This is a genomic window from Nonomuraea sp. JJY05, assembly GCF_043496855.1.
GTDB lineage: Bacteria > Actinomycetota > Actinomycetes > Streptosporangiales > Streptosporangiaceae > Nonomuraea.
On the sequence record NZ_JBIEIS010000025.1, the window covers coordinates 56230 to 171138 of the forward strand.

Annotated in this window: 97 protein-coding genes (2 of these 97 cut by a window edge); 59 read left to right on the top strand and 38 right to left on the bottom strand. The window is 70.8% G+C overall.

Annotated elements, in window-relative coordinates:
* Window positions 1–1379: the 5' portion of a phosphoglucomutase (alpha-D-glucose-1,6-bisphosphate-dependent) gene (gene pgm / locus ACFKCF_RS34530; RefSeq protein WP_394499475.1), read on the bottom strand. It extends 253 nt beyond the left edge of the window; 1379 of the gene's 1632 nt are visible here — the first part of the coding sequence; it begins with the start codon at window positions 1377–1379; its stop codon lies off the left edge, out of view.
* Window positions 1380–1477: 98 nt separating this feature from the next.
* Between pgm and ACFKCF_RS34535 the strand changes: the two genes are divergently transcribed.
* From ACFKCF_RS34535 to thrS, 3 genes are all read left to right on the top strand, one after another.
* Complete coding sequence (locus ACFKCF_RS34535) at window positions 1478–2377, top strand: TIGR03564 family F420-dependent LLM class oxidoreductase (protein ID WP_394499476.1); 900 nt, start codon at window positions 1478–1480, stop codon at window positions 2375–2377.
* A gap of 60 nt (window positions 2378–2437) precedes the next feature.
* Entirely contained in the window at window positions 2438–3016 is a 579-nt protein-coding gene (locus ACFKCF_RS34540) for a glycoside hydrolase family 25 protein (protein WP_394499477.1), read from the top strand.
* Between the two features lie 65 nt (window positions 3017–3081).
* Window positions 3082–5046 (top strand): threonine--tRNA ligase, encoded by a 1965-nt coding sequence (gene thrS / locus ACFKCF_RS34545; protein WP_394499478.1) that lies wholly within the window; start codon window positions 3082–3084, stop codon window positions 5044–5046.
* A gap of 57 nt (window positions 5047–5103) precedes the next feature.
* Here thrS and ACFKCF_RS34550 read toward each other — a convergent pair whose 3' ends face one another.
* Entirely contained in the window at window positions 5104–5826 is a 723-nt protein-coding gene (locus tag ACFKCF_RS34550) for a PIG-L deacetylase family protein (RefSeq protein WP_394499479.1), read from the bottom strand.
* A 186-nt stretch (window positions 5827–6012) separates the two neighbouring features.
* Between ACFKCF_RS34550 and ACFKCF_RS34555 the strand changes: the two genes are divergently transcribed.
* Window positions 6013–6543, top strand: a complete 531-nt coding sequence (locus ACFKCF_RS34555; RefSeq protein ID WP_394499480.1) for an HIT family protein — start codon at window positions 6013–6015, stop codon at window positions 6541–6543.
* A 211-nt stretch (window positions 6544–6754) separates the two neighbouring features.
* Here the strand turns inward: ACFKCF_RS34555 and ACFKCF_RS34560 are convergent, their stop codons facing one another.
* The 3 genes from ACFKCF_RS34560 to ACFKCF_RS34570 form a co-directional block, all read right to left on the bottom strand.
* Entirely contained in the window at window positions 6755–8839 is a 2085-nt protein-coding gene (locus ACFKCF_RS34560) for a hypothetical protein (RefSeq protein WP_394499481.1), read from the bottom strand.
* 322 nt (window positions 8840–9161) lie between these two features.
* A complete protein-coding gene (locus ACFKCF_RS34565) occupies window positions 9162–10733 on the bottom strand; it encodes a family 10 glycosylhydrolase (protein WP_394499482.1) in 1572 nt (523 codons plus the stop codon).
* Window positions 10734–10864: 131 nt separating this feature from the next.
* The gene (locus ACFKCF_RS34570; RefSeq protein ID WP_394499483.1) at window positions 10865–13006 is read right to left on the bottom strand and encodes an elongation factor G-like protein EF-G2; all 2142 of its coding nucleotides are present in this window, start codon (window positions 13004–13006) and stop codon (window positions 10865–10867) included.
* Window positions 13007–13151: 145 nt separating this feature from the next.
* On the opposite strand from ACFKCF_RS34570, the gene pgsA reads away from it, so the two are divergent.
* The 22 genes from pgsA to ACFKCF_RS34680 all read left to right on the top strand — a co-directional run bounded on the left by pgsA (window position 13152) and on the right by ACFKCF_RS34680 (window position 37184).
* Window positions 13152–13775, top strand: a complete 624-nt coding sequence (gene pgsA, locus ACFKCF_RS34575) for a phosphatidylinositol phosphate synthase (protein WP_394499484.1) — start codon at window positions 13152–13154, stop codon at window positions 13773–13775.
* Complete coding sequence (locus ACFKCF_RS34580) at window positions 13772–14680, top strand: phosphatidylinositol mannoside acyltransferase (protein ID WP_394499485.1); 909 nt, start codon at window positions 13772–13774, stop codon at window positions 14678–14680. The genes pgsA and ACFKCF_RS34580 overlap by 4 nt, the downstream gene beginning before the upstream one ends.
* Window positions 14677–15807 carry a glycosyltransferase family 4 protein gene (locus ACFKCF_RS34585; protein ID WP_394499486.1) on the top strand — a complete coding sequence of 377 codons (1131 nt, stop codon included), beginning with the start codon at window positions 14677–14679 and terminating at the stop codon, window positions 15805–15807. The genes ACFKCF_RS34580 and ACFKCF_RS34585 overlap by 4 nt, the downstream gene beginning before the upstream one ends.
* On the top strand, window positions 15804–16346 hold the full coding sequence (locus ACFKCF_RS34590; RefSeq protein ID WP_394499487.1) for a hypothetical protein: 543 nt from the start codon (window positions 15804–15806) through the stop codon (window positions 16344–16346). Before ACFKCF_RS34585 ends, ACFKCF_RS34590 begins: the two co-directional genes overlap by 4 nt.
* 62 nt (window positions 16347–16408) lie before the next feature.
* Window positions 16409–17428 carry a DUF3048 domain-containing protein gene (locus ACFKCF_RS34595; protein WP_394499488.1) on the top strand — a complete coding sequence of 340 codons (1020 nt, stop codon included), beginning with the start codon at window positions 16409–16411 and terminating at the stop codon, window positions 17426–17428.
* 114 nt (window positions 17429–17542) lie between these two features.
* The gene (gene pdxS / locus ACFKCF_RS34600) at window positions 17543–18457 is read left to right on the top strand and encodes a pyridoxal 5'-phosphate synthase lyase subunit PdxS (protein WP_360695558.1); all 915 of its coding nucleotides are present in this window, start codon (window positions 17543–17545) and stop codon (window positions 18455–18457) included.
* A 217-nt stretch (window positions 18458–18674) separates the two neighbouring features.
* Window positions 18675–20363 carry an alkaline phosphatase D family protein gene (locus ACFKCF_RS34605; RefSeq protein WP_394499489.1) on the top strand — a complete coding sequence of 563 codons (1689 nt, stop codon included), beginning with the start codon at window positions 18675–18677 and terminating at the stop codon, window positions 20361–20363.
* A gap of 87 nt (window positions 20364–20450) precedes the next feature.
* Window positions 20451–20879, top strand: a complete 429-nt coding sequence (locus tag ACFKCF_RS34610) for a MarR family winged helix-turn-helix transcriptional regulator (RefSeq protein WP_394499490.1) — start codon at window positions 20451–20453, stop codon at window positions 20877–20879.
* 27 nt (window positions 20880–20906) lie between these two features.
* Window positions 20907–22112: an MFS transporter gene (locus ACFKCF_RS34615; protein WP_394499491.1), complete on the top strand. Its 1206-nt coding sequence runs from the start codon at window positions 20907–20909 to the stop codon at window positions 22110–22112.
* A gap of 12 nt (window positions 22113–22124) precedes the next feature.
* A complete protein-coding gene (locus ACFKCF_RS34620; protein ID WP_394499492.1) occupies window positions 22125–22970 on the top strand; it encodes an endonuclease/exonuclease/phosphatase family protein in 846 nt (281 codons plus the stop codon).
* 63 nt (window positions 22971–23033) lie between these two features.
* Window positions 23034–23612, top strand: coding sequence for a pyridoxal 5'-phosphate synthase glutaminase subunit PdxT (gene pdxT, locus ACFKCF_RS34625; RefSeq protein WP_394499493.1), 579 nt, complete (start codon window positions 23034–23036; stop codon window positions 23610–23612).
* Between the two features lie 3 nt (window positions 23613–23615).
* Complete coding sequence (locus tag ACFKCF_RS34630) at window positions 23616–24368, top strand: YebC/PmpR family DNA-binding transcriptional regulator (protein ID WP_192785836.1); 753 nt, start codon at window positions 23616–23618, stop codon at window positions 24366–24368.
* Between the two features lie 277 nt (window positions 24369–24645).
* Window positions 24646–26418, top strand: a complete 1773-nt coding sequence (locus tag ACFKCF_RS34635; RefSeq protein WP_394499494.1) for a hypothetical protein — start codon at window positions 24646–24648, stop codon at window positions 26416–26418.
* Window positions 26419–26476: 58 nt separating this feature from the next.
* Complete coding sequence (eis, locus tag ACFKCF_RS34640; protein ID WP_394499495.1) at window positions 26477–27619, top strand: enhanced intracellular survival protein Eis; 1143 nt, start codon at window positions 26477–26479, stop codon at window positions 27617–27619.
* A gap of 103 nt (window positions 27620–27722) precedes the next feature.
* The gene (ruvC, locus tag ACFKCF_RS34645) at window positions 27723–28253 is read left to right on the top strand and encodes a crossover junction endodeoxyribonuclease RuvC (RefSeq protein ID WP_394499496.1); all 531 of its coding nucleotides are present in this window, start codon (window positions 27723–27725) and stop codon (window positions 28251–28253) included.
* Between the two features lie 232 nt (window positions 28254–28485).
* Entirely contained in the window at window positions 28486–29106 is a 621-nt protein-coding gene (gene ruvA / locus ACFKCF_RS34650) for a Holliday junction branch migration protein RuvA (RefSeq protein WP_394499497.1), read from the top strand.
* A 411-nt stretch (window positions 29107–29517) separates the two neighbouring features.
* Entirely contained in the window at window positions 29518–30558 is a 1041-nt protein-coding gene (gene ruvB, locus ACFKCF_RS34655; protein WP_394499498.1) for a Holliday junction branch migration DNA helicase RuvB, read from the top strand.
* Between the two features lie 218 nt (window positions 30559–30776).
* Window positions 30777–31160 carry a preprotein translocase subunit YajC gene (gene yajC, locus ACFKCF_RS34660; protein ID WP_394499499.1) on the top strand — a complete coding sequence of 128 codons (384 nt, stop codon included), beginning with the start codon at window positions 30777–30779 and terminating at the stop codon, window positions 31158–31160.
* A 43-nt stretch (window positions 31161–31203) separates the two neighbouring features.
* Window positions 31204–33021, top strand: coding sequence for a protein translocase subunit SecD (gene secD / locus ACFKCF_RS34665; RefSeq protein WP_394499500.1), 1818 nt, complete (start codon window positions 31204–31206; stop codon window positions 33019–33021).
* A 1-nt stretch (window position 33022) separates the two neighbouring features.
* The gene (gene secF, locus ACFKCF_RS34670; RefSeq protein WP_394499501.1) at window positions 33023–34018 is read left to right on the top strand and encodes a protein translocase subunit SecF; all 996 of its coding nucleotides are present in this window, start codon (window positions 33023–33025) and stop codon (window positions 34016–34018) included.
* A 267-nt stretch (window positions 34019–34285) separates the two neighbouring features.
* Entirely contained in the window at window positions 34286–34804 is a 519-nt protein-coding gene (locus ACFKCF_RS34675) for an adenine phosphoribosyltransferase (RefSeq protein ID WP_394499502.1), read from the top strand.
* Between the two features lie 187 nt (window positions 34805–34991).
* A complete protein-coding gene (locus ACFKCF_RS34680) occupies window positions 34992–37184 on the top strand; it encodes a RelA/SpoT family protein (RefSeq protein ID WP_394499503.1) in 2193 nt (730 codons plus the stop codon).
* A 93-nt stretch (window positions 37185–37277) separates the two neighbouring features.
* On the opposite strand, the gene ACFKCF_RS34685 is transcribed toward ACFKCF_RS34680, so the two are convergent.
* The 3 genes from ACFKCF_RS34685 to ACFKCF_RS34695 all read right to left on the bottom strand — a co-directional run bounded on the left by ACFKCF_RS34685 (window position 37278) and on the right by ACFKCF_RS34695 (window position 40670).
* Complete coding sequence (locus ACFKCF_RS34685; RefSeq protein WP_394499504.1) at window positions 37278–38369, bottom strand: cupin domain-containing protein; 1092 nt, start codon at window positions 38367–38369, stop codon at window positions 37278–37280.
* 121 nt (window positions 38370–38490) lie between these two features.
* Window positions 38491–39720: a DUF349 domain-containing protein gene (locus ACFKCF_RS34690; protein ID WP_394499505.1), complete on the bottom strand. Its 1230-nt coding sequence runs from the start codon at window positions 39718–39720 to the stop codon at window positions 38491–38493.
* A gap of 62 nt (window positions 39721–39782) precedes the next feature.
* Window positions 39783–40670: a peptidylprolyl isomerase gene (locus ACFKCF_RS34695; RefSeq protein ID WP_394499506.1), complete on the bottom strand. Its 888-nt coding sequence runs from the start codon at window positions 40668–40670 to the stop codon at window positions 39783–39785.
* Window positions 40671–40808: 138 nt separating this feature from the next.
* Between ACFKCF_RS34695 and ACFKCF_RS34700 the strand changes: the two genes are divergently transcribed.
* Genes ACFKCF_RS34700 through aspS form a run of 3 tightly spaced genes read left to right on the top strand, consistent with a single transcriptional unit; the run spans window position 40809 to window position 44493 of the window.
* Window positions 40809–41489: an MBL fold metallo-hydrolase gene (locus ACFKCF_RS34700; protein WP_394499507.1), complete on the top strand. Its 681-nt coding sequence runs from the start codon at window positions 40809–40811 to the stop codon at window positions 41487–41489.
* Window positions 41489–42745: a histidine--tRNA ligase gene (gene hisS, locus ACFKCF_RS34705; RefSeq protein ID WP_394499508.1), complete on the top strand. Its 1257-nt coding sequence runs from the start codon at window positions 41489–41491 to the stop codon at window positions 42743–42745. Before ACFKCF_RS34700 ends, hisS begins: the two co-directional genes overlap by 1 nt.
* A complete protein-coding gene (gene aspS, locus ACFKCF_RS34710; RefSeq protein ID WP_394499509.1) occupies window positions 42742–44493 on the top strand; it encodes an aspartate--tRNA ligase in 1752 nt (583 codons plus the stop codon). Before hisS ends, aspS begins: the two co-directional genes overlap by 4 nt.
* A 53-nt stretch (window positions 44494–44546) precedes the next feature.
* Here the strand turns inward: aspS and ACFKCF_RS34715 are convergent, their stop codons facing one another.
* Window positions 44547–45449, bottom strand: coding sequence for a peptidylprolyl isomerase (locus ACFKCF_RS34715; protein WP_394499510.1), 903 nt, complete (start codon window positions 45447–45449; stop codon window positions 44547–44549).
* A gap of 168 nt (window positions 45450–45617) precedes the next feature.
* On the opposite strand from ACFKCF_RS34715, the gene ACFKCF_RS34720 reads away from it, so the two are divergent.
* From ACFKCF_RS34720 to ACFKCF_RS34760, 9 genes are all read left to right on the top strand, one after another.
* Window positions 45618–46100, top strand: a complete 483-nt coding sequence (locus ACFKCF_RS34720) for a DUF2231 domain-containing protein (protein ID WP_394499511.1) — start codon at window positions 45618–45620, stop codon at window positions 46098–46100.
* Window positions 46101–46182: 82 nt separating this feature from the next.
* Entirely contained in the window at window positions 46183–47424 is a 1242-nt protein-coding gene (locus ACFKCF_RS34725) for a replication-associated recombination protein A (protein WP_394499578.1), read from the top strand.
* Between the two features lie 638 nt (window positions 47425–48062).
* Window positions 48063–48455 (top strand): DUF948 domain-containing protein, encoded by a 393-nt coding sequence (locus ACFKCF_RS34730; RefSeq protein ID WP_394499512.1) that lies wholly within the window; start codon window positions 48063–48065, stop codon window positions 48453–48455.
* Window positions 48452–48682, top strand: a complete 231-nt coding sequence (locus tag ACFKCF_RS34735) for a hypothetical protein (protein ID WP_394499513.1) — start codon at window positions 48452–48454, stop codon at window positions 48680–48682. Before ACFKCF_RS34730 ends, ACFKCF_RS34735 begins: the two co-directional genes overlap by 4 nt.
* Window positions 48683–48699: 17 nt before the next feature.
* Window positions 48700–51372 (top strand): alanine--tRNA ligase, encoded by a 2673-nt coding sequence (alaS, locus tag ACFKCF_RS34740; RefSeq protein ID WP_394499514.1) that lies wholly within the window; start codon window positions 48700–48702, stop codon window positions 51370–51372.
* A gap of 1 nt (window position 51373) precedes the next feature.
* Entirely contained in the window at window positions 51374–51853 is a 480-nt protein-coding gene (ruvX, locus tag ACFKCF_RS34745; RefSeq protein ID WP_394499515.1) for a Holliday junction resolvase RuvX, read from the top strand.
* Between the two features lie 373 nt (window positions 51854–52226).
* Window positions 52227–53648, top strand: coding sequence for an endolytic transglycosylase MltG (mltG, locus tag ACFKCF_RS34750; RefSeq protein WP_394499516.1), 1422 nt, complete (start codon window positions 52227–52229; stop codon window positions 53646–53648).
* Between the two features lie 211 nt (window positions 53649–53859).
* A complete protein-coding gene (gene mltG / locus ACFKCF_RS34755; RefSeq protein WP_394499517.1) occupies window positions 53860–55005 on the top strand; it encodes an endolytic transglycosylase MltG in 1146 nt (381 codons plus the stop codon).
* 524 nt (window positions 55006–55529) lie between these two features.
* Window positions 55530–56384, top strand: coding sequence for a shikimate dehydrogenase (locus tag ACFKCF_RS34760; RefSeq protein ID WP_394499518.1), 855 nt, complete (start codon window positions 55530–55532; stop codon window positions 56382–56384).
* On the opposite strand, the gene ACFKCF_RS34765 is transcribed toward ACFKCF_RS34760, so the two are convergent.
* Both ACFKCF_RS34765 and ACFKCF_RS34770 read right to left on the bottom strand, forming a co-directional pair.
* Window positions 56359–56781, bottom strand: coding sequence for a type II toxin-antitoxin system VapC family toxin (locus tag ACFKCF_RS34765; protein WP_394499519.1), 423 nt, complete (start codon window positions 56779–56781; stop codon window positions 56359–56361). The two genes, ACFKCF_RS34760 and ACFKCF_RS34765, sit on opposite strands and share 26 nt — an antisense overlap.
* Window positions 56781–57053 carry a type II toxin-antitoxin system Phd/YefM family antitoxin gene (locus ACFKCF_RS34770; protein WP_394499520.1) on the bottom strand — a complete coding sequence of 91 codons (273 nt, stop codon included), beginning with the start codon at window positions 57051–57053 and terminating at the stop codon, window positions 56781–56783. Before ACFKCF_RS34770 ends, ACFKCF_RS34765 begins: the two co-directional genes overlap by 1 nt.
* 327 nt (window positions 57054–57380) lie before the next feature.
* Between ACFKCF_RS34770 and infC the strand changes: the two genes are divergently transcribed.
* The 7 genes from infC to ACFKCF_RS34805 all read left to right on the top strand — a co-directional run bounded on the left by infC (window position 57381) and on the right by ACFKCF_RS34805 (window position 64650).
* The gene (infC, locus tag ACFKCF_RS34775) at window positions 57381–57968 is read left to right on the top strand and encodes a translation initiation factor IF-3 (RefSeq protein ID WP_394499579.1); all 588 of its coding nucleotides are present in this window, start codon (window positions 57381–57383) and stop codon (window positions 57966–57968) included.
* 125 nt (window positions 57969–58093) lie between these two features.
* Window positions 58094–58288, top strand: coding sequence for a 50S ribosomal protein L35 (gene rpmI / locus ACFKCF_RS34780; protein WP_043622108.1), 195 nt, complete (start codon window positions 58094–58096; stop codon window positions 58286–58288).
* A gap of 24 nt (window positions 58289–58312) precedes the next feature.
* On the top strand, window positions 58313–58696 hold the full coding sequence (gene rplT / locus ACFKCF_RS34785) for a 50S ribosomal protein L20 (protein WP_185077087.1): 384 nt from the start codon (window positions 58313–58315) through the stop codon (window positions 58694–58696).
* 282 nt (window positions 58697–58978) lie between these two features.
* Window positions 58979–59782 (top strand): TrmH family RNA methyltransferase, encoded by an 804-nt coding sequence (locus ACFKCF_RS34790; protein ID WP_394499521.1) that lies wholly within the window; start codon window positions 58979–58981, stop codon window positions 59780–59782.
* 50 nt (window positions 59783–59832) lie between these two features.
* Window positions 59833–60924 carry an ATP-binding protein gene (locus ACFKCF_RS34795; RefSeq protein ID WP_394499522.1) on the top strand — a complete coding sequence of 364 codons (1092 nt, stop codon included), beginning with the start codon at window positions 59833–59835 and terminating at the stop codon, window positions 60922–60924.
* A 130-nt stretch (window positions 60925–61054) separates the two neighbouring features.
* Window positions 61055–62095, top strand: coding sequence for a phenylalanine--tRNA ligase subunit alpha (gene pheS, locus ACFKCF_RS34800; protein WP_394499580.1), 1041 nt, complete (start codon window positions 61055–61057; stop codon window positions 62093–62095).
* On the top strand, window positions 62095–64650 hold the full coding sequence (locus tag ACFKCF_RS34805; RefSeq protein ID WP_394499523.1) for a phenylalanine--tRNA ligase subunit beta: 2556 nt from the start codon (window positions 62095–62097) through the stop codon (window positions 64648–64650). The genes pheS and ACFKCF_RS34805 overlap by 1 nt, the downstream gene beginning before the upstream one ends.
* Window positions 64651–64690: 40 nt before the next feature.
* Here ACFKCF_RS34805 and ACFKCF_RS34810 read toward each other — a convergent pair whose 3' ends face one another.
* The gene (locus tag ACFKCF_RS34810) at window positions 64691–65305 is read right to left on the bottom strand and encodes a Uma2 family endonuclease (protein ID WP_394499524.1); all 615 of its coding nucleotides are present in this window, start codon (window positions 65303–65305) and stop codon (window positions 64691–64693) included.
* Between the two features lie 75 nt (window positions 65306–65380).
* On the opposite strand from ACFKCF_RS34810, the gene ACFKCF_RS34815 reads away from it, so the two are divergent.
* Window positions 65381–65617 carry a hypothetical protein gene (locus tag ACFKCF_RS34815; protein ID WP_394499525.1) on the top strand — a complete coding sequence of 79 codons (237 nt, stop codon included), beginning with the start codon at window positions 65381–65383 and terminating at the stop codon, window positions 65615–65617.
* 8 nt (window positions 65618–65625) lie between these two features.
* On the opposite strand, the gene ACFKCF_RS34820 is transcribed toward ACFKCF_RS34815, so the two are convergent.
* Complete coding sequence (locus ACFKCF_RS34820; protein WP_394499526.1) at window positions 65626–66012, bottom strand: Uma2 family endonuclease; 387 nt, start codon at window positions 66010–66012, stop codon at window positions 65626–65628.
* Here ACFKCF_RS34820 and ACFKCF_RS34825 point away from each other — a divergent pair.
* Window positions 65987–66727, top strand: a complete 741-nt coding sequence (locus ACFKCF_RS34825; protein ID WP_394499527.1) for a metallophosphoesterase family protein — start codon at window positions 65987–65989, stop codon at window positions 66725–66727. The two genes, ACFKCF_RS34820 and ACFKCF_RS34825, sit on opposite strands and share 26 nt — an antisense overlap.
* 1 nt (window position 66728) lies before the next feature.
* On the opposite strand, the gene ACFKCF_RS34830 is transcribed toward ACFKCF_RS34825, so the two are convergent.
* From ACFKCF_RS34830 to ACFKCF_RS34850, 5 genes are all read right to left on the bottom strand, one after another.
* Entirely contained in the window at window positions 66729–68015 is a 1287-nt protein-coding gene (locus tag ACFKCF_RS34830) for an MFS transporter (protein WP_394499528.1), read from the bottom strand.
* Window positions 68016–68325: 310 nt separating this feature from the next.
* Window positions 68326–68679 (bottom strand): nuclear transport factor 2 family protein, encoded by a 354-nt coding sequence (locus ACFKCF_RS34835; RefSeq protein ID WP_394499529.1) that lies wholly within the window; start codon window positions 68677–68679, stop codon window positions 68326–68328.
* Between the two features lie 30 nt (window positions 68680–68709).
* Window positions 68710–69120 (bottom strand): hypothetical protein, encoded by a 411-nt coding sequence (locus ACFKCF_RS34840; RefSeq protein ID WP_394499530.1) that lies wholly within the window; start codon window positions 69118–69120, stop codon window positions 68710–68712.
* A 196-nt stretch (window positions 69121–69316) separates the two neighbouring features.
* On the bottom strand, window positions 69317–70978 hold the full coding sequence (locus ACFKCF_RS34845) for a class I adenylate-forming enzyme family protein (RefSeq protein ID WP_394499531.1): 1662 nt from the start codon (window positions 70976–70978) through the stop codon (window positions 69317–69319).
* Between the two features lie 89 nt (window positions 70979–71067).
* Complete coding sequence (locus ACFKCF_RS34850; RefSeq protein ID WP_394499532.1) at window positions 71068–71574, bottom strand: cupin domain-containing protein; 507 nt, start codon at window positions 71572–71574, stop codon at window positions 71068–71070.
* A gap of 228 nt (window positions 71575–71802) precedes the next feature.
* Here ACFKCF_RS34850 and ACFKCF_RS34855 point away from each other — a divergent pair, with 228 nt between their 5' ends.
* The gene (locus ACFKCF_RS34855; protein WP_394499533.1) at window positions 71803–73470 is read left to right on the top strand and encodes an endo-1,4-beta-xylanase; all 1668 of its coding nucleotides are present in this window, start codon (window positions 71803–71805) and stop codon (window positions 73468–73470) included.
* Window positions 73471–73929: 459 nt separating this feature from the next.
* Here ACFKCF_RS34855 and ACFKCF_RS34860 read toward each other — a convergent pair whose 3' ends face one another.
* The 4 genes from ACFKCF_RS34860 to ACFKCF_RS34875 are packed head-to-tail and all read right to left on the bottom strand — an operon-like array spanning window position 73930 to window position 77656.
* Window positions 73930–74535, bottom strand: a complete 606-nt coding sequence (locus tag ACFKCF_RS34860; RefSeq protein WP_394499534.1) for a VOC family protein — start codon at window positions 74533–74535, stop codon at window positions 73930–73932.
* 39 nt (window positions 74536–74574) lie between these two features.
* A complete protein-coding gene (locus ACFKCF_RS34865; RefSeq protein ID WP_394499535.1) occupies window positions 74575–75396 on the bottom strand; it encodes a carbohydrate ABC transporter permease in 822 nt (273 codons plus the stop codon).
* On the bottom strand, window positions 75393–76307 hold the full coding sequence (locus tag ACFKCF_RS34870; RefSeq protein ID WP_394499536.1) for a carbohydrate ABC transporter permease: 915 nt from the start codon (window positions 76305–76307) through the stop codon (window positions 75393–75395). Before ACFKCF_RS34870 ends, ACFKCF_RS34865 begins: the two co-directional genes overlap by 4 nt.
* Window positions 76304–77656 carry an extracellular solute-binding protein gene (locus tag ACFKCF_RS34875; RefSeq protein WP_394499537.1) on the bottom strand — a complete coding sequence of 451 codons (1353 nt, stop codon included), beginning with the start codon at window positions 77654–77656 and terminating at the stop codon, window positions 76304–76306. Before ACFKCF_RS34875 ends, ACFKCF_RS34870 begins: the two co-directional genes overlap by 4 nt.
* An 87-nt stretch (window positions 77657–77743) precedes the next feature.
* Here ACFKCF_RS34875 and ACFKCF_RS34880 point away from each other — a divergent pair, with 87 nt between their 5' ends.
* Window positions 77744–78916, top strand: a complete 1173-nt coding sequence (locus tag ACFKCF_RS34880; protein WP_394499538.1) for an ROK family transcriptional regulator — start codon at window positions 77744–77746, stop codon at window positions 78914–78916.
* On the opposite strand, the gene ACFKCF_RS34885 is transcribed toward ACFKCF_RS34880, so the two are convergent.
* On the bottom strand, window positions 78913–81900 hold the full coding sequence (locus ACFKCF_RS34885) for an alpha-mannosidase (RefSeq protein WP_394499539.1): 2988 nt from the start codon (window positions 81898–81900) through the stop codon (window positions 78913–78915). The genes ACFKCF_RS34880 and ACFKCF_RS34885 overlap by 4 nt on opposite strands.
* 471 nt (window positions 81901–82371) lie before the next feature.
* Here ACFKCF_RS34885 and ACFKCF_RS34890 point away from each other — a divergent pair, with 471 nt between their 5' ends.
* Together ACFKCF_RS34890 and ACFKCF_RS34895 are read left to right on the top strand one after the other, a co-directional pair.
* Window positions 82372–86085: a S8 family peptidase gene (locus ACFKCF_RS34890; RefSeq protein WP_394499540.1), complete on the top strand. Its 3714-nt coding sequence runs from the start codon at window positions 82372–82374 to the stop codon at window positions 86083–86085.
* A 117-nt stretch (window positions 86086–86202) separates the two neighbouring features.
* Window positions 86203–86475 carry a hypothetical protein gene (locus ACFKCF_RS34895; RefSeq protein ID WP_394499541.1) on the top strand — a complete coding sequence of 91 codons (273 nt, stop codon included), beginning with the start codon at window positions 86203–86205 and terminating at the stop codon, window positions 86473–86475.
* 12 nt (window positions 86476–86487) lie between these two features.
* On the opposite strand, the gene ACFKCF_RS34900 is transcribed toward ACFKCF_RS34895, so the two are convergent.
* Genes ACFKCF_RS34900 through ACFKCF_RS34935 form a run of 8 tightly spaced genes read right to left on the bottom strand, consistent with a single transcriptional unit; the run spans window position 86488 to window position 94821 of the window.
* Window positions 86488–87219: a carbon-nitrogen hydrolase family protein gene (locus tag ACFKCF_RS34900; protein ID WP_394499542.1), complete on the bottom strand. Its 732-nt coding sequence runs from the start codon at window positions 87217–87219 to the stop codon at window positions 86488–86490.
* 25 nt (window positions 87220–87244) lie between these two features.
* Window positions 87245–87673 (bottom strand): winged helix-turn-helix transcriptional regulator, encoded by a 429-nt coding sequence (locus ACFKCF_RS34905; RefSeq protein ID WP_394499543.1) that lies wholly within the window; start codon window positions 87671–87673, stop codon window positions 87245–87247.
* Between the two features lie 31 nt (window positions 87674–87704).
* Window positions 87705–89294, bottom strand: coding sequence for an ABC transporter ATP-binding protein (locus ACFKCF_RS34910; protein ID WP_394499544.1), 1590 nt, complete (start codon window positions 89292–89294; stop codon window positions 87705–87707).
* The gene (locus ACFKCF_RS34915) at window positions 89291–90352 is read right to left on the bottom strand and encodes a serine hydrolase domain-containing protein (protein ID WP_394499545.1); all 1062 of its coding nucleotides are present in this window, start codon (window positions 90350–90352) and stop codon (window positions 89291–89293) included. The genes ACFKCF_RS34910 and ACFKCF_RS34915 overlap by 4 nt, the downstream gene beginning before the upstream one ends.
* Complete coding sequence (locus tag ACFKCF_RS34920; protein ID WP_394499546.1) at window positions 90349–91512, bottom strand: anhydro-N-acetylmuramic acid kinase; 1164 nt, start codon at window positions 91510–91512, stop codon at window positions 90349–90351. The genes ACFKCF_RS34915 and ACFKCF_RS34920 overlap by 4 nt, the downstream gene beginning before the upstream one ends.
* A complete protein-coding gene (locus ACFKCF_RS34925; protein ID WP_394499547.1) occupies window positions 91509–92321 on the bottom strand; it encodes an ABC transporter permease in 813 nt (270 codons plus the stop codon). The genes ACFKCF_RS34920 and ACFKCF_RS34925 overlap by 4 nt, the downstream gene beginning before the upstream one ends.
* A complete protein-coding gene (locus tag ACFKCF_RS34930) occupies window positions 92318–93262 on the bottom strand; it encodes an ABC transporter permease (protein ID WP_394499548.1) in 945 nt (314 codons plus the stop codon). The genes ACFKCF_RS34925 and ACFKCF_RS34930 overlap by 4 nt, the downstream gene beginning before the upstream one ends.
* A gap of 8 nt (window positions 93263–93270) precedes the next feature.
* Entirely contained in the window at window positions 93271–94821 is a 1551-nt protein-coding gene (locus ACFKCF_RS34935) for an ABC transporter substrate-binding protein (RefSeq protein ID WP_394499549.1), read from the bottom strand.
* Window positions 94822–94905: 84 nt separating this feature from the next.
* Between ACFKCF_RS34935 and ACFKCF_RS34940 the strand changes: the two genes are divergently transcribed.
* From ACFKCF_RS34940 to ACFKCF_RS34950, 3 genes are read left to right on the top strand one after another with little or no spacing between them, the layout of a single operon-like run.
* Window positions 94906–95790: a MurR/RpiR family transcriptional regulator gene (locus ACFKCF_RS34940; protein WP_394499550.1), complete on the top strand. Its 885-nt coding sequence runs from the start codon at window positions 94906–94908 to the stop codon at window positions 95788–95790.
* 55 nt (window positions 95791–95845) lie between these two features.
* Window positions 95846–96733 carry a sulfotransferase family protein gene (locus ACFKCF_RS34945; RefSeq protein WP_394499551.1) on the top strand — a complete coding sequence of 296 codons (888 nt, stop codon included), beginning with the start codon at window positions 95846–95848 and terminating at the stop codon, window positions 96731–96733.
* A 58-nt stretch (window positions 96734–96791) separates the two neighbouring features.
* On the top strand, window positions 96792–98372 hold the full coding sequence (locus tag ACFKCF_RS34950) for an arylsulfatase (protein ID WP_394499552.1): 1581 nt from the start codon (window positions 96792–96794) through the stop codon (window positions 98370–98372).
* A gap of 28 nt (window positions 98373–98400) precedes the next feature.
* Here ACFKCF_RS34950 and ACFKCF_RS34955 read toward each other — a convergent pair whose 3' ends face one another.
* The 7 genes from ACFKCF_RS34955 to ACFKCF_RS34985 all read right to left on the bottom strand — a co-directional run bounded on the left by ACFKCF_RS34955 (window position 98401) and on the right by ACFKCF_RS34985 (window position 106549).
* Window positions 98401–98937, bottom strand: coding sequence for an NUDIX hydrolase family protein (locus ACFKCF_RS34955; protein WP_394499553.1), 537 nt, complete (start codon window positions 98935–98937; stop codon window positions 98401–98403).
* The gene (locus ACFKCF_RS34960) at window positions 98934–99059 is read right to left on the bottom strand and encodes a hypothetical protein (protein ID WP_394499554.1); all 126 of its coding nucleotides are present in this window, start codon (window positions 99057–99059) and stop codon (window positions 98934–98936) included. Before ACFKCF_RS34960 ends, ACFKCF_RS34955 begins: the two co-directional genes overlap by 4 nt.
* The gene (gene nrfD / locus ACFKCF_RS34965; RefSeq protein WP_394499555.1) at window positions 99056–100045 is read right to left on the bottom strand and encodes an NrfD/PsrC family molybdoenzyme membrane anchor subunit; all 990 of its coding nucleotides are present in this window, start codon (window positions 100043–100045) and stop codon (window positions 99056–99058) included. The genes ACFKCF_RS34960 and nrfD overlap by 4 nt, the downstream gene beginning before the upstream one ends.
* Entirely contained in the window at window positions 100042–100839 is a 798-nt protein-coding gene (locus tag ACFKCF_RS34970; protein ID WP_394499556.1) for a 4Fe-4S dicluster domain-containing protein, read from the bottom strand. Before ACFKCF_RS34970 ends, nrfD begins: the two co-directional genes overlap by 4 nt.
* Entirely contained in the window at window positions 100839–104066 is a 3228-nt protein-coding gene (gene fdh, locus ACFKCF_RS34975; protein ID WP_394499558.1) for a formate dehydrogenase, read from the bottom strand. Before fdh ends, ACFKCF_RS34970 begins: the two co-directional genes overlap by 1 nt.
* 72 nt (window positions 104067–104138) lie before the next feature.
* On the bottom strand, window positions 104139–105551 hold the full coding sequence (locus tag ACFKCF_RS34980; protein WP_394499559.1) for a rhamnulokinase family protein: 1413 nt from the start codon (window positions 105549–105551) through the stop codon (window positions 104139–104141).
* Entirely contained in the window at window positions 105548–106549 is a 1002-nt protein-coding gene (locus tag ACFKCF_RS34985; protein WP_394499560.1) for a LacI family DNA-binding transcriptional regulator, read from the bottom strand. Before ACFKCF_RS34985 ends, ACFKCF_RS34980 begins: the two co-directional genes overlap by 4 nt.
* Before the next feature lie 351 nt (window positions 106550–106900).
* Here ACFKCF_RS34985 and ACFKCF_RS34990 point away from each other — a divergent pair, with 351 nt between their 5' ends.
* The 5 genes from ACFKCF_RS34990 to ACFKCF_RS35010 form a co-directional block, all read left to right on the top strand.
* A complete protein-coding gene (locus ACFKCF_RS34990) occupies window positions 106901–108829 on the top strand; it encodes a beta-galactosidase (protein ID WP_394499561.1) in 1929 nt (642 codons plus the stop codon).
* Window positions 108830–108956: 127 nt separating this feature from the next.
* The gene (locus ACFKCF_RS34995; protein ID WP_394499562.1) at window positions 108957–111656 is read left to right on the top strand and encodes a twin-arginine translocation signal domain-containing protein; all 2700 of its coding nucleotides are present in this window, start codon (window positions 108957–108959) and stop codon (window positions 111654–111656) included.
* 501 nt (window positions 111657–112157) lie between these two features.
* Complete coding sequence (locus ACFKCF_RS35000) at window positions 112158–112475, top strand: L-rhamnose mutarotase (RefSeq protein ID WP_394499563.1); 318 nt, start codon at window positions 112158–112160, stop codon at window positions 112473–112475.
* Between the two features lie 10 nt (window positions 112476–112485).
* Complete coding sequence (gene rhaI, locus ACFKCF_RS35005; RefSeq protein WP_394499564.1) at window positions 112486–113643, top strand: L-rhamnose isomerase; 1158 nt, start codon at window positions 112486–112488, stop codon at window positions 113641–113643.
* A 6-nt stretch (window positions 113644–113649) separates the two neighbouring features.
* Window positions 113650–114909, top strand: the 5' portion of a protein-coding gene (locus tag ACFKCF_RS35010) for a bifunctional aldolase/short-chain dehydrogenase (RefSeq protein WP_394499565.1). 780 nt of this gene lie beyond the right edge of the window; the window shows 1260 of its 2040 coding nt (coding positions 1–1260); the start codon lies at window positions 113650–113652; the stop codon falls past the right edge of the window.

Below are 114909 nucleotides of genomic sequence, written 5' to 3' on the forward strand. Positions count from 1 at the left end.
CCGAGCACCGCCTTCTCCTCGCGCGTGGCAGGGGCGTCGACCCGGGCGTACGCGGGCTCCCCGAACCGCTCGACCAGTTCCCGGTAGTGCGCGCTCGGCGACCTGCCGGTGACGGCCTGGATCTCGGAGGCCAGCAGCGCCAGGATGATCCCGTCCTTGTCCGTGGACCAGACGGACCCGTCGCGCCGCAGGAACGACGCCCCCGCGCTCTCCTCGCCCCCGAACCCCAGCGACCCGTCCAGCAGGCCCGGGACGAACCACTTGAACCCGACCGGCACCTCGTACAGCCGCCGCCCCAGGGACTCCACGACCCGGTCGATGATCCCGCTGCTGACCATCGTCTTGCCCACCCCGGCGGCCGCGGGCCAGCCGTCCCGGTGCGTGTACAGGTAGGAGATGGCGACGGCGAGGTAGTGGTTGGGGTTCAGCAGGCCGCCGTCGGGGGTGACGACGCCGTGCCGGTCGGCGTCCGCGTCGTTTCCGGTGGAAATGTCGTACTTATCGCGATTAGCGATGAGGGAGGCCATCGCGTACGGCGACGAGCAGTCCATCCGGATCTTCCCGTCCCAGTCGAGCGTCATGAACCGCCACGTCGGATCCACCAGCGGATTGACCACGGTCAGGTCGAGCCGGTGCCGCTCGGCGATCTCGCCCCAGTACGCCACGCTGGCCCCGCCCAGCGGATCGGCCCCGACGCGTACCCCCGCCGCCCGGATCGCGTCCAGGTCCACCACGGACGGCAGGTCGTCCACGTACATGCCGAGGAAGTCGTAACGCCCCGCCGCCTCCAGGGCCTTCGTGTACGAGACCCGCAGCACGCTCTCCAGCCCGCCCGCCAGCAGCCGGTTGGCGCGGTCCTGGATCCACGTGGTCGCGTCGGTGTCGGCCGGGCCCCCGTGCGGCGGGTTGTACTTGAAGCCGCCGTCGCCCGGCGGGTTGTGCGACGGCGTGATCACGATGCCGTCGGCGAGCCCGCCGGCGCGGCCGCGGTTGTGCCGCAGGATGGCGTGCGAGACGGACGGGGTCGGCGTGTAGCCGTCGCGGGAGTCGATCAGCACCTGGACCCCGTTGGCGACCAGGACCTCCAGCGCGGACACCCGCGCGGGCTCCGACAGCGCGTGCGTGTCGACGCCGAGGAACAGCGGCCCGTCGGTGCCCTGCATCCGCCGGTATTCACAGATGGCCTGGGTGGTGGCCAGGATGTGGTCCTCGTTGAACGCCGTCTTCAGCGACGACCCCCGGTGCCCCGACGTGCCGAACGCCACCCGCTGCCCCGGGTCGCCGGGATCGGGATGCAGCGCGTAATAGGAGGTCACGAGCCTGTCGACGGCCACGAGGTCGGCGGGCTGGGCTGGCTGTCCTGCGCGTTCGTGCGTCATGTAGGCCACTTTACAAATGCGCCTCCGGCCGGCGGATGGGCGCGGCCGCGTGTGGGAAGGTACAGTTCCGTCGATTACTAGAACGGAGTTCGGTTCCTATGCGATTCGGTTATTACCTGACAGAGCCCAAGGGAGACGACCCGATCGGCGGGTTGCGCACCCAGATCGCCCAGGCGGCGCAGGACGGCTTCACCTCTGCCTGGCTCTCCAACATCTTCGGCCTCGACGCCCTCACCGCCCTGGCCGCCGCCGGGGGCCAGGTGCCCGGCATCGAGCTCGGCACCGCCGTCGTCCCGACCTACCCGCGCCACCCGGCCGTGCTGGCCCAGCAGGCCATGACCGCCAACGCCGCGCTCGGCGGGCGCCTCGCGCTCGGCATCGGCCTGTCGCACCAGCTGGTCATCGAGGGCATGTACGGCCAGAGCTTCGAGCGCCCCTACCGGCACATGAAGGAGTACCTGGACATCCTGCTCCCGCTCAGCCGGGGCGAGCACGTCAAGTACGAGGGAGAGACCCTCAAAGCCGACCTCCGGCTCACCACGCCCGGCGGCGGTTTCCCGGTGCTCGTCGCCGCGCTCGGCCCGCGCATGCTCAAGCTGGCCGGCACCGTGGCCGACGGCACCGTCCTGTGGATGACGGGCCCCAAGACGGTCGCCCAGCACGTGGCGCCCACCATCACCGCGGCCGCCGCCGAGGCGGGCCGTGAGGCGCCCAGGATCGTCTGCGCGCTGCCGATCTGCGTCACCGACGACCCCGCCGCCGCCGTCGATCGCGCGAACGAGATCTTCGCTGTCTACGGACAGCTCCCCTCATATCGTGCGATGCTCGACAGGGAAGGCGCGGCCACCCCGGGAGACGTCGCCATCGTGGGCGACGAGGACGCGGTGCTGGCCAAGCTCGACGTACTGCGGGAAGCCGGGGTGACCGACTTCGTGGGCTCGGTGTTCGCGAGCAAGGAACGCACGCGGGCGCTGCTGATCGGCGCGGCGAAGGGCTGAGCCCAAGACATCTCCATAGTTCTCCGGCGGGGTGAAGATCGCTTGCTGCATGGCGTTGATGTGTCCGACTGGCAGGGGCCCGTCGACTGGGCCGGCCACGCGGCGGACGGAGTGACCTTCGCGTTCGCCAGGGCCACCGAGGGCGGCGACCTCACCGACAAGCTGTTCGAGCGCAACTGGACCGGCATGCGCGAGAGCCGGATCGTCCGCGGCGCGTACCACTGCGCCAGACCCGAGGGCGACCCGATCGAGCAGGCGCGCCACTTCCTGGCCGCGATCGACGCGGCGGGCGGGTTACGCGCCGGCGACCTGGTGGCCCTGGACCTGGAGCCCGGCGACGGCCTGCGCCCCGAGCAGGTCGCCCGGCACGCGCGCCGCTGGTGCCACCACGTCGGGCGGTACGGCGGCGTGCGGCCGTTCGTCTACACCTTCCTGGCGTTCGCGCGTGGCGGACACTGCGCGGGCCTGGGCGAGTACCCGTTATGGCTCGCCGCCCCCGACAAGCCGCGCGGCGAGCCCGCGGTGCCGCCGCCCTGGCGCGACTGGGTCATTCATCAGTACGTCCACAGCCCGCTCGACCGCAACGTGTTCCACGGGACCCGGCAGGAGCTGACAAACCTGGGGTTTCACCCGCGATAGCATCGGTGTTCACCATCGAAGCAGCTCCGGTGTCGAGCGCCGGGGCGCGATCCAAGGGAGTCACCGTGTCAGCCGAGCTACGCATCACCCTCGCCGGAGCCGAGCGTGTGGTCGCGGCCGGCACGACGGCCGGGGAGGCCCTGGAGGCCGACGGCCGCTCGGTCATCGCGGCCCGGGTCAACGGCGAGCTCCGTGACCTGGCGCACCCGCTGTCCGAGGGTGACGCCGTCGAGCCGGTCGAGGTCTCCAGCGAGGACGGCCGGGCCATCGTCCGCCACTCCACCGCCCACGTCATGGCGCAGGCGGTGCAGGAGCTGTTCCCCGAGGCCAAGCTGGGCATCGGGCCGCCCGTGGACAACGGCTTCTACTACGACTTCGACGTCGCCCAGGCGTTCCACCCCGACGATCTCAAGCGCATCGAGAAGCGCATGCGGGAGATCGTCAAGCAGGGGCAGCTGTTCTCCCGCCGGCCCGTCTCCGACGACGAGGCGCGCGAGGAGCTGGCGGCGGAGCCGTACAAGCTGGAGTTGATCGGGCTCAAGGGCGGCGCCGCTGACGAGGAATCCGTGGAGGTCGGGGCCGGGCAGCTCACCATCTACGACAACCTCGACCCCAAGACCGGCGAGCTGCAGTGGAAGGACCTGTGCCGCGGCCCGCACGTGCCGTCCACCCGGTCGATCCCGGCGTTCAAGCTCATGCGCTCGGGCGGCGCCTACTGGCGCGGCAGCGAGAAGAACCCGCAGCTGCAGCGCATCTACGGCACCGCCTGGGAGTCCCGCGAGAAGCAGGACGACTACCTCAAGCTGCTGGAGGAGGCCGAGAAGCGCGACCACCGCAAGCTGGGTGTCGAGCTCGACCTGTTCAGCTTCCCGCCGGAGCTGGGCAGCGGCCTGCCGATCTTCCATCCCAAGGGCGGGATCATCCGCAAGGAGATGGAAGACTACATGCGCCGGCGGCAGGCGGAGTCGGGCTACGAGTTCGTCAACACGCCGCACATCACCAAGTCGTCGCTGTTCGAGACCTCGGGGCATCTGCCGTGGTATGCCGACGACATGTTCCCGGCGTTCGAGCTGGAGGGCATCGAATACCGAGTCAAGCCGATGAACTGCCCGATGCACAACCTGATCTTCAGGGCGCGCGGGCGGTCCTACCGCGAGCTGCCGCTGCGGCTGTGCGAGTTCGGCTCGGTCTACCGTTACGAGAAGTCGGGCGTGGTCCACGGCCTGACCCGGGTGCGCGGCATGACGCAGGACGACGCGCACATCTACACCACCCGGGAGCAGATGGCCGATGAGATCAAGTCGCTGCTGAGGTTCGTGCTCAGCGTGCTGCGTGACTTCGGCCTGTCCGACTTCTACCTGGAGCTGTCGACCCGCGACGAGTCCGACAAGTTCATCGGCGAGCTCGCCGAGTGGGACGAGGCGACCGAGGCGCTGCGGCAGGTGGCCACCGAGTCGGGGCTGGAGCTGGCCGACGACCCGGGCGGCGCGGCATTCTACGGCCCGAAGATCTCCGTGCAGGCCAAGGACGCGATCGGGCGCACCTGGCAGCTGTCCACCATCCAGCTCGACCTCAACCAGCCCAAGCGCTTCGGCCTCGAATACCAGGCGGCGGACGGCAGCCGGCAGACGCCGGTCATGATCCACCGGGCGCTGTTCGGCTCCGTCGAGCGCTTCCTCGGCGTGCTCACCGAGCACTACGCGGGCGCCTTCCCGCCCTGGCTCTCGCCGGTGCAGGTCACGGGCATCCCGATCGCCGACGCGCACGTGCCCTACCTGCAGGACGTCGCCAAGAAGCTGCGCGAGCGCGGCATCCGGATCGAGGTCGACGCCTCCGACGACCGGATGCAGAAGAAGATCCGCAACGCGCAGAAGGCCAAGGTGCCCTTCATGCTGCTGGCCGGTGACGACGACATCGCCAACGGCGCGGTGTCGTTCCGCTACCGGAGCGGCGAGCAGAAGAACGGCGTCCCGATCGAGGAGGCCGTGGCGGAGATCGTCAACGCCGTGGAGCGGCGCGTCCAGGTCTGACGCGATGACGGAAGACGGCGGGGCCTTTCGGCTCCGCCGTCTTCCGTTCTCGGGGGGTCAACGGGGAAACAAGCGGAAGGTGATCGCGGGGCGGCCGCCGAAGCGCTCGGCCGCCTCGCGGGCGAAGCCTTCGATGAGGTCGCGGGCGTAGGTCTCGGGGTCCTGGTCGGTGAGCGCCTCGATGTAGGCGCGGTGCTCGACGAGCGAGCGCACGCCGCGCTCCAGGCCGTCGGTGACGTCCACGGCGTGGGTGGGGGAGTCGGTGCCCGCGACGGCGACCCAGCGGACGCCGTTCCAGGGCTCTGCCTCCGTATCCGGAAATATCCACCTATTTCCCGCATCCCCTGCGGCATCCAGCACGGCCCGGCCCACGGCCCGGTGGTCGGGGGTGTTCCAGTACGTCCCGCCCCAGGTGTCGTCCGGGTTCAGGGTGATCACCAGCTCGGGGCGGTGCCGGCGGATGGCGGCGGCGAGATCCTTCCTGAGCGCGACGCCGTACTCGATCACCCCGTCGGCGTGGTCGAGGAACTCCACGCTCGTCACCCCGACGACGGCCGCGCTCGCCCGCTCCTCCCGCTCCCGCACCGGCCCGGCCTCGGCCGGGGCCAGCGTGTCGATGCCCGCCTCACCCCTGGTGACCATCAGGTACGCGACCTCGCGACCCTGGTCGGTCCAGGTGGCGATGGCGGCGGCACAGCCGTACTCGAGGTCGTCCGGGTGGGCCACGATGGCGAGGGCGCGCTGCCAGTCGTCGGGCATGGGCTCCAGTTGATCGGTCATGGCCCACACCCTAAGCGCCCGCCCTGCGCGGCCGGAGGCTTCACGCTGTACCCAGCGCCGTCCCTCGAAGCTCAGGGATCTTCGGCTTTCGGGGCTCTCCACCACTCATCGCGGCCTCCTGTAGGCAGATCCTTGGGATTGTGCCGGAAGAGCGGGCCGTTTGTCCGTGGTCCTATGCTGCTAGGTATGCACGATCAGGCAGGGGCAGGGTCCCCCGACAACTTCCAGCGTCTGTGGACCCCGCATCGCATGGCCTACATCAAGGGCGAGAACAAACCGACGGGCAGCGGCCCCGATGACGGGTGCCCGTTCGACGCGATCCCCAAGATGAGCGACGAGGACGGCCTGATCGTCGCCAGGGGCGAGACGGTCTATGCCGTGCTCAACCTGTACCCGTACAACTCCGGTCATTTGATGGTGGTCCCCTACCGGCACGTGTCCGACTACGACGAGCTGGTGCCGGCCGAGCTGGTCGAGCTGGGGGAGTTCACGCAGAAGTCGCTGCGCGCGCTGCGCAAGGCCAGCGGCGCGCAGGGCTTCAACGTCGGGATGAACCTCGGCCATGTCGCCGGCGCCGGCATCGCCGCCCACCTGCACCAGCACGTGGTGCCGAGGTGGGGCGGCGACACCAACTTCATGCCGGTCGTGGCCCAGACCAAGGTCCTGCCGCAGCTGCTCCGCGACACCCGCCAGCTGCTCGCCGACGCCTGGGACTGACCCGCCCTGGGCGCCCGACGTTCGGGCGTCCGTGGCCGCTCCTGGGAGGCGGCACCGCTCCGTCGCATACCGCCCGCCCTGTGGAGCGCCCCTACGCCCTCCGGTGCCACCCCGCGGAGTGCCGCTACTCCGTCCGGTGCCGCCCTGCGGAGCGGCCCCTACGCCCTCCGCTGCTGCCCTGTGGAGCGGCGCTACTTCGGCCGGCGCCGCGTTACTTCGTCGCGGTCGCTAAGTCCGATGACACGTGGCCGGCGGCCGGCTCGCGGTCGCGCCGCAGCGCGCCGATGCCGGTGGCCAGCAGCAGAGGTACGGCCAGCGCCAGGGCCATGGACAGCACGGCCGCGCCCGAGTCGTTGACGAGCATCCCGACCACGCCGCTCACGAGCGTGCCGATCAGCCCGGCGCGCAGCGCGGGGGAGTGCTCGAACGCGGCCGGCACCACCCCGGCCGACGCCTGTTCGGGCCGCAGGATCGCGTACACGAGGAACGCGGCGGCCGCGATCACGATCGGCATGAGGTTGGGGCTGAGCAGGGTGGCCAGCATGGCCTGCAGCTTGCGCAGGATGACGTCGAACGCCTCCCCGCTCAGCACCTGCCCCACGAACCTGCCCAGGTGCGTCTGCTCGTCCGCCGGCTTCAGGTAGTTGAGCCAGGCGAACGTCATCACGATCAACCCGCCGGCCACCAGGAACGCGCCCAGCTTCACCAGCGAGACCCGCTTGCCCGCCAGCAGCAGCGCGGTCACCGCGATGCCCGGCACGAACGCGATCACGCCGCCGAAGTCGCTGCCCATCCCGGAGCCGCCCAGCACCATCGCGAACGTCCCCAGCACGACGATCGCGGCCAGCCCCACCTTGCCCGGCCACCGGTGCGCGATCACCGTGGTGGCCAGCAGGGTGCCGGTGGCCAGGAGCGCGAACGGGATGTTCCCCAGGCCGTAGTAGCGGGCCCCGACGTCCGCGCTGTAGCCCATGATGCTGTTGAGCTGCAACGTCGTACCGGTCAGCAGGTCTCCCGCCAGCGTGAGCGCGGTGATCCCGGCCACCACGGCCAGCGGGGCCAGCGGGCGGCGCCGCCACGGACCCGCGAACGCCGCCGCCGTGACGAGCGCCGCCCACCCGAGCACGCCGGCCACCAGCTGCGGCAGGCTCGACCAGGGCAGCAGGTTGACCAGGTAGCTGGAGACGGGCAGGGCGGCGAGGGCGACGGCCGCGAAACGTACCGGCGCCAGGCCCTTGCGGCGGCGCAGCAGCAGGAACGCGACCACGTAGAACAGCACCTGCAGCACGGCCACGGCCGTGAAGTAGATGCCCTTGATCGAGCGGATGGCCTGCGCGGTGGCGTCGGCCCGCTGGAGCCGTTCGAACGTCGCGCCCGGCCCGCCGATTTGCAACGGAACGCCCACCACGGTGCTCGGGACGGGCACCCCGAGCTTGGTCAGGATGGTGGAGGTCAGGTCGGGCAGGATCGAGATGTCCTCGCGGCGGGTGGAGGCCGCGCCGAGCAGGTGGCCCTGCGCGCCGGGCTCGCGCAGCGCGACCACCCGCAGGTGGGGTACGGAGCCGTGGTCGGACAGTCCCGCGAGCAGCACCGTCGTGTCCGCGGGCAGGACCGACAGCAGCGCGCCCGCCTTGGCGTCGGCCATCCGCAGCGCGCCACGCCGCTCGGCGGCGCTGAGCTGGTCGGGCACCTTGGGCAGCTTGCCGCTTGCCAGGTAGGGGCGGACGAGGTCGTCCACGTCCATGGCGATCATCCGGCACCGTTCGAGGTCGGGCGTGCGGACCTGGAGCGGGGAGGAGTGGTACTGCTGGACCGCGCCCTGCCGGTCGGCCAGGCCCAGCGCGGCGCCGGGGCCGATGGCGATCGAGCACTGCCCGGCGGCCTTGAGCGACTCGCCCAGCGTGCCCGCGTTGCGCTGCCCGGCCACGTCGATGAGGTAGCGGTAGTCCGGGATGACCGCGCCCGCGCCCTGCTGCTCGGGCATGGGGGGCGCGCCGCAGCTGTAGCCGGCCGCCGACCTGGTGCCGGCCGACACGGTCAGCCAGCCGTCGTAGGGGCAGGTCACGCCGCCGACGGTACGTACGGACAGCGAGCCGATCGCGCTGGACCTGGTCAGCTCCCACAGGTTGGGGGAATCCGACTGGGTGATGTCGTTCCAGTGCAGGCCGGACACGCCGATGAGCGCGACCCGGCCCGCGCTCGCGTCCTTCGTGGCCTGGGCCGGGCCGGTGAACAGTCCCTGACCGAGCAGGACTTGGCCGACCAGCACGGCCAGCACGACTAGCGCGCGCCTCATCCCGATGACCTTCCGTGATCGAATGGTTCCGTGGCACGGTAGAGCAAGGTCATGTTCCGGCGCCACCGGACCCGACTACCCTCTCATGCGGTGCATGTATCACGTGCGCCGTTTCCTTCGGGTGAGCTTTCGCCGGACCTTCTCGGGGTTACCGGGTGGTGGCGTGGGCTGGCGCCGGGCGCCGCCGTACGGTTTTTCGCCGTGGCGGCGCAGTTCGGGGTGGCAGCCGGGGACACGGTGATGAGGGCGTCCCCCGCGTGAGGCGCTGCCCCGCGTGAGGCGCGGGCCGGGGTGGTGCGGGCCCGGTGGTGGTCAAGAGGCCTTATGGGGCCGGGGTCTTGACCTTGGTGGCCTTGCTTTCGTGGCCGAGCCGGTCCACGGCCGTGACCACGTAGGTCCCGTCGGGCATGCCCGTGAAGGACGGGCTCGTCACGACGGCCACCAGGTTACGGGCGTCCGTGCCGTGGCAGTCCTTGCCGGACTTCGGCACCTGGTACACCGCGTACGTCCGAGCCCCCTGGGACGGTTTCCAGGACAGCTGGGTGCCGGTGGCCTTGAGGCCGGAGGGGGCGGGAGGGGCGGAGCCGCCGCGTTCCTTGATCAGGGGCAGCAGGGCGGGGCGGGAGTAGTGGGTCTTGGCGACTCGGTCGACGGACCCGAGGGGGTTGTCGAGCAGGTTCTTGGCGCTGAAGTAGACCTCGCCCTTGATCTGCTTGTGATCCCGGTTGACGCCCACCTCGGCGGCCAGCTCGCCGGGCTTGGTCCAGGCCCGGTCGTCCTTGGCGCCCACCCGGTAGAGCCCCTGGCCGATGTACAGCTGCACGTCCGTGCCCTTGACCTCGTCGGACCACCAGGCCGCCAGCGTGTCGTAATCGGCCAGCTTGTGGCCGCGCGGCCAGTAGAGCTGCGGGAGCACGTAGTCGACGGTGCCCGACTTGATCCAGGCGCGCGCGTCCGCATAAATCGAGTCGTACGCGGACATGCCCGAAGTGTCCGAGCCGGTCGGGTCGTTCGACGTGTTGCGCCAGATGCCGAAGGGGCTGATCCCGAACTTGACGTACCCCTTGGTGTCGTGGACGGCCTTGTCCACCTGGGCGACGAGCGTGTTGACGTTGTCGCGCCGCCAGGCGGCGAGCTTCTTGCCGTCGCCGTACTTTGCGAACGCCGCCGCGTCGTCGAACTTCTGCCCCGGCGCCGGGTACGGGTAGAAGTAGTCGTCGAAGTGCACCCCGTCGATGTCGTAACGGGACACCACGTCCTTGATGACCTTGGTCACGTGGTCGCGGACGGCGGGCAGGCCGGGGTTGTAGTAGAGGCGGCCGCCGTACTTGATCGTCCAGTCGGGGTGCTTGCGCGCCGGATGCCCGGCGGGCAGCTTGGCGGTGCTGTCGCCGTAGGAGGCGCGGTACGGGTTGAACCAGGCGTGGAACTCCATGCCACGCTTGTGCGCCTCGTCGATGAGGAACGGCAGCGGGTCCCAGCCGGGGTCCTTGCCCGCCGTGCCCGTCAGATATTGGGTCCAGGGCTCCAGCGACGACTTGTACAGCGCGTCGGAGGCGGGCCGGACCTGGACGAAGACCGCGTTGAGATTGCGCTTGGCGGCGCCGTCGAGGATCTTCACGTACTCGGCCCGCTGCCGGTCGGGGGAGAGCCCCGCCTTGGAGGGCCAGTCGATGTTCTGGGTGGTGGCGATCCACACCCCGCGCAGCTCGCGCTTGGGATGGCGGGCGTCGGCCTTGCAGGCCGCGGCGGGTGCGGCGGGCGCTGCGGCGATGGCCGTCTTCTTCTTGGTCGCTGCTGGGCTCTCCCCGGCCCCGGGGCCGAAGACGTAGGCGGCGGAGGTGGTGACGACCGCGAGAGCAGCAGCGGCTAGGAGTGGGCGTCCAGTTCGCATAATGCCACCCAGTGTGGCAGTTGCTCCGGCATGCTCGGTACGAAAAAAAGAAATCGACTCGTGATGCTTCTGTGACAAAAGTAAACGGCTGGGCCGGGAGGGAGCAAGGCCCTCCCGGCTCCGTCCAGCCTTCAATCCGCGGTCGCGGCCACCTTGTTGGCGAGGTTCGGCGGAAGGGGCTCGTAGCGCAGGAAGGTCCGCTGGAACGTCCCCGTGCCGTGTGACATGGACCTCAGGTCGATGGCGTACCGGGTGATCTCCAGCTCGGGCACCTCGGCCTTGACCAGCGTACGTCCCGTGCCGACGGGCTCCGTGCCGAGCACCCGCCCGCGCCGCGACGACAGGTCGGACATCACCGACCCCACGTAGTCGTCGGCGACGAGCACCGACAGCTCGTCCACCGGCTCCAGCAGCAGCGTCGGCACCTTCGCCGCCGCCTCCTTCAGCGCGAGCTGGCCGGCGATCTGGAAGGCCATGTCGGAGGAGTCGACCGAGTGCGCCTTGCCGTCGTACAGGGTGACGCGCACGTCCACCATCGGGTAGCCGGCGACGACGCCCCGCTCCATCTGGGCCCGCACGCCCTTCTCCACCGACGGGATGAACTGCCGCGGGACGACGCCGCCCACGATCTTGTCCACGAACTCGAACCCGCCGCCCGACGGCAGCGGCTCGACCTCGAGGTGGCAGATCGCGTACTGGCCGTGGCCGCCGGTCTGCTTGACGTTGCGGCCCATCGCCTGGCACTTGCCGCCGAACGTCTCGCGCAGCGGCACCCGCAGCTCGACCCGCTCCACCTCGACGCCGTGACGCCTGGACAGGCGGTCGAGCAGCACGTCGGTGTGCGCCTCGCCCATGCACCACAGGACGAGCTGGCGGGTCTCGGCGTTGTTCTCCAGCCGCAGCGTCGGGTCCTCGGCCACCAGCCGGGCCAGGGCCTGCGACAGCTTGTCCTCGTCGGCCTTCGACTTGGCCCTGATCGCCACCGGCAGGAGCGGGTCGGGCATGGCCCAGGCGGTCATCAGGAGCGGCTGTTCGACGTCGGACAGGGTGTCGCCGGTCTCGGCCCGCGACAGCTTGGCCACCGCCACGATGTCGCCCGCGACGCCCTTGGCCGCGGGGCGCTGCTGCTTGCCCAGCGGGCAGGTCAGGGTGCCGATGCGCTCGTCCACGTCGTGGTCCTCGTGCCCGCGGTCGGCCAGGCCGTGCCCGGACACGTGCACGGTCATGTCGGGGCGCAGCGTGCCCGAGAAGACGCGTACGAGGCTGATGCGGCCGACGTACGGGTCGCTGGTGGTCTTGACGACCTCGGCCACGAGCGGGCCGTCGGGGTCACAGGCGATGCCCTTGACCGGCTTGCCCGACAGGTCGGTGATCTCGGGCAAGGGGTGTTCGAGAGGCGAGGGGAAGCCCTGGGTCATGATCTCGAGGATCTCCTGCGCGCCGACGCCGAGCCCGCTGCACAGCACCGGGTAGAAGCTGCCGCGCGCGACGGCCTTCTCCAGGTCCTCCACCAGGACCTTGGTGTCGATGGGCTCGCCTCCGAGGTAGCGCTCCATGAGCGATTCGTCTTCGCTCTCCTGGATGATCCCCTCGATCAGGTCGCCGCGGCGCTCCTCGATCTGCGCCGCGTAGTCCGGCCCCGGCTCCTTCTCCGTGCGGGTGCCCGTGGCGTAGTTGTAGAACTTCTGCGACAGCAGCCCGATCAGCCCGTTCACGTGGCCGTTGGTGATGACGGGCAGGTAAAGGGGCGCGACGCCGTCGCCGAAGACGTCCTGGCACGTCACGAGGACCTCGTCGAAGTCGGCCCGCTGGTGGTCGATCTTGGTGATCACCACCGCCCGCGGCATGCCGACCTGGGCGCACTCCTCCCACAGCATCTGGGTGAGCCCGTCGATCCCCTCGGAGGCGGAGACCACGAACAGCGCGGCGTCCGCGGCGCGCAGCCCCGCGCGCAGGTCGCCCACGAAATCGGCATAACCGGGGGTGTCGAGAAGGTTGATCTTGATACCGTTGTGTACCAGCGGGGCCACGGCGAGGTTGACCGACCGCTGCTGACGGACCTCCACCTCGTCGAAGTCGCTGACCGTGTTGCCATCCTCCACACGGCCTGCGCGCTGGACGGTGCCGGTCGCGGCCAGCAGCTGCTCCACGAGGGTCGTCTTACCCGCTCCTGAGTGGCCGACCAGCACGACATTGCGTATCGCATCCGCCCTGTCGGCCGTGGGTGCCCTGCCCGCGGCTCCCGCAGTGCCACCGGTGTTCTTCTCTGCCACAACAGCCTCCCGCGTCGCCGGATGTTCCAACGACCGCGCCCAAGCGGAGGGTGTCTGGAAACCGCATGGACGCGGTGTGTTCACCAAATACCCCTGTGGCGGATATCACAAGGGGGGTGGGGCAAAGAAAGTTGTCAGGCGTTCCATGGCCTACGATCGGACCGCGATGCTCAAACTCCTGCGCCCGGCCATGACCCGGATACTCACCCCGCTGGGCAGGGCCCTCGTCGGCCGTGGGATCGGCCCGAACGCCGTCACGGCGATCGGCACCCTCGGCACGGTCGTGTCCGCCCTGCTCTTCTTCCCCCTGGGTCAGCTGACCTGGGGCGCTCTCGTGATCACCGTCTTCGTGCTGTTCGACCTGCTCGACGGCGTGGTGGCCAGGCTCGGCGGGAAGGGCGGCTCCATCTGGGGCGCGTTCCTCGACTCGACGCTCGACCGGGTGGCCGACGCGGCCATCTTCGCCGGCCTGCTCCTCTACTTCATCTCCAAGGACGACACGCTCATGGCCGCCGTGACGCTGGTGTGCCTGATCGCGGGCTCCCTGGTGTCATATGCCAAGGCCAGGGCGGAGGGGCTCGGGCTCACGGCCGACGTGGGGCTGGCCGAGCGGCCGGAGCGGCTCGTCGTCGCGCTCGTCGCGGCCTGTTTCGCGGGGCTCGGCGTTCCGTACATTCTTCCCGTGGGCATGTGGCTGCTCGCCGCGGCCAGCGTGTTCACCGTGGGGCAGCGCGTGGTGGCCGTCTACCGGCAGACGAGGGAGAGATGAGCGACAAGGCGTCCTTCGGAGATCGGGTCGTGGCCGCGGGTTTCGCGGCGGGCTGGAAGCTCGTGCCGCTGCTGCCCGAGCGCCCGACGGCCGCGGTCTTCCGCTTCCTGGCCGACCGCGTCTGGAGCAGGCGGGGCAAGTCCGTGCTGCGCCTGGAGTCCAACCTGGCCAGGGTGACCGGGCTCGACACGGGCAGCCGCGAGCTGCGCGAGCTCAGCAGGGCCGGCCTGCGCTCCTACTTCCGCTACTTCCACGAGATCTTCCGGCTGCCGTCGATGAGCGTCGAGGAGATCGTGCGGCGCAGCCACGTCATCGGGGCCGAGCACGTCCACACCAACGTGGCGGCCGGGCGGGGCGTGGTGCTGGCGCTGCCCCACATGGGTAACTGGGACCAGGCGGGGGCGTGGCTGGTGGGCGTGGGCCACCCGTTCACGACCGTGGCCGAGCGGCTCAGGCCGGAGTCGCTGTTCCGCCGGTACGTGGCCTTCCGAGAGGGGCTCGGCATGGAGGTGCTGCCGCTGACCGGCGGCGACGGGCACAACTTCGGCACGCTGGCCACCCGCGTGCGCAAGGGCGGCGTCGTGTGCCTGCCCGCCGAGCGCGACCTGACCAAGAGCGGCGTCGAGGTGCGCTTCTTCGGCGCGGCCACCAAGGTCCCCGCCGGGCCGCCGCTGCTGGCCGTGCAGACCGGGGCCGCGCTGCTCCCCGCCATTGTCTACAACGTGGGCGACGACTGGGGCATCCACATCCACGAGGAGGTCCCGGTCCCGGCCGAGGGCACCCGGCAGGAGAAGGTCGCGGCGGTGGCGCAGGGGCTGACCGACGTGTTCGAGAAGGGCATCTCCGAGCACCCGGAGGACTGGCACATGCTGCAGCGGCTCTGGCTGGAAGACCTCGCGCGATGAACATCGGCATCGTCTGCCCCTACTCGTGGGACATGCCGGGCGGGGTCAAGCAGCACATCGACGACCTGGCCCAGGCGCTGATGGCGCAGGGGCACGAGGTGTCGGTGATCGCGCCGGCGGCCGACGACGACGAGCTGCCCCCCTACGTGACGGGCGCGGGCCGGGCGGTGCCGGTGCCGTACAACGGGTCGGTGGCCAGGATGTCGTTCGGCTTCCTGTCGGCCGCGCGGGTGCGGCGGTGGGTGCGCACGGGCGGGTTCGACGTGCTGCACATCCACGAGCCGCTGATCCCGAGCCTGGGCGTGCTGGCCTGCTGGGCGGCCAGGGGGCCGATCGTGGCCACGTTCCACGCCTCGTTCACGCGCTCGCGGGCCATCGCGGTGGCCGAGCCGTTACTGCGCAGCGCGCTGGAGAAGCTGATGGGCCGCATCGCGGTCTCCGACGCGGCCCGCAAGAGCCTGGTCGAGCAGTTCGGCGGCGACGCCGTGCTGATCCCCAACGGCGTCACCGTCTCCCGCTACACCGACGCCGAGCCGCTCGACGGCTGGGGGCCCGACGGCGCCACGATCGGCTTCCTCGGCCGGATGGACGAGGAGCGCAAGGGCCTGCCGATCCTGCTCGACGCGTTCAGGACGCTCGCGGCCGAGCGGCCTGGCCTGAAGCTGCTCCTGGCCGGTCCCGGCGACGCCAAGGACGTCTACGAGCGGGTGCCGAAGGAGTTCCACGACCGGGTGACCGTGCTGGGCATGGTGAGCGAGGCCGACAAGATCCGCGCCTACCACTCGGTCGACGTGTTCTGCGCGCCCAACACGCGCGGCGAGAGCTTCGGCATCGTGCTGGCCGAGGCCATGGCGTCCGGGGCGACGGTGCTGGCCAGCGACATCCCGGCCTTCCGCCGGGTGCTGGGCGAGGGGCAGGCGGGCGCGCTGTTCGCCAACGGCGACGCCGCCTCGCTGGCGCGCGAGGCCGCCGCGCTGCTCGACGCGCCCGAGCGGCGGGCCAAGCTGGCCGCGGAGGCGCTGGTGGCGGTGCGGAAGTATGACTGGTCGACGGTGGCGCGGGACGTCGTACGCGTCTACGAGACGGTCGCCACGAGCGGGGCGGGGCGCGTGGAGGAAGACCTGTGACATCCACCATCATCGTGCTGGTCGTGGGCATCGTCGTGGTGCTCACGGCCGTCTACATCTCCTGGCGCGCGGGCCGGCTCGACCGCCTGCACATCCGGCTGGAGCTGGCCCAGGAGTCGCTGGACGCCGCGCTGATGCGGCGCAGGGCGGTGGTGCTGGAGCTGGCCGGCTCGCGCCTGCTCGACCCCGCGACCTCCCTGGTGCTGGCCGCCGCGGCGCACGAGGCCAGGACGGCGGGCCCCGAGGAGCGCGAGCACGCCGAGAGCGACCTGTCGCGCACCCTGCGCGCGGTCGTGGACCAGGAGCGGTTCAGGGAGAAGCTGGCGGAGTCGCCCGGCGGCGGCGACCTGCTGGACGAGCTCGACACGGCGGTGGCCAAGGTCGTCTACTCGCGCCGCTTCTACAACAATGCGGTTGCGGTCACGCGTACGGCGCAGCGGCGCTGGCTGGCCAGAACCCTCCGCCTGGCGGGCCATACCGAATATCCACAATTCTTCGAAATCGATGACAATCCGCCCGCAGCTATGGCAACTGAATGACCTAATTTGGGGAAGCCAGTAAGCTTCATCCCGTTTTTCGGGCTGAAGCGAGGAGTGTTCACGTGCGGCTACCCCGGATGATCTCGGTCACCCTGGCCGGAGCGGCGGTACTGCTGCCTGTCGCGGCCTGCTCCTCGGAGGAGCCCGCCCCGGGTAAGGCGCCCCAGGCCGCCACGGCGGCGCCCAGCGAGCAGGCCACCGAGGCGCCGGCCGAGGGGCACCCGTTCACCGGCAAGCCGTACGACGGCCTGAAGCCGGTGCTCGCGGTGAAGATCGAGAACACCGCGGCAGGCAAGCCGCAGCTCGGCCTCAAGAGCGCGGACATCGTCTACATCGAGCAGGTCGAGGCCGGCCTGACCAGGCTCATGGCGATCTTCTCCTCCAAGGTGCCGGCGAAGGTGGGCCCCGTCCGCAGCGCCCGGATCTCCGACCTGCACATCACGCCGCAGTTCGGCAAGCCGGCCTTCTCCTACTCGGGCGTGCAGACCAAGATGCTGCCGTTCGTGGCCAAGGCGTCGCTGTTCGACGTCGGTGACACGCGCAACCCCGGCGCGTACTTCCGTCAGCCGGGCCGCGTCGCCCCCTACAACCTCTTCGCCAACACCAAGGCCCTCCTCGCCAAGGCCCCCAAGGCGAGCAAGGCCAAGGACATCGGCTTCACCTTCGGCGAGGCCCCGGCCGAGGGCGGCGTGGACAAGAAGTCGTACACCGTCAAGTGGCCCGCGGCGCGCTTCACCTTCGCCTGGTCGGCGGAGAAGGAGCAGTGGCTGATCTGGCAGGACGGCAAGAAGGACATGGCGGCCGAGGGCGGCCAGCTCGGCGCGCCGACGATCGTCATCCAGTACACCAAGACCGAGCGCTCGGAGTTCCACGACAAGAACCAGAGCTACACGCCGCTCGTGCACACCACGGGCAAGGGCAAGGCGATCGTGCTGCGCGACGGCAAGGCGTACAAGGCGAACTGGGAGCGGGAATCCGAGGACACCGGTACGACGTTCACCACGGAGAGCGGCGAGCCGATGAACTTCGCGCCCGGCCAGGTCTGGGTGGCGCTCGCCAGCCGCAAACCCGTCATCCCCTAGCGCCTTTCTGTCCAAGTATGGCGATAAATCCTGACATCTTGGCATGTCGGGGGAGGGGTCCTTCAGGACCTACCATGGGGTTGATAACTTACCGAAGCCGTGAGAGCCGTGAGGATGACCGTGTCGACCAGCACGCCTGAAAGCACCCCCGTCACCGGAACCGCCCGTGTCAAGCGTGGCATGGCCGAGATGCTCAAGGGCGGCGTCATCATGGACGTCGTCACCCCCGAGCAGGCCAAGATCGCCGAAGACGCCGGCGCGGTGGCCGTCATGGCCCTCGAGCGTGTACCCGCCGACATCCGCGCCCAGGGCGGGGTGTCCAGGATGAGCGACCCCGACATGATCGACGGCATCATCAGCGCCGTGTCGATCCCCGTGATGGCCAAGGCCCGCATCGGCCACTTCGTCGAGGCCAAGGTCCTGCAGGCGCTCGGCGTCGACTACGTGGACGAGTCGGAGGTGCTGACCCCGGCCGACTACGCCAACCACATCGACAAGTGGCAGTTCACCGTGCCGTTCGTGTGCGGGGCCACCAACCTGGGCGAGGCCATGCGCCGCATCACCGAGGGCGCGGCCATGATCCGCTCCAAGGGCGAGGCCGGCACCGGTGACGTCTCCAACGCCGTCACCCACATGCGCACGATCCGCGCCGAGATCAAGCGCCTCACCTCGCTGCCCGAGGACGAGCTCTACGTCGCGGCCAAGGAGCTGCAGGCCCCGTACGAGCTGGTCGTCGAGGTCGCCAAGACCGGCAAGCTGCCGGTCGTGCTGTTCACCGCGGGCGGCATCGCCACCCCGGCCGACGCCGCGATGATGATGCAGCTCGGGGCCGAGGGCGTGTTCGTGGGCTCGGGCATCTTCAAGTCGGGCGACCCGGCCAAGCGCGCCGCGGCCATCGTCAAGGCCACGACCTTCTACGACGACCCCGACGTCATCGCCAAGGTCTCGCGTGGCCTGGGCGAGGCCATGGTCGGCATCAACGTCGACGAGATCCCGCAGCCGCACCGCCTGGCCGAGCGCGGCTGGTAGGCGGCGCGTCGTTGCAGGTCGACCTGCCTGCCCGTGTGACATGATCACGTACGGCAGGCGGGGGCCCACCACAGTGTGACGATGAAAATCGCCAGAGGAGGCGGCATCCGCGAAGGATGTCGCCTTTTCGGTGTTGTGTGGCGTTCACCAGGTAGTCATGATCTTCAGTAAAGCTACCTGGCGTCCCCCTCACCCTTGATCGTCACAGGAGCGTCTCGTGTCCAAGCTGAACCGCCGGCACTTCCTCGTCACAGGGTTAGCGGCGGGCGCCGCCGTGACCATCCCCGCGACCGCCGCCCTTGCTGATCCGGGCGCTGATCCTGGCACCGATCCCGCCGTCGAAGCGGCTTCGCGCGAGCTGCGTACCGACCCCTTCACGCTCGGCGTCGCCTGCGGCGACCCCGACCACGAGGGCTTCGTCCTGTGGACCAGGCTCGCCCAGGAGCCGCTGGCCGAGGACGGGTTCGGCGGCATGCCGCAGCGGCCGTTCCCGGTGCAGTGGCAGGTGTACGCCGACGAGCGCTGCCGGCGCGTCGTCCGCTCCGGCGTGAGCGTGGCCACGCCCGAGTGGGGCCACAGCGTGCACGTCGAGGTGGACCGGCTCGGCTCCGACCGCGAGTACTGGTACCGCTTCCGCGTCGGCAGGTACGTCTCGCCGGTCGGGCGGGCCCGCACCGCGCCGCACCCGCTCTCGTACGGCAGCTCGCTGGCCATGGCGTTCGTCTCGTGCGCCCAGTACGAGCACGGCTACTTCACCTCCTACCGCAGGCTGGCCGAGGACAACCCGGACCTCGTCCTGCACCTGGGCGACTACCAGTACGAGTACACCAAGAACACCTACACCATCCCCGGCGGCAACGTCCGCGACCACGAGGGCCCCGAGACCGAGACCCTGGCCGGCTACCGCCAGCGCCACGCCCAGTACAAGGCCGACCCCGACCTGCAGGCCGCGCACGCGGCCGCGCCGTGGCTGGTGGTGTGGGACGACCACGAGGTCGACAACAACTGGGCCGACGAGATCCCCGAGAAGCCCGAGGTCCCCCAGCCGAACTTCCTGGCCAGGCGCGAGGCCGCCTTCCGCGCCTACTACGAGAACATGCCGCTGCGCCGCACCTCCATCCCGCGCGGCATCGACATGCAGCTCTACCGGCGGATCAGGTGGGGGCGGACGGCCATGTTCCACATGCTCGACACCCGCCAGTACCGCGACGACCAGGGCTGCGGCGACGGCTACCGCGACTGCCCGGCCTCCGTGGACCCGGCGCGCTCGATCACGGGGGCCGAGCAGGAGTCCTGGCTGCTGGACGGCTTCCACCACTCCCGCGCGCAGTGGGACATCATCGGGCAGCAGGTCTTCTTCGCCCAGCGCGACAACAACGCCGGCCCCGCCAAGATCACCAGCCAGGACGCCTGGGACGGCTACGTCGCCTCCCGGCAGCGCATCACCCAGGGCTGGGTGGACGCCAAGGTGCGCAACGCCGTCGTGCTGACCGGCGACGTGCACGCCCACTGGGCCAGCGACCTCAAGCTGAACTACGACGACCCGACCGGGCCGTCGGTGGGCTCGGAGCTGGTGGCCACCTCGATCTCGACGGGCGGCGACGGGGCGGACTCCGACCCGTCCACGCACCCGTTCCTGGCGATCAACCCGCACCTGAAGTTCTACAACAACCAGCGCGGTTACGTGCTGACGAAGATCGAGCGGGACCAGCTGACCGCGGACTTCAGGGTGGTGCCGAAGGTGCAGACCCCGGGCGCCGAGGTCTACACGCGGGCCACGTTCGTCGTGGAGGACCGGGTGCCGGGGGTGCAGCAGACGTACCTGCGGCCGCTCGACCCGACGCTGCGCGCCCAGCAGCAGCTGACCGTGGAGGAGACGGTCCGCCTGGAGACCGAGCGTCCCTGACGATCGCTCCGGCGAGCGGCACCCCGGGCCGGGGTGCCGCTTTTCTCTTGACGGAATATTAGCCAGGCTAAGTTAGTTGGGCTAAGCATGAGGGACGACCCCACCCGCCTGGCCGAGCAGGTCTCCACGGTGCTGCGCCACCTGGTCCTCCTGCTCAGGCGCACCGTCGCCGGCCAACCCGTCACCAGCCAGCAGTACGCCGTGCTCGGCTCGCTCGAACCCGGCCCGTGCCGCATGACCGAGCTGGCCGAGGAGCACGCCGTCCAGCTGCCCACGATGACCGTGCAGATCAACCGCCTGGAGGACGCCGGCCTGGTGGCGCGCGGCTCCGACCCGGCCGACGCCCGCGTCAGGACGGTCGAGCTGACCGGCGAGGGCCGCGAGCGGCTGCTCGCCGTCCGGCGGGCCAGGATCGCCCACCTCAGCCACGAGCTGGCCGCGCTCACCGACGACGAGCGCGCCACGCTGGCGGCCGCGCTGCCCGTCCTGGCCAAGCTCGGCCGCAACCCCCGGTAAAGCCGCAACCCCCGGTAAAGGAGCACCATGCAATCCGGCGGCGGAATTCTTCGCCAGCCCATGTCCGTCTGGGCCACCGCGTTCGCCGCGGTCGTGGCCTTCATGGGCATCGGCCTCGTCGACCCCATCCTCCCGTCCATCGCCCAAGGTCTGAAGGCCACGCCCAGCCAGGTGTCGCTGCTGTTCACCAGCTACTTCCTGGTGACGGCGGTGGCGATGCTGATCACCGGCTGGGTCTCCAGCCGCATCGGCGGCAAGCGGACGCTGATGGCCGGGCTGGCGCTCGTCATCGTCTTCGCCGCGCTCGCCGGCACCTCCACCGGCGTCGGCGAGCTCGTCGGCTTCCGCGCGGGCTGGGGCCTGGGCAACGCGCTGTTCGTGGCCACCGCGCTGGCCGTCATCGTGGGCGCGGCCAGCGGCGGCGCGGAGGCGGCGATCATCCTGTACGAGGCCGCGCTCGGCCTGGGCATCTCCGCTGGCCCGCTGGTGGGCGCCCTGCTCGGCGACTGGAACTGGCGGGCCCCGTTCTTCGGCACCGCCACCCTCATGGCCGTCGGCTTCGTACTGATCGTCACCCTGCTCAGGGCCACCCCGAAGCCCGCGGCCAGGATCAGCCTCGCCGCCCCGATCAGGGCGCTCGCCCACGGCGGCCTGTCCACCACGGCCTTCACCGCGCTCTTCTACAACTTCGCGTTCTTCACCGTGCTGGCCTTCACCCCGTTCATCCTGCACATGTCCCCCTACGGCATCGGCGCCGTCTTCTTCGGATGGGGCGTCTGCGTGGCGCTGGCCTCGGTGTTCGGCGCGCCGCCCCTGCAGCGCAGGATCGGCTCGGTGAACGTGCTGCACCTGTCGCTGGCGCTGCTGGCGGTGTTCCAGATCGGCATCGCGCTGTCGGGACACACCGGGATCATCGTGTTCACCGTGCTGTCCGGCATCCCCATCGGCCTGAACAACACCGTCTTCACCGAGTCGGCCATGGAGGTCTCCGACGCGCCGAGGCCGGTCGCCTCCGCGGGTTACAACTTCGTGCGCTGGATGGGCGGCGCGCTGGCCCCGTTCATCGCCACCAAGCTGGGCGAGGAGATCGGCGTCGCCGTCCCGTACGCGCTCGGCGCCGCCTGCTGCCTCGCCGGCATGGCCATCCTCTACGTCCGCCGCCACCACCTGCGCGTCCTGACCCGGGTGGACGCCGACCACGCGCTCCAGGACGCCGCGGCTCCCGCTGGTTGATAATTTCCCGACATGGTTGGACCTGTCCTGTTACTCGTGGCCGGGCTGCTCGCGACGCCCCCGAGAGCCGAGCTGTCCGTGATGACCTGGAACGTCTGCGCGGGCACCAACTCGGCGTGCCCCCTCTACCGGGCGAGCCCGCTCGAACTGGCGCAGAGCATCGGCGGGTACGCGACCAAGAACGGCCCTCCTGATGTGATCTTTTTGCAGGAGTTCTGCACGGGCGCGGCCGGCACGCTCGAACTCTGGCTCGAACAGCGCACCGGGCGGAACTGGACCATCGGCTCATGGGGCCTGACCTCCCACGACGGCACCCCGTACGCCTGCCACCCCGACCGCCTCGGCCGCCCGCGCGGCGCGCAGAGCATCGCGGTCGCCGTGGCGGGCGAGGCCACCTTCGAGACCCACCCGCTGCCCGCCCCGCCCTGGTACGTCACGCGCGCCGCCCTCTGCGCCACCATCCCCGCCAGGAAGGTGCACGCCTGCGGCACCCACCTGTCCTCCGGCCGGGCCGACGACGACCACAGGCCCGGCGCCCCCTACCGGACCAGGCAGATCAGGCGGCTGATCGAGATCGCGGCCAAGCCGGGGCTCCGGACAATCCTCGGCGGCGACCTCAACGTGTCGCCCCCGGACGGCGGATACGGTAGCGCCGCCGGCCGCCGGGCCGTCGCGCCGCTCTACCGGGCGTACCAGGAGTGCGACCAGCGCGGCGCGCGGCGCACCGGCCGGCAGACCAGGGAGGGCAAAAAGCTCGATTACCTGTTCGCCCCCAAGGGCACGGTGCGCGGCTGCCGCGTCGCCAAGGACGTGACGCTGTCGGATCACAAGCCTGTCCACGTCAAAGTGGCCCTGTAGGAAGATCCCAGGCAATTCTGGTGTTGAATTGTCTGAACCCGCACCCAGACGGAAGGATCGACTGTGCCCACGATCGGTGTACTCGCTCTCCAGGGAGACGTGCGCGAGCATGCGCGCATGCTTCAGGAGGCAGGAGCGTCGGCCACCGCCGTGCGCCGACCGGCCGAGCTGGACGCGGTCGACGGCCTGGTCATCCCCGGTGGGGAGTCGACCACCATGTGGAAGCTCGCCGAGACCTTCGACATGCTGGAGCCGCTGCGGATGCGGATCAAGGAAGGCATGCCCGCCTACGGCTCCTGCGCCGGCATGATCATGCTGGCCGACAGGATCGAGGACGGCGTCGCCGGACAGCAGACGATCGGCGGCATCGACATGGTGGTCAGGCGCAACGCGTTCGGCCGCCAGGTCGACTCCTTCGAGTCCGACCTGGACTTCGCGGGGGGGCAGGTGCACGCGGTGTTCATCCGCGCGCCGTGGGTCGAATCCGTCGGCGGCGACGTCGAAGTGCTGGGCAGGTGCGAGCCTGGGGATAGGATCGTCGCGGTCCGTCAAGGACCGCTGCTCGCGACGTCGTTCCACCCCGAGCTGACCGGGGACACGCGCGTGCACCGTTACTTCGTAGACATGGTGAGGGAGCTCTAGGTAATGTCCGGCCACTCCAAATGGGCGACGACGAAGCACAAGAAGGCCGCGCTCGACGCCAAGCGCGGCAAGCTGTTCGCGAAGCTCATCAAGAACATCGAGGTGGCGGCACGGACCGGTGGCCCTGACCCGGACGCCAACCCCACCCTCTTCGACGCCATCTTCAAGGCGAAGAAGAACTCCGTGCCCAACGACAACATCGAGCGCGCCCGCAAGCGCGGCGGCGGCCTCGAAGCCGGTGGCGCCGACTGGCAGACCATCATGTACGAGGGCTACGCGCCCGGCGGCGTCGCGGTGCTCATCGAGTGCCTCACCGACAACCGCAACCGCGCCGCCTCCGAGGTCCGCGTCGCGCTGACCCGCAACGGCGGCTCGCTGGCCGACCCAGGGTCCGTCTCCTACATGTTCAACCGCAAGGGCGTCGTCATCGTGCCCAAGCAGAACGGGCTCGACGAGGACACCGTGCTCATGGCCGTCCTCGACGCGGGCGCCGAGGAGGTCAACGACCTGGGCGAGTCGTTCGAGGTCGTCTCCGAGGCCGGTGACCTGGTGCCGGTCCGCAAGGCGCTGCAGGACGCCGGGATCGACTACGACTCGGCCGAGTCGAGCTTCCTGCCGACGATGAGCGTGCCGCTCGACGAGGAGGGCGCCAAGAAGGTGTTCCGCCTTATCGACGCGCTGGAGGACAGCGACGACGTCCAGAACGTCTTCGCCAACTTCGACGTGCCGGACGACGTGCTGGCGGCGCTCGACTAGCAGCAGGACGACGAGAGGGCTCGGCCATGCCGGGCCCTTGCTCGTGCGTGCCCGCCCTCACCCGGGCGGGGCGTTTCCGGCTCCGGCGCGTTCTCCGGCGCAGGTCGGGTTCCGCGGCCTTGTTCGGGTGCACGCACGGTTTGGGGTTTTCCGGGCGCGGGTCAGGCGCCGGGTCTTTCTTCGGGTGCGAGATCCTCCGGGTCTTTCTTCGGGTGCGAGATCCTCCGGGGCTTTCTTCGGGTGCGAGAAGGGGCGGGGCAGCGTAGGGTCGGGCGACGTGACTTCCCCCACCCCTCCACAGGCTCCCTCTCCGGCGCTCGGCTGGCTGCTGGCCGTGCCCGCGTTGCTCGGCACGCTGATCTCGCTCGTCCTGCCCACGGCCCAGACGATCTGGCTCAGCCTGCAGAGGGGCGGCGTGCTGCGCGAGAGCACGTACGTGGGGTTCGCCAACTACGGCAAGCTGCTGGGTGACGGCGAGTTCTGGCGGGCGGCGTGGTTCACGTTGTCGCTGGTCGCGCTGCCGTTGCTGGTGGCCGTGGTGGTGGCGCCGCTGCTGGCGGTGGCGCTCGACCGGGCGGGCACGTGGCCGCGGCGGGCCGGGCGGATCGCGCTGTCGCTGGCGATCGTCACGTTCTCGCCGGTGGGGGTGGCGGCGGCCTGGACGCGGGGGCTGGCGCCGGACGCGCCGGGGCTGGCGGGGCTGGCAGAAGGTCTGCGCGATCCCGCGACCGCTCCTGGAACGCTCCGGCTGATCGTCGCGGCCGGCACGTTCGGGGTGGTGTGCGCGCTGGCGGTCATGGCGTTCCTGCCCGCCCTGCGCGCCGGCTCCCTGCCGCAGGGCTTCTCCGGTGCGCCGGGCATCTCGGACGCGCCGGGCTTCTCGGGTACGCCGGGCTTCTCGGGCGCACAAGGTCTCGCGGGTCCGTCTCGCGGTGGTGTGGCGCCCGCGATGCTCGTGGTGGGCGTGGTCGTCGCGATCGCCACGGTCGCGGTCGGGCTCCAGACGTTCTCCTTCGGCCTCGTGCTCACCCGGGGAGGCCCTGAGCGCTCCACAGAGACGCTCGCGGGGTTGCAGTACGACTCGGCCTTCCGGATGGCCGAGTTCGGCCCTGGCGCGTCCGTTGCGACCCTCACGGGGGTGATCCTCGGCGTGTTGGGCACCGCCGCGACGGCCGTCGCGACGGCCTCCCGGCTGAGCGTCACGCTGACCCCGCGTACCGCGCCTGAGCCGGGCCCGGCCGTGCCGACCGCCCCTGCGGCGGGGCCGACCGCGGCGGGGCCGGTGGCGGCCGCCGGACGTGAGGGCGGCTCCGTCGGCATGGCCGTCGGGATCGTGGCGCTGGTGGTCTTCCTCGCCGTCGCGCTCGTGTGCGCCTGGCCCTGGATCGACGGCGTGCTCGCCTCGCCCGGCTCCGCGGCTGACTCCCTGCGTTCCCAGGTGAACACGTGGGTGCCGGCGATCGGCGGAGCGGTCGTCTCGGTGGGCGTCGCCTACCTGGCCGCGCTCGGGATCGGCGGCCTGCGACCGCTGGGACGCGGGAGCGAGTGGCTGCTGCTGGCGTTCGCGCCGTGGCTGTTCGTCGGCACGGGACCCCTCGGCGTCGCGAACTGGCAGAACATGCGCAACATGGGCCTCATCGACTCCTTCGCGGCCCTCTTCCCGCCGCTCCTCGTCAGCGTCCCGGCCCTGCTCGTGCTCACGCTCCTGTGCAAGGGGCTGGCCGAGCGCACCGACAAGGACTTCTTCGGCGGCGTGTTCCTCCCGTCGCTCCCCATGGCGGGCATCCTCGCCGGGGCCGTCGCCCTGGTGAACGCCCAGGACCTGCTCTGGCCGCTGCTGGTCGCCCAGAAGCCCACCTTGTTCACCGCCCCGGTGGCACAGATGGCCCAGCTCGGCTCCTTCTCCTCCGCCGGGCCCGACGTCGGCGCCGCCACGCCGCTGCTCGTCGTCGCCGTCGCGCTGGTCGCCGTCGTGGCCGCCCAACTGCTCTACCTCGACAGGCTCGCCATCACGACGAACGGCTCGCGGGCGCGCACCGCCGCCGCGTAGGCGCGGCGCCCGTCAACCAAGTGGACCGGGGCGCCCGCCCGCCATAGGTTGGATCCTCGTGGAGATTCGCAACCTGACCGCTGAAGACCTCGACGACGTTCTTGACCTGCGCAGGCGCTCTTTCGGGCCGCTGCCCCCCGGCGACAACGAGAAGTGGCGCCGGGCGGTGTTCCCGGCGCTCGGCGAGGGCCGCTATCTGGGCGTGTTCGACGGCTCCAGGCTCGCCGGGGCCGCCCGGCTGCGCCGGTTCACGCAGTGGTGGCACGGCAGGCCGCAGCCGATGGCGGGCGTGGCGGGGGTCACCGTCAGCCCCGAGGACCGTGGCCGCGGCGTGGGCAGCATGCTCATGCGGGCCGTCGTCGAACGGGCCACCGTGCTCGGCGACGTGGTCTCCGCGCTGTATCCGGCCACCACGCCGATCTACCGCTCGATCGGCTACGAGCACGCCGGGGCCCAGTACAAGATGCGGCTCCCGGCCGAGGCGCTGCGCCAGATCCGCCCGTCCGGGCAGGTCAAGCTGCGCAGGATGGGCCCCGATGACGCGGGCGAGGTCGTCTCCCTGCTGCACCGCGTCCACTCGGCCACCCGAGCCAGCGGGCCCATCTCCTGGGACGAGGGCACCTGGAGCCTGTGGCTGGAGAACAAGGACGACTTCCTCTACCTGGCCGAGGACGGCTTCGTCGTCTACCGGTGGCGGGGCGACGACATGCAGGTGGAGAACCTGGTCGCCGGGTCGGCCGACACCGCCCGGGCGTTGTGGTCGCTGGTGGGCAGCGCCTCCTCCATCGCCCGCAACGTCATCGCCGCCGTGGCCCCGGACGACCCGGTGCTGTGGATGCTGCGGGAGCGGTCCACTGAGGAGGTGCGGCAGGCGCGGTGGATGTTCCGGGTGCTGGACGTGGCCGCCGCGATCGAGCGGCGGGGCTATCCGGCGTACGTGAGCTGTGAGGGCGTGGTCACCGTGGACGATCCGCTGGGTGGCGGAGGGTCGTGGCGGCTGGAGGTCACGGGCGGCTCCGGCGCGGTCACGCCCGTTGCGGAGTCCGGGGCCATGCTCTCGGTGAACGGCTTCTCGGCGTTGTACGCGGGGGTGCCGACCGCCACGCTGCGCTTGAGCGGGCTGATGTCCGGCGACGACCGGTACGACGAGGCGCTCGACGCGGCGTTCGCCGCCAGGCCGTACATGCTGGACTACTTCTGATCCGAGGCGTTCCCCGGCGTGCGGGCGATTACCGGTGCGTGGGCGCTCCAGCCGGGGTAAAGTCTCCTGCCGAACAGGTGTTCGGCGACGGGAGGACGGGCCGGTGCGGGTGATGGGCGTCGATCCGGGGCTGACCCGGTGCGGCCTGGGCGCTGTCGAGGGGCGGCCGGGCGCGCCGCTGACACTCGTGGCCGTCGGGGTGGTGCGCACCGGAGCCGACGAGGAGCTCGGCGCGCGGCTCGTCGGCATCGAGGCCGGCATCGAGCAGTGGCTCGACGACGTGCGGCCCGACGCGGTGGCGGTCGAGCGCGTCTTCAGCCAGCACAACGTACGCACCGTCATGGGCACCGCGCAGGCGGCCGGGATCGCCGTGCTGTGCGCGGCCAGGCGCGGGCTTCCCGTGGCGCTGCACACGCCGTCCGAGGTCAAGGCGGCCATCACGGGCAGCGGCACCGCCGACAAGAAGCAGATCGGCGCCATGGTCACCCGGCTGCTGCGCCTGACCGAGATGCCCAAGCCCGCCGACGCCGCCGACGCGCTGGCCCTGGCGATCTGCCACGTGTGGCGCGGCGGCGCCCAGCACCGCCTCGCCGCCGCCCTGGCCAAGGCCACCCGGAAGGACACCAGGCCGTGACCATGCGTTTCGGGGGCTTCGGCGGCTTTGAGGGATCTGGCGGCTTCGGAGGATCTGACGGCTTCGGCGGCTCTGACGGCTTTGAGGGTGGCGCGCCGTCCGCCGCCACGGCGGCGACGGGCCACCGGTCCGCGCGCCCGCGGCGTGTCGTCCGTGATCATGCGGGAGGATGTCGGGCTGTGACCCTCGCCGGTGGCGTGCGGGCCCCGGCGGCGTGGAAGGATGGTGGGCTGTGATCGCGTCGGTGTCGGGCAAGGTGACCGCGATCGCTCCCGACGGAGCCGTGATCGAGGTCGGTGGCGTCGGCATCCTCACCCACTGCACTCCGGGCACGCTCGCCACGCTGCGGATGGGGGAGGACGCGCGCCTGTCCACGTCGCTGGTGGTGCGCGAGGAGTCGCTCACCCTCTACGGGTTCGCCACGGACGACGAGCGGGCGGTGTTCGAGCTGCTGCAGACGGCCAGCGGGGTCGGGCCCAAGCTGGCGCTGGCGATGCTCGCCGTCCACACGCCCAACGCGCTGCGCGTCGCCGTGGCCGGCGCCGACCTCAAGGCGCTCACGCAGGTCCCGGGGATCGGGCAGAAGGGGGCGCAGCGGATCGTGCTGGAGCTGAAGGACCGGCTCGGCACGCCGGAGGAGGTGGTCAACGCCGCGCTCAACGGGGAGCGGCGCGTGGCGGCGTGGCGCGACCAGGTCCACTCGGGGCTGGTGGGGCTGGGCTACTCCAGCAAGGACGCCGACGAGGCCGTCGCCGCCGTGGAGCCGGTCGCTGACGCCGACCTCGCCGCCGGACGCCGGCCCCAGGTCGCCGCGCTCCTCAAGGCCGCCCTCCAGTCCCTGAGCGTCCGATGACCCGCCGCAGAATCCTCCGTGCCGCGACCGCCCGTGCGGGTGCGGCTCTCAAGCTCGGCTTTTGCGGCAGGCCCAAGGTAACCGCACGCGCCGACGCCGCTCTCAAGCCCGGTTCTTACGGCAGGGCCAAGGAAACCGCACGCGCCGACGCCGGTTTCCGTCTGTCATGGCCGGTCGTGAAGGCTCACGGGCTGCCCGCCGTGACGAGCGAGTCGTTGCCCCGGCACCGTGGCCTGGCCGGCCGCCGACCGCGTTGCGCCGGCCTCCGCCGTACCGCGTCCCGCCGTCGCGGCGCGGCGGGCTCCTGCCGCGCGCCGGGAGCGATCGTCGTGGTGATGTCGCGGTGGATGGGTGCCGGTGTGCAGGGGCGGTGCGGCATTGATGGTGCGGCTGGTGTGAGGGGGTGGGGGTGTGGGGTTTGAGCGGGAGTTGGTGTCGTCCGATGCCGGTGGCGACGAGCTGCAGATCGAGGCGGCGCTGCGGCCCAAGCGGCTGGGTGAGTTCATCGGCCAGGGCCGGGTGCGCGAGCAGCTCTCCCTCGTGCTCGAGAGCGCCCTGCGCAGGCAGCGGCCGCCCGACCACGTGCTGATGAGCGGGTCGCCGGGCCTCGGCAAGACCACGCTGGCGATGATCATCGCCGCTGAGCTCAACGCGCCGCTGAGGATCACCTCCGGGCCCGCGCTGGAGCGGGCGGGCGACCTGGCCGCCATCCTGTCCACGCTCGCCGAGGGCGAGGTGCTGTTCATCGACGAGATCCACCGGATGGCCAGGCCCGCCGAAGAGATGCTCTATCTCGCCATGGAGGACTTCCGGGTCGACATCGTCGTCGGCAAGGGCCCGGGAGCCACGGCCATCCCGCTCGACATCGCGCCGTTCACGCTCGTCGGCGCCACCACCCGCGCCGGGTTGCTGCCCGCGCCGCTGCGCGACCGGTTCGGGTTCACCGCGCACATGGACTTCTACGAGGTCGGCGAGCTCGAGCAGGTGCTCTACCGGTCGGCCAGGTTGCTCGGCGTCGTCCTGCCCACGGATGGGGCGCACGAGATCGCCAGGCGCTCCCGCGGGACGCCCCGTATCGCGAACCGGCTGCTGAGGCGGGTGCGGGATTTTGCGGACGTAAGGGCCGACGGGGTGATAAATAGGGAAATCGCGGCGGCGGCCCTCAACCTGTACGAAGTCGACGCCGAAGGGCTCGACCGGCTCGACAGGGCGGTGCTCGGCGTGCTGCTGAAGAAATTCGGCGGCGGCCCGGTCGGCCTGTCCACGCTGGCCGTGGCCGTGGGGGAGGAGCCGGAGACCGTCGAAGTGGTGGCCGAGCCGTTCCTCGTGCGCCAGGGCCTGCTGGCCAGGACCCCGCGCGGCCGGGTCGCGACGGCCGCGGCCTGGAGCCACCTGGGTATGACCCCGCCCCCCGACGCGTTCGGAGCCGCGGCATTCGACTCAGACGGCTGATCACAGAACGGTTGCAACCGTTTCAAATTGGGAACTTCCCCGCGCGCCGAAACGCTGCCTCGTTGCCGCGTTTCGCAACAACGGCCTACACTCCGTGGCTTGGCTGGCTGTGTAGGCTGACGGGCTGAGCGGCGCGGCCCCGACGCAACGCACGGAATTTCCGGCGCGAGGCCGGTGTCAACTTCTTGTACGACAATGGAAGGTCGCCCCTTATGGACATGGGACAACTCGGTAGCATCCTGCCGCTGATTCTGCTGGTGGTGGTGTTCTACTTCCTGCTGATCCGCCCTCAGCGCAAGCGGCAGCAAGAGGCGATCCAAATGCAGAACTCCCTGGCTCCCGGCGCCCGGGTCATGACCACGACCGGACTGTTCGGCACCGTCAAGGCGGTGGACAATGATGACGTGATCCTCGAGGTCGCGCCGGGGATCGAGACCCGCTGGGTGAAGGCCGCGATCGGCCGCGTGGTCACGCCCGGGGACGCTCCCGCGGCGGACGAGTCCTCCGACGACGAGGCCGCACCGGGTGAGGAGGGCAAGAAGGAGTCCGAGGCCACCGTGGATCGCAACGATGACCAGGACTCCAGCACCAAGCAGTCCTGACTAAGCTCTGCGACAAACCTCTATCTGAAAGAACTGACGACCAGTGGCCCGACCGACCAGCCGCCACAGCCGACCGGGGCGAACGCTCCTGGTGCTGCTGGCGCTCATCCTCGCCCTGGGCGGGACGATGTTCCTGCAGAAGGCGTTCACGCCCAAGCTGGGTCTCGACCTCGCCGGCGGCACGACGGTGACTCTGTCCCCGGTGACGCAGAACAACGCGGCACCGCCGGATGAGATCCTCGACCGCGCGGTCAACATCATCCGCGATCGAGTCAACGGCACCGGCATCTCCGACGCGGAGGTCGCCAAGTCCGGCAGCAACATCATCATCTCGATCCCGGGCGTCGGACAGAGCGAGGCCATCAAGCTGGTCGCCACCACCGCGGAGCTGCGCTTCCGCCAGGTGCTGGCCATGGAGGCCACGCAGGTTCCGCAGAACCTGGCCACCAACGCGCCGACGCCGAACCCGTCGGCTTCGGCGAGCCAGTCCGCCACCCCCAAGTCTGACAAGTCCACCACCCCCAGGTCGGACAGGTCCGGCTCGCCCGCGGTCTCCACGCCCAAGCCCAGCGCGTCCCCCACGGGCAAGGCGTTGTCGTCCGCGCTGACCGCGCCGACGCCCGCCGCGTCGGGGACGGCGCAGCCTGCCGCCACGGAGACCCCCCAGAAGCAGCAGAAGAAGGGCCAGGACGCCAAGGCCACCCCGACGGCGGCCCCGTCGGGCCAGCCCAGCACGCCGCCCGCGCAGGACCCCAACGCCGGCATCAACACCCAGGGCATCGACCCGGCGGTGCTGGCCCAGTTCAACAAGCTCAACTGCGCCGACCCGGCCAACCGCGGCCAGGGCGTCCAGGACGACCCGAAGAAGCAGTACGCCGGCTGCGAGACCGACGGCAGCTACAAGTACGTCCTCGACGTCGCCAAGGTCGTCGGCACCGACATCGACACGGCCTCGGCGGGCGTCCGCCAGGGCACCGTCGAGTGGGTCGTCCAGCTCGACTTCAAGAGCAAGGGCGCGGCCGAGTGGAGCAAGCTCACCACGGCCGCCTACAACTCCCAGGAGCCGCGTAACAAGGTCGCGGTCGTGCTCGACGGCGTCGTCATCACCGCCCCCAACATCATCAGCCCGATCCCCGGCGGCCGGGCCGAGATCACCGGTGGCTTCGACCAGGTGAGCGCCACCCAGCTGGCAGACCAGCTCAAGTACGGCGCGCTGCCGCTGAAGTTCAACCGCAGCTCGGTCGACACGGTCTCCTCGACGCTGGGCCAGGACCAGCTGCAGGGCGGTCTGATCGCGGGCCTCATCGGCCTCGTGCTCGTCGTGGTCTACTCGATGCTCTACTACCGCGGCCTCGGCATCGTGGCGGTGCTGAGCCTCGTGGTCGCCACGATCCTGACGTACACGGCGGTGGTCGTGCTCGGCCACAACGCCAACTTCCGGCTCTCGCTGCCGCACATCATCGGCCTCGTGGTCTCGATCGGCATCACCGCCGACTCCTTCATCGTCTACTTCGAACGCATACGTGACGAGATGAAGGAGGGTCACCGGACGCTCCGCGCGGCCGTCGAGGTGGCCTGGGTCCGCGCCCGGCGCACGATCCTGATCGCCGACGCCGTCATGTTCATCGCCGCGATCGTGCTCTACTTCCTCGCGGTCGGCGGTGTGGCCGGGTTCGCCTTCGCGATGGGCCTGACCACGCTGATCGACATCGTGGTGGTGTTCCTGTTCACGAAGCCGTTCATCGCCCTGCTGGCGAGGCTGAAGTTCTTCGCCAAGGGGCACCCGCTGTCCGGCCTCGACGCCGAGCGCATGAGCGAGGTCGGCTCGTCCGGCCGCCCGACCACTCCGCAGGAGGCCTGAGATGGGACTGGCGCGTCGCCTCTACCGCGGCGAGATCAATGTCGACTTCGTCGGCCAGTGGAGACTCTGGTACAGCCTGTCGGGCTTCCTCCTCATCATCTCGCTGGCCGGGCTGCTGATCAACGGGCTCAACCTGGGCGTGGAGTTCAGAGGCGGTACGGTCTTCTCGTTCAAGTCCGAGCAGGCCACCGTCCAAACGGTCCGCGAGGCCGTCCTCAATGAGGGCGCGCACCAGGCGATCGTCCAGTCGGCCGGCACCGGCGGCTGGCGGGTGACCACCGAGAGCCTGCCGGAGAACACCCGGGAGCAGGTGCAGTCCCAGATCGCCAAGGACTTCAACACCCCGGTCGGGCAGGTCAGCGTCCAGGCCATCGGCCCGTCCTGGGGCGGCGAGGTCTCCCAGAAGGCCTGGATCGGCCTGGGCGTGTTCATGCTGGCGATCATCCTGTATCTGTCGATGGCGTTCGAGCCGAAGATGGCGCTGTCGGCGATCGTCGCGCTCGTCCACGACCTCGTCATCACGGCCGGCATCTACGCCTGGTCGGGCTTCGAGGTCACGCCGGCCACGCTGCTGGGCTTCCTGACCATCCTCGGTTACTCGCTCTACGACGCGGTCGTGGTGTTCGACATGATCAAGGAGGTCACGGCCAAGCTGGGGCACACGTCGAAGATGACGTACTCGATGGCGGCCAACAACGCGCTCAACCACACGCTGATCCGGTCGCTGAACACCTCGCTGGTCGCGATCCTGCCGGTGGCGGCGATCCTGTTCATCGGCACCACGCTGCTCGGCGCGGGCACGCTGAAGGACCTGTCGCTGGCGCTGTTCGTCGGCATGATCGTCGGTACGTACTCCTCGCTGTGCGTCGCCACGCCGCTGCTGGTGACGTTGAAGGAGCGGGAGCCGAAGTACCAGGCCATCGCCAGGAGGCTGGCCTCTACGGGAAGCGGCAAGGGGCCGAAGGGTTCCAAAAGCGCGGCCGTAGCCAAGGGATAGCACGTACGCGTACATCACGACGCCCTCGCCCTTCACGGGGTCGGGGGCGTCGTCGTGTGTCCGCTCCCTGAGAGGAAGCGGCCATTCACTTCCCCGGCAGAGGTGACCGGAGCCGGCGACGGCCAAGCCGTGCCAGGTGCCCGGCTGGGGCACGGGGAAGCGTTGTCCGGGAGGCGATTCCCCAGCCGGGTGATCCCGGCAGTAACCTCTCGGGGTCCGATGGAGCCCGCCGGCACGCCGCCGGTGGAGAACAGTGAGGAACCCCTTATGAGCGACCTGAGCACGCTGATCCTGGGCAGGATCAGGGACGTGCCCGACTACCCCAAGCCGGGCGTGATGTTCAAGGACATCACCCCGCTGCTGGGCGACCCGGTCGCGATGGCGGCCGTGGTGGACGAACTGGCCGGGCTGCACCAGGTGGACAAGATCGTGGGCATCGAGGCGCGCGGGTTCATCCTCGCGGCTCCGGTGGCCTACCGGGCGCAGGCGGGTTTCGTACCGGTACGGAAGAAGGGGAAACTGCCCGCCGAAACCCTCGAAGAGTCCTACGATCTGGAGTACGGCTCCGCGACCATCGAGGTCCACCGTGACGCCTTCACGCCCGGCGACCGCGTTCTCGTGGTCGACGACGTGCTGGCCACGGGCGGCACCGCGAAGGCGGCCGTGGATCTGGTGAAGAGGGCCGGCGCCGAGGTCGTCGGCATCGCCGTGCTCATGGAACTGGCCTTTCTCAAGGGACGTGAGCGGCTGACGGGAGTGGATCTGCACTCCCTCGTGATCGTCTGAGCCCGGCCCGCGACGGCCCAGGTTCGCCGCCTGGATACACTGGGGGATCTGGACTCGAACGTGAGGAGCCATTGCGTGAGGAGTCTGTGTGCCCCGTGATGTGGTCGTGCCCGACGTAACCGACTCCGGCAACGCCGAGGCGTCCGGCGTTCCAGCGGTGCGTCGAAGGCGGTTTGGGGGTGGGGCCATGAATCCGGTGCTGGAGCCGCTGTTCCGCACGGTCCGCGCCACCCACCCCAAGGCCGACCTGCGCCTGATCGAGCGTGCGTACGACGTCGCCGCCTACCACCACCGCGACCAGAAGCGGAAGTCCGGCGACCCGTACATCACCCACCCGCTGGCGGTGGCCACGATCCTGGCCGAGCTCGGCACCGACGACGAGACCCTGTGCGCCGCGCTGCTCCACGACACGGTGGAGGACACCGCCTACGGCCTCGACGAGCTGCGCGGCGACTTCGGCGACACCATCGGGTCGCTCGTCGACGGCGTGACCAAGCTGGACAAGGTCAAGTTCGGCGACGCCGCGCAGGCCGAGACCGTGCGCAAGATGGTCGTCGCCATGTCGCGCGACATCCGCGTGCTGATCATCAAGCTCGCCGACCGGCTCCACAACATGCGCACCATGCGCTACCTCCCCGAGCACAAGCGTCACCAGAAGTCGCGCGAGACGCTCGAGATCTTCGCCCCGCTGGCCCACCGCCTGGGCATGAACACGATCAAGTGGGAGCTCGAGGACCTGGCCTTCGCCATGCTCTACCCCAAGCGCTACGACGAGATCGCGCGCATGGTGTCGGAGCGGGCGCCGCGCCGCGACCTGTTCCTGCAGGAGGTCATCGAGAAGGTCTCCGGCGACCTGCGCGAGGCCAAGATCCGCGCCGTCGTCAAGGGCCGGCCGAAGCACTACTACTCGGTCTACCAGAAGATGATCGCCCGCGACGTGGCCTTCGACGACATCTACGACCTGGTGGGCATCCGTGTCCTCGTCGACAGCGTGCGCGACTGCTACGCCGCGCTCGGCACCATCCACGCCCGGTGGAACCCGGTGCCGGGGCGGTTCAAAGACTACATAGCGATGCCCAAGTTCAACATGTACCAGTCGCTGCACACGACGGTGATCGGTCCCGAGGGCAAGCCGGTGGAGCTGCAGATCCGCACCCACGCGATGCACCACCGGGCCGAGTACGGCGTGGCCGCGCACTGGAAGTACAAGGAGGAGGTCGGCAGCCCCGGCCCCACCGGCAAGGTCAAGCCGGGCAGCGACATGGCCTGGCTGCGCCAGCTCCTCGACTGGCAGAAGGAGACCTCCGACCCGGGCGAGTTCCTGGAGTCGCTGCGGTTCGACCTGTCGGTGTCCGAGGTCTACGTGTTCACCCCGAAGGGGCAGGTCATCGCGCTGCCCGAGGGCGCCACGCCGGTCGACTTCGCGTACGCCGTGCACACCGAGGTGGGCCACCGCTGCATCGGCGCCCGGGTCAACGGGCGGCTGGTGCCGCTGGAGTCGCGGCTCGGCAACGGCGACACGGTCGAGATCTTCACCTCCAAGTCGCCGGACGCCGGGCCGTCGCGCGACTGGCTCAAGTTCGTCAAGTCGGGCCGGGCCCGCAACAAGATCCGGCAGTGGTTCTCCAAGGAGCGCCGCGAGACCGCGATCGAGGCGGGCAAGGAGGCCATCGGGCGGGCCATGCGCAAGCAGGGCCTGCCGTTGCAGCGGCTGATGTCCGGCGAGGCGCTGCTGGCGCTCGCCCGCGACCTGCGCTACCCCGACGTGTCCGCGCTCTACGCGGCCGTGGGGGAGGGGCACATCGCGGCGCAGGCCGTCGTGCAGAAGCTGGTGGCCTCGATCGGCGGCGTCGACAGCGCCGAGGAGGACATCGCCGAGACCTCGCTGCCCACCCGGCTGCGCGGCCGTCCCCGCGGCGGTGGCGGCGCGGGCGTGGTCGTGGCGGGCGACGCCGACGTGTGGGTACGCCTGTCGAAGTGCTGCACGCCGGTGCCCGGCGACGAGATCGTCGGGTTCGTCACGCGCGGGCACGGGGTGTCCGTGCACCGCGCCGACTGCACCAACGTGCAGCAGCTCAAGGAGCAGCCCGACCGGCTCGTCGAGGTCAGCTGGTCGCCCAGCGACGACAGCGTGTTCCTGGTCGCGATCCAGGTGGAGGCGCTGGACCGGCCGCGGCTGCTGTCCGACGTCACGCGTACGCTCTCCGACCAGCACGTCAACATCCTGAGCGCGTCCGTCACGACGTCCCGGGACCGGGTGGCGATCAGCAAGTTCACGTTCGAGATGGGCGATCCCAAGCACCTGGGGCACGTGCTCAAGGCCGTGCGCAGCATCCAGGGCGTGTTCGACGTCTACCGCGTCAGCGGCGCCGGCAGCTGACCGCTTCCGGGGGATCCCGGCGAAGCGCACCAGGGGCGTCCTCCGCGCGCCTGTGGTGCGCCCGCATGCGGCGGCGCCGAACCCCGGGTGGGGTCAGCGGGGGCGCAGGTCCGGGAGGTTGACGACGATGGCCTCCTGGGTGCTGCGGGCGATGACGACCACGGCCTCCTGCGACGGGTCCGGATTCTCCTCGCGATGCGGCACGTACGGCGGCACGAAGATGTAGTCGCCGGGCTTGGTGTCCAGCCGCACCTCCCGCCCGTCCTCCAGGAACACGAACGACGGCGTGCCGCTGACCACGTAGATGGCCGTCTCGGAGGCTCCGTGGTGGTGGTCGGACGAGCGCGTGGCGGGCGCGACGTGGGTCTGGCCCATCCACAGGCGGGCGGACCCGGCCGTGGCCCCGCTGATCGCCGCGAGCCTGCGCATGCCGGAGCTCTGCGCCGTCTCGTCCGAGAGCTCTCCTGAGGGCACGTGACGCAGTGGCTGGTGGAACGGGTCCCCCTCCGCCCTGTAACCCTCCCAGAGGCGCCCTCCAGCGCGTTCCAGGACGTCCGAGGCGACGACGGCCAGCCGTGCCGAGTCGTCGACGGCGCCGAGCAGCGCCTCCGCCAGCACCGGATCGTGGGCGCGCAGCTCGCGCAGCAGCCACTTGCCGCTCCCCTGCCACCTGCGCCCCAGCCCGAGCGCCATCCTGGCGGTCTCCTGCACCACCTGCCACCGGATGAACGTACGCTCGCCCACGTCGGTGGCCCCCGAGAGGTCGTCCAGGAGGTCGGACAGGGCGTATCTGGCCCGTTCGGCCTGTGAGCTGGTCAGACCGCCCGGGCCGGTCGCCAGGCGCTCGCTCAGCTCCGCCTGGAGGTCGCTGGCCCGGCCGCTCGTCCGGTCGGTCAGCACCGCGCCCTCGGCGCACATGCGGGCCAGGCTCGGCTGGCGCCGGTCGAAGTCCTTGTCGAGGTAGGCGTGCAGGCTGGTCTCGCTGTGCACGAACAGCTCCACGGGCCACTCCCGCCACCGCAGCGACTCGCGGTAGGGGGTGGGCAGGCCGTCGAGCACCACGACGACGTCGAGGTCGGAGGTGCTGGTGCGGCGCTCGGTGAGGGCGCTGCCGCCGACGAAGGCGTACAGGGCCCCCGGGAACATCTCCTCGACGAGGGCACGTGCGGCGCTGACGGGATCCATGCCCGCCAGCCTAGGTCTCAGCCCCTTCCGCCGCCGCCCCATTTCACGCACCGCCGCCACTCGCTCGCGCACGGTGGTGTGGCCCGGTGGAGGCCGGACGCGGCCTCCACGGGCACGGGGGTCAGCTGAACTCGGCGAGCGTGCGCTCGGCCTCCTCCAGCCACGAGCGCCGGGCGATCAGCGCCTCCTCGGTCTCCTTGATGTCCTTGGCGCGACCGGCGGCCTGCGCCTTGGACAGCCGCTTCTCCAGCTGCTCGATCGAGGTGCGCAGCTGGTCGACCGTGCTCTGCGCACGGGCGCGGGCCTCGGGGTTGGAGCGCTTCCACTCGGCGTCCTCGGCCCTGCGCACGGCCTCGTCCACCTTGCGCAGCCCGCCCTCGAGCCGGTCGCGCTGCTCGCGCGGCACCGGGCCGGCGGCCTCCCAGCGCTCCAGGATGCTCCGCAGCGCCGAGCGGGCCGTGCGCACGTCCGTGACCGGGAGGATCTTCTCGGCCTCGGCCAGCAGCTCCTCCTTGGCCTCCGCGTTGGCGGCCAGCGAGGCGTCGCGCTCGGCGAAGACGGCGGAACGGGCCTGGAAGAACTGGTCCTGCGCGCCCTTGAAGCGGGCCCACAGCTCGTCCTCGGCCTCGCGCGAGGCCCGGCCGGCGCTCTTCCACTGCTGCATCAGCTCGCGGTAGATGGCCGCGGTCTGGCCCCAGTCGGTCGAGTCGGCCAGCGCCTCGGCCTCGGCGACGATGCGCTCCTTGGCCGCCCGCACGCCCTCGCGCTGCTCGTCGAGCCCCGCGAAGTAGGCCTTGCGCCGCTTGGCGAACGCCGTACGGGCCGCCGACAGCCGCTTCCACAGCGCGGCCTCGGTGACCCGGTCGATGCGGTCGGCGGCCTTCCACTCCTCGACGAGCTGGCGCAGCCGCTCGCCACCGGACTTCCAGTGGGTGGTCTCGTCCGCGATGCGCTCGGCCTCGGCGACGATGCGCTCCTTGACCGACCTGGCCTCGGCGCGCGCGTGCTCGCGGGCCGCCTTGACCTCCTCGCGGCGCTGGGCGACCAGCTCCGTCAGGCCGTCGAGCCGGGCCGTCAGCGCGTCGAGGTCGCCGATGGCGTGGGCGTCGGCGACGGCCTCACGCAGCTTGACGATGCTCGCCTCGGCCTGGGCAGGAGCCAGGTCGGTGCCCTTGACGCGCTGTTCCAGCAGCTGTACCTGACCGGCCAGCTCGTCGTACTTGCGATGGAAGTAGGCCAGTGCCTCTTCGGGTTCACCGGCCTGCCAGGAGCCGACGGCCCGCTCTCCCTCAGCCGTACGCACGTAGACGGTGCCGTCGTCGTCTACCCGGCCCCACGGGTCGGTGCTCACCGTGTCCTCCCGCACTTTCCATCAGACCCTTCGGGACTACTTCGTCCCTAGTTTGTATTACGTCAGCCCTTGCTGGCGATTGTCACGTCTTTGATTTCGACGGTTTGCTTCGGCGCCCCCGTCCCGTCGCCCGCGTCCCCGATGACGCCTGCTTTGTTCACCTTGTCCAGGATGTCGAGCCCCTTGGTGATCGTACCCACCGGCGTGTAATCCGGGGTGAGTCCGATGTCTCCGAAAACGAGGAAGAACTGGCTTCCCGTGCTCCCCGGCGCCTGCGTTTTGGCCATGGCCATCACGCCGCGCTTGTACTGGGCGCCCTGGAGGTTCTCCTCGGCCATGACGTAGCCGGGGCCGCCGGTGCCGTCCTGGCTCTTGCCGTCGGCCTTGGCCGACGGGTCGCCGCACTGCAGCATCGGGAACTGGGCGCTGCCGAGCCGGTGGCACTTGCTGCCGTCGTAGTACTTCTTCTTCGCCAGGAACTCCAGCGAGTTGGTCGTGCAGGGCGCCTTGGCGTTGTTCAGCTCGACGACGATGTCACCCAGGTTGGTCTTGATCGTCATCGCCTTGGTCGCCGGCGTGGTCTTGACCTTGGCCGGGGGCATGCCGACGTCCTTGACCTGCCCGCCTCCGGCGTCCTTTACGTAGTCGCAGGTGCCCGTCGCCGCGTCGTACGGCTTGGGCCCCGCCGCGGCCGAAGCCGAGGCCGAGGCCGAAGGCGCCGCGGTGTCGGCGGCGGACGCCGACGGCGAGGAGGCCGCGTCGGTCCCCGCGCCGTTCCCGCCCAACAGCGCGACCGCGGCGACGATGCCGCCGATCACGATCACGACGCCCACGGAGGAGCCGATGATCGCCGTGCGCTTGGCCTTCTGCTCGCGTTCGAGCCGGCGCTGCATCTGCCGCTCGTAGTGCTCACGCGCCAGCTGCTTCTGCCGGTCCTTCCCCGTGGCCACCGCTTTGCCTCCCATAGTCAATCAACTGAGGTGGGCGAATCGTATCGGCCAACGGGTAATGATTCGCAGCCCGGCGACCCGCACCGGTACCCTTCGGTTACATTCCCATTGGCTTTTCGACGAGATCACCTGAGGCAGATGCTCATCGCCGGCTTCCCCGCAGGGGCCTTCCAGACCAATTGTTACGTTGTCGCGCCCGCGGCCGGCGAGGAATGCGTGATCGTCGATCCAGGTCAGGACGCGACCGAGGGCGTCGACGAGCTGCTGCGCGAGCACCGGCTCAAGCCGGTCGCGGTCCTGCTCACCCACGGCCACCTCGACCACGTCTGGTCGGTCGCCCCGGTCTGCGGCGCGCGTGACGTCCCCGCGTGGATCCACCCCGACGACCGCCACCTGCTGAGCGACCCGGCCGCCGGCTGGTCGGGCACGAGCTCCTCGCTGTTCGGCGGGCTGACGCTGAGCGAGCCCGACGACGTGCGCGAGCTGTCCGACGGGGCCGTGCTCGAGCTGGCGGGCCTCGAGCTCGTGGTCGACCACACGCCTGGCCATACCAGGGGGTCGGTGAGCTTCCGGCTGCCCGATGACGAGGTCATGTTCTCGGGCGACCTGCTGTTCGCCGGCTCCATCGGCCGCACCGACCTGCCCGGCGGTGACTACGCGACCATTTTGCGCAGCCTGGCTGCCAAGTGCCTGACGCTGCCTGACGATACGGTCGTCCTGCCGGGCCACGGACCACAGACGACGATCGGCCGCGAGCGCGCTACCAACCCATACGTGAAGGAAGCGGCGCCGCAGTCCGGTCCCACACGAGGGATCTAATGAGCTTCCAAGCACCTAAAGGTGTCAAAGAGTACGTTCCACCGCAGGCCTCGACGTTCTACGCAATTCGCGGAGCTTTCGCCGAGACGGCCAGGCGGGCCGGATACTCCTACCTGGAGACCGCGGTCTTCGAGGACACCCAGCTGTTCGCGCGTGGCGTCGGCGAGTCCACCGACGTCGTGAGCAAGGAGATGTACACCTTCACCGACCGCGGCGGCAGGTCGCTGACGCTGCGCCCGGAGTTCACCGCGGGCGTGCTGCGCGCGGTGCTCGAATACGGCCTGCACCGCGGCCAGCTCCCGGTGAAGGTCTGGACCGACGGCCCGGTCTTCCGCGCGGAGGCGCCCCAGGAGGGCCGCTACCGCCAGTTCTACCAGCTCGACCTGGAGGCCGTCGGCAGCGAGGACCCGGCGGTCGACGCCGAGACGATCGCGCTGGCCTGGCAGTGGTATACCGCGCTCGGCCTGACCCGGGTGCGGCTGCTGCTCAACTCGCTGGGCTGCAAGGAGTGCCGCCCGATCTACCGGGCCCGGCTGCAGGAGTTCCTGCGCGGGCTCGATCTCGACGAGGCCACCAGGGCCCGCATCGAGATCAACCCGTTGCGCGTGCTCGACGACCGGCGTCCGGAGGTGCGCGCCCAGCTCGAGGACGCGCCGCTCATCGGCGACCACCTCTGCGCCGACTGCGAGGCATACCACGACCGGGTCAAGCAGTTCCTGGCCGACCTGGGCATCCCGTGGGAGGACGCGCCCAGGCTGGTGCGCGGGCTCGACTACTACACCCGCACCACCTTCGAGTTCGACCACCCGCTGCTGGGGGCGCAGTCCGGCATCGGCGGCGGCGGCCGCTACGACGGGCTCTCCGAGGCCATCGGCGGGCCGCCGCTGCCCGGCATCGGCTTCGGCCTCGGTCTCGACCGCACCGTCATCGCCTTGGAACGGGAGGGCGTCGTGCTCGACACCCCGGCCCGCTGCGAGGTGTACGGTGTGGCGCTGGGCGACGAGGCGGCGCGGGCCATGTTCAAGCTCGTGAGCGAGCTGCGCGCGGCCGGTGTCGCCGCCGACATGTCCTTCGGCGGCAAGGGGCTCAAGGGCGCGATGAAGGGGGCCGATCGTTCCGGCGCCCGCTTCGCGCTGATCCTGGGCGAGCGTGACCTGGCGGCCGAGGCCGTGCAGGTGAAGGACCTGACCACCGCTGAGCAGACCGAGGTGCCCTTGGCCAAGGTCGTCGACGTTTTGAAAGGGAAACTGCAGTGATCCGCACGCACAAGGCCGGGTCGCTCCGCGAGGAGCACGCCGGGCAGCAGGTGACGCTCGCAGGATGGGTGGCCCGCCGCCGTGACCACGGCGGCGTGGTCTTCATCGACCTGCGCGACGCCTCCGGCTCGGCGCAGGTGGTCTTCCGCGAGGAGGACCACGCCCACGACCTGCGCGCCGAATACTGCGTGAAGGTCGTCGGCCAGGTCAGGGTCCGCCCCGAGGGCAACGAGAACCCCGACCTGCCCACCGGCGCGATCGAGGTCGTGGCCGAGCAGGTCGAGGTGCTGAGCGAGTCCGCGCCGCTGCCCTTCCCGATCGAGGGCAACGTGGGGGTCTCGGAGGAGGCCCGGCTCAAGTACCGCTACCTCGACATCCGCCGCCAGCAGGTGGCCAACGCCATGCGCACCCGCTCCAAGGCCACCTACCTCGCCAACGAGGTGATGCACGAGCTGGGCTTCGTCTACGTCGAGACGCCGACCCTGACCCGCTCCACGCCCGAGGGCGCGCGCGACTTCCTGGTGCCGGTGCGCCTGCAGCCCGGCAACTGGTACGCCCTGCCCCAGTCGCCCCAGCTGTTCAAGCAGCTCCTCCAGGTCGCCGGCCTCGAGCGCTACTACCAGCTCGCCAAGTGCTACCGCGACGAGGACCTGCGGGCCGACCGGCAGCCGGAGTTCACGCAGATCGACGTCGAGATGTCCTTCGTGGACCAGGAGGACGTCATCGAGGTCGGCGAGAAGCTGATCGGCCGGCTGTGGAAGGAGATCGCCGGCTACGAGCTGCCGACGCCCCTGCCGCGCATGACGTACGCCGACGCGATGGCCCGCTACGGCTCCGACAAGCCGGACCTGCGCTTCGGCCAGGAGCTGGTCGAGATGACCGGCTACTTCGCGGGCACCCCCTTCCGCGTCTTCCAGGCCGAATACGTCGGCGCCGTGGTCATGCCGGACGGTGCCTCGCAGACGCGCAAGGAGCTCGACGGCTGGCAGGACTGGGCGCGCAGCCGCGGCGCCAAGGGCCTGGCCTACGTGCTCGTCCAGGAGGACGGCACGCTGGGCGGCCCGGTCGCCAAGAACCTCACCGAGGAGGAGCTCTCCGGGCTCGCCGCCAAGGTCGGCGCCGAGCCGGGCGACGCGATCTTCTTCGCGGCCGGCCCGAAGCACTCCTCGCGCGACCTGCTCGGGGCGGCCCGCCTGGAGATCGGCCGCCGCTGCGGGCTGATCGACGAGTCCGCGTGGTCGTTCCTGTGGGTCGTCGACGCCCCCATGTTCGAGCCCGTGTACGACGAGGTGGGCCGCGAGATCGGCTGGACCGCCGTGCACCACCCGTTCACCGGCCCGAAGCCGGAGTGGGCCGACAACTTCCAGGACCACCCGGGCGAGGCGCTGGCCTACGCGTACGACATGGTCTGCAACGGCATGGAGATCGGCGGCGGCTCGATCCGTATCCACCGGGCCGAGATGCAGCAGCGCGTCTTCGACGTGCTGGGCATCTCCAAGGAGGAGGCGGAGAGCAAGTTCGGCTTCCTGCTGGAGGCGTTCAAGTACGGGCCCCCGCCGCACGGCGGCATCGCCTACGGCTGGGACCGCATCTGCATGCTGCTGTCCGGCGGCGACTCGATCCGTGACGTGATCGCGTTCCCGAAGACGGCCTCCGGCTTCGACCCGCTCACGGGCGCGCCCACGCCGATCACGACCGAGCAGCGCAAGGAGGCGGGCGTCGACGCCCAGCCCAAGACCGAGGTCTAGGCACGTGAAAACGGCGGGCACCGGATCCGGTGCCCGCCGTTTTCGCTGTCGCCCTACTTGAAGGTGATGCTCTTGATGATCACCGGGTTCTTGGGCGCCGTGGTGCCGCCGTCGCCGGTGATGTCGGCCTCGTTGACGATCAGGTCCTTGCCGCTGGTGGCCAGCCCCAGCAGCATGTCCATGCCCTCGCTGACCATGCCGACGACGTTGTAGCCGACGTTGAGCTGGGTGTTCTCGTCCGACAGCGAGATGGCGAACTGGCTGTTGTTCTGGCCCATCGCGTCACCCGCCTGGGTCATGAACACCGCGCCCTTGACCAGGGGGATCTCGGTGTTCTCGTCGCCGTAGACGTACCCCGCGGTGCCCTGGCCGTCGGTCGGGTTCTTGCCGTCGGCCTTGGCCTGCGGGTCGCCGCACTGCAGCAGGTGCACGCCGGACACGTCGGGCGTGACCAGGCGGTGGCACTTCATGTTGTCGTAGAACTTCTTCTTCGCCAGGAAGCTGAGCGAGTTGATCGAGCACGGCGCGGCGTCGGTCATGAGGTCGACGACGACGGTGCCGCGGTTGGTGACGATCGTCATCTTCTTCAGCTTCATGTTGGGCTTCTTGCCCGGCAGGCCGACGAACTTGTTCGGCACCCCCGTCTCCCGCTTGTAGGTGCAGGTGACCGGGCCGGTCTTAACCGACGGCGTGGTCGATGGCTGCGTGGAGGCGGAGGTGGAGGCGGAAGCGGAAGGGCTGCTCTCCGCCGAGGCCTTTCCGGGTTCCCTGTTGACCAGCGTGGTCGCGGCGAAGATGCCGCCCGCGACCACGACGACGGCCACGCCCGCGCCGATGAAGGTGTTCCGCCTTGATGTGGTGGTCTGGGCGGCGGCGCGCTTCGCCTGCCGTTCCTTGTGCTCCCGCGCCAGCTCGCTCTGGCGGTCTTCCTCGTTCTGGCGGTCGTCGCCGCTCACCGCTATGTCCTCTCATCTTTGCCCGTGCATGACCAAACAACTCCGCGCATGCTACCGGCCTTCGATATGTGCCGGACGTAAGGGCGAAAGCGGCAGAGGGCGACATGTGAGGTCGCGAACCATATGGTGCTGAGATTCGTAGTTGAAATGAGAACTAAGGAGCACCTCATGTTCGACGAGATCCTCGGCCTGCCGGCGCATCCACTGATCATTCATTTCGCCGTCGTGCTGACCCCGCTGCTGGTGGTGGCGGCGGCCTTCTACGCGCTCGTCCCGCGCCGGCGCACGTACGTGGCGTGGGCGGTGGTGCTGCTGTCCCTGGCCGCTCCCGCGGCGGTCTTCGCGGCCAAGGAGAGCGGCGAGAGCCTCAGGGCGGCCCGCTTCGCCACGGCGGACGGCGAGCTCGGATCCCGCATCACCACCCACCAGAGCTTCGCCAACCCGCTGCTGGTGTCGGTGCTGGGGCTGGCCGTGGCCGCGCTGCTGCTCGTGTACGCCACCAGCCCCGCGCGCGATTCGGTCGGCCGCGACCGGTTCGGCCGGGCCGCGACGCTGACCCTGTCGGCGCTGACGCTGGGGCTGGCCGCGGTGGCCGGCTACTTCGTCTTCCGCGCCGGGGACTCGGGCGCGCGAGCGGTCTGGGGCGCGTAGTCCGCGCGTGTAATCTCATGATGTGGATAGCCTGTTCGATTCCGCGGCCGAAGAGGCCACCCCGCAGCCCCTAGCGGTGCGGATGCGACCGCGCACGCTCGACGAGGTGATCGGTCAGCGGCACCTGCTCGGCCCGGGCACCCCGCTGCGGCGCCTGGTCGAGAGCGAGGCTCCCATGTCGCTGTTCCTGTGGGGACCGCCGGGCACCGGCAAGACCACGCTCGCCTACGTCGTCTCCAACGTCACCGAACGCCGCTTCGTCGAGGTCTCCGCCGTGTCCGCGGGAGTCAAGGACGTACGCGCCGCCATCGACAACGCGCGGCGCGAGCTCGGCATGACCGGCCGGCAGACGGTGCTGTTCGTGGACGAGGTGCACCGCTTCAACAAGGCCCAGCAGGACGCCCTGCTGCCCGCCGTGGAGAACCGCTGGGTCACCTTCATCGGCGCGACCACCGAAAACCCGTTCTTCTCGGTCATCTCACCGCTGCTGTCGCGCTCGCTGCTGCTCACGCTGGAGTCCCTGTCCGAGGACGACATCCGCGCCGTGCTGGAGCGGGCCGTCTCCGACCCGCGCGGCCTCGGCGGGCGCGCCACGCTCGCGCCCCAGGCCCTGGACCATCTCGTACGCCTGGCGGGCGGCGACGCGCGAAGGTCGCTGACGTACCTGGAGGCTGCCGCGCTGCTGGCCGACGACATCACCGTGGAGGTGGTGGAGAAGGCCGTCGACAAGGCGGCCGTACGCTATGACCGCCAGGGCGACCAGCACTACGACGTGATCAGCGCGTTCATCAAGTCGATGCGCGGCTCCGACGCCGACGCGGCCCTCCACTACCTGGCCCGCATGATCGAGGCCGGCGAGGACCCCCGCTTCATCGCGCGCCGCATCGTCATCTTCGCCTCCGAGGACGTCGGCATGGCCGACCCGACCTGCCTGCAGACCGCGGTGGCCGCGGCCCAGGCGGTGCAGCTCATCGGGCTGCCGGAGGGGCAGATCAACCTGGCGCACGCGGTCATCCACTGCGCGATGGCCCCCAAGTCCAACGCCGTGGTCAAGGCCATCGGGGCCGCCATCGGCGACGTCCGTCGCGGCCTCATCGGCCAGGTCCCCGGCCACCTCCGCGACGCCCACTACCCGGGGGCGGCCAAGCTGGGGCACGGGGACGGTTACAAGTACCCGCACGACTTCGACCATGGGCTGGTGCGCCAGGAGTACGCGCCCGAGCAGGTGCGCGAGCGCCGCTACTACGAGCCGACCCGCCACGGCGCCGAAGCCCCGGTCGCGGACCGCTGGGCCAAGATCCGCGACTTCCTCCGCGGCTCCTGACCCCGGCTCAGCACGCGGACCGCACCGGCGGTTCGTGGCATGGTGGCCGTCGTCGCGACGCGGGTCGGTGGGGTGACGGCGCACGTGCGGCGGGCCGAGGTCGTTGGGGTGACGGCGCACGTGCGGCGGGCCGAGGTCGTTGGGGTGACGGCGCACGTGCGGCGGGCCGAGGTCGTCGGAGACACAGCTTGGGCCCTTCCCGGCGCCGGGTCGGCGGGTGGCGCTCGGCGCGATGCGTGCGGCGAGTCGGTGGTGCCGGTGGGGAGTGCCGCTGGAGCCGGCGCTCTCGCCTTCTGAGCGCCGGGTCGGCGCGTCGTTGGTGCTGTGGTGCTCGGCGCGGCTCGTGCGGTACGCAGGGTCGGTGGCGGGGTGCCTTCGAACGTCGTGGGGTGTGGGGGCGTTGGGGAAGGCGTGTGTGGCAGGGTGGGGGATGGCGTAGGTTTGGGGTGCTCGGGCGTTGGACGCGGCCGGGCCGGGGACGGCTGGTGGCGCACGGGATCGGGGCGGCACGCGGGCGGTCATGGAAGCGCCGGACGCCGACGCGGCAGCACGATCAAGGTCGGCGTCCTCACCAAGGTTGTCACTCGAACGCGATAAGGTCTTGCCGTTCCGGCCCAGCGTACGAGGGAGATGAGCGCATGCTTACCGCTGGAGAGGTCGCCGGCCTGATCGCGGCCACAGGCTGGATAGTCCTGGTCTGCGTGCTCGCCATGGTGCTCCTCAAGCTGGCCAGGCTGCTCACCGAGGCCACCAAGGCGGTCTCCGACCTGAACGACCGCCTGACGCCGCTGCTCGACGATATGAGCGTCACGGTCAACGAGACCAACAGGCAGCTGATCGCCGTCGAGGCCATCACCAAGGACGTCAAGCAGGTCAGCGGCCACGCGGCCAAGCTCAGCGCGGTGACGCAGACCATCTTCACCGGGCCGCTGATCAAGGTCTCCTCGCTCGCGTACGGCGTCCGCCGCGCCATCGAGGCCCGCAGGCCCCGCAAGGCCGTCCCGAGGACGCGTCAGGGGCAGGCACGATGATCAGGCGGCTGTTCTACCTGTCACTGGGCGCGTTCCTCACCTTCTGGGTGATGCGCAGGCTGCAGGCGCTCCACCCCGACCACGTCGCCCGCAGGACGGCCAGCACCGCCGCGGGGATGCTCCGGCAGGTGAGAGACTTTACTTCCGACGCGCTCGGCGAGGCCGCGGAGCGCGAAACCGAGTTGCGAGCACGCTTCGGGCTCGGCAACGCTGAAGACAACAACTAACGCAAAGGATGGCCAACATGGAGTCGGCAGAGATCGCCCGCCGCTTCCTGCGCTTCTTCGAGGAGCGTGGGCACAAGGTAGTGCCCTCGGCCAGCCTGATCGCTGAGGACCCCACGCTTCTCCTGGTCAATGCCGGTATGGTGCCGTTCAAGCCGTACTTCCTGGGGCAGCGCAAGCCTCCGGCGTCACGGCTGGCTACCGCGCAGAAGTGCGTGCGCACCCCCGACATCGACGAGGTCGGCAAGACCACGCGGCACGCCACGTTCTTTCAGATGCTGGGCAACTTCTCCATCGGCGACTACTTCAAGTCCGAAGTGATCCCGTTCGCGTGGGAGCTGCTCACCCGCTCCGAGTCCGACGGCGGCTTCGGTTTCCCCGAGGACAAGCTGTGGGCGACGGTCTACCTCGAGGACGACGAGGCCTACGACATCTGGCGCAACCGCGTCGGCCTGCCCGACCACCGCATCCAGCGGCGTGGCCTGGAGGACAACTACTGGCACATGGGCGTGCCCGGCCCCGGCGGCCCCTGCTCGGAGATCTACTACGACCGCGGCGCCGAATACGGCAAGGAGGGCGGCCCCGTCGCCGACGAGGACCGCTATCTCGAGGTGTGGAACCTCGTCTTCATGCAGTACCAGCTCAGCCAGGTCCGCACCAAGATCGACTTCGACGTGGCGGGCGAGCTGCCGGCGAAGAACATCGACACCGGCATGGGCCTCGAGCGCATGGCGGCGATCCTGCAGGGCGTCGACAACATCTACGAGATCGACACCACGTACAAGATTCTCGACAAGGCGGCCGAGCTCACCAAGACCCGCTACGGGCGCGACGCGCGGGCCGACGTGAGCCTGCGGGTGATCGCCGACCACGTCCGCACCGGCACCATGCTGGTGGCCGACGGCGTGCTGCCCAGCAACGAGGGCCGGGGCTACGTCCTGCGCCGCATCCTGCGCAGGAGCGTACGCAACCTGCGCCTGCTCGGCTCCGGCGACGACCGCTACATGCACGAGCTGACCGACGTCGCGATCAACGTCATGGGCGAGCAGTACGACCAGCTCAAGGCCGACGCGCCGCAGATCCACGCGGTCATCGACGCCGAGGAGGCGTCGTTCCTGGGCACGCTGCGCACCGGCACCGCGATCTTCGACGTGGCCGTCGAGGAGACCAAGCGCAAGTCCGGCACCACGCTCTCCGGTGACCAGGCGTTCCAGCTCCACGACACCTACGGCTTCCCCATCGACCTGACGCTGGAGATGGCGGCCGAGCAGGGGCTCAAGGTCGACGAGGAGGGCTTCCGCCGGCTCATGAAGGAGCAGCGGGAGCGGGCCAAGGCCGACGCCGCGGCGAAGAAGACCGGCAACGCCGACATCTCCGTCTTCGGGCAACTGCTGGAGAAGGCGGGCAAGGTCGAGTTCCTCGGCTACGACCAGACCGAGGCCGACACGAGCGTGGTCGGCATCCTCGTCGACGGCGTGCCTGTTCCGGCGGCGGGCGCGGGCACGACCGTGGAGGTCGTGCTCGGGCGCACCCCGTTCTACGCCGAGGGCGGCGGCCAGCTCGCCGACCAGGGCGTGATCCGCACCAGCGGCGGCGAGGTCGAGATCGTCGACGTGCAGTCGCCGCTCGCGGGCCTGGTCGTGCACCGGGGCAAGATCCGCAGCGGTGAGCTGAAGGTCGGCGACGACGCGCAGGCGGAGATCGACCTCGAGCGCCGCCGCGCGATCTCGCGCAGCCACAGCGCCACCCACCTCGTCCACCGCGGTTTCAAGAACGCGCTCGGCGAGACGGCGGCGCAGGCCGGCTCGGAGAACTCGCCCGGCCGCTTCCGCTTCGACTTCACCGCGGCGGGCGCGGTGCCGCCCAGCGTGCTGCGCGACGTCGAGGACGAGGTCAACGCCGTGCTCATCAACGACCTCAAGGTCAACGCCTTCTACACCTCGCAGGCGGAGGCCAGGGCGATGGGCGCGCTGGCGATGTTCGGCGAGAAGTACGGTGACGAGGTCCGCGTCGTCGAGATCGGCGACTACTCGCGCGAGCTGTGCGGTGGCACCCACGTCCACAGCTCCGGTCAGCTCGGCCTGGTCAAGGTGCTGGGAGAGCAGTCGGTCGGCGCGGGCGTGCGCCGCGTCGAGGCGCTCGTCGGCATCGACGCCTTCCGCTTCCTGGCCCGCGAGAGCGTGCTGGTCGCGCAGCTCACCGAGCAGCTCAAGGCGCGCCGCGAGGAGCTGCCCGAGCGCATCGACGGCATCGTCACCCGGCTGCGCACGGCGGAGAAGGAGCTGGAGAAGATCCGCTCCTCCCAGGTGCTCCAGGTGGCCGGTGATCTCGCGGCCAAGGCCGGTGACCTGCACGGAGTCTCCGTTGTGACACACCGCGCGCCTGATGGCACGGGTGCGGATGATCTGCGTAAGCTCGCGCTGGATGTGCGTGGCAGGTTCCCGGCGGACCGGCCGGCGGTCATCGTGATCGCTGGCGTCCCCTCCGACCGACCTGTGGTGGTTGCCGCGGTCAACGAGGCGGGGCGCGAGCGGAAGCTCAAGGCCGGGCAGCTGGTCGGCGTCGCCGCCAAGGCTCTTGGGGGTGGCGGTGGCGGCAAGGACGACGTCGCGCAGGGCGGCGGCACACGGCCGGAGGCGATCGGCGACGCGCTGCAGCTGGTCGAGCGGGCTATCGCGGATCAGCTCGGCTGATATGAGGTTCGGCACGCGGATCGGCGTGGACGTCGGATCCGTACGCGTCGGCGTGGCCCGCAGTGACCCTTCCGGGCTGCTGGCCACGCCGGTCGAGACCGTCAAGCGAGGCAAGGGCGACCTCGACCGCATCGCCACGATCGTCGCGGAGCACGAGGCGATCGAGGTGATCGTGGGGCTGCCCACCTCGCTGTCCGGTCGCGAGGGGCAGGCGGCGGGGCTGGCCCGCCAGTTCGCCGCCGATCTCGCGGTCCGGCTCGCGCCTACGCCGGTGCGGCTGTTCGACGAGCGGCTGACCACGGTCGCCGCGACGCACGGGCTGCGGGCCAGTGGCCTGAAAGCCAAGAAGCAGCGGGGCGTCGTGGATCAGGCCGCCGCCGTCGTGCTGCTGCAGGACGCGCTCGATTCCGAACGCGCCACCGAAAGACCCCCAGGCAGGCCCGTCGCACCGCCTCCAGCGGCCGACGGACCTGCCTCATGAGCGCGCGCGACACGGGGGTCGCGCCCGCGGCGCACCCGGCACGGGGCCCGGCCACGACGTGGCCGCAGGTCCGCCGGGTCGCCCACGCGCAGGCGGCGCGGACACGCGTATGGGGCATGACCTCGAAGGACCGGAGCGTCTGCTCGGCTGACGACTGTGTTGCCGCGGAGGCTCAGGCCCTCTGCTCGGCTGTCGGCGGTGCTGCGAGGGTTCGGGCCGGCCACGCGGCTGCCGGTGGGGCGGCTGTGCGGGTTCGGGCCGGCCACGCGGCTGACGGCTGGGTTGCCGCGGAGCTTCAGGCCGTCTGCTCGGCTGCCGGTGGGGTGGCTGCGGGGCTTGCTGCCCTCCGCTCGGCTGACGGTGGGGTGGCCGCGTGAACGGCAGGCCCGAGGGAGAGGACGACCTCGGCGACGTGATCCCGTTCTCCTCCGGCGACTCCGAGCAGGACAGGCCGGAGGACCCGGCGGAGCGCGAGCCGGACCAGGAGCGACGGCGGCCCGAGCCTGATGCGGCGGCGGAGCCCGATCCGGCCGGGGCCGGCACGGCCGAGGTCGGTACGGCGGAGGCTGACGCAAGGGGGGCCGGCACGGCCGGGGCCGGCACGGCGGAGGCTGACACTACGGGGGCCAGCACGGCTGGGGTCGGCACGGCCGGGGCCGGTACGGCGGAGGCCAGTACAGCGTGGGCCGATGCGGCTGAGGTCGGCGCGGGAGTCGGCGGCGCGGCGGGGGAGGCGGAGGTCGCAGGGTCGGCCGCGCCCCGTCAGCGGGCCATGCGCAAGGCCGGGATGGTCTCCGCGGGCCTGATCGTGGCCCTGGTGGCCATGGGGGCGGGTGGGATCGCGGTGCTCAAGCCGTACCTGAGCCCAGACGACTTCGACGGGCCCGGCAGCGGCGTCGTGACGGTGCGGATCGCGCCGGGCTCGAGCGCGCAGGCCATCGGCTCCGCGCTGGCCGAGGCCGGGGTGGTGGCGAGCGCGCAGTCGTTCGTACGGGTGACGGAGGAGCGCGCGGTCACCAACCGGCTGCGGCCCGGACACTACCGGCTGCGCAAGGGCATGGCCGCCAAGGCGGCGCTCGACCTGCTGCTCGCGCCGTCGTCCAGGGTCGTGCGGCGCGTTACCGTCCCCGAGGGCCTGCGGACGTCCGAGGTGCTGGCCCGCGTCGCCAAACTGGCCGGGCTGCCGCTCAAGGAGCTGCAGGGCGTCGACAAGGCTCTCGTCGGCCTGCCTTCGTACGCCGAGGGGCTGGAGGGGTTCCTCTTCCCCGCCACGTACGAGATCGAGCCGGGCGACACGGCCGTGGACGTGCTCGCGGCGATGGTCGAGCGCTTCCAGCTCGCCGCCCGCCAGATCGGTCTGGAGCGGGAGGCGGCCCGCAAGCACCTGACGCCGCTGGAGGCCGTCACGGTGGCCAGCATGATCCAGGCCGAGGGCGGAGTCGACGCGGACTACCCGAAGATCTCCAGGGTGATCTACAACCGCCTCCAGAAGGGCACCCCGCTGGAGATCGACAGCACCGTCCTGTACGCGCAGAACCGGCGGAGTCTGAAGATTACGGAGCGTGACACCAAGGTCGACTCTCCCTACAACACCTACCAGCACAAAGGACTGCCGCCCGGGCCCATCGCGAATCCAGGGGAGAAGGCGCTGCTGGCAGCCCTGAACCCAGCCCAAGGCGATTGGCACTGGTTTGTGACGACGGATCCGGCGCATAGAATCACCAAATTCACTAACAAAGAGAGCGAGTTCGTGAGATACCGGGAAGAGCTGAATAAGAACCTCGGGACGAGTTGATGTCCGACGGGACCCCCTCCGTCCCGGTGCAAATGCCCCAAAACGTGGCATGCGCCCTCTTTCCATCCCTTAGCATGGCTACCCAGAGTGATCTCCGCTGGTCGTGGGAGCATGTCCGGCGGACCCCCCAGTTCCGCTCGGTGACCCAAGCCGGTTTGGCGGTTTCGCTTGACGCCAGGCCGGTCGTACCGGGAGATTGGCCAGCGCACCTATGAATGATCTCGATCTGAACACTCTCCTCGGCGCCGAGGACGACGGCGGTCGTACCCGGCGCACTCGAGGCGGCCGTGGCGGCCGCCGGCGGCGTCGGCGCCGCAACCGTGGCGGCTTCATGGCGCCGCTGCTCGCCTTCGTCGTGCTGGCGGGCATCATCGGCGGTGGCGGTTACTACGGCTACCTGTGGCTCAGTGACGCGCTCGTGCCCGACGACTACAGCGGTCAGGGCACCGGCGAGGTCATCGTGGAGATCAAGGACGGCCAGAGCGCCTCGGACGTGGCGCAGGAGCTGGAGCGGCAGGGGGTCGTGGCCAGCGCCAGGGCGTTCACCAACGCGATCGGCAACGCCAACAGGAGCGGCTCGCTGCAGCCCGGCTCGTACAAGCTGCGCAAGAACATGTCGGCCGCGAGCGCGGTGGCGCTGCTCAGCCCGGACAACCGGCTGCTCGCGAAGGTGACCCTCAAGGAGGGTCTGCGCCTGTCCGACACCCTGAAAACGCTGGCCGAGGAGACCGGCAAGCCCGTCAAGGACTTCGCCGCCGCCGCCAAGAACGTGGACCAGCTCGACCTGCCGAAATACGCCAGGGGCAAGCTCGAGGGATATGCCTTCCCGGCCACGTACGAGGTTCAGCCCAAGTCCACGCCGACGCAGATCCTGGCGGCGATGGTCAAGCGGTTCAACCAGACGGCTGAGCAGATGGACCTCGAGGGCAGCGCCAAGGCACTCGGCCACACGCCGCACGAGATCATGATCATCGCCAGCATCGTCCAGGCCGAGGCCGGTCGCCAGGAGGACATGCCGAAGATCGCCCGCGTCATCTACAACCGGCTGGATCACAAGCCGGAGATGAAGCTGGCGATGGACAGCACGGTCATGTACGCGCTGAACAAGTACGGCACGGCCGCCTCGTTCGCGGAGACGAAGACCAAGAGCCCGTACAACACGTACCTGCACCTCGGCCTGCCTCCCGGGCCCATCGCCAACCCCGGGGACCACGCGATCGAGGCCGCCCTCAACCCCGCCAAGGGGCCCTGGCTCTACTTCGTCGCCACCGACCCCAAGAGCAACGTCACCAAGTTCGCCACCACGGAGGCCGAGCGGCAGGCGCTGCTGGCCGAATACCGCAGGAACGGCGGCTGACCGGCGGTCCGACGCGCCACCCGCCCGCCCACCCCACGGTGGGCGGGCGTCCTTTTTGGGGCCGGTTAGGTGCGATCCAGGGAACGCGCCGGTCGGCCCCCGTGCGGCGGGGTCTGTGCGGGTCGCCCGTCCTTGCGGGCGGTTGTGCGGCGGTGGCGGAGTCTGTGCGGGGACGCCCGTTCTTGCGGGTCGTGTGGCGGAGTCTGTGCGGGGTCGCCCGTTCTTGCGGGTCGTGTGGCGGAGTCTGTGCGGGGTCGCCCGTTCTTGCGGGTCGTGTGGCGGGGTCTTTGCGGGGTTGCCCGTTCTTGCGAGCCGTCGTGCGGCGGTGGCGGCGCCTGCGTGGTAGCACCCATCCTTTACGGCTGCGCACGCTGGGCACCTCCCGCCGACGTGCGCCGCCCCCCGTCCAAGTGACGCTTCTCAGGTGATGGGACGACCCGCCGTGACGCGCGCCCCGCGGGCCGTCCGAGCGGCGAAGCGTGGACGACGGGACGATAGGGTCGTCATGTTCGGAAGGAGTGTGGATGCGGGCTGCGGTGATGGGGTCGCCCATCGGTCATTCGCTCTCGCCTTACCTGCATCGGGCCGCGTACCAGGCGATGGGGCTCGGCGGGTGGAGCTACGAGGCGTTCGAGTGCGATGAGGCGCGGCTGCCCGCGCTGCTGGGCGAGCTGGTGCCCGTGCGCGGCGAGGTCCCCGACGATGAGCGCCCGTGGGCGGGGCTGTCGCTGACCATGCCGCTCAAGCGGGCCGTGCTGCCCCTGCTCGACACCGTGTCCGACTTGGCCGTCGAGGTCGGCGGGGCCAACACCGTGGTCTTCCGCGACGGGCGTCGGCACGGCCACAACACCGACGTCTACGGCATCGAGCAGGCGCTGACCGAGGCGGGCGTGCCCGCGCCGCGCTCCGCGACCGTGCTGGGCGGCGGCGCCACGGCGGCCTCGACGCTGGCGGCGCTGCGTAACCTCGGACTGTTCTCGGCGACGCTGCTGGTGCGCGACCCGGCGCGGGCGGGGGAGACGGTGGAGGTGGCCGAGCGGCTGGGCGTGGCGCTGGCGGTGGAGACGTTCGACAAGCTCGACGCCTTCACGCGGGTGGACCTGGTGGTCTCGACGCTGCCGGGCGGGGCGGCCGACGTGTTCGCCGACCGGCTGGCGCGAGTGCCCGCGCTCTTCGACGTGGTCTACTCACCCTGGCCGACCAGCGCGGCGGCGGCCGTCCGGGCTGCGGGCGGCACCGTGGTCGGGGGGTTCGCGATGCTGCTGCACCAGGCGGTGCGGCAGGTGGAGCTGATGACGGGCCGGACGGATGTGCCGGTGGAGGCCATGCGCGCGGCCGGCGAGGCGGAGCTCGCTAGGCGGTCATCTCGAACGGGTTGATCACGGTCACGCCGGTGTCCGTGAAGTCCTTCACGTTCCGCGTGACCACGCTCCAGCCGTGAACCTTGGCCGTGGCCGCGATCAACGCGTCGGAGAAGGGAAGCGGGCGCACGCAGCGCATGCGCCCCCATTCCTCGGTGACATCGCTGGTGATCGGGATGATCCGATCCCCGAAGGACTGGAAGAGCCGGGCGAGCCACTTTTCGAGCACCAGCGCCTGCTGGAGATCGGTCTTGCGACGCTGCTCAATCCCCCAGCGGATCTCGCCGATGGACAGGACGCTGAGGTAGAGGGTGGGCCCCAGAGATGCGTCAACCCATTCCTTCACCTGGGAGTTGCCATGTGGCTTGCGCACCTCGGAGATGACGTTGGTGTCGAGAATGTAACCGACGCTCATCAGCCGAGGTCCACCTCTCGCGGAAGACTCTTGTCGCGTCCGAACTCCAGATCGTCCGGCCAGTCCGGCTCGCTGAGCAGGAACTCCTTGAAGTCCGGCTGCTTGCGCTTGAGCTGACGGTATTCCTCCATGTCGAGGATCACCGCCACGTCCTTGCCGTGCCTCGTGACGATCTGCGGCCCCTCGTCGTGAGCCTTCCTGACGACTTCACTGAAGTGCTGCTTGGCCTCTTGGAGCTGCCATTTGGTCACTTCTGTCTGGATCGCGGTCATGCGACCCCTTTCTGACTAGACTGGACAGAAGTTTAGTGCAGGGGTCGGGCCAGCGGGGATGATTCGAGAGGGTCCGGTGGTTGTGGTAATGTAGCTCTCTGATCGGTCCGGCATGCCATTGCTGGACGCGCAAGCGGAGGTCTCCCTCCCACCTGAGTCGCCGGAAGGCGGACGGGTCCAGGATCACGCCGGACTACTCCGGGGAGCTCAAGGCCACGAAAGCCGAAGAGCTCAGTGGCCCCGCATGCGCGACGTGCGGGGCTTTTCGCGTTGGCGAGGAGCTCCCGGCACGACGAGCACGTAGGGATCGCAAACCTAGGAGGCCCCATCAGCACTGAGCCCCGCATCAACGAGCGTATCCGAGTTCCCGAGGTTCGCCTCGTGGGCCCGAACGGCGAGCAGGTAGGCATCGTCTCGATTCACGACGCCCTGAAGCTCGCCCAGGAGGCCGACCTCGACCTCGTCGAGGTCGCGGCCACGGCTCGACCGCCCGTGTGCAAGCTCATGGACTACGGCAAGTTCAAGTACGAGTCCGCGATGAAGGCGCGCGAGGCGCGCAAGAATCAGGCGCACACGATCATCAAGGAGATCAAGCTCCGGCCGAAGATCGACCCGCACGACTACGAGACCAAGAAGGGTCACGTGGTGCGGTTCCTCAAGGCGGGAGACAAGGTCAAAGTCACGATCATGTTCCGTGGTCGCGAGCAGTCCCGTCCGGAGTTGGGTTTCCGGCTTCTGCAGCGGCTCGCGGACGACGTCCAGGAGCTCGGTTTCGTGGAGTCCCACGCCAAGCAGGACGGCCGTAACATGATCATGGTGATCGGTCCGCACAAGAAGAAGGCCGAGGCCAAGGCCGAAAAGGCCGCCGCCAAGGCGCAGAGTGGCAGCGAGGACACTTCCCCACAGGAAGGATGACCCGCGGTTGGGGTTAGCCTTACAGAGCGCCCCGATTCAGCCACCAGCAGACGAATACGCCGCGACCGGGTCGGCCCAGCACCGGCCCGGCCCGTGGCACGACCGAAACGAGGAGAGACGGCGACATGCCGAAGATGAAGACGCACAGCGGTGCGAAGAAGCGGTTCCGGCTTACCGGCACCGGCAAGATCAAGCGTCGCCGTGCCAACCGCGCGCACTACAACGAGTGGAAGTCGTCCACGCTGACGCGCCGTCTCAAGAACGAGGTCGTCCTTTCCGACGCCGATTCCAAGAAGATCAAGAAGCTGCTCGCTAAGTAGCGCGATTCCCCGGGGAGAAGAAACATGGCACGCGTGAAGCGGGCGCTCAACGCCAAGAAGAAGCGCAGGGTCGTCCTCGAAAGGGCGAGCGGTTACCGCGGCCAGCGGTCGCGTCTGTACCGCAAGGCCAAGGAGCAGATGCTCCACTCGATGACGTACGCCTACCGGGACCGCAAGGACCGCAAGGGCACCTTCCGCCGTCTGTGGATCCAGCGGATCAACGCCGCCGCCCGCCAGAACGGCATGACCTACAACCGCCTGATCCAGGGTCTGCGCCTGGCCGGCGTCGAGGTCGACCGCAAGATCCTGGCCGACCTCGCGGTCAACGACAGCCAGACTTTCGCCACGCTCGTCGAGGCCGCCAAGAAGGCGCTTCCGGCGAACGTGAACGCTCCGGCCGCGAGCTGAAGAGCCGCGAGCTGAGGCGCTCGTCTTAATCGAGGGGCCCACCGATGACGGTGGGCCCTTTGTTGCTGTATGGGCGTAACTGCGCAGGGCTTGCCGCGAGCGGCCTCGCCAGGTGGGACGCTGCTGTGTGGGCGTTGCCGTGGGTGATGTCGTCAGGTGGGGCGTGGCTGTGTGTGGGGCGTTGCCGTGAGTGACGTCGTCGGGTGGGACGTCCCCCGTGAGGGACGCTGCGGTGTGGGACGTTGCAGTGAGTGACGTCGCCGTGTGGGACAGGGAGAGAGCATGGCCGGGTCCGAGCTGACCAACGTGAAGTCGCCGCGGGTGAAGGCGGCCAGGCGGCTCACCAAGCGGGCCTTCAGGGAACAGGACCGCAGGTTCCTGGCCGAGGGGCCGCAGGCGGTGCGCGAGGCGCTCAAGCTCGACGGCGTGACGCTGGAGCTGTTCAGCACCGCCGAGGCCGAGCTGCGCCACCCCGAGCTGATCACCGAGGCCCGCCTGAAGGGCGTGCCCGTGCACCGGGCCAGCGGCGAGGTCATGTCCGAGCTGTCCCAGACCGTGACGCCGCAGGGGCTGGTGGCCGTCTGCACGCTCGTGCACGTGCCCCTGGACCAGGCGCTAGGCGAGCAGCCGCGCCTGGTCGCCGTGCTCGCCCACGTGCGCGACCCGGGCAACGCCGGCACCGTCATGCGCGCGGCCGACGCCGCCGGCGCCGACGCGGTGATCTTCACCGACGCCTCCGTGGACCCGTACAACGGCAAGTGCGTGCGCGCCAGCGTCGGCAGCCTTTTCCACTTGCCCGTCGTCATCGGTGCACCGGTGAGCGCCGCCGTGCGTCAACTCAAGGAGCGGGGCCTGCGCGTGCTGGCGGCCGACGGCGCGGGCAAGCACACGCTCGACGATGTTGATCTTAGCGGACCCACCGCGTGGATCTTCGGCAACGAAGCCTGGGGACTGCCGGAGGACGTACTGGCTGAAGCCGACGATGTGGTCAGAGTGCCCATCTACGGACAGGCGGAAAGCCTGAACCTGGCCACCGCCGCGGCGGTATGCCTTTACTCCTCGGCTAGGGCGCAGCGAGTGCCCTAGGCGGCGGGAAACCCGCTATTGTCGGCGTTGTAGGCGGAGGGGGCGAGGTCGTGCACGGCGCAGACACCGACGGGCGAGTAGTGGCCGCCGCGTGCACGATAGCCATCGACGACCTTCCCGACGGCCTCATCGTGACCGACCGAGACGGCTGCGTGCTGGCCGTCAACCGGGCCGCGGCCCGGCTCACCGGCGTCGCCATGGAGCGCGCGGTCGGCAGGCACATGAGCGACGTGTTCCCGTTCCGCGACCACGACGGGCGCGACTGGTGGAAGGCGCTCGACCCCGAGGGCGGGCTGCGCATCAGGAGCAGGGCACCGGAGCGGCCGCTGCACCTGCCCGGCGGTCAGGAGCTCTACGTCGCGGCCAGGCTCGTACGTGAGCCGGAGCGCGGCGGCGAGGTCGAGCGGGTCACGATCACCCTGCGCGACGGCGGCGCCCGCGCCCGGCTGGAGCGCAGCCGCGCCGACCTGGTCTCCACCGTGGCCCACGAGCTGCGCTCGCCGCTGACCAGCGTCAAGGGTTTCACCGCGACCATGCTGGCAAAGTGGGAGCGCTTCACCGACGAGCAGAAGCGCGTCATGCTCGAGACCGTCAACAACGACGCCGACCGCGTCACCAGGCTCATCACCGAGCTGCTCGACGTCTCCCGCATCGAGTCGGGGCGGCTGGAGGTGCGCCGCCAGGTCGTCGACGTCCCCGCCAGGGTGCGCAGGCTCATCGCGGGCCGGATCGCGGCGGGCGAGACCGAGGGCCGTTTTCGCCTGATCGTCGGCGACGACCTGCCGGAGATGTGGCTCGACCAGGACAAGATCGACCAGATCCTGGGTAACCTGGTGGAAAACGCGCTGCGCCATGGGCGCGGCACCGTGACAATCGAGATCGAGTCCGTCGGATGGGGAGTTGCCGTGTCGGTGCGCGACGAGGGCGAGGGCATCGAGCCCGAGCTGGCTCCGCGCGTCTTCAGGCAGTTCTGGCGAGGCGGCAACAGCCGCCGGCGCGGTGGCACCGGGCTCGGCCTCTTCATCGTCAAGGGCCTGGTCGAGGCGCACGGCGGCACGATCACCGTGCAGCGGGCGCCCGAGGGCGGGGCGGAGTTCCGATTTACCGTGCCCACCGGCACGCCCGACTTCGCCACCCCTTAGCGATCGAGTCGGCCCCGGTGGGCGGGCCCCACTAGACTCTTTTTCGCTCAAGCCCTGGATACGGAGCTCACTCTTGTCTGACTACGACCCCGTCGAGGTGACACCGTTGCATGCCGACGAGGTGTCCCGCATGGAGGCCGACGCCATCGCGGCGATCAAGGTGGCCGACAGCCTCGACGCACTCAAGCAGGCCAGGCTGGCGCACGCGGGCGACCGCTCGCCCATCGCCCTGGCCAACCGCGAGATCGGCGCCCTGCCGCCCGCCGCCCGCGCCGAGGCCGGCAAGCGCGTCGGCACCGCCCGTAAGGCGATCAGCGAAGCGCTCGCTGCCCGCCAGGCCGAGCTCGAGGCCGAGCGCGACGCGCGGGTCCTCGTCGAGGAGACCGTCGACGTCACCCTGCCGTGGGACCGGCGGCCGCGCGGCGCCCGCCACCCGCTGACCACGCTGCAGGAGCGCATCGCCGACGCGTTCGTCGCGATGGGCTACGAAGTGGCCGAGGGCCCCGAGCTCGAAGGCGAGTGGTTCAACTTCGACGCGCTCAACATCGCCAAGGACCACCCGGCCCGTTCCGACCACGACACGTTCTTCGTCGGGTCCACCGACTCCGGCATGGTCCTGCGCACGCAGACCTCGCCGGTCCAGATCCGCGCGCTGCTCCAGCGCGAGCTGCCGGTCTACGTGATCTCGCCGGGCAAGACGTTCCGCACCGACGAGCTCGACGCCACCCACACCCCGGTCTTCCACCAGACCGAGGGGCTGGCCGTGGACGAGGGCCTGACTATGGCCCACCTCAAGGGCACGCTCGACCGGTTCGCGGAGGTGATGTTCGGCAAGGGCATCACGACCCGCTTCCGGCCCAACTACTTCCCGTTCACCGAGCCGTCCGCCGAGATGGACCTCAAGTGCTTCGTCTGCCGCGGCAGCTCGGCGATCCCCGGCAACCCGCCCTGCCGCACCTGCAAGTCGGAGGGCTGGATCGAATGGGGCGGCTGCGGCATGGTCAACCCGCGCGTGCTCATCGCCTGCGGGGTCGATCCGTCGCGATACTCCGGGTTCGCGTTCGGCATGGGCATCGAGCGGACGCTGATGTTCCGCCACAACGCCGAGGACATGCGTGACATGGTCGAGGGAGACGTGCGCTTCACCCTCCCGTTCGGAATGGAGATCTGATGAAGGTCCCGCTTTCCTGGCTGCGGGAGTATGTCGATCTCCCGGCGGTCACCGCCCACGAGGTGGCCGACAAGCTCACGGCCGCCGGGCTCAAGCTCGAGTCGATCACCTCGCACGGCCACGACGTCAAGAACGTCGTCGTCGGCGAGGTGCTCGAGATCGAGGAGCTGGCCGGCTTCAAGAAGCCGATCCGGCACTGCAAGGTCGAGACCGGTGAGGCGACGCCGCGCGAGATCATCTGCGGCGCCACCAACTTCGTCGCCGGCGACCGCGTGCCCGTCGTGCTGCCCGGCGGCGTGCTGCCCGGCGGGTTCGAGGTCGGGGCGCGCAAGACGTACGGGCGCATGTCGGAGGGCATGATCTGCTCCGAGCGTGAGCTCGGGCTGAGCGACGATCACGGCGGCATCATGGTGCTGCCGGCCGGCACCCCGATCGGCGCCGACGTGGTCGAGCTGCTCGGCCTGCGTGACGACGTGATCGAGCTGGAGATCACGCCCGACATCGGCTACGCCCTGTCGATCAGGGGCGTGGCCCGCGAGGTGGCGACCGGCTTCGGGGTGGCGTTCCGCGACCCCGCCGACGTCGAGCTGCCCGCCGAGACCGGCACGGCGTGGCCGGCGTCGATCGCCGACCCGACCGCGTGCGACAGGTTCGTGCTGCGCGAGGTCACCGGCTTCGACCCCGCCGCGCAGAGCCCGCTCTGGATGCGGGTACGCCTCACGCGCGCCGGCATGCGGTCCGTGTCGCTGGCCGTCGACATCACCAACTACCTGATGCTGGAGCTCGGGCAGCCGCTGCACGCGTTCGACCGCGGCAAGCTGCGCGGCGAGATCGTCGTGCGCCGCGCCGCCGCGGGCGAGCGGCTCGAGACGCTCGACCACGTCGTACGCGAGCTCGACCCCGACGACATCCTGATCACCGACCAGTCGGGCCCGATCTCGATGGCCGGCACCATGGGCGGGCTGGAGACCGAGATCTCCGACGCCTCGACCGACATCGTCATCGAGGCCGCCCACTTCTCCGCGACCGGCATCTCGCGCGAGTCGCGCCGCAACGGGCTGGTGTCGGAGTCGTCCAAGCGGTTCGAACGCGGCGTCGACCGGGAGCTGCCGCTCGTCGCCTCGTGGCGGGCCGTGCAACTGCTGGCCGAGCTGGGCGGCGGGAACATCCAGCCCGGGGTCACGCACGCCGAGGTCGAGGTGTCGCCCGCGCGCATCGCGATCCCGTCGAGCTATCCGGGCACCGTGGCCGGCGTCGCCTACTCCAAGGAGACCGTCGTCTCCCGGCTGCGGCAGGTCGGCTGCGTCGTGGTCGACGGCGACGACCCGGCCGTGCGCCAGGGCGGCGTCGACCCGACCGGGGTCGTGACCGGCGGCGCCCTGGCGGCCAAGCTGGCCGTCACCGGCGACGACATGATCACGGTGACGCCGCCGTCCTGGCGACCCGACCTCACCGACCCCAACGACCTGGCCGAAGAGGTCATCCGGCTGGAAGGCTACGAGAGCCTGCCGTCGTTGCTGCCCTCCGCCCCCGCCGGGGCCGGGCTCACCGAGGGCCAGCGGCTGCGCCGCCGGGTCGGCCGGGCGCTGGCCGAGGGCGGCTACGTCGAGGTGCTCAGCTACCCGTTCATCAGCCCCGACGACTTCGACCGGCTGCTCCTGCCCGCCGACGACGCGCGCCGCCGCGCCATGCGGCTGGCCAACCCGCTGTCGGAGGACGAGCCGCTGATGCGCACGACGCTGCTGCCGGGGCTGCTCAAGACCCTGGTGCGCAACTCGGGGCGCGGGTTCTCGGACGTGGCGCTGTTCGAGATGGGGCCGGTTTACCGGCCGCGCGAGGGCGCTCCCGAGGTGGCGCCGGTGCTCGGGGTCGAGCGCCGGCCGACCGCCGAGGAGCTGGCCTCGATCGAGTCGGCGCTGCCCGACCAGCCGCTGCGGGTCGCGGTGGTGCTGGCCGGGGAGTTCGAGCGGTCCGGCTGGTGGGGCAGCGGTCGCGCCGCCTCCTGGGCCGACGCGGTGCAGGCCGCGCGGCTGGTCGCGGGCGAGGCGCGGCTGGAGCTGTCCATCAGCGCCGACCAGCACGAGCCCTGGCACCCCGGCCGGTGCGCCGCCCTCTACGTGGGCGACACGCTGGTGGGGCACGCCGGTGAGCTGCACCCGCGCGTCATCGAGGCGTACGGGCTGCCGCCGCGCACCTCGGCCATGGAGCTGGAGCTGTCGCGCCTGGAGCCCGCCATGCCGGGCCCGGTCCAGACGCCGTCGGTGCCGGCCTACCCGGTGGCCACGCAGGACGTCGCACTGATCGTGCCCGACTTCACGCCGGTGGCCGACGTGGAGGCCGCCCTGCGCGACGGGGCCGGGGAGCTGCTGGAGTCGATCCGGCTGTTCGACGTCTACGCGGGGGAGCAGGTGGGCGAGGGGAACAAGTCGCTCGCCTACACGATGCGCTTCCGCGCCGCGGACCGGACGCTGACGGTGGAGGAGACCACGGCGGCTCGCGACGCGGCGGTGGCCATGGCGACCGACCGCGTGGGCGCTCAGCTCCGCAGCACCTGACCCGCTCAAGGGCTGGCACGGTCGGGCGCCCTGCCAGCCCTTATCGCGTTCGAGCCTGGTACAGCTTGGTGAGGTCGATGTCGATGTCGAACGGGACTGTGACCTTCAGCCTGTCATGATAGGTGCCGGTGGCCTCATAGGACTTCGTCACGGGATTCCGCTCGAACACGAAGACAGTCGGCTTGCCGTTGTTCTCTTCGATCAACCAGAAATGGGGGATTCCCGCTTCTGCGTAGAGGACAGGCTTGCGGTCTCTGTCGCGCACTTGGGAGTCGGGTGAGACCACTTCAACAGCGAGGATGACGTCGCTGGCCTGGAACAGAGTGACCTCGCCTCCGATGACCGCGTGGGGGCCCACCATCATCAGGTCAGGCTCTGGACGCTGCTTCGGGGCGAGCTTGACGCTCATCTCCTGGACCACTTCGTGGCCTGGCGGCAGGAAGTCTTCCAGCGCGACATGCAGCCGGAAGATGACCGTGTGATGGAAGTGTCGCTGCGGGCTCGCGAGCACCAAGCTTCCATCGATCAACTCTGTGTGCGCAGGCAAATCCGGAATGTGATCGAGGTCTTCTGCTATGAAGCCCTCCGATGGCGGGACGGCCCAGCTGGGCAGCGAGGGAGGTGTCATTTTTACGATCCCCGCTTCGGCAGTCACGATCCAACGCTACCAATGTATTCCGCTCACGCCTGGTAAACGACTGCATACGCTCATGGTGATGAAGGCGAGGGGATGATGAGGCATCTGCTGGTGTTCGCCGAGCGGGATGACGCCGAGGAGGTCGCGGAAACGCTCGGGGAGTGGTTTCCGGCGCTCGGGGTGCCGCGCGTGATGCGGGAGACGCTGGCCGGGGAGGATGACGCCGAGGACGCGCAGTGGCTGGTCGTCGTCGAAGGGCTGGACGAGGGCGCGTTGGCCAAGGTGGACGAGTTGGTGGAACGCTACGAAGGGTGGCGCGAGGAGGGGTGAGCCTCGGCCTAGAGCCGGTCGATCTCGGTGAGGTCAATGGCTAGGTCAAAGGGGACGCTTACTTTGACGCACTCGTGATGGATGCCGGTGGAGACATAGGAGCGCGTGGCGGGATCCAGTTCGTAGACATAGACCGTGGGCTTGCCCGCGTTCTTCTCGATTCGCCAGAAGTGTTGAATCGCAGCTTCGGCGTAGAGCTGCGGCTTGCGGTGACGGTCGCGGTCCTTGGACTCGGGAGAGACGACTTCTATGGCGAGGATCACGTCTGGCGCCTTGTAGAAGGTGTCGTCATTGTTGCCCACTGCTTCGGCCTTGATCACCATGAGGTCAGGCTCCGGGGTGGGCGGTCCGGTGGGGGAGAGTGGGCGTATGCGTATCGCTGTGTTGTCCGACATTCATGGGGTGTTGCCCGCGCTCGAGGCCGTGCTGGCCGAGCCCGAGGTGGCCGCGGCCGATGTGGTCGTGTTGACCGGGGACATGGCCGCCGGGCCGATGCCGGTGCAGACGCTGGACGTGCTCGTCTCACTCGGTGAACGGGCGTTGTGGGTCAACGGGAACGCCGACAGGGAGCTGGTCGAGGCGGTGCGCGGGAAGGTCAGCCCGTATCCCGTGTCCCAGTGGGCGGCCGAGCAGTTGCGCGACGATCAGGTGGAACTGCTGGCCGGGCTGCCCGATCGGGAGGTGGTCGAGCTGGGGCGGCTGGGGACCACGTTGTTCGTGCACGCCACGCCGCGCAGCGACGAGGAGATGATCCTCGTGGACAGCGCGCTGGAGCGGTGGGCCGAGGTGCTGGCCGGGGAGAGCGCCGGCACCCTGGTGCTGGGCAACACGCACATGCCCTTCGTACGGCTGGCCGACCGGGTGCTGGTCGTGAACCCGGGTTCGGTCGGCATGCCGTACGGGCGGAGCGGGGCGCATTGGGCGCTGCTGGACGGTGACACCGGCGCGGTGACCCTGCGCCGGACCCCGCTCGACGCCGCCCTGGTGGGGGAGCGGCTGGTGCGGGAGAGCGGGTTCGACGGGATCGAGGAGTGGGTGTCCGACTACGTGACGAACATCCACTCCGACGCCGAGGCGCTGCGGGTGTTCGCCAAGGCGGAAAACCGGTGACCTAGGCGGCGGCCTCCCTGCGGAGCCTCTCCGCCAGGGCGTGGTCGTCGGTCCTGGCGTCGTACCTGCGGAACGAAGGCAGTGCGGCGGCCAGGCCGAGCACGGCGACCACGCACAGCAGGCCGCCCGCCCCGAGGGAGAAACGGGTGCCGCCGAAGTTGGCCATCAGGCTGGCGCGGGCGTTGCCCAGCATCGGGCCGGACGCGTACGACAGGAGCTCGATCCCGGCCAGCCGCCCGCGCAGCTCCGACGGGATCGTCTGGTTCCACATCGTCATGCGGAAGATGCCGCTGATCATGTCAGCGGCGCCTGCGAAGGCGAGGCAGACGAACAGCACCCAGACGTTGGGGGCCAGGGCCGACGCGGCGATCGCCACGCCCCAGAGGGTGGCCGCGATGATCACGCCCAGGCCCTGGCGCTGTACGCGGGCCGCCCAGCCGCCGGTGATCGAGGCGGCCAGCGCGCCCACCGCCCCCGCCGAGTACAGCAACCCCAGCGCCTGCGGGGAGTGCAGCTCGTCGGCCAGGAAGGGGAAGAGTGACGTCCCCATCGCGAACACCATGGCGGCGATGTCCACCAGGTACGTGCCCATCAGGTCGGCGCGGCGCACCGCGTACCGCACGCCCTCGACCAGCGACTTCAGCGACGCGGGGGCGGCGTCCTCGGCCGGCGGCAGCGACCTGATCCGCCACAGCAGCGCCAGCGACAGCACGAAGCTCAGCGTGTCGATGCCGTACGCCGCCGCCGGGCCGAAGGCGGTCACCAGCAGGCCGCCCAGCGCCGGGGCGACGATGGCGCCGAAGTTCCAGCGCATGCTCGACAGCACCGCCGCCGCGCCCTGCTGCTCGTGCTTGACCACCTGCTGGAACACGGCCTCCAGGCTGGGACGCTGGAGGCAGGAGATGCCGGTGGAGACGGCGCCCATCACGTACAGGACCCAGACCTGGGGGTTGGGGAGCATCGCGTTGACCGTGAGAGCGCCCGTGGTGACCATGAGGCCCAGCTCGCTCAGGACGATGATCTTTCGGCGGTCGAGCGCGTCGGCGATCGCCCCGCCCCACAGGCCGCACACCACCATCGGGACGAACTCCGCCAGGCTCACCAGGCCGACCGCCAGGTAGGAGTCCGTCAGCTGCTTCATCTGGTACGGCACGGCGACCATGGTGATGAAGGTGCCGAACATGGTGATGACGCCCGAGGCGAAGAGGAGACGGTAGTCGCGGGAGTCGCGAAGGGGGCTGAGGTCGAGGGTGAGGTGACGCAGGAGGCGCTTCAGTCCGGTGGGCACGAGCGTCAATTTTCCGGCCGGAGTGATGATCGGGGCAAACCGTTTTCGGGTTCGGTCGGGTGCGCCCCCTTGCCGCCGACCGGGGTTGAGGTCCCTCGGGGGGAGGGACAGGGGCAGGGAGGGGGTGGCAGGGGCCGGGCTGGAGGGTGCTGGGTGGGAGGTGCCGCAGTCGAGGGTGTCGGGACGGAAGCTCTCAGGGCGGGGGTGCGGGTTGGGGTTGGGCGGCGGGAGGGCGCGCGGTGTGGGGGTGGGTGGGCATGCGGAAGGCCCCCGCGAGGAGCGGAGGCCTTCGGTTGGGAGAGGGGGAGGGTCAGACGGCGGGGACCTTGTCGAGGAAGCCGAGGACCGTGCGGATCCGCCCGTCTTCGGCCAGCTCCACCACGTCGAACCCGACCACGACCGCCTCCCCGTCCTCCGGGCCGAGGTGCCAGGTGAAGCGGGCGATGTGGTGGTGGGCGTCGTACAGCTCGCCCGGCGTGAACACCAGGCCGGGGAACATGCCCTGGGCGCCCGCGATCACCGCGGCGATCGCCTCGTGGCCCTTCACGTCGGCCAGGGGGTCGGTGTAGGTGCCGTCCTCGGTCCACAGCTCGGCCACGGCCTTGGCGCGGGCGTCGGCGTCGGTCTCGTTCCAGGCGGCGATGTAGCGCTCGATGAGGTTCATGATGGTCATTCCTTCTGTTCGTCAGTCGTGTCAGTTGTTGCGGGTCTTGCGGAGGCCGACGATCTGGAGTTCGGCGAAGACGCCGACCACCAGGGCCTGGGCGATGGTCCAGATGGCGCCGATCGTGGTGAGGTCGGCGGCGCCGGTGACGACGGCGGCGACGCTGGCGAGGGTCCAGACGATGTTCAGGGCGATCACGGCCCTGGTGGCGGCCGGGCTGATGGCGCGGCGGGTGGCGAGGAGGCCGACGGCGGCGCCGTACACCAGCAGGAAGGCGCCGATGCCGCGCAGCAGGCCCGCGCCGGGGCCGAGCAGATCGCTCACGGGGCCGGCGAAGGCGAGGTAGACCAGCCCGTTGCCGCCGGTGACGACGGCGTCGGCGGCCAGCGCGAGGCGCAGGAACTTCATCCGGTCGGCGGTGACGGTCAGGGCGGTGCTCATGTCTCGGCTCCCTTGGTGGCGGTTTTTCGCGACACCTGAAAGATGTCAGCCACCACGTAGGGAGCGCGATTACCCGCCACGTAAAGGGATCAGCCGATAGCCGGTTACACCTGCGGTGATGCTCGGATTGTGACGGTCGTCACCCGGCATGCGAAGGCCTCCCGGGCGCGGACGCACCGGAAGGCCGGAAGAGGGGTCACGCGCCCAGGATCTCCCTGCGCAGGTGGGTCTTGAGGATCTTGCCGCCGGGGTTGCGGGGCAGCTCGTCCTCCCGGAACCAGATGTGCGACGGGATCTTGAACTTGGCGATCCGGTCCTTGAGGAACGACTGGAGGTCCTCGGCGGCGACCGAGGTGCCGGGCGCCAGGCGGATGACCGCGCCGACCTCCTCCCCGAGCTCGTCGTGCGGCACCCCGATCACCGCCGCGTCGTCGACCGCCGGGTGCTCGAACAGGGCCGCCTCCACCTCGGCGCAGTAGACGTTCTCGCCGCCCCTGATCACCATGTCCTTGGCCCGGTCGACGATGTAGACGAAGCCCTCTTCGTCGATCTTGGCCAGGTCGCCGGTGTGCAGCCAGCCCTTCACGAACGTCTCCGCCGTCGCCTCCGGCTTGTTCCAGTAACCCATGATGACGTTCGGGCCGCGCACGCACAGCTCGCCCACCTCGCCGGGCGGCAGCTCGGTGCCCATGGGGCCGACCACGCGCACGTCCACGACGGGCGAGGGCAGGCCGATGCTGTCGGGCTTGGCGTGGTAGTCGGCACCGCCGTTGCCGATGGCCAGGGCGGTGGTCTCGGTCATGCCGTAGCCGTTGGAGGGAGCGCGGTTGGGGAGGTTGCGGGTGATGCGCTCCAGGAGCTTGGGCGGGGCGGGGGCGCCGCCGTACCCGAGGGTGGTCAGGGACGACAGGTCGTACTTGCCGAAGTCGGGGTGGGACATGAGCTGCCAGGCGTTCGTGGGCACGCCGATCATGGCGGTCACGCGCTCGCGCTCGATCAGGCGCAGCGCCTGCTCGGGGTCCCACTTGTACATGAGCACGAGGCCGCCGCCGGCGAACATCGTGGTGGTCAGGGCGGAGAAGCAGCCCGTGACGTGGAACAGCGGGACGGTCAGGAGCGTGACCCGGCGGGTGCCCGCCGCGGCCCCGACGTCCTTGCCCGCCATGGCCACCGCCCGCATGAGGCCGAAGGCGACGGTCATGGGGGACTGGCCGAGGTTGCGGTGGCTGCCCAGCGCTCCCTTGGGGCTGCCGGTCGTGCCGGAGGTGTAGAAGATCGTGGCGGGGTCCTCGGGGGCCAGCTCGACGGCGGGGAGCGTGACGTCGGCGGCGACCTCGCCCAGCACGTCGTCGAAGCCGCGCGCGCCCTCCGGGACCTCGCCCCGGGCGACGATCAGGGGGACGCCCGTCGAGGCGAGCCGGACGGCGCGCTCGCCGTCCGCGATCAGCACCTTGGCCCCGGAGTCCCGCACGCCGTAGGCCAGCTCGGCCTCCGTCCACCAGGCGTTGAGCGGTACGGCGACGGCCCCCGCCGCCAGCGCGGCCGACAGCGAGACGACCCATTCGGGGTAGTTGCGCATGGCCACGCCCACCCGGTCGCCCTTGCGCACCCCGTACTCCTCGACCAGGCGGTTGGCGAGGGTGGCGGCGCGGCGGAAATGGTCCTCGAACGTGATGTGCTCGTCCTCGTACACGAGGAAGACCTTCTCGCCGTGGAAGCGGCTCATCTCCAGCAGCGCGCGGAAGTGGGTGGGCGCGTGCTTCCAGGTGCGTATCCCGGTGTCGCCGATCTCCTCGATCTCGAACAGCTGACCGGGTCCGGTGAGCTGGGCCACGACCTGGGCATGCGAAAGGGACATACGCCGAACTCCCGGATGGTGGACGATTATTCTGGATAAATCACAGTACCGACCGGTAGGTACGTTGCGCTAGCTCGCCGGAGACGGGCTCAGCCGAGGCCGATGGGGGACAGTTGCTGGATGTCGTACCGGGCCCGCAGCTCGATCACGGCGGCCTGGTCGGGCGGCCCCGGGCGGGACAGCAGCTCGCCGAGTTCGCGCAGGTAGTGCTCATGGCCCGCCGGGGTCACGATGAAGAGCATCCGGGTGGGCGTGGTCCCGGGGTTGGCGAAGGCGTGCGGGCAGCCCGCGGGCACGTACATGAGGCTGCCGGGGCCGCCGCGCACCGTCCGGGTGCCGCTCTCCGACTCCCACGTCTGCCAGGGCTCGCCGGTGATCTCCCGAGGCTGGAAGGCCAGCAGGTCCAGCTCGCCGTCGAGGACGTAGAACAGCTCCTCGGCGTGGTGGTGGAAATGGGCGCCGACGTCGAAGCCCGGCGCGATCGTGTTCTCGAACACCGACCAGGTCTTCGAGTGCTCGGCCCCTACCTTGAGCGTCATCCCCATGGACCCGAGCGACTGCCCGGCGCCGGAGGGTAAGACGAGCCCGTCTGCCATTGGTCTGCCCTTCTGTGAGGGTGATTGCTACCAATGTTCCTGAGGGGTCCGGCGCAGGCAAGGCACATGAAAGTTTCATTTTCTGTCCGATAGTTTCTGTCGTCAAGCTGCTGATTCGGCGACCGGACGAGGTCGGCATTGACCCTCATCTCGCATGTCAATACCGTCTTCGGTGAGATCCACCAGGGTCGAAAAGTATCGGAATCGAGTGCCTGCCCCCGGAGGTAGATGTCCGTGCATTCGTCCTCGCCCGTCAGAGTCCTCCTCGCCCTCGTGGGGATGCTCGCAGCCTTCCTCCTGCCGGCCGGCCCGGCCCACGCCTCCGCGCCCCTGCGCACCCACGCCGCGGCCAAGGGCAAGTTCATCGGGGCGGCGCTCGCGACCAGCCCGCTCGCCAACGAGACCGCCTACCGCAACATCGCCGCCACCGAGTTCAGCCAGGTCACCGCCGAGAACGCGATGAAGTGGGAATCGACCGAGCCCAGCCAGGGCCAGTTCAACTTCTCCGGCGCCGACGCCATCGTCAACTTCGCCACCCAGAACAACCAGCAGGTCCACGGCCACACGCTCGTCTGGCACCAACAGACCCCGGGCTGGGTGCAGGGCCTGAGCGCCACCGCCATGCGCAGCGCCATGCAGAACCACATCAGCCAGGTTGTCGGCCACTACGCCGACAACCCCACCGTGGTCTCCTGGGACGTGGTGAACGAGGTCTTCGACGACAGCGGCAACCTGCGCACGTCGTTCTGGTACAACACGCTGGGCCAGAGCTACATCGCCGACGCCTTCCGGGCCGCCCGCACCGCCGACCCCGACGCCCGGCTGTGCATCAACGACTACAACACCGAGGGGATCAACGCCAAGAGCACCGCGATCTACAACCTCGTCTCGTCGCTGCGCCAGCAGGGCGTGCCCGTCGACTGCGTCGGCTTCCAGACGCACCTCGCCATCCAGTACGGCTTCCCGAACGACTTCCAGCAGAACCTCCAGCGCTTCGCCGCCCTCGGCGTCCAGGTCCGCATCACCGAGCTGGACGTGCGCATGGTGATGCCCAGGGACGCCACCAAGGACGCCACGCAGGCCACCTACTACCGCAACGTCGTCAACGCCTGCCTGGCCGTGACCGCCTGCGCCGGCGTGACGATCTGGGGCTTCACCGACAAGTACTCCTGGGTGCCCGACACCTTCTCCGGGCAGGGCGCGGCCCTGATCTACAACGAGAGTTACCAGCAGAAGCCGTCGTACACCGCCGTGCACGACGCGCTGGCCGGTGGCACGACCACCGACCCCACCCCGCCGACCACGCCCGGCACGCCTTCGGCGAGCAACGTCACCTCGAACTCGGCCTCGCTCACCTGGAGCGCCTCGACCGACAGCGGCGGGAGCGGGCTCGCCGGGTACGACGTCTACCGCGAGCAGGGCGCCACCGACCAGCTCCTCGGCCAGTCCACGACCAACTCGATCTCGCTCACCGGGCTCAGCCCCTCGACCCAGTACCAGGTGTACGTCCGGGCCCGTGACGGAGCCGGGAACGTCTCGGCGAACTCCGCCCTGGGCATCTTCACCACCACGGCCGGCCCGGGCGGCGGCGGTGGCTGCACGGCCACCGGGACCGTGCAGACCCAGTGGGCCACCGGGTACGTCGTCCAGCCCGTGACCGTCACCAACACCGGGACCTCCGCCATCACCGGCTGGACCGTCACCTTCACCCTGCCCGCCGGGCACACGCTGACCGGCTCGTGGAACGCGACCCTCACCGTCAGCGGGCAGACCGTCACCGCCAAGAACCTCGGCTACAACGGAAACCTGGCCCCGAACGCCGGCACCACCTTCGGATACCAGGTCAGCAGGCCGAGCGGCAACACGCAGACGCCCTCCGGCTACACCTGCGCATAAGCCCGATCTCCCGGGCCTTCACGACCTGCCGGTTTTCTGACCGGCAGGTCGTGGCGCGCCTGTGGACTGAAATTTACTTTCACGCACGGAGAACCACGTGAAGGCTGCTTGCAGATCGGGAGACCCTCATGCACCGTGGAAGCAAGATTAAGAAAGGAGGGACGGTGCAGGTCAGGGGCCCGATTTGGGAGGAGGTGAAACCTACGATGTGCGATCCATCGGGCTTTGGGACCACGATCGTGCAAGAGCTCGGACGCATAGTCCGGGATGCGATCAAGTCAACACCCCGGACCGTACGGTTTCTCGTCATACTTGCTGCCGTTGTCATAGCGATCGGCGCTACCACAGCCATGATCGACTAAACGGCCGCCGCATGTAGTGGCGTACATGCGAACTGAGGTAAGGCTAACGTGGGGCAGGTCAAGAGTCGACCTTCCCCACGTGATGCCTTTGTGAAACTCACGGATCCAGCGTGATCCCCTCGCGCCTGAGGTCCTCGACGATGCCGTCCACCAGGCGCGTCGCGACCGTCCGGCGCAGCCGCCCCTCCTCTCGCAGCTCCCGTACGGCGGGCACCGGGTCGGGGTCGGCGAACAGGCGCTCGTCGGAGTAGTCCACCGGCCGGCCGGTCGGATCGACGCTCCACCAGGAGGCCTCGAGCGCGATCCCGTTCGGGTCGCTGAAGTAGATGGAGCGCAGGAACCCGTGGTCGACGACGTCGGTGACCTCGCAGCCGTGCGCCTTGAGCCGGTCGCGCAGCTGGTTGAGCGCGTCCTCGTCCGGCAGGTGCAGCGACAGGTGGTCGAACTGCGCCGCCTTGGGATAGGGCACGCCGGCGGGCTTGGCGAAGCTGTCGAGCGGCTGGTCGGTGTATTCGAAGAAGGCGACGGTGTTACCCGGGGCCACCTCGAAGAAGTAATGCTTGAAGGCGGGGACGGCAAGGGTGGTGACCAGGCGGGCGTCGAGCACGCCGTGCCAGAAGCGCACGGTGGCGTCCATGTCCGCGGTCACGAGGGCCAGGTGGTGCACGCCGCGCCAGTGCACCGTGTCCGGGGTCGCAGCCATGCGTCAACGGTACGCCTTTCAACTACCTCTGATAAGCCGTCAACCTTTCACCGAGCCGGCGAAACTGAAGGAACTGGCCAGATATTTGTTGACGGCCACGTAAAGGACCACCGCCGGAGCCGTGTAGAGAATCGAGAAAGCGGCCAGCTGGCCATAGGCCACCTGCCCGTACTGGGAGAAGAACGTGTAGACGGTGACCGCCGCCGGCTGTTTCTCCGGGGTGTCGAGCAGTACGAAGGGGGCGAAGAAGTTCCCCCACTGGCCGACGAAGACGAAAATGGCCACCACGGCTATCCCCGGGGCCATCAGCGGGCCCACCACCGCCGTCAGCGAGCGGAGCCAGCCGGCCCCGTCCACCCAGGCGGCCTCCTCCAGGTTCACCGGCACGCCGTCCATGAAGTTCTTCATCATCCAGATCGAGAATGGCAATGAGCTCGCCGTCAGGAACAGCACCATGGCCGGCACGGAGCCGTACAGGTTGAAGCGGAAGAACATCGCGTAGACCGGCACGAGGATCGCCGTCACCGGCAGGCCCGTGGTGAACAGCAGGCTCAGCATGAAGTGGCGGCGGTAGCGGAGCTGGTAGCGCGACAGCGGGTAGGCGGCCAGCCCCGCCACCAGCACCGTCAGCACCGCCGTGGAGCCCGAGATGACGATCGAGTTGATCAGCGGCAGGATGATCGTGTCCCAGGTCAGGACGGCCCTGAAGTTGTCCAGGGAGAAGGAGAGCGTCGGCTGGGCGGCCAGGCTCGCCTCGGACTGGACGGAGGCGAGCAGGACCCAGAGGAACGGGCCCAGGAAGGCCAGGGTGATGACCGCCAGGGAGAGCAGGGCGGCGGCGCGGGCGGCGAGCCTCGTCATGCGTCCTCCACCTTGATCAGCCGCAGGTAGACCAGGGAGAACAGCGCGCCGATCACCAGCATGACCAGCGCGATCGCCGAGCCGTAGCCGATCTCGAAATAGCGGAACGCCTGCTCGTACATGTACAGCGGCGTCGTCTGGCTGGCCGTGCCCGGACCGCCGCCCGTCAGGGCGTAGATGAGGCCGAAGCTGGCCAGGGTCTGCAGTGTGATCAGCATGAGGTTGGCCATGATGGAGCGGCGGATCAGCGGCAGCGTGATGTGCAGGAGCCGGCGGCCGGGGCCCGCCCCGTCCACGGCGGCGGCCTCCACCAGGTCGGCGGGCACCTCCGAGAGCGCGGCCGAGTAGACGAGCATGGAGAAGGCCGTGCCGCGCCAGATGTTCGCCAGGATCACCGCCAGCATCGGGGCCGTGTAGAGCCACTCCTGGGAGATGCCCAGGACCGTGTTGAGCGTGCCCTCCTCGGCCAGGAAGGAGAACCAGCAGGCCGCGGCCACGACCTCCGGCACCACCCAGGCGGCGATCACCACGCCGTTGACGACGCTGCGGGTCACCCGGCCGCGGCCGCGCTGGAGGAGGGCGATGATCAGGCCCAGCGTGTTCTGGCCGATGACCGCCGAGCCGATGACGAAGACGAATGTCAGCAGGAACGAGTTCAGGAAGTTGGGGTCGCCGAAGAGCTTGACGAAGTTGGCCAGGCCGACGAACTGCGAGTGAACCGAGGCCGAGCCCGTCAACGTCTCGTTGGTGAAGGCGATGTAGACGCTCCACAGGATCGGCCCCGCCAGGAAGAGCGCGAGCAGGACCAGGGCGGGGCCCAGGGGCAGGAGCCAGCGCATGGCGCCCCGCCGTGATGAGCCGCGTACCGGGCGGCTCGTCACGGGCGGGGGTGGGGCGGTGACGACCGTCATCGCGCCATGACCTTGTCGGGTCCGCCGACGGCGGCCGGGAGCGCCTTGGCGTAGCTCGCGCTGGCCTCCTCAGGAGTCTGCGAGCCGGTCACCACCGCCTCCATGGCCTCCTGGACCTGGGTGGACACCTTCGGGTACACCTCGTACGCGGGCCGGTAGTGGGTGACGGAGGCCAGGTCGGTCCAGAACTTGACGCTCGGGTTGTCGGCGCTGTACTTCGGGTCGGCGGCCACGTCCTTGCGGGCGGCCAGGTCGCCCGTGCCGACCGAGTACGCCATCGAGTTCTCCTTGTTCGTGGCCGTCGTGATGAAGTCGAACGCCTCCTGCTTGTGCTTGGTGTACGCGCTCATCGCCATGACCCAGCCGCCCGACATGCTGACCGCGCCCGGCGCCTGGCCGTTCTGCGTCGGCATGGGCGTCCAGCCGATCTTCTGCGTCCACTCGGGCCACGGTTTGGTGCCGGTCGGCTTCCAGGCCGAGCTCGCCCAGGCCCCGTCGAGCGAGATGCCGAGCTTGGCCTCGGGGAACCACTCCATGGTCACCTTGTCGCCGAGCTTGGCGTTGTGGGCGTCGGCCTGCTTCGGGCCCAGTTCCTCCCGGAAAACGGTGTTGACGAAGGTCAGGGCGTCGGTGAAGTTCTTGCCGCCGGCCACCCACTTCTTCTGCGCGTCGTCGTAGAGGGTGCCGCCGGGCGTGCCGTACAGGAGCATCTCGAAGCCCTGCATGGTCGACGCCTCGCCGTGGATCTTGGTGGCGTACATGCTGAACGGGACGACGCCGGGCAGCTTCTGCTTGATCGTGCGGGCCGCCGTCAGCACGTCGTTCCAGGTCTTCGGCTCCCACGGGACCGGCAGGCCGGCCTTGGCGAAGACGTCCTTGTGGTACCAGAGGCCGCGCGTGTCCGTGCTGATCGGCACGCCGTAGATCTTGCCGTCGCCGCCCTTGGCGGCCTGCTTGACCGAGTCGGGGAACTGGGTGCCCCAGTCGGGCCACTTGGCCAGGTAGTCGTCGAGCGGGGCCAGCTTGCCGGCCGCGACGTCCGCGTTGACCTGGAACGTGTCGTGGTAGTAGAGGTCCGGAGCCGAGTCGGGGGAGCGGTTGAGCAGCGCCAGCTTCGTGTAGTACGCCTCGTTGTTGCCCTGGACCGCCGTCAGCTTGATCGTGACGCCGGGGTGGGCGGACTCGTACTGCTTCTTCGCGTCGCCGAGCATCTTCTCCAGGTACGGCCACGTCGTCTCGACCTTGTAGAGGACCTCGAGTTCCTTGGTGCCTGAGGTGTTCTGCGAGGTGCCGCCGCACCCGGCGACGGCGGTCAGAAGGAGGAGAGAACCGGCCAGCGTACGTTTCATCACGCGCTCCCCGTGTTTCCTTGGGTTTGCGGAGAACGTAAATCTTTTTGATTTACTAAGTCAACACTCTGTGGTGACATGGCTCACATGCGACTGGGCACGAACCTGCCCAAGGTGGGGAGCTACAACCGGGCCGTGATCCTGGAGGCGATCCAGGCGTCCGACGGCATCAGCCGGGTGCAGATCGCCGCCCGCACCCGGCTGACCGCGCAGACCGTGTCGGTGATCGTGCGCAGGCTCCTGGAGGAGGGACTCGTCGTCGAGGACGGGTCCGTGCCGTCGAGCGGGGGCAAACCGCGCACGATCCTGCGCGTGGACCCGGACGCCGGCTACGCGATCGGGGTGCACTTCGACCCCGAGGAGATCTCGTGCGTGCTGGCCGATCTGGCCGGGCGGCCGGTCGAGCGGCTGCGCCTGCCCGTACGGCGCGGCCTCCGGCCCGAGGCGGTGATCCGGCAGATGGCCAGGGCCGCGCGGCGGATCCTGCGGGAGGCGGGGGTGGCCGACGGCAAGGTGCTGGGGGTGGGGCTGGCCTGCCCGGGGCCGCTGGACGGGGACGGCGTGATGGTCTCGCCGCCCAGGCTGCCCGAATGGGACCAGGTGCCGATCAAGGCGCTGCTGCACGAGCACACGCGGTTCCCGGTGACCGTGGACAACGACGCCACCGCCGCGGCCATCGGGGAGCGGTGGGCCGGGATCGCGCGGACCACGCCGAGCTTCGTGTACCTGTACCTGGGGACGGGCATCGGTGGCGGGATATTTCTGGATAACCAGGTGTATCGGGGGCGGTCGCTGAACGCGGCCGAGTTCGGGCACATCACGGTCGAGCCCGACGGGCCCGAATGCTACTGCGGCAACCGGGGCTGCGTGGAGGCGGTCTGCTGCCCCGGCGCCATCGAGGCCGCCATGGGCGGGCGCGTCTCGCACAAGGCCGTCTGTGCGGCCGCCGTCAAGGGGGAGCCCGAGGCGCGGCGGGTGATCGAACGGGTGGCGGAGCGGCTGGCCGACGCCGCCGTGAGCGTGGTCAACATGCTGGACATCGACCTGCTCGTGCTCGGCGGGCCCGCGCTCAGGGAGGTGGGGGAGCTCTACCGCGAGGTGATCGCGCGGGCTGTGTCGACCAGGACGCTGGCCAGGCGGCTGCACGCCGTCCGCGTGGAGACCTCGCCGATCGCGGCCGACGCCGCCGCGATCGGCGCGGCCTCGCTGGTCTTCCACGCCACGTACGCGCCCCGCCTGGGCGCTCTCCTCAGCGACTAGGCACGCTTCAGCCGGAGCGTGACCAGCTCGAACGGGCGCAGCGACACCGACAGCCCCTGCCCCGGGGCGCCCGTGGGACGCTCCAGCAGGTCGGTGGCGACGACCTCGGCGACCGGGAAGCCCGGCGTCAGCGTGGCGCGGGCCCGGCCGCCCCTCGACTCGTGGAAGCGGACGATCACGTCGCCGCTCCCGTCGTCGGCCAGCTTCACGGCGGTCACCACCACGGCGTCGTCGTCCACCGTGACCAGCGGCTCCACCTCCGCCGCGGCGCCGGACACCGGACGCTCGGGCAGGTTGACGAAATAGCCCTCGCGCACCGCGTCGCCGATCGTCGCCCCCGGCACGAGCGCGTGCCGGAAGCGGTGCACGCCCTGGTCGGTCTCCGGGTCGGGGAAGCGCGGGGCCCGCAGCAGCGAGACGCGCACGGTGGTGGTCGTGCCCGCGTCCGGGCGGACGGCCCGGGTGACGTCGTGGCCGTACGTCGAGTCGTTGACCAGCGCGACGCCCCAGCCCGGCTCCTCCACGTGCACGAAACGGTGGTTGCACGCCTCGAACTTGGCCGCCTCCCAGCTCGTGTTGGTGTGCGTGGCGCGGTAGGCGTGGCCGTACTGGCTCTCGGAGGCGTACCGGTCGGCGCGCACGTCCAGCGGGAAGGCCAGCTTGAGGAACTTCTCCGTCTCGTGCCAGTCGACCTCGGTCAGGATGTCGAGCCGCCCGCCGGCCAGCGTGAGCACCTGCGTCACCGTGGACGACCCGAACGAGCGCCGGACGCGGACCCCGTCGCCGTCTAGGCTCACCTCGTCGGCGTCCACGAGGTCGGTGACCGTGTTGCGGTAGAACTCGTCCACGTCCCAGGCGTCCCACATGTTGGGGAAGTCGGGGTGGAGCTGGAGGAGGTTCGCCGCCTGGCCGGGCGGCACCGTCTCCCTGCCCGCGGTCGAGTCGTAGGCGGACACGAGCAGGCCGCGGGCGTCGATCTCCACCCTGAGCAGGTCGTTCTCCAGGACGAAGCCGCCGCCGTCCCGCTCGCGCGTCTCCGTCCACCGCACGCCGGAGACGGCGCGGGCGCCCCCTCCGGGGACACCGTGGCGCGCGTGCGGGGCGCCGTTGAAGACCACCGTGCGGTCGCCGTCGCCGGCCAGGGCGCGCTGCGCGGTGTCGATGATCTCGTTCAGCTCGGCGGCCACCGCCTCGTACGTCCTGCGCGCCTCCCGGTGCACCCACGCGATCGACGAGCCCGGCAGGATGTCGTGGAACTGGTGCAGCAGCACCGTCTTCCAGATCCGGTCGAGCCGCTCGTACGGGTACGAAGCCCCGGTGCGCACCGCCGCGGTGGCCGCCCACAGCTCGGCCTCCCTCAGCAGGGACTCGCTGCGCCGGTTGCCCTGCTTGGTCTTGGCCTGGCTGGTGAGCGTGGCGCGGTGCAGTTCGAGGTAGAGCTCGCCCACCCAGACCGGCGGGTCGGGGTACTCGGCCTCGGCCTTGGCGAAGAAGTCGGCGGGCGGCTCCCACGTGACGGCGGGCGAGCCCTCCAGGTCGCGCACCCTGGCCGCCTTGGCGACCATCTCGCGCGTCGTGCCGCCGCCCCCGTCACCCCAGCCCGTAGGCGCGAGCGAGTGCCGCGCGACGCCCTTGTCCTTGAAGTTACGGGCCGCGTGCGCCAGCTGCCGGCCGCTCATCGAGCAGTTGTAGGTGTCCACCGGCGGGAAGTGCGTGAAGATCCGCGTCCCGTCGATGCCCTCCCACAGGAACGTGTGGTGCGGGAAGGTGTTCGTCCGACTCCACGAGATCTTCTGCGTGAGCAGCCGCTTCGACCCGGCCGCCTTGATGATCTGCGGCAGCCCCGCCGCGAACCCGAACGTGTCCGGCAGCCACACCTCCTCGTTGTCGATGCCGAACTCGTCGATGAAGAACCGCTTGCCGTGCACGAACTGACGGGCCATCGCCTCGGAGCCGGGCATGTTCGTGTCGGACTCCACCCACATGCCGCCCGCCGGGACGAACCGGCCCGTGGCCACCGCCTTGGTCACCTTCGCCCACACCTCGGGGCGGTGCTCCTTGATCCACGCCCACTGCTGCGCCTGCGACATCGCGAACACGAAGTCCGGCTCGTCCTCCAGCAGGGCGGTCATGTTCGCGGCGGTGCGGGCCACCTTGCGCACGGTCTCGCGCAGCGGCCACAGCCAGGCCGAGTCGATGTGCGCGTGGCCGACGGCGCTGATCCGGTGCGCCGACGGCACCGCGGGGGACGACAGCACGCCGGTCAGCTCGGCCCGGGCGGCGGCCGCCGTGCCGTTGACGTCCTGGAGATCGACGGCGTCCAGCGCCCGCTCCAGGGCCCGCAGCAGCTCCCAGCGGCGGGTGCCGTCGGCGGGCAGCTCCAGCATCAGCTCGCCCAGCACCTCCAGGTCCATCACGAGCTGCCACACGGTCTCGTCGAAGACGGCCAGGTCCATGCGGGCCAGCCGGTACAGCGGGTTGCCGCCGGCCGTCTCCTTGTCGCCCAGGTGCGTCGGCTGGAAGGGCGGGTTGCCGAGGATGACGGGGTTGGAGGCGGCCTCGATGTGCAGGTGTACGCGCTCGCCGCCCTCGACGGGGGAGCCGATGCGTACCCACTGGTTGCGGGGGTTGAGGCCCTTCACCGGGGAGCCGTCGGGGCGGTAGACCAGGCCCTCGCTCTGGAATCCCGGCATGTTCTCGTTGAAGCCCAGGTCGAGGATGGCCTCCACGGTCCTGCCCGCCCATTCGGCGGGCACCGTGCCGGTGACCGTGAACCAGCTCGTGCCCCACGGAGCGCCCCACGCGGCGCCGGGCGCGATCGGCTCGGGCGTCGCCGCCAGCCCCTCCGCGACCGGTACGGGCTCGCCCGGCGCGTGCCAGACCGCCACCTCCAGCGGGACGGACTCGGGGTACACGGCCGGGCGGATGCGCTCGTCCAGCACCCGCTGCAGGCGGGCCTCGACCAGGTTGCGGTCATCATGCATGTCAGGCGGCTCCCCACGGAAAGGCGACAGATCAGCCTTTAGCACGTTAAGCAACTTGATCGGGCCCGGCAATGCACGAACCGGATCACCTCAGCAAGGGCCGGAGCCCTTCGACGAAGGCGGGCGGGTCGGCCGGGCTTCCCATCCCCCAAGGACCCCGGCCGAAGTGGGGGCCGCACTTCCGCCGGGGTTCCTCCGGGCGGCGGCGCGACGCTGCGGCGCGGCCGGGCTTCCCCATCCCTCCCTATAGGACCCCAGCCGAAGTGCGGACCGTACTTCGGCTGAGGTCCTTGGGGGGCAGGGCACTGCGGCCCCGGAGGGCGGTGGCGGGTTCCCGACAAGTCGGGATCTGGCCACACCAACCTCATAGACAACGCCCATCCGGATGACTAGTAATTCGGTATTCGTGCTTACCGATTTGTCTGGAGGTCGTCCATGGGGCGATGGCGGGTTGCGGCCGCCTCCATGGTCATGGTCGCATCGTTATTCTCGGCACCCGGCGCGGCGCACGCCGGCACCGAGGCGGCCGGCGCGCCGATGGCGTTCACCAGCGCCCCGGTCGGCGAGATCACGCTGATCACGGGTGACCAGGTGCAGGTGCGGGCCGTGGACGGCGAGCACCGCGCGGTGACGGTCACCCCCGCGCCGCGGGCGGACGGCTCCGTGCCGACGTTCCAGGTGCTGGAGACGGACACCGGCGTGACCGTCATCCCCGACGACGTCGCCGCCCTGGTCCCCGACCGGCTCGACACCGCGCTGTTCAACGTGAGCGAGCTGGCCGAGCAGGGCTACGCGGCAGGCGCCATCCCGCTCATCCTCACCTACGAGGGCAACGCCACCAAGGCCGCCCTCCCCGCCGTCAAGCAGACCCGCACGCTGGAGAGCATCGGCGGCGCCGGCGTGTCGGTGGCCACCCGGGACGCCGCGGCGTTCGGGGCCGAGCTGGCCAAGCTGGCCACCCCGAGCCTGAGGGCGGCGGGCCCGCTGGCGGGCGTGCGGAAGATCTGGCTCGACCGCAAGGTGAAGCCGGACCTGGAGCAGAGCGTGCCGCAGATCGGCGCCCCCGAGGCGTGGGCGGCCGGGTACGACGGCACCGGCACGACCGTGGCCGTCCTCGACACCGGCGTGGACGCCGCGCACGCCGACCTCGCGGGCAAGGTCGCGGACCAGCGCGACTTCACCGGCCAGAGCGTCACCGGCGACCCCCACGGGCACGGCACCCACGTGGCCAGCACCATCGCGGGCACGGGCGCGGGCGGCGTCGGCAAGGGCGTGGCGCCCGGCGCGCGGCTGCTCAACGGCCGCGTGCTGGACGCCGACGGCTACGGCCGGCTGTCGTGGATCATCGACGGCATGGAGTGGGCGGCCGGCGAGAAGCACGCCGAGGTCGTCAACATGAGCCTGGGCAGCCGCGAGCCCGGCGGCCCGCTCACCTCGGCGGTGACCCAGCTCAGCAAGCAGTACGGCACGCTGTTCGTGGTGGCCGCCGGCAACGACGGCTGCGACGGGTGCGTGGGCGCCCCGGGCGACGCCCCGGAGGCGCTGACCGTCGGCGCGGTGGACAAGCGGGACGCGCTGGCGCCGTTCTCCAGCAGGGGTCCGATCACGGCCGACCTGTCGGTCAAGCCCGACGTCACCGCCCCCGGCGTGGACATCACCGCCGCCAAGGCGGGCGGCGGGAGCCTCACGCTGTCCGGCACCTCGATGGCGACCCCGCACGTCGCGGGCGCGGCGGCGCTGCTGCGCCAGGCGCGCCCGGGGATCGCCGGCAACGAGCTGAAGTCGCTGCTCATGGCCGGCGCCAGGCCCGGCCAGGACATCCCCGTGGACGCGCAGGGCGCGGGCCGCATCGACGTGGCCGCCGCGCTCAAGGGCTCGGTCGTGGCCTCGACGGGCTCGGCGAGCTTCGGCAAGCTCACCACCGGCGAGCGGAAGAGCCTCACCGTGGGCTACCACAACCTCGGCCAGGCGCCCGCCGAGCTGGCCCTGTCGGCCGGCGACGCGTTCACCGTCGAGCCGTCGAAGCTCACCGTGCCGGCCGGCGGGACGGCCGAGGTGCAGGTCACGGCCAAGGCGGCCGAGAGCGGGCTGGTGCGACAGGAGCTGACGGCCGCCGTCGCGGGCGGCAGCCCGGTCCGCACGCTGCTGACCGCGAGCATCGACGAGAAGCGGGTCGAGCTGCGCGTACGAGGCATCGCCCGCGACGGCCGCCCCGGCCGCGGCGGCTTCACCGTCCTCAACCTGGACGAGGGCACCCTGGTCGGCCGCCTGCTCCCCGGCGACCCGGCCCAGCCCTGCACCGACCAGAAGTACGGCAGCGGCACCTGCCTGCTCGTCAAGCCCGGCACCTACTCCGTGCTCGGCCACATCTTCACCATGCCCGCCACGCAGGGCAGCACCACCGGCGGCAAGCCGCTCAACGAGAGCCTGCTCGGCGACCCCGAAATGAAGATCACGGAGAACACCGAGGTCGTGCTGGACGCCCGCAAGGCGGTCGAGGTGAAGATCGAGACGCCCGACCACCGGACCAAGCGGAACACCGGCGCCGCCGGGGCCCTCATGTGGTACCGCTCCAGCGAGCAGGGCACCGCGCTGCGCGGCGGCACCACGATCTCGCCCGGCGGGCAGATCGAGGAGCGGCTGTTCGTCCAGCCCACGAGGAAGGTCACCAAGGGCACCTTCACCGTCGCCACCCGCTGGCGGCTGGCGGCCCCCGAGATCGAGCTGTCCACGCCCGGCCTGGACCTCGAGCCGCAGTACGTCGACCCGGTCCAGTTCAGCGACTTCTCCACCGAGTACCCGCGCCTGGACGGCACCCGGCTGCTCATGGCCGTGGACGCGGGACGGGGCAGCGCCGAGGAGATCAAGGCCCGCGACCTGCGCGGCAAGCTCGCCGTCATCCGCCGCACGGACGGCGTGCCCGTCTCCGCCCAGTCCAACGCCGCCGCGGCCGCCGGGGCGAAGATGGTCGCCGTCTACAGCGACCAGCCGGGCGCAGACGTCACTTCCCCGGACGGCACCGGCAACAACAGGGTCAAGCTCGCCGTCCCGACCGTGCGCCTGACGCACGAGGAGGGGCTGAAGCTGGTCGCGCGGCTGCGCCACCTGCCCGTGCCGATCCTGGCCAAGGGCATCGTCGCCAGCCCGTACGTCTACGACCTCTACCTGCGCGAGAAGGGCCGGGTGCGCGACTCGCTCACGTACGTGGTCAGGTCGAGGTCGCTGGCCAGGATCGAGACCGGCTACCACAGCCAGCTGGCCGACGACGTGACGATGAACGAGGCCAGGTTCGTCTTCGAGCCGTGGGACACCTCGTCCATCTCCACGAACCTGCCCCTGGCCAAGACGCCGCGCACCCGCACCGACTACGTCACCCCCGACCCCGAGCTGAGGTGGAGCTCGTCGGCGGGCAGCCCGGAGCGCTCCTACAACAACATGTGGCCGCACCCGGACACGCCGCGCATCCTGATGTCGTCGCCGGAGTTCCGCCCCTACGAGGTGGGGGAGCGGGTCGGCCGGACGCTGTTCAAGCAGCCGCTGATGCCCGGCATCAACCCGCGCAACCCGCTGCGCCGCGACGGCGACCGGCTGCGCATCTCGATGCAGGGCTTCGTGGACGCCGACCGCAACTACGGCGACGGCTACACCAGCATGTTCGAGCACGGCCTGAAGAGCGACTTCCGGCTCTACCAGGGCGACAAGCTGCTGCTGCAGACGAACTACCTGCCCGCGGGGTCGGGCCTGCTCCCGCCGGAGCAGGCCACGTACCGGATCGAGTACGACCTCGCCAACGAGGCCGAGTGGGCGAAGCTGTCCACCCGTACGAGGGCGGTGTGGACGTTCGGCTCGGAGCACACCACGCAGACGACGGTGGTCCCGCTGCTGCTGGCCTCGTTCGACGCGCCCGTGGACCTGAAGAACCAGGCCAGGTCGCACCGGCTCGGCCTGTCGCTCTACCACCAGGAGGGCGCGCCGCAGAGCGCGGTCAAGGACGTCTCGCTGGAGGTGTCGTACGACGACGGCGCCACCTGGAAGCCGGCCCGCCTGCGTGACAAGGGCGAGCGGGCCTACGAGACGACGCTCGGCAGGTCGCCGTCCGGCTTCGTCTCGCTGCGGCTGAAGGCCTCCGACGTCAACGGCAACACCCTGTCGCAGGAGGTGATCCGCGCCTACGCGGTGCGCTGAACGCCGTGCAGGAGGGTGCCGATCACCCTCGTGGCCAGCGCGTCGGGATCGGAGCCTGGGGGAGAGCCGTGCGCGGCCTCCCCCAGCAGCGCGAGATAGACCTGCCGGGCCCAGACGATGTCGCCGCCGGGGCCGGTCGAGACCCCGTTCTTCGACAGGATCGGCACCAGGCAGGCGGCCATCGGCGCCAAGCTCGCCACCCCCGAGCTGGTCGTCACCACGGCCCTGCGCGCCTTCGACCGCGACCGCGGGTACGTGGTGCCCGGCCGCGGCAGCCTGGGGATGGCCCACCTCATGCCCCGCCGCCCGCGCAAGCTCCTGGCCCTCATCGGCCGCCGCGTCACCCGCCAGGTCGCCGACGCCCTCACGCCCTCCCCGGGACGCGGCTGAGGCTGCCGCGCCCTACCGGAAGCCGCGGTCCGCGCGGTCGCGCCGGAAGGCGTCCAGGCGGTCGAAGTCCAGGTCGTGGGCCGAGACGGGGGCGTCGCCGGTGCCGGTGAAGAAGCCGGCCCGGGTCTGCGGGCAGGGGTTGGCGAACCCGGCGACCCCCGCGCAGGGATGCCCGTGATAGGTGGTCTCGTGGTGCCAGTCGCTGACCGCCACGTACGTCATGAACTCGTACGCCCGCGCCACGGTCATGTGCTGCCACAGCTCGCGCGCCGGTGCGGGGCCCTCCCAGCGGGTGACCGAGAAGGCCGGCACCAGCACCGCGTCGAGGCCGTCGCGCCCGGCCAGGCTGGCCGAGTACCACAGGTCGGCGCAGAGCAGGACGTGCAGGCGGCGGCCGTGTAACTCGAAGCCCGCGCTCGGGAGCCCGGGGACGACCCCCGAGCGCAGCTCGACGCCGTAGGGGTGGACCTTGTCGTACTCCATCAGCAGCTCGCCCCCGGCGTCGAACACGGCGCCCCGGTTGACCGGGCCGTCGTAGTGCGACCCGCCGACCACCGCCATCCCTGTCCCCTTGGCCAGGGCGCGCACCCTGGCCAGGTACTCGGCGCGGGCCAGGCCGGCGCCCGCCAGCTCGGGCAGGAGCACCACGTCTCCCGAGCGCGCGGAGACGAGCTCCTCGATCGCGTCGAAGTTGGCGTGGCCGTCGGGAGACCAGTGAGGGGGCTGAACCAGGAGGATCTTCACCCCTCCACTGTGACGGGTGAAGGGTCTACTGCGGCTGATGTACGCGTATAACGGACATGTCCTCTACGTGCACGGGCTCGCGGCAGTGCGCGCACACCATGACCGGCTCCAGCGGCTCGCCGCAGCTGTGCCGCCACACCGTCGGCGGCTCGCCCTTGGTGACGTACCGGTCGCCCCAGTCCATGAGCGACAGCAGCACCGAGTGCAGCGCCCGCCCCGCGTCGGTCAGCACGTACTCGTAGCGCGGCGGGTGCGACTCGTACAGCTCGCGCTCCAGCAGCCCGACCTCCTCCAGCTTGCGCAGCCTGGCGGTGAGGATGTCGCGGCTGGCGCCGGTGTTGCGGGCGATCTGGTCGAAGCGGCGCACGCCCAGAAGGACCTCCCGCATGGCCAGCAGGCTCCACCGCTCGCCGACCACCGCCAGCGCGTTGGCGATCGAGCATTCCCTGGGCATGCTCACCTCCAAGAGAGTCCGGATTTCCAACCTACCTGTTGCCAGGGATCGCCGCGAGCAGCTCGCGGGTGTAGTCCGCGGACGGGCGGTCGAAGACGTCCTCGGCGGCGCCGCTCTCCACGATCCGGCCGTTCCGCATGACGTGCACCTCGTGCGAGATCATCCGTACGACGGCCAGGTCGTGGCTGATGAACAGGTAGCTCAGCCCGAGCTCGCGCTGCAGCCCGGCGAGCAGCTCCAGGATCTGCGCCTGCACCAGCACGTCGAGCGCCGAGACGGCCTCGTCCAGCACGACCAGCTCGGGCGAGAGCGCCAGCGCCCGGGCGATGGCCACGCGCTGGCGCTGGCCGCCGGACAGCTCGTGCGGCAGCCGGTCGGCCATGGAGGCGGGCAGCGACACCTTCTCCAGCAGCTCGGCCGCGGCCTTCCTGCGCTCGGCCGCGGTGCCGACGCGGTGCACGCGCAGCGGCTCGGCGATCGACTTCCCGACCGGGTAGCGGGGGTCGAGCGAGGCGTACGGGTTCTGGAACACCGGCTGGACCCGCCGCCGGAAGGCGAACAGCTCCCGCCTGCCGAGCGCCGCCAGGTCCGTGCCGTCGAAGCGGATGCTGCCGGAGGTGAGGTCGTCGAGGCCGAGCAGCAGGTTCGCGGTGGTCGACTTGCCCGAGCCCGACTCGCCCACGATCGAGACGGTCCGGCCCTTCGGAATCCGGAACGAGACCTCGTCCACCGCGGTCAGCTCCTCGCCCGTGCCCCTGATCGGGAACACCTTGCGCAGGTCCTCGACCACCACCAGGTCCTCGCCCTCCTGCGGCGGTTCCGCTACGCGCACCGACGACAGGCTCGGTACGGCGTTCAGCAGCCGCCTGGTGTACTCGTGCGCGGGCTCGGCGAGGATCTCCGCCGCCCGCCCGGTCTCGACGATCCGGCCGTCGTGCATGACGGCCACCACGTCGGCCCGCTCCGCGGCCAGCGCCAGGTCGTGCGTGATGAGCAGGACGGCCGTGCCCATCTCGGCGGTCAGCTGTTCGAGCTGGTCGAGGATGCGCCGCTGCACGGTCACGTCCAGCGCGGAGGTGGGCTCGTCGGCGATGAGCAGCTTCGGCCGGCAGGCCAGTCCCATGGCGATCAGCGCGCGCTGCCGCATCCCGCCGGAGAACTCGTGCGGGTACTGCCCGATCCGGCGGGCCGGGTCGGGGATGCCGACGAGGTCCAGCAGTTCGAGCACGCGGGCCCGGGCCGCCTTGCCGGTGGCCACGCCGTGGACCTCCAGCGCCTCGGCGACCTGGTCGCCGACGCGCATGAGCGGGTTGAGGTTCGACATGGGGTCCTGGGGGACCAGGCCGATGCCCGCGCCGCGGATCGCGGTCATCTCGCGTCCGGAGAGCCCGGTCAGGTCGCGGCCGTCGAACATGATCCGGCCGCCGGTGATGCGGCCGTTGTCCGGCAGCAGCCGGTTGACGGCGGCGGCCGTGGTGGACTTGCCGGAGCCCGACTCGCCGACCACCGCGACGGTCTGGCCGGGCAGGATCTCCATCGAGACGCCCTTGACGACGGTGACGTCCTGCCTGCGGGTGCGGAAGGCGACCGAGAGGTCACGGATCTCCAGGAGGGGGGTCATGCGGTCCTCGATCGTTGCGTGGTGGCCTGGAGCAGGCCGGCCCAGAGGGCGTCGGTGGGGGTGGGCTCGCCCTCGACGAGCAGGCGGTTGCTCGCCAGGGCCAGGGCGATGTCGCGGCCGGGCACGAAGCCGACCGCGCAGCCGACGTGGCCGGGGTGGCCGAGCACGGTGACGGTCTCGTCCCACAGCCGCAGCTCGTACGCGCGGAACCCCAGGGCCTGACCGGCGTCGGGGCCGGGGGTGAAGAACTCCCTGGCCACCTCGGGCCGCCACAGCCGGTCGTAGTCCTGGTAGCGGGACATCGCCAGGCCGTAGGCGAGCAGGTCCGGCACGGTCGAGAAGAGCCCGGCGTGCCCGGCGACCCCGCCGAAGGCGTGGTGGGCGTTGCCGTCGGCGACCTCGCCGAGCACCGGCCCGCGCCGCCAGCGCGCGAAGTCGGAGCTGCGGTACGGCACGGGGTACGGCCGGCCGGTGTCGAGCATGACCATCTCGATCCGGTCGTCCAGGGCGCTCATGGCCACCTCGGGGCCCGCCGGGCGGCCGTACCCGGTCGAGCCGAGGCCGAGCGGCTCGGTGACCAGCTCGGTCACGGCCTGGTCCAGGCTCAGGCCGGTGACGGTCTCGACGATCCGGCCCAGCAGGACGAAGCCGAGGTCGGAGTAGTGGCGGGCGCGGCCGGGGCGGTAACGCGGGGGCGGCTGCTCCGGCTGGATGTAGAGCGGCCACCACTCCCACAGCCCGCCGCGGTGCAGGAGCAGGTCCCGCACGGTGATCGCCTCGTACGAGCGGGCGAGGTACGCGCTCAGCGGCGCGTCCAGGTCCACCAGGCGGTCGGACACCAGGCGGATGAGCGCCGTCGTGGTGGCCACGACCTTGGTGACCGAGGCGAGGTCGTGGCAGGTGTCCAGGGTCATCGGCGCCTCGCCGACGAGTTCGCCGCCCTCCCGGCGCACGGTCCGGTGACCGGCGCACTCGGTGAGGTCGAACCACGGCGTCCGCGCGGCCATGACCACCCCCGCGGGGGCGCCCGCCGGTTCGTCGCCCGCCGGGCGGCTCATCGCGTCAGCGCCAGCGAGCGCGGCGGCTCGGCGACCGGCGCCGGCAGCGCGAGCGGCCCCGCGCCGGGCGTCAGCGTGCCGAGGATGCGGGCCTCCCGGGCGCCCGTCCCTCCCGGCGCCGTGCCGGGCAGGCCGTGCGCGGTCAGCCACCCGATCAGCGCGAACGCGATGGCCTCCTTGTCGTCGGACGGGGCCCCGTAGTCGTCGGACGGCGCCACGTCCACGCCGGGCAGCGCGGCCCGCAGCCCGTCCATGATCACGGGGTTGCGGCAGCCGCCGCCCGAGACGACCAGCGCGCCCACCCCGGCGGCCCGCACGTCCCGGGCCACCGTCCGGACGGTCAGCTCGGTGAGCGTCGCCACCAGGTCGGCGTCCCCGGGCGCGCGTCCCGCCCGGGCTATGGCGGCCTCCACGTACCCGAGGTGGAACAGCTCCTTGCCGGTGCTCTTCGGGGCCGCCAGCGCGTAGTACGGCTCGTCCAGCAGCACGTCGAGCAGCCGCTCGTCGACCCGGCCCGAGGCCGCGATCCGGCCGTCCTCGTCGAAGCCCCGCTCGTTCAGGCCCCTGCTCGTGACCACCGCGTCGATCAGCGCGTTCGCGGGCCCGAGGTCGTAGGCGTACAGCTCGCCGCCGCGCACCACGGTCATGTTGGCGATGCCGCCCAGGTTGAGGGCCGCCGCCCCGCCCTCGTGGGCCCGCAGCAGCAGCCCGTCCAGCACCGACACCAGCGGCGCCCCGTGCCCGCCCGCCGTGATGTCCCGGACGCGCACGTCCGACAGCACCGGGACGCCCGTCCGCTCGGCGATCCACGCGGGCTGGCCGATCTGCAGCGTGCCGAGCGCGTGCGTGCCCTCCACCCAGTGGAACACGGTCTGCCCGTGCGAGACGATCAGGTCGACGGGCCCGCCCAGCGTGATCGCCGACGCTGCGGCGTCGGCGAAGCTCTGCCCGATGAGCGTGTCGAGCACGCACACCTCGGCCAGCGTCGTCCGCGCCGGCGGCAGCGCCGCGATCAGCCGCGCCCGCAGCTCCGCCGGGTACGGTCTGCTCGCCGTGTGACCCACCCGGCCCTCCAGCAGGCCGCCGACGAGCTCGAAGTCCACCACGGCCACGTCGATCCCGTCGTGCGACGTGCCGGAGATCATCCCAAGAATTCTCATCGTCTTCCTCGCGGGTCGAGAGTGTCACGCAGGCCGTCGCCGAGCAGGTTGAGGCCCACCACCAGCAGCACGACGAGCGCGCCCGGCGCGATCAGCGTCCACGGGGCCACGAAGACCAGGCTGCGCGCCTCGAAGATCATCGAGCCCAGCGACGGCGCGGGCGGCGGCGTGCCCAGGCCCAGGAAGCTCAGCGACGCCTCGGTCAGCACCGCCCACGACAGCGACAGGGCGACCTGGACGATGACGATCGAGGTGATGTTCGGCAGGACGTGCCGGAGCATGATCTGCCAGCGGCTCATGCCCGTCGAGACGGCCGCCTTCACGTACTCGATCTCCCTGAGCGACAGCACCGGGCCCCGGGTGACGCGGACGAAGATGGGCACGTACACGACGGCGATGGCCACGGCGATCGTGAACCAGTTCCGGTCCAGCACCGACGCCAGCGACAGCGCCAGCAGCAGCGGCGGGAACGCGAACAGCACGTTCGTGACCCCGCCGATCGCGCCGTCGGCGACGCCGCGGTAGAAGCCGGACACCAGCCCGCCCAGCGTGCCCGCCACGGTCGCGAACGCCACGGCGACGACCGCGATGAGCGCCGAGTTGCCGACCCCGGCCGCCACCCGGGAGAACACGTCCCGGCCGAACTGGTCGGTGCCGAACAGGTGCGCTCCGGACGGCGCCCCGAACCGGGCGGGCGGGTGCTGCGCGACCGGGTCGTACGGAAGCAGCCCGGCGTACGCCAGCGCCGCCACGACCCCCAGCAGCACGAGGATCACCGACCCCGCCACCAGGGCGGGACTCCTCCTCACGAGGCCCTCACCCTCGGGTCGATGACCCGGTAGAGCACGTCCGTCAGCAGGTTGACCAGCACGAACGCCAGCGCGATCACCAGCACCGTGCTCTGCACGACCGCGTACTCCTTCTGCTGGATGCCCAGCAGCACCTGCCGGCCGACGCCCGGCACGGAGAAGATCTGCTCCACCACGACCGCGCCGCCGAGCAGGTAGCCGAACTGCAGGCCGGTCATGGTCACGATCGGCACGAGCGCGTTGCCGAGCACGTGCTTGACCTGCAGCCGCCGCTCCGGCACGCCCTTGGCGCGGGCGGTGCGGACGAAGTCGTCCGAGCGCACCTCCAGCACCGCCGTGCGGGTGGTGCGCAGGATCGGCGCGGCGATGCCGAAGCCGAGCACCAGCGCCGGCAGGAACATCTGCTGCAGGTTGAGCAGCGGATCGTCGAGGAGCATGGCGAAGCCCTGCCCGTTGGGGTTGAACCCGAACGACGCCGCGAAGATCGACAGCAGCGCCGTGGCCAGCAGGAACGCCGGGACCGACAGCCCCGCCAGGCTCACCAGCTGACCGAGGGCGTCCCTCGGGGAGTTGGCCCTGGAGGCCGCCAGCATGCCCAGCGGCACCCCGATCAGCAGCGCCAGCACGATCGAGAGCACCGCCAGCTCGAACGTCACCGGCAGCGAGTGCAGGGTCAGGTCGAGCACGCTCTGCTGCTGGCGGGCCGAGTAGCCGAAGTTCCCCGTGAACATGTTGCCCAGCCACGAGAAGAACTGCGTGATCAGCGGCTGGTCGAGCCCGTAGTACTGCTCCAGGGCCTGCCGCTGGGCGGGCGTGAGCGCCGCCGCCTCGGTGCCGAGCCCCGCCGTGATCCGGTCGCCGGGGATCGCCCGCAGCATGACGAACACGAGCACGGCCACCCCGAACAGGGTGCCCGCCGTGCTGATGACGCGGTTGCGCATGCGTCTCATCAGCTGACGGAGGTGGTCCGCAGGTACTGCAGCGAGCCGCTGGCCATCGGCACGAAGCCCTGCACGCCGGAGGCCGTGGCGGTGTAGGTGTAGCCGGAGAACAGCCAGATCCAGGGGGCGTTCTCCTCCAGCTTCGCCGAGACCTGCTCGTAGATCGCCTTGCGCGCGGCCTGGTCGGTCGTCGCCTTGCCCTCGGCGAAGAGCTTGTCCAGCTCGGGCGAGCTGTAGCCGGCGACCTTGTTCAGGTTGCCCTTGCTGGTGAAGTAGCGGCCGTAGGAGCCGTCCGGGTCGGGGCGGCCGCCGTTGAGCGCCACGGCCGCGTCGAAGTCGGCGGCCACCCAGCGGTCCACGAACGCGCCCGACTCCAGCACCTCCAGGTCCAGGTTGATCTTGGCCTCGGCGAGCTGGGCCTTGAGGTTCTGGGCCTCGTTGACCGAGGTCGCGTACTCGCCCTGGGAGACGATGGTCTTGACGGTCACCCCGCCGGACTTGCCCGCCTTGCCGAGATACTCGGCCGCCTTGGCCAGGTCGCGGGCCGGGCAGGGGCGCTTGTTCGGGTCCGACTTGAACGCGGGAGCGGTGATCGGCCCGGTCACCTCGCCCTCGCCGAGCGCGGCGGTGTCGAGCACCTGCTTGCGGTCGATGGCGCACTGGATCGCCAGGCGCACGTTGACGTCCTTGAGGTCGCCGTGCTGCGCGTTGAGCTGGAGCACGTGGTAGTTGAGCTGCGGTGTCTTGGTCACGGTGAGCGTGCCGCCGCCCTGCGCGGTCTGCGCGACGAGCGGGTCGTTGAAGACCGCGAGCTGCACGTTGCCCGACTGCATGGCCGAGACGATGGACGACTCGTCCGGGATCACCCGGAACTCCACCGCGGCCACCTTCGGCTTCTCACCGCCCCAGTACGCGTCGTTCCTGGCCAGCGTGATCGACTGGCTCGCCACGCGGGTGCGCAGCTTGAACGGCCCGGTGCCGTTCGGCGTGGTGTTGAGCTTCTCCTCGGTGTCGTCGGAGGAGAGCATCGCCATGTTGACCGTGGCCAGGTTGGCGGGCAGCGCGGCGTCGGGCCCGGTCAGCTCCAGCACCACGGTGCCCGCGTCGGGCGCCTCGACCGACTTCACCGACGACAGCGACGCCCTGGCCACGGCCGCCGTCTTCTCGTCCATGATCTTCTCCAGCGACGACTTCGCGTCCTGGGAGTCGAACGTGCTGCCGTCGGCGAAGGTGACGCCCTGTCTCAGCTTGAGGGTGAGCTTCTTGCCGTCGTCCGAGGTCTGCCACGACTCCGCCAGCCCGGGCACCACGTTCAGGTCCTTGTCGAACTCCGTGAGCGTCCCGTACAGGTTCTGCAGCACGTTCACGGCCTGGAACTGGGTGGCCTTCCAGGGGAAGAGCGTGTCCGGGTCGGAGGTCACGCCGACCACGAGGGTCTTGCCGGAGGCCGCGCCGCCGGCGCTCGGGGCGGGCCCAGAGGACGAGGATGACGAGCAGCTGGTGAGGGCGATGGACAGCGCAGCGGCGATGCCGACCGCGGAGATTGCGCCACGGGGCATGTGGTCTCCTGGGGGGAGTCGGTCATAAAATTACGCAGACCCTACCACTGGGGTATTTTCTTTCCGTTGCGGGGATGGGTGAGGATGGCCGAGGACGACGGGACCGTGCTGATCCGCATCCGGGCCGCCATGCCCGCGCTGCGGCCGTCGGAGCGGCGGATCGCGGAGGAGTTCGTCGGCGATCCCGCCCGGGCGGCCAACCTGTCCATCGCCGAGCTGGCCGCCCGCTGCGCGACCTCGACGACCTCGGTGGTGCGCTTCTACCAGCGCATGGGCTACGCCCACTACAAGGACCTCAGGATCGACCTGGCCAGGGCGGTGGCGCGCGAGGAGCTGACCACGTCGAGCCTGCCGGAGGCGTCCGGCGACATCGACCGCTACGACAGCCTGGAGGGCATCGTCTCCAAGGTGGCGATGAACGAGACGCTGTCCATCGCCGACACGGCCCGTTCGCTGGACATGGAGGCGCTGGCCACCGCCGTGTCGCTGCTGCTGGCGGCCCGGCGGATCGACAGCTTCGGGGTCGGCGCGAGCTCCCTCGTGGGGCTCGACCTGCAGCAGAAGCTGTCGCGCATCGGCCGTACCGCGATCAACTGGCACGACTCCCACTCGGCCTGGACGTCGGCGGCCACGCTCGACTCCGGCTGCGTGGCGGTCGCGGTGTCCCACACGGGCGCCACCGTGGACACGGTCGAGTTCCTGTCGATCGCCCGCAAGTCGGGCGCCTCGACCGTGGCCATCACGAACTTCCGCGACTCGCCGCTGGCCCGGGCCGCCGACGTGACCCTCACGACGGCCGCGCGGGAGACGAAGTTCCGCTCGGGCGCGCTGGGCAGCCGCATCGCCCAGCTCATGGTGGTGGACTGCCTGTTCACCGGGGTCGCGCAGGCCTCCTACGACGAGTCGATGGCGGCGCTGCGCAACACGTACGCGGTCGTGCACGCGCGGGTCGTCCACAAGCGGGGGTGAGGTTCACAGCCCGGATTCACCTGGGGTTCACGGGCCTTCTCTACCTTGGTGGGCCATGAGCTGGAGGTACCGGGCCAACACCACGTTGGAGGGCCTGACGGGATACACGTTGACGCGGCGGCCGCGGAAGCAGCCGCCCAAGCCGCCGCCACCGCCGCCGCTGGCGCTCCAGCGGCTGCCCGGTGACGAGGTGCGGCCGCCCGCCGATCCCGCGCACGACCGGCTGCTGCGCGAGCCGGTCTTCCTGCTGTCGTCCGTACGGTCGGGGTCCACGCTCCTGCGGGTCATGCTGAACAGCCACTCCCAGGTGCATTCGCCCATCGAGACGCACTTCAGGCGGCTCACGGTCGGGCTCGGCACCGAGCCCGTACGGCAGGCCATGGACGCGCTCGGCCACACCCACAGCGACATCGAGCACATCGTGTGGGACCGGCTGCTCCACCGCGAGCTGACCCGCAGCGGCAAGCCGGTGCTGGCGGAGAAGACGCCGAGCAACGTGTTCGCCTGGCGGCGCATCGCCACCTGCTGGCCCGACGCGCGCTTCGTCTTCCTGCTGCGCCACCCCATGTCCATCGTGCAGTCCTGGCACGAGGCCGACCCGGACAAGCGGCCCATGGAGGAGGCCGTGCCGCGCACGCTGAGCTACATGACGTATCTGGAGGAGGCCCGCACCCACCTCGACGGGCTGACCCTGCGCTACGAGGACCTGGTCGCCGACCCCGAGCGCGAGCTGCGGAGGCTCTGCCTCTTCCTCGGCGTGGGGTTCGAGCCGGCCATGCTCACCTACGGCGACAAGGACCACGGCGGCTTCGTCAAGGGCATCGGCGACTGGCGCGACAAGATCCGCACCGGGACGGTCGTCGCGGGCCGCCCCCTGCCGTCGGCGGACGAGGTGCCCGCCGAGCTGCGCGAGATCTGCCGCCTGTGGGGCTACACGCGGTGACGGAAGTTCGGCTGCGATTTGTCTCCCGTTCGCCTTTGGCTCCGATAGGTTGCGGATCGTGATCGACGGGCCCTCGCGCCGCACCCTGCTCGCCGGAAGTCTCGCCGGCCTCGCCCTGCCTGAACCTGCTCACGCGGCCTCGGCTCTTCCCGCGCGGCCCAACATCGTCGTCATCCTGGCCGACGACCTGGGCTGGGGCGAGATCGGCAGCCAGGGGCAGCGCCTGATCAGCACCCCCAACCTGGACCGGCTGGCCGCCGAGGGCGTGCGCTTCGAGACGGCCTACTCGGGGGCGCCGCTCTGCGCGCCGTCGCGCTGCGCGCTGCTCACCGGGCTGCACGCGGGGCACGGCACCGTACGCGAGAACCCGGAGGGCGGGCCGCAGCGCTCGCTCACCGACGCCGACCTCACCTTCGCCGAGCTGCTGCGGCTGTCCGGCTACCGCACGGCCTGCTTCGGCAAGTGGGGATTCGGCCCCGAGCAGCCGGGCCAGGCCTCACACCCGAACGAGCGCGGCTTCGAGGAGTTCTTCGGCTACATCGGCCACGCCCACGCCCACCAGTACTTCCCCGAGTACCTGTGGCACAACGGCGCCAAGGTGCGCCTCGACGGCAAGCGGTACGCGCCGGACCTGTTCCGCGAGCGGGCGATCGAGTTCATCCGGCGCGGCGGCGACGACCCGTTCCTGCTCTACTTCCCCACCAACCTGCCGCACTCGCCGAGCGTCATCCCCGGCGACGCCGGGCGCTACGAGAGGCGGCCGTGGAGCGGCCCGAACCGGCGGCACGCCGCGCAGGTGGCCCGGCTCGACGCCGACGTGGCGACACTGGTGCGGGAGTTACGCGCGGCCGGCGTGGCCGAACGCACGCTCGTGCTGTTCACCAGCGACAACGGGCCGCACAGCGAGAAGGGCGTGACGCCGGAGCTGTTCGACTCCAACGGGCCCTGGCGCGGGGACAAACGCGACGTGTACGAGGGCGGCATCCGCGTGCCGCTGATCGCCTGGTCGCCAGGGCTGCGGCCGCGCGTGGTGAAACAGCCGGTGGCCTCGTGGGACGTGCTGCCGACCCTCGCGGACCTGGCCGGGGTGCCGGTGCCCGCGCACCTCGACGGCCTGTCCTTCCGCGGCCTGCTCACCGGCGCGGGCGCCCCCAAGCACGACCACCTGGTGTGGAACCGGCCCCGCAAGGCCCAGGCGATCCGCCGCGGCCGGTGGAAGCTGGTCCGCTTCGCGCCGCACATCGCGGGCGCCGGTCCGCAGGGCCGGATCGAGCTGTACGACCTGGCCGCCGACCCGGGGGAGCGCCGCGACCTCGCGGCGGAGCGGGTGGAGCTGGTGGACGAGCTGACGAGCCTGCTGGACGGCTCGATCGGCCCGGACCCGCGCATCCCGTACGGGCTGAAGACCGAGATCACCGGCGGCCAGGTCGTGGTGACGCTGTACAACGGCTCGTCGGTGCCCTGGCGCGAGGTCGAGCTGGGCCTGAACCGCGCGCGGGCCCGCACGATGCCACGCGTGGACCCGGGAACGGCGATCTCGGTCGGCTTCGCGCTCCCCGGCGGGAGCGGGAAGCGGGTCACGGCCCGCGCCGAGTTCGACGCGGGCGGACGCTCCCTCTCCTTCAGCAGGGCCGTCTGATCAGGGCCGTCTGATCAGGGCCGTCCGATCAGGGCAGGCAGCCGACGTGGGCGAGGGCCTGCTTGAGCAGCACGCCCTGCCCGCCGGTCATCTCCTGCTGCACCGCCGGGGAGGCGGCGTCCTCCGGGGTGAACCACTCCAGGTCCAGGGCGTCCTGCCGGGGCCGGCAGTCACCCGCGACCGGGACGATGTAGGCCAGGGAGACGGCGTGCTGGCGGGGGTCGTGGTAGGGGGTGACGCCGGGCGTGGGGAAGTACTCGGCGACGGTGAACGGCTGAGGGGAGGCGGGGATGTGGGGCAGCGCCACGGGGCCCAAGTCCTTCTCCAGGTGACGCAGGAGCGCGTCACGGATCCGCTCGTGGTGCAGCACCCGTCCCGAGACCAGCGCCCGGCTGACCGTGCCGTCTGACGCGATGCGCAGCAGCAGGCCGACGCGGGTGACCACGCCGGTGTCGTCCACCCGCACCGGCACGGCGTCGACGTAGAGGATGGGCAACTGGCCTCGCACCGACTCGAGTTCGTCGCGCGAGAGCCATCCAGGCGTGGTTTCGGTCTTTTCGGTCATCTGCTGATCGTACGTCCCCTGATCCGGCCCCCGGGATCGGTCCTGCCCGCCAGCCAGGAAGTTACGCAGGTGACCAGGACGATGCCGAAGAACGGCAGGTAGGCGATGACTCTGCGGCTCATGCGAGCTTCCTCCGCTGCCACTGGACGGTGTACTTGGGGTCGTTCGCGGACTCCATCCCGGCGCGGAAGATCCCGAACCGGGTGCACGCGGAGCCCGCCAGCAGGGCGGCGCCCGCCGCCATGGCCGCGATCCTGCTGCGCCGGCCGAGGGTCACCCCGGCCAGCGCGCCCGCCAGCGACAGCGCCTCGCCCGCGCGCAGCAGCCGGCTGCGCTTGAGCGGCTCGGCCAGCGGCCCCAGCCGCCGCTCCATGCGGGTGGCGGCCACGCATTCGACGGCCGCGCCCAGCATCGCCACCCGGCGGGCCGGTCCCGCCTCCAGCAGCGGCGTGGCCAGCATCCCGAGCCCGCCCGCCGCGGCCGCGGCCGAGCCGGCGAACAGGAACGGCATCTCGCGGAACCCCTCGTGCCAGGCGGGCACCGCGGTGTCGCAGATCAGCGCGGCGGTGTAGGTGGCCACCGCGGGCCCCGCCAGGCCCGCCCCGACCGTGGCGGCCCGGCCCAGCCTGGGCAGGCGCCCGGTCAGGTCGGCGGCCCCCGCGCACACGGCCTGCGGGCCGTACGCGGTCAGGATCCACGTGCCGACGCTCATCGGCGAGGTCACCTTGAACACCCGCAGCATGTTGATGAACCGCTCCGGCCGCCCCAGGTCATGGATCAGCGAGTAGAACGAGCCGCCCAGCGCGCACAGCGCGGCCACCCTGCCCACCCTGGCCAGGCGCGGCCTGCCGGTGAGCTCGGCGACGGCCGCCAGCGTGGACGACGCGCCGGCCAGGCCGCCCAGGAACAGGTAGCCGGCGATGTCGTGCTCCTGCCACGTCGGCTCGTTCAGCACCGGCCGGCCGTAGTAGGAGTCGTAGCCCTTCTCCGGGCCCGCCTCCGGCGGCCTGAGCCGCTCGCGCCGGTCGCCCGCGGAGCCCGGTGTGGCCTCGCGCTCGGTGCGCAGCTCGGCCGAGCCGTCCAGGCGCACGTCGGTCTGACTGGTCATCCCCGCCTCCTCCAGATCGGCAGCGCCGTCGCCGCCACGCCCGCCAGCAGGGCGAGCGCCGCGACCCCCGCGTGGCGCCACATCGACGGCAGATCCCTGGTGGTCACCACGGGATCGGGCGGCAGGCCGTACACCTCGGGCTCGTCCAGCAGCAGGAAGAACGCCCCCATGCCGCCCACCCCGTCGCCCGGGTCGTGCCCGTACAGGCGGGCGGAGGCCGTCCCCGCCTCCCGCACCTGCGCGAGCCGGCGCTCGGCCCGCTCGCGCAGCTCGTCGAGGTCCCCGAACTGGATCGAGTCCGTCGGGCACGTCTTGGCGCACGCGGGCTCCTGCCCGTCGCCCAGCCGGTCGTAGCACATGGTGCACTTGGCGGCCAGGCCGCTGCTCTCCCGCTTGCCGATCACCCCGAACGGGCAGGCGGGCACGCAGTAGCCGCACCCGTTGCACACGTCCTGCTGCACCACGACCGTGCCGAACTCGGTGCGGAACAGCGAGCCCGTCGGGCACACGTCCAGGCAGGCCGCCTCCGTGCAGTGCTTGCACACGTCGGAGGCCATCAGCCAGCGGAAGTCCATGTCGCCGACCCCGGGCTCCTGGTGGCCGAGCGGCCGGCGCTGCTCGACGAACGCGACGTGCCGCCAGGTGTCGGAGCCCAGGCCCACGGTGTTGTCGTAGGACATGCCGGTGAAGGCCAGGCCGTCCTCGGGGACGGCGTTCCACTCCTTGCAGGCCACCTCGCACGCCTTGCAGCCGATGCAGATGCTGGTGTCGGTGAAGAACCCCACGCGGCCCATCACGCCTCCGTCCCCGTGCCGGCGCCGACGCCCGCGCGCTGGCGGTAGGACCTGACCAGCTCCGGCAGCTCCGGTCCGCGCGGCCGCCGCCCGGGCCGGATGTCGGCCGCCAGGGCCTTGACCTCCTGGATGTGGGAGTTGGGGTCGAGCGAGATCGCCGACAGCTCGTTGGCCGCGTCGCCCCTGGCCAGGCCGTTGGGCCCGTAGTGGAACGGCAGCCCGATCTGGTGCAGCACCTTCCCGTCCAGGCGCAGCGACGGCATCCGGTCGGTGACCATGACCCTGGCCTCGATGGCGTTGCGCGCCGTGATGATCGTGGCCCAGTCGCCGTGCACGAGCCCGCGCTCGGCGGCCAGCTCGGGCGAGACCTCGCAGAACATCTCCGGCTGCAGCTCCGCCAGGTACGGCGTGTGCCGGCTCATCCCGCCCGCCGTGAAGTGCTCGGTCAGCCGGTAGGTCGTCACCACGTACGGGTAGACCGACGCGCCCGGCTCGTCGCCGCTCGGCTGGTAGCGGTTGTCCTCGTGCGGGTAGACCTTGCGCGCCGGGTTGCGCTGGCGGCCGTAGAGCGGGTTGGCCACCGGCGAGTCCTGCGGCTCGTAGTGCGTCGGCAGCGGCCCGTCCACCACCCCGGACGGGGCGAACAACCAGCCCTTCCCGTCGGCCTGCATGACGAACGGATCGGTCCCCGACAGCGCGGCCACGCCCTGGGCGTCCTCCGGCGGCCGGAAGCCCGGGTCCACTCTCTCGTCGATGTCCGGCACGTCGAACCCGGTCCACCGGCCCGCCTCGGCGTCCCACCAGACGAGCTTCTTGCGCTCGCTCCACGGGCTTCCGTCCGGCCTGGCCGAGGCCCGGTTGTAGAGGATCCGCCGGTTCGCCGGCCAGGCCCACGCCCATTCGGCGGCGATCCAGTCCTGCTCGGTGTGCGGCTTGCGGCGGGCGGCCTGGTTGACGCCGCCGGCGTACACGCCGCAGTAGATCCAGCAGCCGCACACCGTGGAGCCGTCGTCCTTGAGGTCCCCCGCCCCGGACAGCGGCCGCCGATCGGGGCCCCAGCCGTTGATCTCGGCCAGCACGGCCTCCGCGGACGGCTCGGCCAGCTCGCCCTGGGTCGGGTAGTCCCAGGTGAGCTCGAGCACCGGCGCGTCCATGGGGTCGGCCGAGCCCGCCAGCTTCTCCCGGATGATCCGCCCCAGGTGGTACATGAACCACAGGTCGCTGCGCGCGTCGCCGGCCGGCTCGACCGCCTGGTGGTGCCACTGGAGCAGCCGGTTGGTGTTGGTGAAGGTGCCGCTCTTCTCGGTGTGCGCGGCCGCGGGGAAGAAGAACACCTCGGTGCCGATGTCCTCGGTGATCAGCTCGCCCGTCTCGATCTCCGGGCCGTCCTTCCACCAGGTGGCGCTCTCGATCAGGTTGAAGTCGCGGACCACCAGCCAGTCGAGCTTGGCCATGCCCAGGCGCTGCAGGCGGGTGTTGGCCGAGCCGACCGCGGGGTTCTCGCCGAGCAGGAAGTAGCCCTTGCAGACGCCGTCGAGCTGCGCCAGCACGGTGTCGTACGTGCTGTGCGACCCGGTCAGCCTGGGCAGATAGCCGAACCTGAAGTCGTTGTCCGGCTGGGCGGAATCACCCCACCACGCCTTGAGCAGGCTGATCAGGTACGCGGGCATGTTCGCCCAGCAGCCCCGGTGCGGCGAGTCGGCCCGCAGGAACTTGCGCAGGCCCAGATCCTCGTGCGCGTGCGGCATCGGGATGTAGCCCGGCAGCAGGTTGAACAGCGTGGGCACGTCGCTGGAGCCCTGGATGCTGGCGTGCCCGCGCAGCGCCTGGATGCCGCCGCCGGGCCGGCCCAGGTTGCCGAGCAGCAGCTGCAGGATGCTCGCGGCCCTGATGAACTGAGAGCCGTCGCTGTGCTGCGTCCAGCCCACCGCGTAGACGAACTCGGCAGTCCGGTCCGGGCCGGAGTTGTCCGTCAGATGCCGGCACACCCGCAGGAACAGCTCGCGCGGCACCCCGCACACCCGCTCGACCATCTCCGGCGTGTAGCGGGCGAAATGGCGGCGCAGCACCTGCATGACGCAGCGCGGATGCCGCAGCGTCTCGTCGCGCCGCGGCGTGCCGTCCATCGGCAGGCCGGTGGCGCCGAGCATCTCGGAGCGGCCCGGCGGCAGCTTGCCCACCCGCCGCTCGTAGTCCTTGTCGCGCCGGCCGGAGGCGGGGGAGACCGTCATGCCCTCGTACTGCCAGGTCTCGTCGTCGTAGACGCGGGTCTCCGGGTCGAAGCCGGAGAACACGCCGTCGAGGTCCTCGGCGTCGCGGTAGTCCTCCCGCAGGATGGTGGCCGCGTTGGTGTAGTTGACCACGTACTCGTGGAAGTACAGGTCGTTCTCCAGCACGTGGTTGATGATCGCGCCGAGGAAGGCCACGTCGGAGCCCGCGCGGATGGGCACGTGCAGGTCGGCCAGCGCGCTCGTGCGCGTGAAGCGCGGATCGACGTGGATGATCACCGCGCCGCGCGCCTTGGCCTCCATCACCCACTGGAAACCGACCGGGTGCGCCTCGGCGAAGTTCGAGCCCTGGATGACCACGCAGTCGGAGTGCTGCAGGTCCTGCATGAACGTGGTCGCCCCGCCCCGGCCGAACGACGTGCCGAGCCCGACCACGCTGGAGCTGTGGCAGACGCGGGCCTGGTTCTCGATCTGCACCACGCCGAGCGCCGTCAGCAGCTTCTTGATGAGGTAGTTCTCCTCGTTGTCCAGCGTCGCGCCGCCCAGGCTGGCGATGCCCAGGGTCCTGGCGGTGCGCTTGCCGTCCCGCTCCCACTCCCAGGTCTCGCGCCTGGTGGCGATGACCCGGTCGGCCACCATGTCCATCGCCGTGTCGAGGTCGATCTCCTGCCAGTCGGCGCCGCCCGGCGGGCGGTGGAGCGCCTTGTGCCGGCGGTCGGACGCGGTGGTGAGCTGGAGGCTGGCCGCGCCCTTGGGGCACAGCCGGCCGCGGCTGATGGGGGAGTCGGGGTCGCCCTCGATCTGGACGACGCGTTCATCCCGTACGTACACGTTCTGGGCGCAGCCCACCGCGCAGTACGGGCAGATCGACTTGACCACCCGGTCGGCCGTGGCCGTGCGGGCGCGCAGCGCCGCCGTCCTGGCCGACTTCACCGCCGCTCCCCGCCCGCTGCGGTCCTCGCCGGTCAGCTGCCGCAGCAGCGGCCAACGCATGTCCATGACGCCCCCCGAAACCCCTGGCCGGGTTCCTGCCCTGCTGCCGGGAGGCGAAAACCCGCAGGTCGAAGGGGGTCAGGCGAGGCGCGCGGCGGCCTTCTCCCACGCCTGGGGATCGCCGGAGGGCTCGTAGCGGCGCAGCGGCTGGGAAGCGGCGACCAGCGAGCGCATCTCCGCCAGGTCCGAGACGAGTCCCGCCGACCGGGCCTGCACGAGCACGTTGCCGAGCGCGGTCGCCTCCGCGGGCCCGGCCACCACGGGCAGCCCGCAGGCGTCGGCGGTGAGCTGGCACAGCAGCTCGTTGCGCGACCCGCCGCCCACCAGGTGGACGACCTCGACGTCGCGCCCGGACAGCTCCATCGCCTGCCGCACGGCCAGCCGGTGCCCGAGCGCCAGGCTCTCCAGCACGCACCGCACGTACGCGGCCGGCGACGACGGAGGCTCCTGCCCCGTGCGCCGGCACTCGGCGGCGATCCTGGCCGGCATGTCGCCCGGCGGCAGGAACACCGGCTCGTCCGGGTTGACCACGGCCGCGAACGGCCGCTCGCCCGCCGCCGCCGTCAGCAGCTCGCGCAGGTCGGAGCCCGGCCAGGCGCGCAGGCACTCCTGCAGCAGCCACAGCCCCATCACGTTGCGCAGGTAGCGCACGGTGCCGTCGATGCCGGCCTCGTTGGTGAAGTTCGCGGCCCGGCTCTCGGGCGTCAGGACGGGCTCCGGCAGCTCCACCCCGGCCAGCGACCACGTGCCGCACGAGATGTAGGCGAAAGCGGGACCGGTGGCGGGCACGGCGGCCACGGCCGAGGCCGTGTCGTGCGAGCCGACCGCCGTGACGGGCGCCGACCAGCCGATCACGTCGGCCACGTGCCGGCGCAGCCCGCCGACCGCCTCGCCGGGCTGCCGCAGCGGCGGGAACAGCCCGGTGGGCAGCCCGAGCTGCTTGATCAGGGGGAATGCCCACGACCTGGTGCGCACGTCGAGCAGCCCCGTCGTCGAGGCGTTGGTCACCTCCGCGCCCACCTCGCCGGTCAGCCAGTAGCCGATCAGGTCGGGGATCAGCAGCATCGTCACGGCCCCGTCGAGCGGGTCGGCCAGCAGCTGGTAGAGCGTGTTGAACGGCAGCACCTGCAGCCCGGACACGTCGTACAGGGTCTCCGCGCCGACCGACTCGGCCACCCGTTCGGCCACCCCCCGCGTGCGGTCGTCGCGGTAGTGCACCGGGTTGCCCATCAGCCGGTACGACTCGTCGAGCAGCCCGTAGTCGACCGCCCACGAGTCCACGCCGATGGACGACACCGGGCCCGCGTCGCGCAGGCCGTCGAGGATCTCCGAGTAGAGGGCGGTGATGTTCCAGTGGAGGCGGCCCGCCTCGGTCACCGGCTCGTTGACGAAGCGGCGGACCTCGGTCAGCTCCAGGCCGTCGGAGAGGTCGGCCAGCATCACCCGGCCGCTGGAGGCCCCGAGGTCGACGGCGGCGAAACGGCGGCTCATTGTGTGGACTCCCTGGCGACGAGCTCCGGCTGGAACATGATGTGCTGGTGCGCGTGCGTCTCCGGGTTGTCGCACTCGTCCAGCAGCAGCTCGGTGGCGATCCGGCCCAGCTGGTAGGTCGGCTGCCGCATCGAGCTGAGCGACACGGTGGAGGCGGCGGCGAAGTCGATGTCGTCGTAGCCCATCAGCGCCACGTCCTCGGGCACCCGCACGCCCGCCCGCAGCAGCGCGCGCAGCACGCCGAGCGCGAGCAGGTCGTTGGCGCAGAACACGGCCTCGGGCAGGCCGCTCCCGATCAGGTCGGCGGCCGCCTTCTCGCCCGCGCGGGCCGTCATCGTCGCGGTCTCGGCCACCTTCAGGTCGCCGGGGTCGAGCCCGGTGGCCCGCATCGCGGCCTTGGCGCCCTCCCAGCGCTCCACGCACTGCCTGATCGTCATCGGGCCCGTCACGTAGGCGACGCTGCGCGCGCCCTTGGACAGCAGGTGGGTGACCGCGGCCCGGCCGCCCGCGACGTCGTCCACGGCCACCGCGCACTGGTCGGGCCGGTGCGCCGGATGGTCGACCAGGACGACGCTGATGCCGCGCTCGCGCAGCCGGTCGAGCCGGCCCGGGTCCTCGCCGGAGGGGGTGATCAGCACGCCGCGCACCCGGTGCTCGGCCAGCACCCGCAGGTTGCGCTCCTCCTTGTCCTGCGAGCCCGCCGAGTTGCCGAGGATCACCGCGTAGCCGAGCTCGCTGGCCACGTCCTCGACCCCGGCCGCGACCTCGGTGAAGAACGGGTTGCCGATGTCGATCACGCTCAGGCCGATCGTCCTGCTGTGCCCGGCGCGCAGCGTCGAGGCCGAGCCGTGCCGGACGAAGCCCAGCTCGCTGATCGCCGCCTCCACCCGCTCCCGGGTGGCGGGGGCGACTTTTCCGGGCCGGTTCAGTACGTTGGAGACCGTGCCCGGGGAGACGCCGGCGTGTGCGGCGACGTCCTTGATGCTGACCATGGCCATGAGGACCAATTAAAACGTACTAACGACTATGGCGCCAGTCGCGCCACCGGTCGGACGCTGTTTCCGGGTCTGGGGTGGCCGGAGTTGCGCGGGGACCGAGTAAAACGTTTGTATCGGGACGCGTACGCAGGCTGTTTTCCCCGCTTCTCGTAACGTTAAGATAACACCAGGATCACGGGCCGCCCCTGGACAGGGCGTGCCTGCCTGCGTAATCACCCCTGTTGATCAGCGGGAACCTGCCCGGGGCGGCGGGCCGGGCCTTGTGCGACGCGCTTGGGGAACGTTTTAATCCCCCGTAAACGCTGACGTAACACGCTGTGAGCGCTAACAGACTTGCGAAAGGCAGGTTTCATGCCGGACGTCATCGCCTATGGCGGGGACTGGAGTCCAGAGCAGTGGCCCGAGGAGACGTGGGAGCAGGACGTCGCGCTGATGCGTGCGGCCGGCGTCAACCGGGTCAGCGTCGGCATCTTCTCCTGGTCGCTGCTGGAGCCGGCCGAGGGAGTGTTCGACTTCGGCTGGTTCGACCGCGTGATGGACCTGCTGGCCGCGAACGGGATCAAGGCCAACCTGGCCACGCCGACCGCCGCCCCGCCGCCCTGGTTCGGGGACACCTACCCGGAGGCGCTGCCGGTGGACGCCGACGGGCGGCGGCTGACCCACGGCAGCAGGCAGGGCTTCTGCCCCAGCTCGCCGATCTACCGCGAGAAGGCGCTGCGCATCGCCGAGCAGGTGGCCACGCGCTACCGGGACCACGAGGCGCTGGCCCTGTGGCACGTGCACAACGAGTACGGCTGCCACAACGCGCGCTGCTTCTGCGACACCTCGGCGGCGGCCTTCCGCGCCTGGCTGCGCTCGCACCACGCCTCGCTCGACGCGCTCAACGACGCGTGGGGCACCGCGTTCTGGTCCCAGCGCTACAGCGACTGGGCCCAGATCCTGCCGCCGCGCGCCACCCCGACCTTCCCCAACCCGGGCCAGCAGCTCGACTACCGCCGCTTCAGCTCCGACGCGCTCATCGAGCTCTACACCGCCGAGCGCGACCTGCTCAAGAAGATCACCCCGGACGTGCCCGCGACCACCAACCTGATGGCGGGCGCCCACTGGGACATGGACTGCTGGGCCTTCGCCGCCGAGATGGACGTGGTCTCCACCGACCACTACCTGATCGGCGCCCGCGCGGAGCCGCACATCGATCTGGCCTTCGCCGCCGACTACGCCCGCTCGCTCAACGGCGGCCGGCCCTGGCTGCTGATGGAGCACTCGACCAGCGCCGTCAACTGGCAGCCGCGCAACCGCGCCAAGGCCCCCGGCGAGCTGCGCCGCAACTCCCTGACCCACCTGGCCAGGGGCGCGGACGGGATCATGTACTTCCAGTGGCGGGCCTCCCGCGCCGGCGCCGAGAAGTGGCACTCGGCGATGCTGCCGCACGCGGGCACCGACACCAAGATCTGGCGGGAGGTGACCGCGCTCGGCGCCGAGCTGGCCGGGCTCGCCGACGTGGCGGGCAGCACCGTCAGCGCCGACGTGGCGATCCTCATCGACCACTCCAGCGTCTGGGCCCAGGACCACCCCGCCCAGCCCTCCGTGGACATGGACCCGGTGGAGGAGGCCAAGCGCTGGCACGCCGCGCTCTGGCGGGCCGGCGTCACCTGCGACCTGGCCCACCCCGAGGGCGACCTGACCGGCTACCGCCTCGTGCTGGTGCCCGCCCTCTACCTGGTGAGCGACGCGGGGGCGGCCAACCTGGCGCAGTTCGTGGAGCGGGGCGGGGTCGCGCTCGTGGGCCCGTACAGCGGGATCGTCGACGAGCACGACCGGGTGCGGCTGGGCGGCTACCCCGGGGCGTGGCGCGACCTGCTCGGAGTGAGCGTCGAGGAGTTCTTCCCCCTCGACGGGCCGATCGCGCTGGCCTCGGGCGCGTCGGGGACCGCCTGGAGCGAGATGGCGCACGCCACCGGCGCGAAGGTCCTCGACACGTACGCCACCGGCGAGCCCGCCTGGACCCGCAACGAGTGGGGCGACGGGTTCGCGCACTACCTGACCACCAGACTCGACGACGACGGCCTGGCCGAGGTCATCGCCGCCGTCGTGACGGAGGCGGGCGTCGAGCCCGTCGCCGCCGCCCCCGCCGGCGTCGAGGTCGTACGGCGCTCGCACGCGGACGGCCGCTCCTACCTGTTCGCCGTCAACCACACGGGCGAGGACGCGGTCGTGACCCCGCCCGGCGGCGACCCGGTCACGGTGGCGGCGGGCGACGTCCGCGTGATCTCCGCCTGACGGCGGGGCGCCCCCGGGCGTTCCGCCATCCGGCTTTGGAAAGCGCTTCCCCCAGGGAGCGGTACCACCGACCAACCCCCCTGAGGGGCGTGCCCGAGCGCGCCCCTTCCCGCCTGGAGGTGCACCTGTGTCCGAGCAGATCTCACGCCGCGACGCCCTGAAGGGGTTAGCCGTCGCCGGAGCCGCCGTTCCGCTGGCCTCGGCCCTGGAGTCGCCCGCGCTGGCCGCGCTGGCGGTCCCGGACGTCCCCCTGCGCTGGCTGGAGGACAAGCCCGCCGAGGCGCCCGGCACCACCTGGGGCGTCCCGTGGCCGAAGGGCGCCGTGGCCAAGGAGCAGGCGTTCGCGCTCACCGCGGCCGACGGCGCCGCCGTGCCGATGCAGACCTGGCCGCTGGCGTACTGGCCGGACGGGTCGCTGAAGTGGACGGCCCACGCGGTCGGCCCCGGGACGCCCGCGGCCGAGACGTACACGCTGCGGCCCGGCACCGCCGCCGCCCCCGCCAAGCCGGTCACCGTCAAGGACGAGAAGCAGTACGTGGACGTGGACACCGGCGTGATCCGCGCCCGCGTCCGCAAGAGCGGCAGCGAGCTCATCAGCCAGATCTGGCGCGGCGAGACGGAGATCGCCCGCAAGGGGCAGCTCGTCAACCTCCGCCAGGGCAAGATCGACGACGATGACGACCGCACGGTCGAGGTCGACTCCTACCTGAGCGACATCTCGAAGGTGGTGGTCGAGCAGTCCGGCCCGGTGCGCGCGGTCGTCCGGATCGAGGGCCGCCACACCTCCAAGAAGGGCCGGTCGTGGCTGCCGTTCACGATCCGGCTGTACTTCTACGCGGGCGCGGAGAGCGTGCGGATGACGCACACGTTCGTCTTCGACCGCGACGGGCAGCACGACTTCGTCGCCGGGCTCGGCGTGCGCTTCCGCGTCCCGATGCGAGACGAGCCGTACAACCGGCACGTCCGGTTCGTCGGCGACGGGCACGGCCTGCTCACCGAGGCCGTCAAGGGCATCACCGGCCTGCGCCGCGACCCCGGCGCGGCCGTGCGGAAGGCGCAGGTGGCCGGGCAGCGGCTGCCGGACATCGCCACCTGGGACACGCGCGTCAGCAGCCGCGTCCAGCTCATCCCCGACTGGGGCGACTACAGCCTCGCGCAGCTGTCCTCCGAGGGCTTCACGCTCAAGAAGCGCACCAAGAAGGGGTACGGCTGGGTCGCCGTCGACCAGGGCCGGCGGGCCTCGGGGTTCGGGTACGTGGGCGGGACGAGCGGCGGGCTCGCGTTCGGCCTGCGCGACTTCTGGCAGCGGCACCCCACCCAGCTCGACATCCGCGGGGCCGCCTCGGAGGAGGCCGAGGTCACCGTCTGGCTCTGGTCGCCCGAGGCCGGGCCGATGGACACCCGCTTCTACCACGACGGCATGGGCCAGGACACCTACCCGGAGCAGATCGAGGGCCTCAACATCACGTACGAGGACTACGAGCCCGGCTTCGGCACGCCGCTCGGGATCGCGCGGACGAGCGAGCTGACGTTCTGGGCGCTGGCCGCCACCCCGGACGCCGCCCGGCTCGGGGCGATGGCCGACGCCGTCCGGACGCCGCCCCTGATCGTCGCGCCGCCCGCGCACCTGGCCGCCGCCAAGGTGTTCGGCGGCCTGTTCAGCCCCGTCGACCGGTCGACGCCCGGCAGGAAGACCATCGAGGACCGCCTCGACTTCCTCTTCGACTACTACAAGAAGCAGGTCGAGCAGCGGCACTGGTACGGGTTCTGGGACTACGGCGACATCATGCACACCTTCGACGAGGACCGGCACGTGTGGCGCTACGACGTCGGCGGCTACGCCTGGGACAACTCGGAGCTCTCGCCCGACCTGTGGCTCTGGTACGCGTACCTGCGCTCGGGGCGCGCCGACGTGTTCCGCTTCGCCGAGGCGATGACCCGGCACACCGGCGAGGTGGACGTCTACCACCTCGGGCCCTGGGCCGGGCTCGGCAGCCGGCACAACGTGCAGCACTGGGGGTGCAGCGCCAAGCAGCAGCGCATCTCGACCGCGGTCTACCGGCGCATCTTCTACTTCCTGACCGCCGACGAGCGCACCGGCGACCTCATGCGGGCCCTGGTGGACTCCGACAAGACCTTCCTGGCCATCGACCCGCTCCGCAAGATCCGCACGGAGCCGTACACGCCGGACCCGTCGGCCCTGGCGATCGGGCTGGGCACCGACTGGAGCGGCCTGGCCGCCGCCTGGCTGACCGAGTGGGAGCGCGGCGGGGACCCGGTGGCCGAGAAGAAGCTCAAGGCCACCATGCGGACCATCGCCGCCATGCCCAACGGCTTCGTCACCGGCGAGGGCCTCTACAACCTCAGCACCGGCGAGTTCGCCCCGGCCGCTCGCAAGGTCGCGGTGTCGCATCTGTCGGCCATGTTCGGCCAGGTCGAGATCTGCGCCGAGCTCATCGACCTGGTGGACATGCCGGACTTCGAGCGGGCCTGGCTCCAGTACTGCCGCCTGTTCAACGCCACCAAGGCCGAGCAGGCCGCCGAGACGGGCGCGAACTTCGGCAACCTCATCCTCAAGCAGGGGCACTCCCGGCTCACGGCGTACGCGGCGGTCCGGCTCCAGCGCGACGACCTCGCGGCCCGGGCGTGGACGGAGTTCGCCACGGGGGACGGTTACGCGCCGAACCTGCCGTGGAAGTCGGAAAAGGTCACGACGACCCTCAACCCGACGGACGAGGCCGCCTGGGTCTCCACCAACACCACGGCCCTGTACGGGCTGGCGGCCATCCAGAACCTGGCCCTCGTCGGCAACAAACTCCCCGCATGACCGCCCCGCCCCACCACCCCGACCCACGGCTTCCGCCGGACACCCCGGCCGGACGCCTGGGCCGGGCTCCAGCCCACCACCCCGGCCGGACGCCTCGACGGGGCTTCGGCCCACCACCCCAGCCGGACACCGGATGCCCCAGCCGGACGCCCCTCCCGGGCGCTCTGGCCCAACGCCCCGGCTGGGCGCTCCGGCTCGCCGCTCCAACTGGACACCGCCCCGATGCCTCGCTGCCGTCGACGGCGGCCGGGTCGGGCGTTGCCCGCCGTGCGCGTTGCGCCGGTCGCGTCCGTGGGGCGTCTCGCCGCCGCGGCGCTCCAGTGGCGGGCCGAGTGGCGTGGGGCGGCGGCGAGGGGCCGGGGGCGCCGCCGTGGGATTAAAACGTGTCATCGTGGCTGGGCGATCACCCGGCCGGGTCCGTGGGTCGGGGCGCATTGACAGCGAGCACCAGGAATCATAGTTTCCTGCACGAAGGATTAAAACGTTTTGAAGGGAGTGTCAGTGCAACGCGTCTGCTTCCTGCTGAAAGTCCGCCCAGAGCGGCTGGCGGAGTACCGCGAACGCCACCGAGATGTCTGGCCGGAGATGCGAGAGGCGCTCGCGCGCACCGGCTGGCACAACTATTCGCTCTTCCTCAGAGACGACGGCCTCCTCGTGGGCTACCTGGAGACCGAGGACTTCGAGGCAGCCAGGAAGGCCATGGCCGAGACCGAGGTCAACGCCCGCTGGCAGGCCGAGATGGCGCCGTTCTTCGAGAGTCTCGACGGGCGGCCCGACGAGGGCATGCACCCGCTGGACGAAGTGTTCCACCTGGATTGATCGGGGAGTAATGACTGACATCAAGGCCGCGCTGCGGGCGCAGCACATCGAGACGCCGTCCTGGGCTTATGGCAACAGCGGCACGCGGTTCAAGGTGTTCGCGCAGAGGGGGGTGCCGCGCGACCCGTACGAGAAGCTCGCCGACGCCGCCCAGGTGCACGCCTACACCGGGATCGCCCCCACGGTCGCCCTGCACATCCCGTGGGACAAGGTGGACGACTACGCCGACCTGGCCAGGCACGCCCGTGAGCTGGGCGTGGGCATCGGAGCCATCAACTCCAACGTCTTCCAGGACGACGACTACATGCTGGGCAGCGTCACCAACCCGTCCGCGCGGGTGCGCCGCAAGGCCACCGACCACCTGCTCGAGTGCGTGGACATCATGGACGCCACCGGCTCCGACACGCTCAAGCTGTGGTTCTCGGACGGCATCAACTACCCGGGCCAGGACGACATCAGGGCCCGGCAGGACCGCCTGGCCGAGTCCCTGGCCGAGGTGTACGACCGGCTCGGCGAGGGCCAGCGCTTCCTGCTGGAGTACAAGCTCTTCGAGCCCGCCTTCTACGCCACCGACGTGCCCGACTGGGGCACCGCGTACGCCCACTGCGTCAAGCTCGGCCCCAAGGCGCAGGTCGTGGTGGACACCGGCCACCACGCGCCGGGCACCAACATCGAGTTCATCGTGGCGTTCCTGCTGCGCGAGGGCAAGCTCGGCGGGTTCGACTTCAACTCGCGCTTCTACGCCGACGACGACCTGATGGTGGGGGCGGCGGACCCGTTCCAGCTGTTCCGCATCATGTTCGAGGTGGTCCGCGGCGGCGGGCTGGACCCCGAGACCGGCGTGGCGTTCATGCTCGACCAGTGCCACAACATCGAGCCCAAGATCCCGGGCCAGATCCGCTCGGTCATGAACGTCCAGGAGGCCACCGCCAAGGCGCTGCTGGTGGACCGGGAGGCGCTGGCCGCCGCCCAGTCCGAGGGCGACGTTCTGGGCGCGAACGCCGTGTTCATGGACGCGTACAACACCGACGTGCGGCCGCTGCTCGCCGAGCTGCGGGAGGAGTCGGGGCTGGCGCCCGACCCGATGACCGCGTACGCCAAGTCCGGATATTTCGAGAAGATCGCCGCCGAGCGTGTCGGCGGCACCCAGGCCGGCTGGGGGGCCTGACCAACCATGGAAGTCGTTAAGGAACTGCTGGAGCGCTCGCACCGGCTGGGCGCCGACCCGCGCAACACCAACTACGCGGGCGGCAACACCTCGGCCAAGGGCGCGGCGCCCGACCCGGTCACCGGAGAGGACGTCGAACTCCTCTGGGTCAAGGGCTCGGGCGGCGACCTGGGCACGCTGAAGGAGTCCGGCCTCGCCGTGCTCCGCCTGGACCGCCTGCGCGCGCTCGTGAACGTCTACCCGGGCGTGGAGCGCGAGGACGAGATGGTCGCCGCGTTCGACTACTGCCTGCACGGCAAGGGCGGCGCCGCGCCGTCGATCGACACCGCCATGCACGGCCTGGTCGAGGCCGCGCACGTCGACCACCTGCACCCCGACGCCGGGATCGCGCTCGCGACCGCGGCCGACGGCGAGGAGCTGACCAGGCGCGTCTTCGGCGACCGCGTGGTGTGGGTGCCGTGGCGGCGGCCCGGGTTCCAGCTCGGCCTGGACATCGCCGCCATCAAGGAGGCCAACCCGCAGGCCATCGGCTGCATCCTCGGCGGCCACGGCATCACCGCCTGGGGCGCCACGTCGCAGGAGTGCGAGTCCCGTTCGCTGGAGATCATCCGCACCGCGGAGGCGTACCTGGCCGAGCACGGCCGCCCCGACCCGTTCGGCTCGGTGATCCACGAGACGCTGCCGGAGGCCGAGCGGCACGCGCGGGCCGCCGCGCTGTTCCCGCACATCCGCGGCCTGGCCTCCACCGACGTCCGCGTCGTCGGCCACTACACCGACACGCCCGAGGTGCTGGACTTCGTCTCCCGCGCCGAGCACCCGCGCCTGGCGGCCCTGGGCACGTCGTGCCCGGACCACTTCCTGCGGACCAAGGTCGCGCCGCTGGTGCTCGACCTGCCGCCGGACGCGCCCCTGGAGCAGGCCGTCGAACGGCTGCGCGAGCTGCACACCGCCTACCGCGCCGACTACACGGCCTACTACGACCGCAACGCCACCCCCGACTCGCCGCCCATGCGCGGCGCGGACCCGGCGATCGTGCTGGTGCCGGGCGTCGGCATGTTCTCGTTCGGCAAGGACAAGCAGACCGCCCGCGTGGCCGGCGAGTTCTACGTCAACGCCATCAACGTCATGCGCGGGGCAGAGTCCGTCTCCACGTACGCGCCCATCCCCGAGTCGGAGAAGTTCCGCATCGAGTACTGGGAGCTGGAGGAGGCCAAGCTCCGCCGCATGCCCAAGCCGAAGCCCCTGGCCACCCGCGTCGCGCTGGTG

What these genes read in the sequence shown, in the direction of transcription:
- ACFKCF_RS34535 (WP_394499476.1), top strand. Translation starts at nt 1,478, where the DNA reads ATGCGATTCGGTTATTACCTGACAGAGCCCAAGGGAGACGACCCGATC.
- ACFKCF_RS34550 (WP_394499479.1), bottom strand. Translation starts at nt 5,826, where the DNA reads ATGACCGATCAACTGGAGCCCATGCCCGACGACTGGCAGCGCGCCCTC.
- ACFKCF_RS34555 (WP_394499480.1), top strand. Translation starts at nt 6,013, where the DNA reads ATGCACGATCAGGCAGGGGCAGGGTCCCCCGACAACTTCCAGCGTCTG.
- ACFKCF_RS34560 (WP_394499481.1), bottom strand. Translation starts at nt 8,839, where the DNA reads ATGAGGCGCGCGCTAGTCGTGCTGGCCGTGCTGGTCGGCCAAGTCCTG.
- ACFKCF_RS34565 (WP_394499482.1), bottom strand. Translation starts at nt 10,733, where the DNA reads ATGCGAACTGGACGCCCACTCCTAGCCGCTGCTGCTCTCGCGGTCGTC.
- pgsA (WP_394499484.1), top strand. Translation starts at nt 13,152, where the DNA reads ATGGCCTACGATCGGACCGCGATGCTCAAACTCCTGCGCCCGGCCATG.
- ACFKCF_RS34580 (WP_394499485.1), top strand. Translation starts at nt 13,772, where the DNA reads ATGAGCGACAAGGCGTCCTTCGGAGATCGGGTCGTGGCCGCGGGTTTC.
- ACFKCF_RS34585 (WP_394499486.1), top strand. Translation starts at nt 14,677, where the DNA reads ATGAACATCGGCATCGTCTGCCCCTACTCGTGGGACATGCCGGGCGGG.
- pdxS (WP_360695558.1), top strand. Translation starts at nt 17,543, where the DNA reads ATGACCGTGTCGACCAGCACGCCTGAAAGCACCCCCGTCACCGGAACC.
- ACFKCF_RS34610 (WP_394499490.1), top strand. Translation starts at nt 20,451, where the DNA reads ATGAGGGACGACCCCACCCGCCTGGCCGAGCAGGTCTCCACGGTGCTG.
- ACFKCF_RS34615 (WP_394499491.1), top strand. Translation starts at nt 20,907, where the DNA reads ATGCAATCCGGCGGCGGAATTCTTCGCCAGCCCATGTCCGTCTGGGCC.
- ACFKCF_RS34620 (WP_394499492.1), top strand. Translation starts at nt 22,125, where the DNA reads ATGGTTGGACCTGTCCTGTTACTCGTGGCCGGGCTGCTCGCGACGCCC.
- ACFKCF_RS34630 (WP_192785836.1), top strand. Translation starts at nt 23,616, where the DNA reads ATGTCCGGCCACTCCAAATGGGCGACGACGAAGCACAAGAAGGCCGCG.
- yajC (WP_394499499.1), top strand. Translation starts at nt 30,777, where the DNA reads ATGGGACAACTCGGTAGCATCCTGCCGCTGATTCTGCTGGTGGTGGTG.
- secF (WP_394499501.1), top strand. Translation starts at nt 33,023, where the DNA reads ATGGGACTGGCGCGTCGCCTCTACCGCGGCGAGATCAATGTCGACTTC.
- ACFKCF_RS34675 (WP_394499502.1), top strand. Translation starts at nt 34,286, where the DNA reads ATGAGCGACCTGAGCACGCTGATCCTGGGCAGGATCAGGGACGTGCCC.
- ACFKCF_RS34680 (WP_394499503.1), top strand. Translation starts at nt 34,992, where the DNA reads ATGAATCCGGTGCTGGAGCCGCTGTTCCGCACGGTCCGCGCCACCCAC.
- ACFKCF_RS34685 (WP_394499504.1), bottom strand. Translation starts at nt 38,369, where the DNA reads ATGGATCCCGTCAGCGCCGCACGTGCCCTCGTCGAGGAGATGTTCCCG.
- ACFKCF_RS34700 (WP_394499507.1), top strand. Translation starts at nt 40,809, where the DNA reads ATGCTCATCGCCGGCTTCCCCGCAGGGGCCTTCCAGACCAATTGTTAC.
- hisS (WP_394499508.1), top strand. Translation starts at nt 41,489, where the DNA reads ATGAGCTTCCAAGCACCTAAAGGTGTCAAAGAGTACGTTCCACCGCAG.
- ACFKCF_RS34720 (WP_394499511.1), top strand. Translation starts at nt 45,618, where the DNA reads ATGTTCGACGAGATCCTCGGCCTGCCGGCGCATCCACTGATCATTCAT.
- ACFKCF_RS34725 (WP_394499578.1), top strand. Translation starts at nt 46,183, where the DNA reads ATGCGACCGCGCACGCTCGACGAGGTGATCGGTCAGCGGCACCTGCTC.
- ACFKCF_RS34730 (WP_394499512.1), top strand. Translation starts at nt 48,063, where the DNA reads ATGCTTACCGCTGGAGAGGTCGCCGGCCTGATCGCGGCCACAGGCTGG.
- ACFKCF_RS34735 (WP_394499513.1), top strand. Translation starts at nt 48,452, where the DNA reads ATGATCAGGCGGCTGTTCTACCTGTCACTGGGCGCGTTCCTCACCTTC.
- alaS (WP_394499514.1), top strand. Translation starts at nt 48,700, where the DNA reads ATGGAGTCGGCAGAGATCGCCCGCCGCTTCCTGCGCTTCTTCGAGGAG.
- ruvX (WP_394499515.1), top strand. Translation starts at nt 51,374, where the DNA reads ATGAGGTTCGGCACGCGGATCGGCGTGGACGTCGGATCCGTACGCGTC.
- mltG (WP_394499517.1), top strand. Translation starts at nt 53,860, where the DNA reads ATGAATGATCTCGATCTGAACACTCTCCTCGGCGCCGAGGACGACGGC.
- ACFKCF_RS34760 (WP_394499518.1), top strand. Translation starts at nt 55,530, where the DNA reads ATGCGGGCTGCGGTGATGGGGTCGCCCATCGGTCATTCGCTCTCGCCT.
- ACFKCF_RS34765 (WP_394499519.1), bottom strand. Translation starts at nt 56,781, where the DNA reads ATGAGCGTCGGTTACATTCTCGACACCAACGTCATCTCCGAGGTGCGC.
- ACFKCF_RS34770 (WP_394499520.1), bottom strand. Translation starts at nt 57,053, where the DNA reads ATGACCGCGATCCAGACAGAAGTGACCAAATGGCAGCTCCAAGAGGCC.
- rpmI (WP_043622108.1), top strand. Translation starts at nt 58,094, where the DNA reads ATGCCGAAGATGAAGACGCACAGCGGTGCGAAGAAGCGGTTCCGGCTT.
- rplT (WP_185077087.1), top strand. Translation starts at nt 58,313, where the DNA reads ATGGCACGCGTGAAGCGGGCGCTCAACGCCAAGAAGAAGCGCAGGGTC.
- ACFKCF_RS34790 (WP_394499521.1), top strand. Translation starts at nt 58,979, where the DNA reads ATGGCCGGGTCCGAGCTGACCAACGTGAAGTCGCCGCGGGTGAAGGCG.
- pheS (WP_394499580.1), top strand. Translation starts at nt 61,055, where the DNA reads ATGGAGGCCGACGCCATCGCGGCGATCAAGGTGGCCGACAGCCTCGAC.
- ACFKCF_RS34805 (WP_394499523.1), top strand. Translation starts at nt 62,095, where the DNA reads ATGAAGGTCCCGCTTTCCTGGCTGCGGGAGTATGTCGATCTCCCGGCG.
- ACFKCF_RS34815 (WP_394499525.1), top strand. Translation starts at nt 65,381, where the DNA reads ATGATGAGGCATCTGCTGGTGTTCGCCGAGCGGGATGACGCCGAGGAG.
- ACFKCF_RS34825 (WP_394499527.1), top strand. Translation starts at nt 65,987, where the DNA reads ATGCGTATCGCTGTGTTGTCCGACATTCATGGGGTGTTGCCCGCGCTC.
- ACFKCF_RS34820 (WP_394499526.1), bottom strand. Translation starts at nt 66,012, where the DNA reads ATGTCGGACAACACAGCGATACGCATACGCCCACTCTCCCCCACCGGA.
- ACFKCF_RS34835 (WP_394499529.1), bottom strand. Translation starts at nt 68,679, where the DNA reads ATGAACCTCATCGAGCGCTACATCGCCGCCTGGAACGAGACCGACGCC.
- ACFKCF_RS34840 (WP_394499530.1), bottom strand. Translation starts at nt 69,120, where the DNA reads ATGAGCACCGCCCTGACCGTCACCGCCGACCGGATGAAGTTCCTGCGC.
- ACFKCF_RS34845 (WP_394499531.1), bottom strand. Translation starts at nt 70,978, where the DNA reads ATGTCCCTTTCGCATGCCCAGGTCGTGGCCCAGCTCACCGGACCCGGT.
- ACFKCF_RS34850 (WP_394499532.1), bottom strand. Translation starts at nt 71,574, where the DNA reads ATGGCAGACGGGCTCGTCTTACCCTCCGGCGCCGGGCAGTCGCTCGGG.
- ACFKCF_RS34855 (WP_394499533.1), top strand. Translation starts at nt 71,803, where the DNA reads ATGTCCGTGCATTCGTCCTCGCCCGTCAGAGTCCTCCTCGCCCTCGTG.
- ACFKCF_RS34860 (WP_394499534.1), bottom strand. Translation starts at nt 74,535, where the DNA reads ATGGCTGCGACCCCGGACACGGTGCACTGGCGCGGCGTGCACCACCTG.
- ACFKCF_RS34865 (WP_394499535.1), bottom strand. Translation starts at nt 75,396, where the DNA reads ATGACGAGGCTCGCCGCCCGCGCCGCCGCCCTGCTCTCCCTGGCGGTC.
- ACFKCF_RS34870 (WP_394499536.1), bottom strand. Translation starts at nt 76,307, where the DNA reads ATGACGGTCGTCACCGCCCCACCCCCGCCCGTGACGAGCCGCCCGGTA.
- ACFKCF_RS34875 (WP_394499537.1), bottom strand. Translation starts at nt 77,656, where the DNA reads ATGAAACGTACGCTGGCCGGTTCTCTCCTCCTTCTGACCGCCGTCGCC.
- ACFKCF_RS34880 (WP_394499538.1), top strand. Translation starts at nt 77,744, where the DNA reads ATGCGACTGGGCACGAACCTGCCCAAGGTGGGGAGCTACAACCGGGCC.
- ACFKCF_RS34885 (WP_394499539.1), bottom strand. Translation starts at nt 81,900, where the DNA reads ATGCATGATGACCGCAACCTGGTCGAGGCCCGCCTGCAGCGGGTGCTG.
- ACFKCF_RS34890 (WP_394499540.1), top strand. Translation starts at nt 82,372, where the DNA reads ATGGTCGCATCGTTATTCTCGGCACCCGGCGCGGCGCACGCCGGCACC.
- ACFKCF_RS34895 (WP_394499541.1), top strand. Translation starts at nt 86,203, where the DNA reads ATGTCGCCGCCGGGGCCGGTCGAGACCCCGTTCTTCGACAGGATCGGC.
- ACFKCF_RS34905 (WP_394499543.1), bottom strand. Translation starts at nt 87,673, where the DNA reads ATGCCCAGGGAATGCTCGATCGCCAACGCGCTGGCGGTGGTCGGCGAG.
- ACFKCF_RS34910 (WP_394499544.1), bottom strand. Translation starts at nt 89,294, where the DNA reads ATGACCCCCCTCCTGGAGATCCGTGACCTCTCGGTCGCCTTCCGCACC.
- ACFKCF_RS34915 (WP_394499545.1), bottom strand. Translation starts at nt 90,352, where the DNA reads ATGAGCCGCCCGGCGGGCGACGAACCGGCGGGCGCCCCCGCGGGGGTG.
- ACFKCF_RS34920 (WP_394499546.1), bottom strand. Translation starts at nt 91,512, where the DNA reads ATGAGAATTCTTGGGATGATCTCCGGCACGTCGCACGACGGGATCGAC.
- ACFKCF_RS34930 (WP_394499548.1), bottom strand. Translation starts at nt 93,262, where the DNA reads ATGCGCAACCGCGTCATCAGCACGGCGGGCACCCTGTTCGGGGTGGCC.
- ACFKCF_RS34935 (WP_394499549.1), bottom strand. Translation starts at nt 94,821, where the DNA reads ATGCCCCGTGGCGCAATCTCCGCGGTCGGCATCGCCGCTGCGCTGTCC.
- ACFKCF_RS34940 (WP_394499550.1), top strand. Translation starts at nt 94,906, where the DNA reads ATGGCCGAGGACGACGGGACCGTGCTGATCCGCATCCGGGCCGCCATG.
- ACFKCF_RS34945 (WP_394499551.1), top strand. Translation starts at nt 95,846, where the DNA reads ATGAGCTGGAGGTACCGGGCCAACACCACGTTGGAGGGCCTGACGGGA.
- ACFKCF_RS34955 (WP_394499553.1), bottom strand. Translation starts at nt 98,937, where the DNA reads ATGACCGAAAAGACCGAAACCACGCCTGGATGGCTCTCGCGCGACGAA.
- ACFKCF_RS34960 (WP_394499554.1), bottom strand. Translation starts at nt 99,059, where the DNA reads ATGAGCCGCAGAGTCATCGCCTACCTGCCGTTCTTCGGCATCGTCCTG.
- nrfD (WP_394499555.1), bottom strand. Translation starts at nt 100,045, where the DNA reads ATGACCAGTCAGACCGACGTGCGCCTGGACGGCTCGGCCGAGCTGCGC.
- ACFKCF_RS34970 (WP_394499556.1), bottom strand. Translation starts at nt 100,839, where the DNA reads ATGGGCCGCGTGGGGTTCTTCACCGACACCAGCATCTGCATCGGCTGC.
- fdh (WP_394499558.1), bottom strand. Translation starts at nt 104,066, where the DNA reads ATGGACATGCGTTGGCCGCTGCTGCGGCAGCTGACCGGCGAGGACCGC.
- ACFKCF_RS34980 (WP_394499559.1), bottom strand. Translation starts at nt 105,551, where the DNA reads ATGAGCCGCCGTTTCGCCGCCGTCGACCTCGGGGCCTCCAGCGGCCGG.
- ACFKCF_RS34985 (WP_394499560.1), bottom strand. Translation starts at nt 106,549, where the DNA reads ATGGCCATGGTCAGCATCAAGGACGTCGCCGCACACGCCGGCGTCTCC.
- ACFKCF_RS34990 (WP_394499561.1), top strand. Translation starts at nt 106,901, where the DNA reads ATGCCGGACGTCATCGCCTATGGCGGGGACTGGAGTCCAGAGCAGTGG.
- rhaI (WP_394499564.1), top strand. Translation starts at nt 112,486, where the DNA reads ATGACTGACATCAAGGCCGCGCTGCGGGCGCAGCACATCGAGACGCCG.